This window comes from Pseudomonas sp. GW822-FHT04C11 (assembly GCF_058800905.1).
Map to the genome: position 1 here is coordinate 167,619 of NZ_JBXAMS010000008.1, position 114,263 is coordinate 281,881.

The 114,263-nt window shown below is 57.2% G+C and carries 97 protein-coding genes, 6 pseudogenes and 1 riboswitch (1 of these 104 only partly in view); of the genes and pseudogenes, 50 read left to right on the forward strand and 53 right to left on the reverse strand.

The window, feature by feature from the left end; translation table 11 throughout:
• The 3 genes from AC1RJ3_RS15585 to AC1RJ3_RS15595 all read left to right on the forward strand — a co-directional run.
• Window positions 1–552, forward strand: the 3' portion of a protein-coding gene (locus tag AC1RJ3_RS15585; RefSeq protein WP_493079438.1) for an alpha-E domain-containing protein. 399 nt of this gene lie to the left of the window's left edge; only the last 552 of its 951 coding nucleotides appear in the window; its start codon lies beyond the left edge, outside the window; it ends in the stop codon at window positions 550–552.
• A complete protein-coding gene (locus AC1RJ3_RS15590; protein ID WP_493079439.1) occupies window positions 549–1,346 on the forward strand; it encodes a transglutaminase family protein in 798 nt (265 codons plus the stop codon). Before AC1RJ3_RS15585 ends, AC1RJ3_RS15590 begins: the two co-directional genes overlap by 4 nt.
• A gap of 151 nt (window positions 1,347–1,497) precedes the next feature.
• Window positions 1,498–3,108 (forward strand): gamma-glutamyltransferase family protein, encoded by a 1,611-nt coding sequence (locus AC1RJ3_RS15595; protein ID WP_493079440.1) that lies wholly within the window; start codon window positions 1,498–1,500, stop codon window positions 3,106–3,108.
• 85 nt (window positions 3,109–3,193) lie between these two features.
• Here AC1RJ3_RS15595 and AC1RJ3_RS15600 read toward each other — a convergent pair whose 3' ends face one another.
• The 3 genes from AC1RJ3_RS15600 to AC1RJ3_RS15610 all read right to left on the reverse strand — a co-directional run bounded on the left by AC1RJ3_RS15600 (window position 3,194) and on the right by AC1RJ3_RS15610 (window position 6,404).
• Window positions 3,194–3,853 carry an MliC family protein gene (locus AC1RJ3_RS15600; protein WP_493079441.1) on the reverse strand — a complete coding sequence of 220 codons (660 nt, stop codon included), beginning with the start codon at window positions 3,851–3,853 and terminating at the stop codon, window positions 3,194–3,196.
• A gap of 280 nt (window positions 3,854–4,133) precedes the next feature.
• Window positions 4,134–4,331 carry a YbdD/YjiX family protein gene (locus AC1RJ3_RS15605; protein ID WP_347926778.1) on the reverse strand — a complete coding sequence of 66 codons (198 nt, stop codon included), beginning with the start codon at window positions 4,329–4,331 and terminating at the stop codon, window positions 4,134–4,136.
• A gap of 15 nt (window positions 4,332–4,346) precedes the next feature.
• Window positions 4,347–6,404, reverse strand: a complete 2,058-nt coding sequence (locus AC1RJ3_RS15610) for a carbon starvation CstA family protein (protein WP_493079442.1) — start codon at window positions 6,402–6,404, stop codon at window positions 4,347–4,349.
• Window positions 6,405–6,683: 279 nt separating this feature from the next.
• Between AC1RJ3_RS15610 and AC1RJ3_RS15615 the strand changes: the two genes are divergently transcribed.
• Both AC1RJ3_RS15615 and AC1RJ3_RS15620 read left to right on the forward strand, forming a co-directional pair.
• The gene (locus AC1RJ3_RS15615) at window positions 6,684–8,045 is read left to right on the forward strand and encodes a cache domain-containing protein (protein ID WP_493079443.1); all 1,362 of its coding nucleotides are present in this window, start codon (window positions 6,684–6,686) and stop codon (window positions 8,043–8,045) included.
• A gap of 33 nt (window positions 8,046–8,078) precedes the next feature.
• Complete coding sequence (locus AC1RJ3_RS15620) at window positions 8,079–8,711, forward strand: response regulator (RefSeq protein ID WP_493079444.1); 633 nt, start codon at window positions 8,079–8,081, stop codon at window positions 8,709–8,711.
• A 68-nt stretch (window positions 8,712–8,779) separates the two neighbouring features.
• On the opposite strand, the gene sorB is transcribed toward AC1RJ3_RS15620, so the two are convergent.
• Both sorB and sorA read right to left on the reverse strand, forming a co-directional pair.
• On the reverse strand, window positions 8,780–9,418 hold the full coding sequence (gene sorB / locus AC1RJ3_RS15625) for a SorB family sulfite dehydrogenase c-type cytochrome subunit (protein ID WP_103320492.1): 639 nt from the start codon (window positions 9,416–9,418) through the stop codon (window positions 8,780–8,782).
• Between the two features lie 11 nt (window positions 9,419–9,429).
• The gene (sorA, locus tag AC1RJ3_RS15630) at window positions 9,430–10,671 is read right to left on the reverse strand and encodes a SorA family sulfite dehydrogenase catalytic subunit (RefSeq protein ID WP_493079445.1); all 1,242 of its coding nucleotides are present in this window, start codon (window positions 10,669–10,671) and stop codon (window positions 9,430–9,432) included.
• 363 nt (window positions 10,672–11,034) lie between these two features.
• On the opposite strand from sorA, the gene AC1RJ3_RS15635 reads away from it, so the two are divergent.
• Together AC1RJ3_RS15635 and AC1RJ3_RS15640 are read left to right on the forward strand one after the other, a co-directional pair.
• A complete protein-coding gene (locus AC1RJ3_RS15635) occupies window positions 11,035–11,703 on the forward strand; it encodes an ATPase (protein ID WP_493079446.1) in 669 nt (222 codons plus the stop codon).
• Between the two features lie 357 nt (window positions 11,704–12,060).
• Window positions 12,061–12,330, forward strand: a complete 270-nt coding sequence (locus tag AC1RJ3_RS15640; RefSeq protein ID WP_103320486.1) for a hypothetical protein — start codon at window positions 12,061–12,063, stop codon at window positions 12,328–12,330.
• 79 nt (window positions 12,331–12,409) lie between these two features.
• Here the strand turns inward: AC1RJ3_RS15640 and dsdC are convergent.
• From dsdC to AC1RJ3_RS15680, 8 genes and pseudogenes are all read right to left on the reverse strand, one after another.
• Window positions 12,410–13,346 (reverse strand): annotated as a pseudogene (gene dsdC, locus AC1RJ3_RS15645) (DNA-binding transcriptional regulator DsdC).
• A gap of 30 nt (window positions 13,347–13,376) precedes the next feature.
• Complete coding sequence (dsdA, locus tag AC1RJ3_RS15650) at window positions 13,377–14,729, reverse strand: D-serine ammonia-lyase (protein WP_347926769.1); 1,353 nt, start codon at window positions 14,727–14,729, stop codon at window positions 13,377–13,379.
• A 44-nt stretch (window positions 14,730–14,773) separates the two neighbouring features.
• Window positions 14,774–16,117: a GntT/GntP/DsdX family permease gene (locus AC1RJ3_RS15655; RefSeq protein WP_054597403.1), complete on the reverse strand. Its 1,344-nt coding sequence runs from the start codon at window positions 16,115–16,117 to the stop codon at window positions 14,774–14,776.
• 391 nt (window positions 16,118–16,508) lie between these two features.
• Window positions 16,509–17,087: an S-(hydroxymethyl)glutathione synthase gene (gene gfa / locus AC1RJ3_RS15660; protein ID WP_054597402.1), complete on the reverse strand. Its 579-nt coding sequence runs from the start codon at window positions 17,085–17,087 to the stop codon at window positions 16,509–16,511.
• Window positions 17,088–17,105: 18 nt separating this feature from the next.
• On the reverse strand, window positions 17,106–17,708 hold the full coding sequence (gene wrbA / locus AC1RJ3_RS15665) for an NAD(P)H:quinone oxidoreductase (RefSeq protein ID WP_054597401.1): 603 nt from the start codon (window positions 17,706–17,708) through the stop codon (window positions 17,106–17,108).
• Window positions 17,709–18,009: 301 nt separating this feature from the next.
• Entirely contained in the window at window positions 18,010–19,425 is a 1,416-nt protein-coding gene (locus AC1RJ3_RS15670; protein WP_493079504.1) for an amino acid permease, read from the reverse strand.
• A gap of 159 nt (window positions 19,426–19,584) precedes the next feature.
• A complete protein-coding gene (gene ocd, locus AC1RJ3_RS15675; protein ID WP_493079447.1) occupies window positions 19,585–20,637 on the reverse strand; it encodes an ornithine cyclodeaminase in 1,053 nt (350 codons plus the stop codon).
• A 50-nt stretch (window positions 20,638–20,687) separates the two neighbouring features.
• Window positions 20,688–21,722, reverse strand: coding sequence for a histone deacetylase family protein (locus AC1RJ3_RS15680; protein WP_347926761.1), 1,035 nt, complete (start codon window positions 21,720–21,722; stop codon window positions 20,688–20,690).
• Between the two features lie 119 nt (window positions 21,723–21,841).
• Between AC1RJ3_RS15680 and AC1RJ3_RS15685 the strand changes: the two genes are divergently transcribed.
• Window positions 21,842–22,342, forward strand: a complete 501-nt coding sequence (locus AC1RJ3_RS15685; RefSeq protein ID WP_054597397.1) for an Lrp/AsnC family transcriptional regulator — start codon at window positions 21,842–21,844, stop codon at window positions 22,340–22,342.
• A gap of 177 nt (window positions 22,343–22,519) precedes the next feature.
• On the opposite strand, the gene AC1RJ3_RS15690 is transcribed toward AC1RJ3_RS15685, so the two are convergent.
• Window positions 22,520–24,412 carry a sigma-54-dependent Fis family transcriptional regulator gene (locus AC1RJ3_RS15690; protein ID WP_493079448.1) on the reverse strand — a complete coding sequence of 631 codons (1,893 nt, stop codon included), beginning with the start codon at window positions 24,410–24,412 and terminating at the stop codon, window positions 22,520–22,522.
• 342 nt (window positions 24,413–24,754) lie between these two features.
• Here AC1RJ3_RS15690 and AC1RJ3_RS15695 point away from each other — a divergent pair, with 342 nt between their 5' ends.
• The 6 genes and pseudogenes from AC1RJ3_RS15695 to AC1RJ3_RS15720 all read left to right on the forward strand — a co-directional run.
• Window positions 24,755–25,855, forward strand: a complete 1,101-nt coding sequence (locus AC1RJ3_RS15695) for an ATP-NAD kinase family protein (RefSeq protein ID WP_493079449.1) — start codon at window positions 24,755–24,757, stop codon at window positions 25,853–25,855.
• On the forward strand, window positions 25,833–26,810 hold the full coding sequence (locus AC1RJ3_RS15700; protein ID WP_054597394.1) for a thiamine pyrophosphate-dependent dehydrogenase E1 component subunit alpha: 978 nt from the start codon (window positions 25,833–25,835) through the stop codon (window positions 26,808–26,810). The genes AC1RJ3_RS15695 and AC1RJ3_RS15700 overlap by 23 nt, the downstream gene beginning before the upstream one ends.
• Window positions 26,811–26,843: 33 nt before the next feature.
• Complete coding sequence (locus tag AC1RJ3_RS15705) at window positions 26,844–27,863, forward strand: alpha-ketoacid dehydrogenase subunit beta (protein WP_493079450.1); 1,020 nt, start codon at window positions 26,844–26,846, stop codon at window positions 27,861–27,863.
• Window positions 27,860–28,972, forward strand: a complete 1,113-nt coding sequence (locus AC1RJ3_RS15710) for an acetoin dehydrogenase dihydrolipoyllysine-residue acetyltransferase subunit (RefSeq protein ID WP_054597392.1) — start codon at window positions 27,860–27,862, stop codon at window positions 28,970–28,972. The genes AC1RJ3_RS15705 and AC1RJ3_RS15710 overlap by 4 nt, the downstream gene beginning before the upstream one ends.
• Window positions 28,973–29,062: 90 nt before the next feature.
• The gene (locus AC1RJ3_RS15715; protein ID WP_493079505.1) at window positions 29,063–30,127 is read left to right on the forward strand and encodes a 2,3-butanediol dehydrogenase; all 1,065 of its coding nucleotides are present in this window, start codon (window positions 29,063–29,065) and stop codon (window positions 30,125–30,127) included.
• Between the two features lie 25 nt (window positions 30,128–30,152).
• Window positions 30,153–30,323, forward strand: a pseudogene (locus AC1RJ3_RS15720) (amino acid permease); the annotation flags it as partial.
• Window positions 30,324–30,350: 27 nt separating this feature from the next.
• Here AC1RJ3_RS15720 and AC1RJ3_RS15725 read toward each other — a convergent pair.
• From AC1RJ3_RS15725 to AC1RJ3_RS15750, 6 genes are all read right to left on the reverse strand, one after another.
• Entirely contained in the window at window positions 30,351–31,343 is a 993-nt protein-coding gene (locus tag AC1RJ3_RS15725) for a LacI family DNA-binding transcriptional regulator (RefSeq protein ID WP_054597390.1), read from the reverse strand.
• A 75-nt stretch (window positions 31,344–31,418) separates the two neighbouring features.
• Complete coding sequence (locus AC1RJ3_RS15730) at window positions 31,419–32,888, reverse strand: glycoside hydrolase family 32 protein (protein WP_493079451.1); 1,470 nt, start codon at window positions 32,886–32,888, stop codon at window positions 31,419–31,421.
• A gap of 29 nt (window positions 32,889–32,917) precedes the next feature.
• A complete protein-coding gene (locus AC1RJ3_RS15735; RefSeq protein ID WP_054597388.1) occupies window positions 32,918–34,063 on the reverse strand; it encodes an ABC transporter ATP-binding protein in 1,146 nt (381 codons plus the stop codon).
• A gap of 27 nt (window positions 34,064–34,090) precedes the next feature.
• A complete protein-coding gene (locus AC1RJ3_RS15740; RefSeq protein WP_054597387.1) occupies window positions 34,091–34,933 on the reverse strand; it encodes a carbohydrate ABC transporter permease in 843 nt (280 codons plus the stop codon).
• The gene (locus AC1RJ3_RS15745) at window positions 34,930–35,892 is read right to left on the reverse strand and encodes a carbohydrate ABC transporter permease (protein ID WP_054597386.1); all 963 of its coding nucleotides are present in this window, start codon (window positions 35,890–35,892) and stop codon (window positions 34,930–34,932) included. Before AC1RJ3_RS15745 ends, AC1RJ3_RS15740 begins: the two co-directional genes overlap by 4 nt.
• A gap of 21 nt (window positions 35,893–35,913) precedes the next feature.
• The gene (locus AC1RJ3_RS15750; RefSeq protein ID WP_054597385.1) at window positions 35,914–37,188 is read right to left on the reverse strand and encodes an ABC transporter substrate-binding protein; all 1,275 of its coding nucleotides are present in this window, start codon (window positions 37,186–37,188) and stop codon (window positions 35,914–35,916) included.
• Window positions 37,189–37,356: 168 nt separating this feature from the next.
• Between AC1RJ3_RS15750 and AC1RJ3_RS15755 the strand changes: the two genes are divergently transcribed.
• From AC1RJ3_RS15755 to AC1RJ3_RS15770, 4 genes and pseudogenes are all read left to right on the forward strand, one after another.
• The gene (locus AC1RJ3_RS15755; protein WP_054597384.1) at window positions 37,357–38,922 is read left to right on the forward strand and encodes a carbohydrate porin; all 1,566 of its coding nucleotides are present in this window, start codon (window positions 37,357–37,359) and stop codon (window positions 38,920–38,922) included.
• Between the two features lie 13 nt (window positions 38,923–38,935).
• Window positions 38,936–39,158 (forward strand): annotated as a pseudogene (locus AC1RJ3_RS15760) (helix-turn-helix domain-containing protein); the annotation flags it as partial.
• A gap of 64 nt (window positions 39,159–39,222) precedes the next feature.
• A complete protein-coding gene (locus tag AC1RJ3_RS15765; protein WP_493079452.1) occupies window positions 39,223–40,131 on the forward strand; it encodes a carbohydrate kinase family protein in 909 nt (302 codons plus the stop codon).
• Between the two features lie 569 nt (window positions 40,132–40,700).
• Window positions 40,701–41,915, forward strand: a complete 1,215-nt coding sequence (locus AC1RJ3_RS15770) for a sugar MFS transporter (RefSeq protein ID WP_347926739.1) — start codon at window positions 40,701–40,703, stop codon at window positions 41,913–41,915.
• A gap of 126 nt (window positions 41,916–42,041) precedes the next feature.
• Here AC1RJ3_RS15770 and AC1RJ3_RS15775 read toward each other — a convergent pair.
• Window positions 42,042–42,454 (reverse strand): annotated as a pseudogene (locus tag AC1RJ3_RS15775) (dihydrodipicolinate synthase family protein); the annotation flags it as partial.
• A 309-nt stretch (window positions 42,455–42,763) separates the two neighbouring features.
• On the opposite strand from AC1RJ3_RS15775, the gene AC1RJ3_RS15780 reads away from it, so the two are divergent.
• From AC1RJ3_RS15780 to AC1RJ3_RS15795, 4 genes and pseudogenes are all read left to right on the forward strand, one after another.
• Window positions 42,764–43,396 (forward strand): dTMP kinase, encoded by a 633-nt coding sequence (locus AC1RJ3_RS15780; protein ID WP_347926737.1) that lies wholly within the window; start codon window positions 42,764–42,766, stop codon window positions 43,394–43,396.
• Between the two features lie 100 nt (window positions 43,397–43,496).
• Window positions 43,497–43,862, forward strand: coding sequence for a hypothetical protein (locus AC1RJ3_RS15785; protein ID WP_146016089.1), 366 nt, complete (start codon window positions 43,497–43,499; stop codon window positions 43,860–43,862).
• Between the two features lie 223 nt (window positions 43,863–44,085).
• Window positions 44,086–44,315, forward strand: a pseudogene (locus tag AC1RJ3_RS15790) (IS3 family transposase); the annotation flags it as partial.
• 16 nt (window positions 44,316–44,331) lie between these two features.
• Window positions 44,332–44,658, forward strand: a complete 327-nt coding sequence (locus AC1RJ3_RS15795) for a histone-like nucleoid-structuring protein, MvaT/MvaU family (RefSeq protein ID WP_347930038.1) — start codon at window positions 44,332–44,334, stop codon at window positions 44,656–44,658.
• A 154-nt stretch (window positions 44,659–44,812) separates the two neighbouring features.
• On the opposite strand, the gene AC1RJ3_RS15800 is transcribed toward AC1RJ3_RS15795, so the two are convergent.
• The 5 genes from AC1RJ3_RS15800 to gcvA form a co-directional block, all read right to left on the reverse strand.
• Complete coding sequence (locus AC1RJ3_RS15800; RefSeq protein WP_179053930.1) at window positions 44,813–45,661, reverse strand: ABC transporter permease; 849 nt, start codon at window positions 45,659–45,661, stop codon at window positions 44,813–44,815.
• Between the two features lie 5 nt (window positions 45,662–45,666).
• Window positions 45,667–46,941, reverse strand: coding sequence for an ABC transporter permease (locus AC1RJ3_RS15805; RefSeq protein ID WP_347926735.1), 1,275 nt, complete (start codon window positions 46,939–46,941; stop codon window positions 45,667–45,669).
• Window positions 46,942–46,980: 39 nt separating this feature from the next.
• Window positions 46,981–48,063, reverse strand: coding sequence for an ABC transporter ATP-binding protein (locus tag AC1RJ3_RS15810; RefSeq protein ID WP_347926733.1), 1,083 nt, complete (start codon window positions 48,061–48,063; stop codon window positions 46,981–46,983).
• 114 nt (window positions 48,064–48,177) lie between these two features.
• On the reverse strand, window positions 48,178–49,233 hold the full coding sequence (locus AC1RJ3_RS15815; RefSeq protein ID WP_192343076.1) for an ABC transporter substrate-binding protein: 1,056 nt from the start codon (window positions 49,231–49,233) through the stop codon (window positions 48,178–48,180).
• A 231-nt stretch (window positions 49,234–49,464) separates the two neighbouring features.
• Window positions 49,465–50,364, reverse strand: a complete 900-nt coding sequence (gcvA, locus tag AC1RJ3_RS15820; protein ID WP_493079453.1) for a transcriptional regulator GcvA — start codon at window positions 50,362–50,364, stop codon at window positions 49,465–49,467.
• A gap of 281 nt (window positions 50,365–50,645) precedes the next feature.
• Here gcvA and AC1RJ3_RS15825 point away from each other — a divergent pair, with 281 nt between their 5' ends.
• The 3 genes from AC1RJ3_RS15825 to AC1RJ3_RS15835 all read left to right on the forward strand — a co-directional run bounded on the left by AC1RJ3_RS15825 (window position 50,646) and on the right by AC1RJ3_RS15835 (window position 56,002).
• Window positions 50,646–53,144, forward strand: coding sequence for a CoA transferase (locus AC1RJ3_RS15825; RefSeq protein WP_493079454.1), 2,499 nt, complete (start codon window positions 50,646–50,648; stop codon window positions 53,142–53,144).
• Between the two features lie 132 nt (window positions 53,145–53,276).
• Window positions 53,277–54,434: an iron-containing alcohol dehydrogenase gene (locus AC1RJ3_RS15830; RefSeq protein WP_493079455.1), complete on the forward strand. Its 1,158-nt coding sequence runs from the start codon at window positions 53,277–53,279 to the stop codon at window positions 54,432–54,434.
• A 71-nt stretch (window positions 54,435–54,505) separates the two neighbouring features.
• Window positions 54,506–56,002 carry a CoA-acylating methylmalonate-semialdehyde dehydrogenase gene (locus AC1RJ3_RS15835; RefSeq protein ID WP_347926724.1) on the forward strand — a complete coding sequence of 499 codons (1,497 nt, stop codon included), beginning with the start codon at window positions 54,506–54,508 and terminating at the stop codon, window positions 56,000–56,002.
• A gap of 298 nt (window positions 56,003–56,300) precedes the next feature.
• Here AC1RJ3_RS15835 and AC1RJ3_RS15840 read toward each other — a convergent pair whose 3' ends face one another.
• The 6 genes from AC1RJ3_RS15840 to AC1RJ3_RS15865 all read right to left on the reverse strand — a co-directional run bounded on the left by AC1RJ3_RS15840 (window position 56,301) and on the right by AC1RJ3_RS15865 (window position 64,284).
• Entirely contained in the window at window positions 56,301–57,599 is a 1,299-nt protein-coding gene (locus AC1RJ3_RS15840; protein WP_347930037.1) for an MFS transporter, read from the reverse strand.
• 47 nt (window positions 57,600–57,646) lie between these two features.
• Window positions 57,647–58,804, reverse strand: coding sequence for a tricarballylate utilization 4Fe-4S protein TcuB (gene tcuB / locus AC1RJ3_RS15845; RefSeq protein WP_347926722.1), 1,158 nt, complete (start codon window positions 58,802–58,804; stop codon window positions 57,647–57,649).
• Entirely contained in the window at window positions 58,791–60,242 is a 1,452-nt protein-coding gene (tcuA, locus tag AC1RJ3_RS15850) for an FAD-dependent tricarballylate dehydrogenase TcuA (protein ID WP_493079456.1), read from the reverse strand. The genes tcuB and tcuA overlap by 14 nt, the downstream gene beginning before the upstream one ends.
• Before the next feature lie 173 nt (window positions 60,243–60,415).
• The gene (locus AC1RJ3_RS15855; RefSeq protein WP_054597378.1) at window positions 60,416–61,351 is read right to left on the reverse strand and encodes a LysR family transcriptional regulator; all 936 of its coding nucleotides are present in this window, start codon (window positions 61,349–61,351) and stop codon (window positions 60,416–60,418) included.
• A gap of 873 nt (window positions 61,352–62,224) precedes the next feature.
• Window positions 62,225–63,277, reverse strand: coding sequence for an AraC family transcriptional regulator (locus tag AC1RJ3_RS15860; RefSeq protein ID WP_103318895.1), 1,053 nt, complete (start codon window positions 63,275–63,277; stop codon window positions 62,225–62,227).
• Window positions 63,278–63,282: 5 nt separating this feature from the next.
• Window positions 63,283–64,284, reverse strand: coding sequence for an AraC family transcriptional regulator (locus AC1RJ3_RS15865; protein WP_493079457.1), 1,002 nt, complete (start codon window positions 64,282–64,284; stop codon window positions 63,283–63,285).
• 167 nt (window positions 64,285–64,451) lie between these two features.
• Between AC1RJ3_RS15865 and AC1RJ3_RS15870 the strand changes: the two genes are divergently transcribed.
• Complete coding sequence (locus AC1RJ3_RS15870; RefSeq protein WP_177474719.1) at window positions 64,452–64,598, forward strand: hypothetical protein; 147 nt, start codon at window positions 64,452–64,454, stop codon at window positions 64,596–64,598.
• A 3-nt stretch (window positions 64,599–64,601) separates the two neighbouring features.
• On the opposite strand, the gene AC1RJ3_RS15875 is transcribed toward AC1RJ3_RS15870, so the two are convergent.
• Window positions 64,602–65,198, reverse strand: a complete 597-nt coding sequence (locus AC1RJ3_RS15875) for a TetR/AcrR family transcriptional regulator (protein ID WP_493079458.1) — start codon at window positions 65,196–65,198, stop codon at window positions 64,602–64,604.
• A 119-nt stretch (window positions 65,199–65,317) separates the two neighbouring features.
• Here AC1RJ3_RS15875 and AC1RJ3_RS15880 point away from each other — a divergent pair, with 119 nt between their 5' ends.
• Genes AC1RJ3_RS15880 through AC1RJ3_RS15890 form a run of 3 tightly spaced genes read left to right on the forward strand, consistent with a single transcriptional unit; the run spans window position 65,318 to window position 71,047 of the window.
• A complete protein-coding gene (locus AC1RJ3_RS15880; protein WP_493079459.1) occupies window positions 65,318–66,475 on the forward strand; it encodes a MexC family multidrug efflux RND transporter periplasmic adaptor subunit in 1,158 nt (385 codons plus the stop codon).
• Window positions 66,476–66,502: 27 nt separating this feature from the next.
• Window positions 66,503–69,634 (forward strand): multidrug efflux RND transporter permease subunit, encoded by a 3,132-nt coding sequence (locus tag AC1RJ3_RS15885; RefSeq protein WP_493079460.1) that lies wholly within the window; start codon window positions 66,503–66,505, stop codon window positions 69,632–69,634.
• Between the two features lie 3 nt (window positions 69,635–69,637).
• Complete coding sequence (locus AC1RJ3_RS15890) at window positions 69,638–71,047, forward strand: efflux transporter outer membrane subunit (RefSeq protein WP_493079461.1); 1,410 nt, start codon at window positions 69,638–69,640, stop codon at window positions 71,045–71,047.
• Between the two features lie 100 nt (window positions 71,048–71,147).
• Here the strand turns inward: AC1RJ3_RS15890 and AC1RJ3_RS15895 are convergent, their stop codons facing one another.
• Window positions 71,148–71,714, reverse strand: a complete 567-nt coding sequence (locus tag AC1RJ3_RS15895) for a TetR/AcrR family transcriptional regulator (protein ID WP_493079462.1) — start codon at window positions 71,712–71,714, stop codon at window positions 71,148–71,150.
• A 590-nt stretch (window positions 71,715–72,304) separates the two neighbouring features.
• Here AC1RJ3_RS15895 and AC1RJ3_RS15900 point away from each other — a divergent pair.
• Both AC1RJ3_RS15900 and AC1RJ3_RS15905 read left to right on the forward strand, forming a co-directional pair.
• On the forward strand, window positions 72,305–74,416 hold the full coding sequence (locus AC1RJ3_RS15900; RefSeq protein WP_493079463.1) for a 3-hydroxyacyl-CoA dehydrogenase NAD-binding domain-containing protein: 2,112 nt from the start codon (window positions 72,305–72,307) through the stop codon (window positions 74,414–74,416).
• A gap of 156 nt (window positions 74,417–74,572) precedes the next feature.
• A complete protein-coding gene (locus AC1RJ3_RS15905) occupies window positions 74,573–75,355 on the forward strand; it encodes an SDR family NAD(P)-dependent oxidoreductase (RefSeq protein WP_493079464.1) in 783 nt (260 codons plus the stop codon).
• 20 nt (window positions 75,356–75,375) lie between these two features.
• Here the strand turns inward: AC1RJ3_RS15905 and AC1RJ3_RS15910 are convergent, their stop codons facing one another.
• Window positions 75,376–75,957, reverse strand: coding sequence for a TetR/AcrR family transcriptional regulator (locus tag AC1RJ3_RS15910; protein ID WP_177474721.1), 582 nt, complete (start codon window positions 75,955–75,957; stop codon window positions 75,376–75,378).
• Window positions 75,958–76,361: 404 nt separating this feature from the next.
• Between AC1RJ3_RS15910 and AC1RJ3_RS15915 the strand changes: the two genes are divergently transcribed.
• The 12 genes from AC1RJ3_RS15915 to AC1RJ3_RS15970 all read left to right on the forward strand — a co-directional run bounded on the left by AC1RJ3_RS15915 (window position 76,362) and on the right by AC1RJ3_RS15970 (window position 92,829).
• On the forward strand, window positions 76,362–77,786 hold the full coding sequence (locus AC1RJ3_RS15915; protein WP_103318874.1) for a DUF1329 domain-containing protein: 1,425 nt from the start codon (window positions 76,362–76,364) through the stop codon (window positions 77,784–77,786).
• A 21-nt stretch (window positions 77,787–77,807) separates the two neighbouring features.
• The gene (locus tag AC1RJ3_RS15920; RefSeq protein WP_493079465.1) at window positions 77,808–79,454 is read left to right on the forward strand and encodes a DUF1302 domain-containing protein; all 1,647 of its coding nucleotides are present in this window, start codon (window positions 77,808–77,810) and stop codon (window positions 79,452–79,454) included.
• 8 nt (window positions 79,455–79,462) lie between these two features.
• Window positions 79,463–81,865 (forward strand): efflux RND transporter permease subunit, encoded by a 2,403-nt coding sequence (locus AC1RJ3_RS15925; RefSeq protein WP_493079466.1) that lies wholly within the window; start codon window positions 79,463–79,465, stop codon window positions 81,863–81,865.
• A gap of 10 nt (window positions 81,866–81,875) precedes the next feature.
• A complete protein-coding gene (locus AC1RJ3_RS15930) occupies window positions 81,876–82,835 on the forward strand; it encodes a WD40/YVTN/BNR-like repeat-containing protein (protein ID WP_103318951.1) in 960 nt (319 codons plus the stop codon).
• A gap of 245 nt (window positions 82,836–83,080) precedes the next feature.
• Window positions 83,081–84,364 carry an acyl-CoA dehydrogenase family protein gene (locus AC1RJ3_RS15935; RefSeq protein WP_103318871.1) on the forward strand — a complete coding sequence of 428 codons (1,284 nt, stop codon included), beginning with the start codon at window positions 83,081–83,083 and terminating at the stop codon, window positions 84,362–84,364.
• 55 nt (window positions 84,365–84,419) lie between these two features.
• Entirely contained in the window at window positions 84,420–85,553 is a 1,134-nt protein-coding gene (locus tag AC1RJ3_RS15940) for a saccharopine dehydrogenase family protein (protein WP_493079467.1), read from the forward strand.
• 10 nt (window positions 85,554–85,563) lie between these two features.
• Window positions 85,564–87,123, forward strand: coding sequence for an AMP-binding protein (locus tag AC1RJ3_RS15945; protein WP_103318949.1), 1,560 nt, complete (start codon window positions 85,564–85,566; stop codon window positions 87,121–87,123).
• Window positions 87,124–87,136: 13 nt separating this feature from the next.
• A complete protein-coding gene (locus AC1RJ3_RS15950) occupies window positions 87,137–88,375 on the forward strand; it encodes a thiolase family protein (RefSeq protein WP_103322100.1) in 1,239 nt (412 codons plus the stop codon).
• An 11-nt stretch (window positions 88,376–88,386) separates the two neighbouring features.
• Window positions 88,387–89,766, forward strand: a complete 1,380-nt coding sequence (locus AC1RJ3_RS15955) for an NAD(P)/FAD-dependent oxidoreductase (protein WP_103322101.1) — start codon at window positions 88,387–88,389, stop codon at window positions 89,764–89,766.
• Between the two features lie 210 nt (window positions 89,767–89,976).
• Window positions 89,977–91,461, forward strand: a complete 1,485-nt coding sequence (locus AC1RJ3_RS15960) for a flavin monoamine oxidase family protein (RefSeq protein ID WP_493079468.1) — start codon at window positions 89,977–89,979, stop codon at window positions 91,459–91,461.
• A gap of 9 nt (window positions 91,462–91,470) precedes the next feature.
• Window positions 91,471–92,127 (forward strand): c-type cytochrome, encoded by a 657-nt coding sequence (locus AC1RJ3_RS15965; protein WP_493079469.1) that lies wholly within the window; start codon window positions 91,471–91,473, stop codon window positions 92,125–92,127.
• Window positions 92,128–92,166: 39 nt separating this feature from the next.
• Window positions 92,167–92,829, forward strand: a complete 663-nt coding sequence (locus tag AC1RJ3_RS15970; protein ID WP_493079470.1) for a hypothetical protein — start codon at window positions 92,167–92,169, stop codon at window positions 92,827–92,829.
• Between the two features lie 128 nt (window positions 92,830–92,957).
• Here AC1RJ3_RS15970 and AC1RJ3_RS15975 read toward each other — a convergent pair whose 3' ends face one another.
• From AC1RJ3_RS15975 to AC1RJ3_RS16000, 6 genes are all read right to left on the reverse strand, one after another.
• Window positions 92,958–93,635 (reverse strand): c-type cytochrome, encoded by a 678-nt coding sequence (locus AC1RJ3_RS15975; protein ID WP_493079471.1) that lies wholly within the window; start codon window positions 93,633–93,635, stop codon window positions 92,958–92,960.
• Complete coding sequence (locus AC1RJ3_RS15980) at window positions 93,635–95,122, reverse strand: flavin monoamine oxidase family protein (RefSeq protein WP_493079472.1); 1,488 nt, start codon at window positions 95,120–95,122, stop codon at window positions 93,635–93,637. Before AC1RJ3_RS15980 ends, AC1RJ3_RS15975 begins: the two co-directional genes overlap by 1 nt.
• 252 nt (window positions 95,123–95,374) lie before the next feature.
• Window positions 95,375–96,040: a TetR/AcrR family transcriptional regulator gene (locus AC1RJ3_RS15985; protein WP_493079473.1), complete on the reverse strand. Its 666-nt coding sequence runs from the start codon at window positions 96,038–96,040 to the stop codon at window positions 95,375–95,377.
• Between the two features lie 181 nt (window positions 96,041–96,221).
• Window positions 96,222–96,638, reverse strand: a complete 417-nt coding sequence (locus tag AC1RJ3_RS15990) for a RidA family protein (protein ID WP_103314660.1) — start codon at window positions 96,636–96,638, stop codon at window positions 96,222–96,224.
• A gap of 12 nt (window positions 96,639–96,650) precedes the next feature.
• Window positions 96,651–97,484 carry a phytanoyl-CoA dioxygenase family protein gene (locus tag AC1RJ3_RS15995; protein ID WP_493079474.1) on the reverse strand — a complete coding sequence of 278 codons (834 nt, stop codon included), beginning with the start codon at window positions 97,482–97,484 and terminating at the stop codon, window positions 96,651–96,653.
• Between the two features lie 204 nt (window positions 97,485–97,688).
• The gene (locus tag AC1RJ3_RS16000) at window positions 97,689–98,129 is read right to left on the reverse strand and encodes a hypothetical protein (RefSeq protein ID WP_493079475.1); all 441 of its coding nucleotides are present in this window, start codon (window positions 98,127–98,129) and stop codon (window positions 97,689–97,691) included.
• Window positions 98,130–98,343: 214 nt separating this feature from the next.
• Here AC1RJ3_RS16000 and AC1RJ3_RS16005 point away from each other — a divergent pair, with 214 nt between their 5' ends.
• A complete protein-coding gene (locus AC1RJ3_RS16005) occupies window positions 98,344–98,793 on the forward strand; it encodes an Xre family toxin-antitoxin system antitoxin (protein ID WP_493079476.1) in 450 nt (149 codons plus the stop codon).
• A 165-nt stretch (window positions 98,794–98,958) separates the two neighbouring features.
• Here the strand turns inward: AC1RJ3_RS16005 and AC1RJ3_RS16010 are convergent, their stop codons facing one another.
• Entirely contained in the window at window positions 98,959–99,246 is a 288-nt protein-coding gene (locus tag AC1RJ3_RS16010; RefSeq protein ID WP_493079477.1) for a helix-turn-helix domain-containing protein, read from the reverse strand.
• 84 nt (window positions 99,247–99,330) lie between these two features.
• Between AC1RJ3_RS16010 and AC1RJ3_RS16015 the strand changes: the two genes are divergently transcribed.
• Both AC1RJ3_RS16015 and AC1RJ3_RS16020 read left to right on the forward strand, forming a co-directional pair.
• A complete protein-coding gene (locus AC1RJ3_RS16015; RefSeq protein ID WP_493079478.1) occupies window positions 99,331–99,858 on the forward strand; it encodes a hypothetical protein in 528 nt (175 codons plus the stop codon).
• Window positions 99,859–99,947: 89 nt separating this feature from the next.
• On the forward strand, window positions 99,948–100,154 hold the full coding sequence (locus tag AC1RJ3_RS16020) for a hypothetical protein (protein ID WP_493079479.1): 207 nt from the start codon (window positions 99,948–99,950) through the stop codon (window positions 100,152–100,154).
• Window positions 100,155–101,150: 996 nt separating this feature from the next.
• On the opposite strand, the gene AC1RJ3_RS16025 is transcribed toward AC1RJ3_RS16020, so the two are convergent.
• The 7 genes from AC1RJ3_RS16025 to AC1RJ3_RS16055 all read right to left on the reverse strand — a co-directional run bounded on the left by AC1RJ3_RS16025 (window position 101,151) and on the right by AC1RJ3_RS16055 (window position 107,551).
• A complete protein-coding gene (locus tag AC1RJ3_RS16025; RefSeq protein ID WP_493079480.1) occupies window positions 101,151–102,449 on the reverse strand; it encodes a tyrosine-type recombinase/integrase in 1,299 nt (432 codons plus the stop codon).
• Between the two features lie 115 nt (window positions 102,450–102,564).
• Window positions 102,565–102,945 (reverse strand): hypothetical protein, encoded by a 381-nt coding sequence (locus AC1RJ3_RS16030; protein ID WP_493079481.1) that lies wholly within the window; start codon window positions 102,943–102,945, stop codon window positions 102,565–102,567.
• A gap of 513 nt (window positions 102,946–103,458) precedes the next feature.
• A complete protein-coding gene (locus AC1RJ3_RS16035; protein WP_493079482.1) occupies window positions 103,459–103,848 on the reverse strand; it encodes a hypothetical protein in 390 nt (129 codons plus the stop codon).
• Entirely contained in the window at window positions 103,737–104,087 is a 351-nt protein-coding gene (locus AC1RJ3_RS16040; protein ID WP_493079506.1) for a secretin GspD/PilQ domain-containing protein, read from the reverse strand. Before AC1RJ3_RS16040 ends, AC1RJ3_RS16035 begins: the two co-directional genes overlap by 112 nt.
• A gap of 350 nt (window positions 104,088–104,437) precedes the next feature.
• Entirely contained in the window at window positions 104,438–105,541 is a 1,104-nt protein-coding gene (gene gbdR / locus AC1RJ3_RS16045; protein WP_493079483.1) for a choline metabolism transcriptional regulator GbdR, read from the reverse strand.
• Between the two features lie 417 nt (window positions 105,542–105,958).
• On the reverse strand, window positions 105,959–107,062 hold the full coding sequence (gene gbdR, locus AC1RJ3_RS16050; RefSeq protein ID WP_054597376.1) for a choline metabolism transcriptional regulator GbdR: 1,104 nt from the start codon (window positions 107,060–107,062) through the stop codon (window positions 105,959–105,961).
• 210 nt (window positions 107,063–107,272) lie between these two features.
• Entirely contained in the window at window positions 107,273–107,551 is a 279-nt protein-coding gene (locus AC1RJ3_RS16055; protein WP_493079507.1) for a hypothetical protein, read from the reverse strand.
• On the opposite strand from AC1RJ3_RS16055, the pseudogene AC1RJ3_RS16060 reads away from it, so the two are divergent.
• A pseudogene (locus AC1RJ3_RS16060) lies at window positions 107,493–107,857 on the forward strand (NAD(P)(+) transhydrogenase (Re/Si-specific) subunit beta); the annotation flags it as partial. The gene AC1RJ3_RS16055 and the pseudogene AC1RJ3_RS16060 sit on opposite strands and share 59 nt — an antisense overlap.
• 99 nt (window positions 107,858–107,956) lie before the next feature.
• On the opposite strand, the gene AC1RJ3_RS16065 reads toward AC1RJ3_RS16060, so the two are convergent.
• On the reverse strand, window positions 107,957–108,925 hold the full coding sequence (locus AC1RJ3_RS16065; protein ID WP_493079484.1) for a DNA-binding protein: 969 nt from the start codon (window positions 108,923–108,925) through the stop codon (window positions 107,957–107,959).
• A 182-nt stretch (window positions 108,926–109,107) separates the two neighbouring features.
• Between AC1RJ3_RS16065 and AC1RJ3_RS16070 the strand changes: the two genes are divergently transcribed.
• The gene (locus AC1RJ3_RS16070; protein WP_493079485.1) at window positions 109,108–110,088 is read left to right on the forward strand and encodes a site-specific integrase; all 981 of its coding nucleotides are present in this window, start codon (window positions 109,108–109,110) and stop codon (window positions 110,086–110,088) included.
• Between the two features lie 47 nt (window positions 110,089–110,135).
• Here the strand turns inward: AC1RJ3_RS16070 and AC1RJ3_RS16075 are convergent, their stop codons facing one another.
• Window positions 110,136–110,480, reverse strand: coding sequence for a cupin domain-containing protein (locus AC1RJ3_RS16075; protein ID WP_493079486.1), 345 nt, complete (start codon window positions 110,478–110,480; stop codon window positions 110,136–110,138).
• A gap of 160 nt (window positions 110,481–110,640) precedes the next feature.
• Between AC1RJ3_RS16075 and AC1RJ3_RS16080 the strand changes: the two genes are divergently transcribed.
• On the forward strand, window positions 110,641–111,270 hold the full coding sequence (locus AC1RJ3_RS16080) for a LysE family translocator (RefSeq protein WP_347926710.1): 630 nt from the start codon (window positions 110,641–110,643) through the stop codon (window positions 111,268–111,270).
• A 60-nt stretch (window positions 111,271–111,330) separates the two neighbouring features.
• On the opposite strand, the gene AC1RJ3_RS16085 is transcribed toward AC1RJ3_RS16080, so the two are convergent.
• On the reverse strand, window positions 111,331–111,888 hold the full coding sequence (locus AC1RJ3_RS16085) for an ester cyclase (RefSeq protein WP_347926708.1): 558 nt from the start codon (window positions 111,886–111,888) through the stop codon (window positions 111,331–111,333).
• A 103-nt stretch (window positions 111,889–111,991) separates the two neighbouring features.
• On the opposite strand from AC1RJ3_RS16085, the gene AC1RJ3_RS16090 reads away from it, so the two are divergent.
• Window positions 111,992–112,915: a LysR family transcriptional regulator gene (locus tag AC1RJ3_RS16090; RefSeq protein ID WP_493079487.1), complete on the forward strand. Its 924-nt coding sequence runs from the start codon at window positions 111,992–111,994 to the stop codon at window positions 112,913–112,915.
• Window positions 112,916–112,918: 3 nt separating this feature from the next.
• On the opposite strand, the gene AC1RJ3_RS16095 is transcribed toward AC1RJ3_RS16090, so the two are convergent.
• The gene (locus AC1RJ3_RS16095) at window positions 112,919–113,926 is read right to left on the reverse strand and encodes a sodium:calcium antiporter (protein ID WP_347926705.1); all 1,008 of its coding nucleotides are present in this window, start codon (window positions 113,924–113,926) and stop codon (window positions 112,919–112,921) included.
• 18 nt (window positions 113,927–113,944) lie between these two features.
• A riboswitch (yybP-ykoY riboswitch) is annotated at window positions 113,945–114,105 on the reverse strand.
• Window positions 114,106–114,263: the final 158 nt, after the last annotated feature.

A 114,263-nucleotide genomic window follows, 5' to 3' on the forward strand; every position in this document is an offset into this window, starting at 1 on the left:
CATTTCTGCGAGTGGGTCAAGGAGCGTTCGCACCTGTTCCGCGGGGCAACCTCCGGCACCATCATGCGCAACGATGCCTACTGCTTCATTCGACTGGGCACCTTCCTCGAACGCGCCGACAACACCCTGCGCCTGCTGGATGCGCGCTACGAAATGTACGGCGAGGAGTCGGAGGAGGTGAGCGACAACTCGGCCCGCGGCTACTACCAATGGAGCGCCTTGCTGCGTGCCTTGTCGTCTTTCGAGGCGTTCAACGAGCTCTACCGCAATGCGCCGAACGCCGAGCAGGTCTCCGAGATGCTGCTGTTGCGCGCCGCGGTTCCGCGTTCGCTGCACGCCTGCATTGAGGAACTGGACCAGATCCTCGCCAGCCTGCCGGGCAGTAACGGGCGGGCGGCCCAGCGGCTGGCCGCCGAACTGAATGCGCGGCTGCGCTACACCGGGATCGACGAGATTCTCGGTTTCGGTCTACACCTCTGGCTGACTGATTTCATCTCCCAGGTTCGCCATCTCGGCCAGACCGTCCACGAATCCTATCTGGAGGTCGTATGAAACTGTCCATACGCCACGACACCACCTACAGCTACACCGACGAAGTCTGCACCAGCATCCAGTTCCTGCGTTTGACGCCCAAGAACACCGAGCGCCAGCACATTCTGGAATGGCACCTGGAACTGCCGCGCCTGGTACGTAGCCAGCTCGACCCTTACGGCAACATCCTGCACGTATTGACGATGGATGAGCCCCACGGCGCCCTCGTGCTAACCGCCTATGGTCAGGTTGAAATCGACCAGATGCTGGAGGTGGAGCACGACAGTCAGTCGCCGTTGCCGTTCTTGCGCACCAGCCATCTGACCAAGGCTGACGACGCCCTCAATGCCTTTGCCATACGGCGGTGCGGCACGCGGCGTGATCGCGGGGCGTTGATTGACTTGATGCATGGCCTCGCCGAACACATGGTCTATAGCCCGGGCGCTACAGCGGTGGACACCACCGCAGCCGAAGCCTTTGCCGCCGGCGTCGGGGTCTGCCAGGACCATACCCATGCCTTCCTGGCCTGCGCTCGCAGCCTGGGCATTCCTGCGCGCTACGTCTCCGGTTATCTGTGCACAGAAGATGAAAGCCATTTGGCCAGCCATGCCTGGGCCGAAGCCTGGCTCGACGATGGTTGGTACAGCTTCGACGTCACCAACAGATTGGCGCGACCCGAGCGCCATCTGAAACTGGCGGTGGGCCTCGAGTACCTTGACGCTTGCCCGGTGCGCGGCATGCGTCGCGGGGGAGGGGCCGAGCACATGCTCGCGCGGGTCCAGGTGTCGTCCCAGTTGCAGGTTCAGCACCAATAAAACTCGTTCGCACCGTCACCATAACCGGCTATACCGTCTCCATGACGGTATGGCCGCTCATCATTCAGATCTTTGGCCAGCCACGCCCGCGCCCGCGCCTTTCTTGGTCGGGTGCTGTGAGCCCGAGCATCCCTAATGTGTGAGACCTGCCATGTTCAAATTTTCTGCCCATGAGTATCCCTACGCCTCACAGCGCCAAAGTGTTTTCGCAAAACGCGGCATGGTCGCGGCCTCGCAGCCGTTGGCTGCCGAAGCCGGTATCGAGATCATGCGGCGTGGTGGCAACGCGATTGACGCCGCGATTGCCACCGCAGCAGCGTTGACCGTGGTCGAGCCGACCGGTTGCGGTATCGGTGGCGACGCCTTTGCATTGGTCTGGAGTCAGAACAAACTGCATGGCTTGAGCGCCAATGGCGGCGCCCCGCAAGCCCTGAGCATTGAAGCGGTGAGAGCCGCCGGCCACAAAAAAATGCCATTGCATGGATGGACACCCGTGACAGTTCCAGGCTGCCCGTCGGCATGGGCTGAGCTGTCCAAACGGTTCGGTCGTCTGCCCTTTGCCGATGTGTTGCAGCCAGCCATCAGTTTGGCAGGCGACGGCTTTCCGGTTTCGCCAGTGGTTGCTCTTCAATGGCAAACCGCGTTGGAGAACTTCACCCCGAGCCGCAACGAAGTTCTCGATAGCTGGTTCGAAACCTTTTTGATTGACGGACGAGCGCCCCGCGCTGGCGAGATGTTTTACAACCCGGCCCAGGCGCGGACCTTGACGGAACTCGCGGCCACAGGTTGCGAAAGCTTTTATCGTGGGGCGCTGGCGCAACGGTTGGACGCCCATTCCAGGGCGACCGGCGGGTATTTGCGCGCCAGTGATTTACAAGGTTACCGCGCCCAATGGGTCGAGCCGATCAAGGTCAATTATCGAGGCTATGACGTCTGGGAGATTCCGCCGAGCGGCCAGGGCCTCGTGGCATTGATGGCCTTGAAGATTCTTGAGGGTTTCGACTTCGATCACCGCGACAGTCAGCAGACCTGGCACCGTCAGCTTGAGGCCATGAAACTCGCTTACAGCGACGGCCTGCATTACATCACTGACCCGCAGCACATGCGGGTCGCGGTGGAGGATTTACTCAGCGAAAACTATGTTGCCCATCGTCGGGCACAGATCGGTGAGCAGGCGATGGCCCCACAACCGGGTGATCCTCACGCCAGCGGCACGGTGTACCTGGCCACCGCCGATGCCGAAGGCAACATGGTTTCGTTCATCCAGAGCAACTACCACGGCTTTGGCTCCGGCGTGGTGTTGCCCGACAGCGGCATCGCCCTGCAAAACCGCGGTGAAGAGTTCAGCCTTGATCCGGCGCACTCGAACTGCCTGGCGCCCGGCAAGAAAACCTTCCACACCATTATCCCGGGGTTTCTCAGCAAGGACGGTGTGGCGATGGGCCCCTTTGGCGTGATGGGCGGCTACATGCAGCCCCAAGGGCACGTGCAGATGGTCATGAACCTGGTGGATTTTGGCCTCAACCCGCAAGCGGCGCTGGATGCACCGCGTTGGCAGTGGCTGGGAGGGCTGCAGGTCGGCATCGAGCAGGACGCTTCGCGGGACATGGCTGCAGCGTTGGCGCGCCGGGGGCATCAAGTGCAAGTGGCCTGCGACCGGACCCGTTATGGGCGTGGACAAATCATCCTGCGCGATCCTGAAACGGGCGTGTTATGTGGCGGAACCGAGCCGCGAACGGACTCGCATATCGCTGTTTTTTGAGGGCAGGTTAGTGATGCGGGTTCTGTGTCCTCGCCTGCCTTCCTGGTCCGGGTAACGGTCTCCAAACGACCTTGCGCCAGAGCAATCAGCCGGCCGGCTCGGCCGTACAACTCATTTCGGCGGAGCCTGGTTTTTGGAAAAGGACCACGTTGTCGTTTTGCCAGAAGCTGTAGTTGCCCTGGAAATCCTTGCCCGTGTATTGGGTTCCCGAGTCACTCGGCACCTGGCTGAGGGTGATCGAAGTATTCGCCCATTTCAGGTACACGACACCCGGTTGCGTGCTGAAGAAGGTGGCGGTAATCAGCGTGTTAAACCCCGTACAACGAATAGCCAGGGGGCCTTCGGTGAGCCGGTCTGGATCCTTGGTTCTCACAATTGCCGAGCCTTGGCGCAACTGGTGCGCGCGTTCGGCATAACTGCGGATCGTGCACGCCTTGGGCGCAGGCGCGGAGGCGCACTGATTACGGGACTTGATCCAGAACTGCTGGTCGATCATGACGGTGTCTGGAGGCGGTACTGAATGCTCATCCGTGAGCGCCAGGCGATAGAGACGCGTCAGTTCGATATCCATCTGTACCAGTTGCGGATCGCGACAGATCAGCTTTTCGATGGATGCCCTAGCCTGGGCGCAGTCGAAACTGGTCTTGAAGATTGGCGAAGGAGGGGCCGCGTTCACACAGGTGCTTGTCGCCGCACACACGCTGGCAGCGAGCAGACAGGTGAAAAGGGTGGTGACCGTTTTCATGTTGGTTTCACCCGGATCATGAGGTGATGCCACGGATCGCCGTGGGACCTGTCGATCCGTTGAACAGTCGTATTGGGTGTATCGCAGTGTAAGGCAGTGCTCAGAACTTGCCATACCGTCCGGATGCACTTTTATAAAGCGGCATGCATAACCATTTGCAGCAGTGGGAGACAGCGCAATGAACTTTCGATTCCATTCGCTCAAGCGTCGTCGACCGTTGCAGGGTTGCCCTGCAACATAGAGTCTCCCACATCACATTTGATAACCCGCCGTCAGCGGATCAACAGCACTTCGGCCCAGCCTTGCCACCATAACGAGCCTCCTGGCGTTCCCGGAAGAACGCCTCGTAGCTCATCACCGGTTTGTCCGGGTGTTGGGTTTGCATATGCTCGACGTAGGTGTCGTAGTCGGGCATGCCGACCATCAGGCGCGCGGCCTGACCGAGGTATTTACCGAGGCGACTCAGGTCATTGAACATGCTTGCAACCCTCGATTACGCTTCTGGAATCGCCTGGAATGGCGATTCTTTATCCGTGCGCTCTTTGCTGCCCCAGGCCGAGATACCGACCTTGATCGCATAGAACAGGATGCTGAAGACCACGAAGAGGAACAGCGCCGTCAGCGTTGCGTTGGTGTAGGCGTTGTAGATCACGTGCTGCATCTGCGTGATGTCCTTGGCCGGGGCGAGGATCTGACCGTTGGCCAGGGCATCGCTGTATTTCTTCGCCAGCGACAGGAAGCCGATCGCCGGGTTGGCGTCGAACAGCTTGATGAAGCCTGCGGTGGTGGTGCAGATCAGCAGCCAGGCGGCTGGCAGCAAGGTCACCCAGATGTAGCGCTGGCGTTTCATTTTGATCAGCACCACCGTGCTAAGCATCAGCGCGATACCGGCCAGCATCTGGTTGGAGATACCGAACAGCGGCCACAAGGTGTTGATGCCGCCCAACGGGTCGATCACGCCTTGGTACAGCAGGTAACCCCACATTGCCACGCAACCGGCGGTCGCGATCAGGTTGGCGGTCCAGGACTCGGTGCGTTTGAGCGCCGGAACAAAGGAGCCGAGCAAGTCCTGCAGCATGAAACGCCCGGCACGGGTGCCAGCGTCGACCGCCGTCAGGATGAACAGCGCTTCGAACAGGATCGCGAAGTGGTACCAGAACGCCATGGTGTTTTCACCCGGCAGAACACTGTGCAGGATCTGCGCGATACCGACCGCCAGGGTCGGCGCACCGCCGGCACGGGCCAGCACGGTGGTTTCACCGATGTCCCTGGCCACCGCTTGCAGGGCTTCCGGGGTAATCATGAAGCCCCAGCTGCTGACAGTCTGAGCCACCTGTACCACGTCACCGCCGACGATTGCCGCCGGGCTGTTCATCGCGAAGTAGACGCCCGGTTCGATCACCGAAGCCGCCACCATCGCCATGATGGCCACGAAGGACTCCATCAGCATGCCGCCGTAACCGATGTAACGGGCATGGCCTTCACTGGCCAACAGTTTCGGGGTGGTCCCGGAAGCAATCAGCGCATGGAAACCCGAGACCGCGCCGCAGGCAATGGTGATGAACAGGAACGGGAACAACCCGCCTTTCCACACCGGTCCGGTGCCGTCGATAAACTGGGTCAGCGCCGGCATTTTCAGCTCGGGCATGGTGATCAGGATGCCAATCGCCAGGGCCATGATGGTGCCGATCTTGAGGAAGGTCGACAGGTAGTCACGTGGCGCCAGGATCAGCCAGACCGGCAGCACCGCGGCAACGAAACCGTAGCCGATCAGCATCCAGGTGATCTGGATCCCGGTGAAGGAGAAGGCCTTGGCCCAGACCGGATCAGCAGCAATCTGCCCGCCCAGCCAGATCGAGCCGAGCAACAGCAGCACGCCGACAACGGAAATCTCACCGATGCGGCCCGGGCGGATGTAGCGCATGTACACGCCCATGAACATCGCAATCGGGATGGTCGCCATCACCGTGAACATGCCCCACGGGCTATCAGCCAGGGCCTTGACCACGATCAGCGCCAGCACCGCGAGGATGATGATCATGATCAGGAAGCAGCCGAACAGCGCGATAGTGCCAGGGACACGGCCCATTTCTTCACGGACCATGTCGCCCAGGGAGCGACCGTTGCGGCGGGTCGACATGAACAGGACCATGAAGTCCTGAACGGCACCGGCCAATACCACGCCGGCGATCAGCCAGAGCGTACCGGGCAGGTAACCCATTTGCGCCGCCAGTACCGGGCCGACCAGTGGCCCGGCGCCGGCAATGGCCGCAAAGTGGTGACCGAAAAGAATGTGTTTGTTGGTGGGTACGTAGTCCAGACCATCGTTATTGACGACGGCGGGGGTGGCTCGACCGGGATCGAGCTGCATCACCTTATTGGCAATAAACAGGCTGTAATAGCGGTATGCGACAAGATAGATAGCGACTGCTGCGACTACGATCCAGAGGGCGTTGATGGCTTCGCCGCGGCGCAGGGCCACGACACTCAGCGCAAAAGCTCCCAGGACAGCCACGGCAAACCAGGCGAGGTGTTTAGCCAGACGGGTCATTGCGTGTCTCCTGCCGACAGCCAGTGGACTGCGGCGGTAATTTTTATAATTGTGTCCGCTATGCGGAGCTGGCCCAATATCCACGCATGCCGTCCACAAATAAATCCGCACGACTACGTACGCACAATCTGCGTAGTTCTACGTAGACGTCGCCGCTCCCAGAGGTTTTGCATTTCAACTGAGCCACAGGTCATTCCATCCAGCGCCGCTACTGGACACGCGTATCTTTGGCATATGATGCCGAGCCTTCGTTTTCCCACGGTCCGGTCAGGAGCACAGATGCAGCTCAAACATAAAATCGTCGCGCTCGGGATTCTGCCGCTGGTGTTGGCGATTGCTGTCATCTGCGCGCTGGTGATTTCCCTGAACCGCCAACTGGGTGATCAACAGACGCAACTGATCGAAGACAGCATTCTGGCCAGCAAGCGTGCAGAACTGAAAAACTACGTCGAAATGGCGCAAAGCCTGATCGCGCCGCTGTACGACAACGGCAAGGGTGATGAGCACGCACAGCAACAAGTCCTGGAAGAACTGCGCAAGCTCAGCTTTGGTATCAATGGCTACTTCTTCGTCTACGACCGCCAGGGCCGCAGTCTGATGCACTCGCGGCAGTCGGAACTGGTGGGCAAATACCTGTGGGACATGAAAGACCCACACGGTCTGCCGGTGATCCAGGCGCTACTGAAAAGTGCGGAATCAGGAGAAGGCTTTCAACGCTACGCCTGGAACAAACCCTCTTCCGGCCAAGTGACCGACAAGCTTGCCTATGTCGTGATGCTGGATCGTTGGGGCTGGATGCTGGGTACCGGCATCTACCTCGAGGACGTTGAGCGCGCAACACAGCAGGCGCGTGACGAGGTGGCTCAGGGTATCCGCAAAACGATGCTCGCCATTGCCATCGTAGCCCTCGTGGCAGTGCTGTTCGTCTTTGCCAGCGGCATGACGCTGAACGTCAGCGAACATCGCTTGGCCGACAAAAAACTCCAGCGGTTGACCCAGCGTATCGTCAGTTTGCAAGAAGAAGAGCGATCACGGGTTTCCCGTGAGTTGCACGACGGTATCAGCCAGGTACTGGTGTCCATCAAGTTTCAGTTCGAACTGGCCAGCCATGTGCTGGAGAGTGGGCAGGACACGGGCTTGAGCATTTTAAGAGAGGCCACGGAGCGTCTCGGAGAAGCGATTGGCGAGGTTCGCAGCCTTTCTCACGACCTGCGCTCGTCGCTGCTCGACACGCTGGGTCTGTCGGCGGCGATTGGTCAACTCGCCGCAGAGTTCGAGCAACGTAGCGGACTCGTGGTGACCTACAACAACAACGAATTCGAGTGCCATCTGGTCGACGGCGCCGCGGTCTCGTTGTTTCGCATTGTGCAAGAAGGCCTGACCAACATCGAACGACATGCCCGGGCCCAAAACGTATCCATTACACTGCACGGGTCCGAAGAGTCCCTACGGCTGACGGTGGTCGATGACGGTGTCGGTTTCAACGTCGCTCAAATCGAACGCCGTCACTCCGGTATAGGGCTGCGGAACATCCGCGAGCGGGTCGAGCATTTTGGCGGGCGATTCGAGCTTGCATCGACGCCGGGAAGAAGTGTCCTGGAGGTTCTGCTGCCAATGAAAATGCCCGGTCCGAAACACTGACTCAGCCAATAACAACAAGAGTGAATGCCCCTGATGAACCTGTCCTACCCAATCCGCGTCGCCCTGGTCGACGATCATTCCCTGGTCCGTGACGGGATCAAGGCGCTGCTGGCGGTCATGTCTCCCCTGGAAGTGGTGGGGGAAGCCGAGAGTGGAGCCGAAGCGATTGAGATGGTGAGACTCTGTCAGCCGGACCTGTTACTCGTCGACATCAGTCTGAAGGACATGAACGGACTTGAGCTGACCCGGGTGTTGAGCAAGCAATATCCGTTGCTCAAGATCCTGGTACTCAGCATGTACGACAACTATGAGTATGTGAGTGAGTCTGTGCGTTCTGGCGCCAGCGGCTATGTGCTGAAGAACGCACCTTCACGGGAAATCATTGCGGCCATTGAAGCGATTGCCAGCGGTGGAACGTTTTACAGTGCAGAGATCGCGCAGAGGCTCATCGCCGACAAGAACACCGAGAACGAGCTGACGCCGCGCGAGAGTCAAGTGCTGTGCAAGATGGCTCTGGGAATGAACAACAAGGAAATGGCCCGCGAGCTGGACATCAGCGTTCGGACGGTGGAAACCCATCGTTTGAGCATCCGTCGCAAACTCAACATCAACAAGCCCGCGGCCTTGGTCAAGTACGCGATGGACCACGGGATCATTTCGCATTAGAGCCTGTCAGGCCCGATCGTTTGGTGAGGCTAATCAGTCGCTGATACCTCACCGAGCCGTAAGTGTGCTCATTGACGCAGCACAAAAGTCGCCAGGGTGTGCAGATCGTCCGGGCTTAACTGCGTGAAAGGCGGCATCGGGATATTCCCCCATTTGCCGGTACCGCCTTGCTGAATGCTGGACGTTACCTTGGCCAGTGCCTGCGGGTCATTGGCATACTTTGCAGCCACATCGTGATAGGCCGGGCCTACAACCTTATGATCGGTCGCATGACAGCTCAGACAGGAGTTGCTCTGCAGCAAGGTCATGGCGTCGACTTTGGCTAAAGGCGCAGCCGGGGTTTGGCCTGCCGATGGATTTGAGGCTGCCTGTACATCGGCATCGCTCGCATGGGCACTGCCGTAGGTCACCGCAAGATAAGCGCCGATGATGCTCACATCCTGATCGCTGATCGGAGCACCATATACATGCTGCATCTTGCTCGCTTCTCCAGTCCACTGCGCCAGGCTCATGCCGGGAGGCTGGAAGTTGATGTAGTCGGCAGAATGGCAGGTGGAGCACTTCTGTTGAGCCAATGGGTAGCCGGGCAGGGCATTGGGTTTGAGCACAGCCGTTTCGGGCGGCAAGGTGATCGACAGTGGCGCTGCGTTAGCCATGGTCGCCAAACAAACCTGAACTGCGCAGAGCAAGGTGGTCATGCGTTTCATGCGGGGCCCCCTCAGGCGACGGTCACGTGGCTGGTTTCTACAACGTGGCGGCGGTAGCCACCGGGGTTCCAGTCGGCTCGCAACGGCTGTGTCTCGCCCGCACGGTTACTGGCCCGCACCATCAATTGTGTGGCGCCCTTGCTGGTAAAGGTGATCGGCAGCGTCCACTCACGGAAGGAGAAACGGCCAAGATCCTGCCCAAGCTTGGCTTCGCGCCAACTTTTCCCGCCGTCGATCGACACTTCCACCTTGTTGACCCCAACGCCACCGTCGAACGCAATGCCCTTGAGCAGCACGCTTTTTTTCAAGGGCAACACATCGCCGTGTTTGACGCTGGTGATAAAGCTGCGTACCGGCAACCTGGAAATTGGCGTCGTTTGCGCGGCAGTGGTGCCGGGGGCGACACAGAAACAATCGTTGTCCGGAACGCGGTAACCTTTAGCCATGAAGAAACCGTCGTAGGTATGGTCGACGACTTCGATCTCACTCAGGTGCTTGACCCAGTACGTACCGAAATAGCCTGGGACCACCAGACGTATCGGGTAACCGTTGAGGAATGGCAGGTCGGCACCGTTCATCGACCAGGCGATCATGGGCTCGCCGTCCATGGCATGGCTGATGTCCAGGGCCTTGATGTACTCCGGCGTGCTCGGTAGCACTGGCTTGTCGAGCCCACGGAATGTCACTTGCCTGGCGTCGGCTTTCACCCCGGCCTTTTCCAGGACCGCCTTGAGTGGTACTCCCACCCAGCGGGCATTACCCATTGAACCATTGCCCAGTTGAGCGCCGAACACGCGAGGCATCGAGAAGCCGCGGCTGTTACCCGAGCATTGATTGACGGCCACCACTTCTACCGGTTCGGCCAAAGCCTTGAGTTCTGCCAGGGAAAGCGACAGCGGCGTGTTGACCGAGCCCTTGATCGTCAGGCGGTAACTGTCCGGATCGATGCTGGTAGGGATATTGGCCAAATGGTAACGCACAAAAAACGCGTCATTCGGCGTGAGGGGCCCTTCGTTGAAGATGGGGAATGGCGTCTCAAGGTGCGGCGGGCGGGTGGTCACCAGGGTCAACGGACGTTTTTGCGGGTATTGCACCAGCGGCCGTGGACCGGCAGCAAAGGTCACTTCTTCCGGTGTTTCGTCGGCTGCCTTGGCAAGGTTAGCCAATGGCGAAGCTGCCAAAGCCAGGGCGAAGGCATCGCGTAGAACGCGTCGGCGACTCGGGTTGCCGTTATCAACAAGACTGAACTTCATGCTGTTCTCTCTTTATTTTTTTACTGAGATGTAACTGACAGCACCCCCACATACACGAACGGGGAGGAGGGCATCCGACGTCATGGGTATATGGGATTTCAATTAACTGATCGACGTCGATCAGCAAGCCAGTATCGTCACGCGCAAAGCGACTGCTTTTCATTGAGCGTCAGTGACTTGGCATTTGATGACAAACGATACCGACAGGTGAGGTATAGCCTGTCCGGGCTCACCACAACTGTAGCTCATGGGTTTTCCACCATTCGTTCAGTCGATAGTTATCATCACGGAATGCAAGTTCTGTTTTTCCGGCAAAGGAGGAGGATGGCGCTATACCGAAGCCGCTTCTGAAGGAACTGCGCGATGAGAATCTCTACCTTGCTGGCACTTGTCGCCGTTTTGACCGGCAGCGTTGCGGCCACTGTGCCGGCCTACGCGGCCGAACAGTCCTGCCACTTTTTACCCGTGGTCGACAGCACCATCGGCCTGCAGCACGCTCAATCGGTGGGTGTGCTCTACAGCGAAAACACCCTCAACACTCTCGAATACCTGGAGCAGTACCATTCGGTAGCGCTGAACGGCGCGAAGAACCCTGCGCTCGATTCGCGCATCAGCAACGCGTTCGTCAACAGCTCCGATCCGAAACTCGCGATCAACTGGCTCATGGCTTCGCTACAGAAAGAGTTCGCCTCGGTGACCGTCTACGACAACCTCGACGCGGTGGTGCATGCTCATCCGGACGTGGTGGTGATGCTGGACACCTACAGCCGTCTGGTGTCCAAGCGCAACAACCAGGTGGAAGCGCGATTCATGGCCAAGTTCTACGACTCGAACCTGCAGTACATCGGCAAGGCCGAAGGCTCGCGAGAACAGCAAATGCCTTCGGTCTGGGTTCATGGCAAAGCGGCGCCAGAGATAGCCGCGCAGATCGACAAGCAAACCGAAATGCAATTGAACGCGCTGAAGCAGTTTGATGCGTCACTGAAGACGCTTGTGTCGTCCAGCGAAGTGGCTCAGCTCGCAAATAACTGATGAGCGCGATTACGCATTTATGAATAGCCAATGCCTTACATCTCGCACGGTCAAATGCGGACATACTTTCCATTTAAGTTTGATAGCTTAAAGCCATCCAGCGGCATGCACGACAAGCAGAGCCGACGCTGACAAGACATGGAGGTCTGGCAGTCATCGTTCATTGATGGCTGCTTCTATCAGGGACAAGGATCTGAAACTGGCGACTACTACCTTTTCCTCCATGGCCATACGTTCGCGCATGCCTGCCACTTGACGGCCTGCGTTGCAGCACAATGGATTCCGGAAACCATCAAATAAACGGGGCGAACTCCGAAAAGCCAGACGAGTAGGAACTTATATATGGAGATATATCGTATGTCGGCTCAAGAAAATCTTGTTGGCGGATGGACTCCTTACCACGAACTGACTCCAAAGGATCAGGAAGTATTCGATGAAGCCCTGGCCGGGCTCGTGGGTGTGCACTACACCGCTGAGCTGGTTTCGACCCAGGTCGTTAACGGTACCAACTATCGTTATCAGGCTAAAGCAACGCAACCTGGTTCGCCAAACAGCTGGCAAGCGGTCGTGGAAATTTACGCGCCTATTAACGGCAAGCCGCATATCACCCAGATCATCCGGATCTAAGCACGTCTCAACCCCGTCGGATCGTGCATGGGATGCGCGACCCGACGTCTACATTTCTGTGTTCAGAATCCATGAAACGTCACATATCCACTTGCTCGATAAGCCAATCGATCAGCACCTGAAGCCTTCTTGGCATCGTTTCGTGAGCCGGATGAACCAGGTAGTAGCCATAGTTAACCGCTTCTCTAAATCCACCGAACGGAAGTACGAGTTCGCCATCCTGAATTCGCTTGCGAACCAGTTGTTCCCGTCCAATCGCCACACCTGCATGATTGATTGCGGCCAGGGTGCTCAAGTCCGAGCGGTCAAACGTCATGAAACGACTGGGAAGCTCGGTGGGCTCGCCAACCGCATCAAGCCATAGACGCCATTCCGCATCGAACGAAATGTTGTCCCACGCCGCGACATCATGCAGCGCAGTGCATTGCGACAGGCGCTCCGGATGTCCCACCAGACCATGTGCCTCGGCGTATTGCGGGCTGCACACTGGCGCAATTCGCTCTGGCATCAGTCGAACGCTTTCAAGGCCAGGGTGGCTCGCCATTCGAATAGCAAAGCACCAGGTCAATACGTCGGGTTCGATAGTCGATCGGTTCATTGCCAACCCGAACATCCAGTTGAATCCCGGGATAGCGTGTAGTGAAATCGGATAGTCTCGGAACCAGCCAGCACTGTGCTACCGAAGGTCTGGCATAGAAGCACAGTTGCCCTTCGATCTGAGCGTGCGAACGCTCCTGCACAGCCTCGGACAGCTTATCCATGGTCTGCTGCATGACCTTGAAAATCCGCTCACCATCATCGGTCAGCTCGACCTTTCTAGGTAAACGGTGGAAAAGCTTGAGCGATAGCTCCTCCTCCAGACGAGCTATCCGGTGACTGACTGCGCTGGCGGTCAGGCACAGCTCCTCCGCTGCGCGGGCGAAACTGAGATGGCGCGCGGCGACGAGAAAAGTATGCAGGTTGGACAGATGGGCTCCGTTAAGCTTCGGAGCTTTCGTAAGACCAAGTTCTGGCATTGCTGTACCCCCACGAACCATGCGTTGTCATTACTGCGCAGGATGTTGCAGAGCACGGCCCTTATCAAGGTAGGTGGCGAACTCTGCGGCGGGCACCATGCTTCCGCCTGTTCCCCAAATCAAGTGCGTTGCGTTGGCTAACTTAGCCCTAGAGACACCGATGCGCTCCAGATACTTCTCATTATTGAGTACCCGCACAATTCCTGGCGCACCTGCCAAGGCCGATGGTTCCAGTTTTACATTTTCAAGCTCATGGGCCAGGAACATCAGGCGATAAAGCTCTTCATCCGTGACGGTATAGTAACCATCGATAAGTCGCTGCATCGCTTTTCCTACGAAGCCGGAGGGGCGGCCAACAGCTAATCCGTCAGCTGCGGTGACGTTGTCGATGCCGAACTCCTGGACACTCACCTCATCATGCAGGCCGGTGTAGACCCCGAGCATCATGCAGGGGGAGTGGGTCGGTTCTGCGAAAACACAGTGCACCGCGTCGCCAAAGGCAAGTTTCAATCCAAACGCAACGCCTCCAGGGCCTCCGCCAACACCGCAGGGCAGATAAACGAAGAGAGGATGATCGGCGTCCACTCGCACACCCGCCAATTCGAACTGTCGAGCCAGGCGCTCGGCTGCAACCGCATAGCCCAGGAACAGATGTGGCGAGTTCTCATCGTCTATGAAGTAGCAGGCAGGATCTTTTTCGGCTTGCAGGCGCCCGTTTTCGACCGCAACGCTGTAGTCGGACTCGTACTCGACCACTGTCACACCACTGGCCCGTAGCTTATCCTTCTTCCATTGGCGGGCATCCGACGACATGTGGACAGTTGCCTGAAAGCCCAGCTTGGCGCTCATGATGCCGATGGATAGTCCAAGATTGCCCGTGGAGCCGACCGCAATCTTGTAGCGGCTGAAGAACTCAAGCGCGGAGTCGCTGGCCAATGCCTCGTAGTTATCGTCCAGCTTGATCAACCCTGCTTGCAGGGCGAGGTCTTCAGCGTGTTTGAGCACTTCATGGATACCCCCTCTCGCCTTGATCGAGCCAGAGATAGGCAAATCGCTGTCTTTCTTGAGCCACAGCGAACCGACGCCAGGAAGGCCGGCTTCACTCAGAAGCCTTTGCTGGAATTTTTTCAGTGGCTGGATACCGGACTCGATGATCCCGTCCGCCGCTGCCGTTTCCGGAAACACCTTGGCGATGTAGGGTGCAAAGCGGCGGAGGCGTTCACTGGCATCTTTGACGTCGTTATGGTTCAGGCCTACATCGCCCAGTGCGATGGACACCGATGCAATAGCTGGATTGAACCAGGTGATTTCCTGAAGTGAAACCAGCTCCTTGATAATGGGATGGCTTTCATACCAGGCGTCTAGTGTTTTACCTTGAATCATAGGAACTACCTTTCGATAAGTCGTAGGTGAAGAGGGAAGGCTCATCACACAAATCTGGAAAGTATTAGCGTAAATACCAGCGCCGCAGAGGAGGCGAGTACGGTGGCGCCAGTGAATTTCTTGATGGCCTCAGACAAGGGAATACCCAGGTATTCTTTTACGACCCAGAACGCTGAGTCAGTGACATGGGTCCAGCCGATTGCACCTGCACCGATGGCGATAACAAGGATTTCAGGGCTGTATTCAGGGTGCTGACCCAAGATAGGTAGAACCATGCCTGCGGTGCTAATCATGGCGACCGTGGCGGAGCCAACAGCGAAGTGCATTAACCCAGCGATCAGCCATGCCAAAATGATCGGGTTGATTTGGGACTGCCCCAGCACGTCCGCCAGCGCCTTCCCAATACCGCTGCCTACCAACATGTCGTTGAACGCGCCGCCGGCTCCGATAATCAAGAGAATGCCAGCCAGTGGCGGGAAGCAGCGGTTGGTCAGATTGAGCAGGGCGCCCATGCCAAGCCCACGTCGCAGGCCTAGCGACCAGTACGCGAAGCAAATCGACAGCGCGAGAGCAATCAGCGGGTTGCCAATGAAAGAGACCCACTCAAGCGTCATTGAGCCTTTCGTTAGCAAAGGTGCAGCAAGTGTCTTGCCCACCATCAGTGCCAACGGCAGAAGCACCGTCACCATCGCAATACCGAAGCTTGGTGCCTTGCTGTCGTCTATGACCGCTTCGCTACGGGCAGCCAGAAACTGAGCTTGCCCCTCAGGGGCCTCCCGAGTGCAGGTCAGCCTCACCCAGATAGGCCCGGCAATAACCGCCGTTGGCAAGCCGACGATAAGGCCGTACAGAATCACCTTACCGATGTCGGCATTCAGCATGCCTGTAATGGCAGTGGCGGCTGGGTGCGGAGGGAGAATGCAGTGGACAACCATCAGTGAGATGGCCAACGGTACTCCCAGGTACAACACGTTGATCCTGGTCTGACGGGCGACGACATAGATCAGGGGAATCAGGAGGACAAATCCGACCTCGAAGAAAACGGGAATACCTGCGATGAAGCCGACCAGCATCATTGCCCAAGAGGCATTCTTCTCACCCAGCACCCTCAAGAGGGTGGTCGCAATACGTTTGGCGCCACCAGACTCCTCAAGCAGCTTGCCGAGAATGCTGCCTAAACCGATGATGCCGGCAAGGAAACCTAGCGTGCTGCCCATGCCTTTCTCAAAAGCCGAGACGATTGCCGTTGGGGCCATTCCTGTCCCGATCCCCACTAGCAGGCTTGCTGCGATAAGGGATAGGAACGGATGGACACGGAATTTACCGATCAGGACTACGATCAGCAGGATTGACGCTCCCAGGGTCAGTAGGGAATACGTAGGGGTCATGTTTGGATCTGCTCCATCGCAGTTCACATCCTTGCGAGTTATTGTTAGTTGTTTGCGATGGATTAGATTTCAGGGCTATAGCTGGTACAAACGATGATTCCTCAGGCTGTAGATGACGCTCCGTCACTTATCGTTTTTACACATCACTTCCTAAGAGGAGGTATGACAGTGCATAACACGATCTTCGCCCAGACACTGGCGCATAGCGTCGGTGTAGATTCGGGCGACAGGAGCGGGGTGGGTGTAGACGCCGACGCACATACCGATGTCGTCCGGCAGCCACTGCTTGAGCCGAAGGCCACGGCTCGAACCTGTGGGTACGATCCGCTCAGACGCGTTTTTTGGGATGCCGGGGCCGCGGCCCGACGAAGAAACCGCGGCGGCCGATCACTCAGGCGGCGGGGAGCAGGCCTTTCTGTTTGGCGACATGAGTCGCCATTGCGTCCATCAAGTCCGGGGACAGGCAGTCATAGGGCTCCAGGCCGATCGAGCGCAGGCGTTCACGGATGGCCTTCATTTGCGCTGGCGGCGTGCCGGTTTCGATGATGGAGGACACGAACGCTGCGAAGCTCGGCGCAGCCCATCCGCTCTGGGGAGAGAGTTCGGTGTGGACGAAGTCCAGACCATAAAACGCATGGTCCTTGTTCTCGATGCGTCCGAAGAGATGGGCGTGGCACTGCTTGCAGGCGTGCCGCTGGATGGTGGCGGTTTCGTCGACAATTGACAGTTTTTCACCGTGGGCAGTGACGCTGACCTTATCCCGAGGTACTACGGCAATGACGGCGAATATCGCGTTTTGCGGTTTCCAGCATTTGCTGCAGCCACACGCGTGGTTATGCAGGGTTTGTGCGTCTATCTTGATCTCGACCTTATCGGTCGCACACAGGCATTGCAGGGTGCCACCTGTGAAATTAGCGGCAGCAGGTTGGATACCATTGTCCAGTGCAGGGTGAAGTTTCAAGGTGCTCACGTTGGCTTCTCCGTTTCGTTAACCCGCGATCTTTATTGCAAGCTCAGCGACGTGTTTACCCTGGAAACGCGCAATATCCAGTTCATTTTGTGACGGTTGCCGTTTACCGTCAGTGCCTGCCAGGGTGGTCGCGCCATAGGGCGTACCGCCGGTGATCTCGCTCATGTTGGTCAGCCCTGCGCAGGTGTAAGGCACACCCACGATGACCATCCCCTGATGCAGGAGTGTGCTGTGAAACGACGTAATAGTGGTTTCCTGGCCACCGTGCTGGGTGCCGGTCGATGCAAAGACACTGCCGATTTTTCCGACCAGCGCGCCGCTCATCCACAGTCCGCCGGTCTGATCGAGAAATGTGCGCATCTGCCCCGCCATATTGCCGAAGCGCGTCGGTGTACCAAAGATGATGGCATCGTAATTGCCCAGCTCGTCAGGTGTTGCCACCGGTGCCTTCTGGTCAAGTTTGACGCCAATGGCTGCTGCCTGTTCGGCCGGAATGGTTTCAGCGACACGCTTGAGCGTTACGTCGGTGCCGGGTACAGATCGTGCGCCTTCGGCTACTGCGCCAGCCATCGTTTCGAGGTGACCGTACATTGAGTAATAGAGAACCAGTACCTTCGCCATGATTTTTCTCCTGGATTAAGCTCCATTCGATGGATTAAGAAAATCTTGGGTACACCACTGCCAACGAACCGCAGCGGCAGGCGTAGCACTTGGTCACGAACAAAACTGCGGCTCACACCCACCCGACTGCTGGGACTTTGACGGCATGCGGATTAACACTAGCAGCTCCGTATGCTGCCTGCTGGGCAGACAGAGACGCTTTTATTGCCCCTCCGCCTCGAGATAGAGAGGAAGGGTGCGCAGCAAATCCCGCATTGCGCTCAAGCTTACTGCGTCGGCACCTAAAGGCAGCAGGTGAACATCAGCTGTACTGATTGGCCGAACCAGCAGTGGATCTTAGCTTCCTGGAATGGGTCAGCTGATAAGCAATGGCCAGCCAAATGAACCACCCTGGCATGACCAGTAGGGCAATACGAGTGTCAGGTCTTAATGCCAGCAGGCAGAGTACAAATCCCAGGAACGTCAACGAAAACCAGGCCATCGGCACGCCACCAGGCATCTTGTAGACCGATTTCGCATGCAGGTCGGGTCGGCTTTTACGATAGGCAATGTACGACGCGAGGATGGTCGACCAAGTGAAAATCACCAGGATTGCCGACACGGTAGAGACGATGGTAAACGCTGTCATGACCTCCGGAACGATGAACAGCAGTAGTACACCCACCAGCATCAACAGTGTGGTAAACGCTAGGCTCAGCAGAGGAACGCTATTACCCGACAAGCGCCGGAAAATCCCGGGAGCATTGTCGTGACTGGCCAGCCCAAACAGCATGCGACTCGATGAAAATACGCCACTGTTAGCCGATGAGGCGGCAGACGTCAGTACCACAAAGTTGACGATACCTGCTGCTGCGGGAAACCCTGCCACCAGAAACAGTTCGACGAAAGGGCTCTTGTTGGGCGAAACCTGTTGCCAGGAAGTCACCGCAATAATGCAGGCCAGTGCCAGCACATAAAACAGGATGATTCTCAGCGGAATCGAGTTGATGGCTTTCGGCAGAGTCTTCTCGGGGGAGCGAGTTTCGGCGGCAGCAGTACCGATCAGCTCGGTGCCGGCAAAGGAGAAAATTGCCATCTGGAATCCGGCAAAGAAACCAAACAGGCCGTTGGGGAAGGCTGCCTGTTTATCCAGCAGGTGGTTCAGGGATGCAGTAACGCCACTGGGTGATACAAAGGAGCTGGCAATCATCACCAGGCTAACGCCAATCAGGGTGACGACGGCAATGATTTTGATGATTGCGAACCAGAACTCCACTTCACCAAAAAGCCTGACGGTCAGCACGTTTAAGGCGAACAGCGTCATTAACATACCGACGGCTGGAATCCAGGCGGGTACATCGGGGAACCAGTACTGAAAGAATCCACCGACCACTACGGCATCACCCACCACCGCGACGCTCCAGCTCAGCCAGTACGACCAGCCGAGGAAGAATGCCGCTCGCGGGCCCAGGTAGGCACCGGTAAAGTCCGCGAAGGTTTTGAAGTTCAAGTTGGAGAGCAACAGTTCGCCCATGGCGCGCATGACGAAGTAGACGAACATCCCGATGATCATATAAATGAGGATGATCGACGTGCCTGAGAGGGCAATGATCTTCCCGGAACCCATGAACAGACCTGTACCGATGGCACCTCCCATGGCCATTAACTGAATGTGACGATTGCTGAGCGTGCGCTGCAGCGCGGGCTGTTCAACCCGCTCGGACGGAGTAGATTTCATTACAAAACCTCTTGATTTTATGTTTTTGAGTTTTGGCAGAAAGTCGGTGTCTAGCGTTGTTGTTAGAGATGCAACGGCTACTGACGGTGGTGGTTTTTGGGGTTTACAGGACGGTGAGTGGCCCCTTGGCACGCTGCTCGGAGGCATCACCTGCGGTTATCAGGTGGCTGTGCGCAGACGCGCCGGTTTGGCCGGTTGCTGATCAAGCAGTTGGTAAAGGTCTTTTATGTTGGCGGGTGTCGGCACTAGATGGATGCGCTCGCCGATCCCGTGCTCTCGCGCCAGGTCGTGCAGGTAGCGCAGCGACGAAAAATCTTCGAGAGCAAAACCCACCGAATCGAACACGGTGACTTGGGCATCATTCTCACGCCCCGGAACTTCGCCCAGCACAATGCGGAAAAACTCGACGACGGGCGAGTCGGCTTCCAGTTGTTGAATGTCGCCTTCAATCCGGGTTTGCGGTTCAAATTCAACGATGATCCGGGCGTTGCGCAGGATCTCGGCGTGCAGTTCGGTTTTTCCCGGGCAGTCACCACCGACAGCGTTGATATGCATGCCGGGTTCGATCATCTCGGGTGTCAGAATCGTTGCATAAGCCTTGTCGGCGGTGACTGTAGTGACAATGTGCGCGCCCTTGACCGCTTCCTGTACAGAGCTGGACAGAATCACTTCAATACCCGGGAATGCCGACAGGTTGTGCTTCAACTTGAGTGACGCATCACGATCAATATCGAAAATGCGGATTTCCCTGATCGACAGCATTTCGTGGAAGGCGATGGCTTGAAATTCGCTTTGAGCGCCGTTGCCAATGATTGCCATGACACTTGCACCAGGGCGTGCCAGGGACTGCGCGACCAGCGCGGATGTCGCGGCGGTGCGCACGGCAGTGGTCAGCGTCAATTCACTGAGCAAGGCTGGATAGCCACTGTGGACATCGGCGAGAACACCGAAAGCCATCACGGTCAGCAAGTCCCTTTGACCATTGCCCGGGTGGCCATTCACGTATTTGAACGAGTACTGTTGGCCATCGTCGGTGGGCATCAACTCGATCACACCGTCGGCGGAATGATTGGCGGTGCGAGGCGACTTATCAAACTGCGCCCAGCGTGAATAGTCAGCTTCGATGTATGTGGCCATCTCGCGGATTGCCCGACGGATACCCACCTTGGCGAACAGGCGTGCGGCATGATCGACATCGATAAAAAGAGTCATGTTTTTATTTTCCGATTCTGTAGTTGAAATGCTGTAGAGCAGGGGATGGCTCAGGCGCGTTTGCTCTCGAAGCCATGCAGCACGTTGACCGCATTGATCCCGATTTCATCGACCATGTAGCCACCTTCCATCACGAACAGAGTGGGGCAGCCGACGCCTGCTATCAGCTCGCCAATGCCGGTGAAGTCTTCGCTTTCCAGCAGGAAGTGGCTGATCGGGTCGTCCTTGAACGTGTCGACGCCGAGTGAAATAACCAGCACTTCAGGGGCGAATTGCTGGAGTTTCTTGCAGGCGTGGAGCAGGGCATTGCGGTAGCTTTCCCAGGTGGTGTTCTTCGGCAGCGGATAGTTCAGGTTGTAACCTTCGCCGTGGCCTGCACCGACTTCGTGGCTGAAGCCTGAGTAGTACGGATAGGACACTGTCGGCTCACCGTGTAGCGAGACAAACATGACGTCACTGCGCCCGTAGAAAATGTTTTGGGTGCCGTTGCCGTGATGAAAGTCGACGTCCAGTACTGCAACACGCTTGGCGCCTTGGGTAATGGCCTGTTGTGCAGCAATGGCGGCGTTGTTGAGATAGCAATAGCCGCCCATGTATTCACGCGCTGCGTGATGGCCGGGCGGACGGCACAGGGCAAAGGCACTGTCGTGGCCTTCATCGATCAGCGCCAGGCCGGTGAGGGCGATGTCTGCACTGGTTTTTACCGCTTGCCAAGTGGTGGCGGTAATCGGGGAGCCGGCGTCCATGGCGTAGAAACCGAGCTTGCCGTCGATGAACGTCGGGACTTGCTCGTTGGACAGGTCGCGCACTGGCCATACCAGCGGCAGCGCATCGTGGGTGCGCCCAGTCGCGCACCATTCCGACCAGGCGCTCTCCAGAAAACTGACGTAGCGCTCGCTGTGCGCATTGACGTAACACGACCGGTCAAATATTCGCGGTTCGACGATCTGGCCAAGGCCTACCTGCTTGACGCGGTTATGGACAGTATCGGCCCTACTGGGCTGTTCGAACGACGGCTTGAGCACACCGTCTTTCAATTCGGTGCCGTGGTGCAAGCGATGGGAATCACTGAAAACTGTAAACATTCTGCGCATCCGTTAATGTGAGCCAGTGCAAATATTCTGTTCCGGCCGGGACGCGCTTTCTTTGCTTTGTTTTCGTGGTTTGCTAGATTATTCGGGCGTTTTTACTCAGGAATGGCGTAATGCAGAAAAAATCATCCAAACGCATCAGCCTCGACGAGACCGACCTGGCGATACTCACGTTGCTGCAGGAAGATGCGAGCATTTCCAACGCCGAGCTCAGTGAGCGTCTGTCGTTAAGCCTGACGCCTTGCTGGCGAAGGCGTAAGAGAATGGAGGAGGCTGGCGTAATCAAGGGCTACCAGGCCAATCTTGATCGACGCATGCTTGGGCTGGACATTTTGGCGTTCGTGCACATCCGTTTTTCCACCCATGCGGATCATGCTCCCGACGCCTTCGAGGCGGTGATTGCGCAATTGCCCGAGGTGTTGTCTTGTCACAAGATCACTGGAGATGCCGATTACGTGTTGCAAGTGTTGGCAGAGGATCTTGATAGTTACAGCGACTTTATCGAGCACGTGCTCAGGCGTCAGATGGGTATTGCATCCATTCAGTCCAGTCTGGCTTTGCGCGAGGTTAAGACCAGTAGCCGTATTGCGATACCCAAATCGCTCAAGGACTGAACGGGCAGATGGCGTCAGGTGAGCATCTCATGGGCCGAGGTAGCGCCGGCAGACGTGCCGGACGTGTGTTCCATGCCAAGGTTTTAGCCGCACCCTGATGCCGCAGTGACGAGTGCATTTCTGTTGAACGGGTCGATACGCGCGCTCATTAAAGCGGCTTGCCAGGGGCACCAGGCTTTACACCTGGCTTCTGCCAGGCATGTCGATGCCATGCTGATGCACCCGCCGATACAGGGTTGCCCGGGAGATGCCCAAAGACTTTGCAGCAGCGGTGGGTTTCCAGCGGTGACGCACCAAGGCATCGAGCAGTGCCTGGCGCTCCGGGCTCGCGCAGCAATCAATGGTGTCGCCAGAGCTTGGGCCATCAAGTCGGTGATCTTGCAGTTGCTCGGGCAAATGGCTGACCTGAATCAGGTTTGAATCGCACACCGCACAGGCATATCGCAGCACGTGCCGTAACTGGCGAACGTTACCTGGCCAGCGGTAGCCAAGCAGGCATTCCAGAGCTGCACCTCCCAGGTGCATAGGTTCTGCGCAAAGCGTCGATTCCTCATCGAGAATCCGGTTGATCAGCGCCAGCCGGTCACTGCGTTCGCGCAGCGGCGGCAACTGGAAGCGCGCACCATTCAAACGAAAGTACAGGTCTTCGCGAAACTCGCCCGCGGCGACCAGTCCTTCCAGATCGCGGTGGCTCGCGCAGACGACCTGAAGGTCGATCGCTTTGCGCCGTGAGGCTCCCAGAGGCGCCACTTCACCCTCGGCCAGAACCCGCAGCAGCCGGGTTTGCAGGGGCAGGGGCATGTCGCCGATTTCATCGAGAAACAGAGTGCCGCCATCGGCCTGTTCCAGCAGACCTTGCATGCCCTTGCTCGAGGCGCCGGTAAAGGCGCCAGCGACATAGCCAAATAATTCGCTTTCGATCAGGTTCTCGGGGATCGCCGCGCAGTTTACTGCAACGAACGGCCGCTCGCGGCGCTGGCTGGCTTGGTGCAACTGACGGGCGAAGACTTCCTTGCCGGAGCCGGTCTCGCCCTGGATCAGCACCGGCAGGTTGCGGTCTTTAACCCGCACTGCAAGGCGCAGGCTTTCTTCCAGTCGCGGGTCGAGTTCGGCGGGTGTCAGTGCCAGTCGCGAAGCGTTGCGATTCACCCGCCGTGGCACGCTGAGGCGACCATGCAATTGCGTGTGGCCACCCTGGCTGTGCAACAGGCATAGCGATTCGTCACTGATCCGATGCAGCAACTGCTGATCGAACACTTGGCCAATGTGTTCCGGCAGTTGACCAAAACGGTGCAACAGCCATTGCCGCGCAGCCGGGTTCAACGCCTGCAAGCAGCCGTCGTTGTCCCAGGCGAGCAAGTAATCGGGTTGGCTGTCGACGTAGCCAGGGCTGCTGTGGGCTCGCAGCACCCAGTAACCCTGGGCGCTACTCATGAAAAATGCCTGTTCGATTTCACGCGCGCTCTGCACCACCATCTGCCGGATCAGATGTTGGGAGCGGCGGTCGTCGGGTGAGCGCACCGCCGACACATCAAGCACCCCGAGCAGCTCGCCCTTGGGGTCGAAGACTGGCGCCGCCGAGCAGGTGAGTCCGATAAACGCGGCGCGAAAATGATCGCGCTTATGAACAGTGACCGGCGTTCGCGCGGTCAGTACCGCCGCCACGCCACACGTACCTTCCTCACCTTCCGACCAGCAAGTGCCCAGGTAAAGACCGGCCTTGCGGCAGTCATTGCGAATGGAAGTTTCGACGCGGTAGTCGATGGTCTGGCCCTGAGCGTCTGTGAGCAGGACGCAGTAGTCGGCATCGCGGACCCGACCGTGGAGGCGGGCGACTTCCTCACTGGCGATGCGCAAGAACAACTCGGAGCGCTCGCGGCATTCCTGCAGCACGTTCTGCGAGAGGATCCGTGGTCCTTGTAGCGAGCCGGGATCCAGGTGGTGTTGCTCCATGGAGCGACGCCAGGAGTTGAGAATCAAGTCCGACACAGGCAGCTGCGGCAGGTGCCCGGCATTCTTCAAAACACGGCTGACGCAATCCACATGCGCCTTTGAGTGTGCGGAAAGCATTCAGGCCTCCGGTTCCATCTTCTTTTAGTTGTGCGGCTATTAAGCGCCGTTCATTGACCGCAGACAAGCGTCGGGTCAACCGGGGCTGGCGGTGAGACGCGATGTCTCACGGTCTCGCCGCCACCTCGTGCAGCCTGACATCACGCGTTTCATTCGGATTTGATTTCGGCCACCCCGGGGTCCCATCGGACCGCTCTACGACGGGGTTGTGCAGGTGTTTTTGCGAATCTGGCACTGGCCTTGCTCTAGCTCTGGCAACCAGCCTGACTGGCAACCCAATAATAAAAAGAGGTGCCCGATGTCCTGCCGAAATCCTTTTCCTGTTCTGCCCATGGTGGCGTTATGAGTCGTGCGCCGGTGACCGTAGGTATCATTGCCAATCCGGCATCCGGCCGGGACGTACGGCGCCTGACCGCCAACGCTGGGTTGTTTTCCAGCACCGACAAGGTCTCGGTGATCCAGCGCTTGCTGGCTGCCTTTGGCGCCACGGGTGTCGAACGGGTGCTGATGCCCACAGACATGACCGGCATCGCCGCCGCCGTGCTGAAAAACAGCCACGGCCGCCAGGCTCGCAGCAGTCACTGGCCAGTCCTTGAGTTCCTCGACCTGACCCTGCGCCAAAGTGTCGAGGATACCCGTCACGCGGCACGCTGGATGGCCGAACGCGGCGTTGCGCTGATCGCCGTGCTGGGCGGCGACGGTACTCACAAGGCGGTGGCCGCCGAAGTCGGCGACATTCCGCTGCTGACCCTGTCCACCGGCACCAACAACGCCTTTCCGGAACTGCGTGAAGCCACCAGCGCCGGGTTGGCCGGCGGGCTGTTTGTCAGTGGGCGGATCCCGCACGAGATCGCTTTGCGCCGCAATAAACGCTTGCTGGTGCGCGAGCCGAGTCGTGGCCTGTGCGAGATGGCCCTGGTGGACGTGGCGGTGTCCTCGTTGCCCTTCGTCGGCGCACGGGCCATCAGTCGCGGGGGCGATCTGGCCGAGGTGTTTGTGACCTTCGCCGAACCTCAGTCCATTGGCATCTCGGCCCTTTGCGGCTTGTGGTTTCCCGTATCGCGTCAGGCTCCGGGTGGGGCCTGGATGCGCCTCGATGCGCAATCTCCGAAAGCGCTGCTGGTGCCTCTGGCTCCCGGCCTGCTGCAAGGCTGCGGCGTACTTGCTGCAGGAAGCCTTGAACCCGGTGTCGCCCATAGTCTGTGCCTGGCCAGCGGAACCCTCGCTCTGGATGGCGAGCGCGAGATCGAATTCAACACCCATGACCGGCCCACGGTCACCCTCGATTCCAGCGGTCCGCTCAGCATCGATGTCAATGCGGTCCTGGACTATGCAGCGCAACAGCGACTTCTGGCCATCGGCCGTGAACACCCGCAGCACCCTCTGAACCTCTCGTCTCAAGACACCCTGGAGAATAAAAATGTCGACACAGCTAACCGCTGATCAATTGCTGCATGCCTATCAGGTGATGCGCACCATCCGCGTCTTTGAAGAGCGCCTGCACGTGGAATTCGCCACCGGTGAGATTCCCGGTTTTGTCCATCTGTATGCCGGCGAAGAGGCCTCGGCCGCCGGGGTCATGGCTCATTTGAGGGATGACGATTGCATTGCCTCCAACCACCGTGGTCACGGCCACTGCATCGCCAAAGGCGTCGATGTGGACGGGATGATGGCCGAGATCTACGGCAAGAAAACCGGGGTCTGCCAAGGCAAGGGTGGCTCCATGCACATCGCCGATTTCGAGAAGGGCATGCTCGGTGCCAATGGCATTGTGGGGGCCGGTGCGCCGCTGGTCGTGGGCGCGGCCCTGGCCGCCAAACTCAAGGGCACCGACAGTGTTGCGGTGGTGTTCTTTGGTGACGGCGGCTCCAACGAAGGGGCGGTGTTCGAAGCGATGAACATGGCCTCGGTGTGGAATCTGCCGTGCCTGTTCATTGCCGAGAACAACGGTTACGCCGAAGCCACGGCTTCCAACTGGTCGGTGGCCTGCGATCACATCGCCGACCGCGCTGCCGGTTTCGGCATGCCCGGGGTCACGGTGGACGGCTTCGATTTCTTCGCCGTTCACGAAGCCGCCGGTGCCGCAGTGGAGCGGGCCAGGGCCGGGGAGGGGCCATCGCTGATCGAGGTCAAGCTGACTCGCTATTACGGTCACTTTGAGGGCGACGCCCAGACTTATCGGGCGCCGGACGAGGTCAAGCATTTCCGCGAGCACAACGACTGCTTGATGCAGTTCCGCGAACGCATCATCCGCGCCGGGCGGGCGCAGGCCAGCCAGTTGGACCAGATTGACAGTGAGGTGGAGCTGCTGATCGAGAACGCCGTGCTCAAGGCCAAGTCCGCCCCCAAGCCGAGCGCGGCCGATCTGCTCTCCGACGTCTACGTTTCCTATCCCTGAACGCCCCCTATAACAAGAATCGAGACCTTCATCATGGCGAGAAAAATCAGTTATCAGCAGGCAATCAACGAAGCTCTGGCCCAGGAAATGCGCCGCGATCCCAGCGTGTTCATCATGGGTGAGGACGTCGCCGGCGGTGCCGGTGCCCCCGGTGAAAACGACGCCTGGGGCGGGGTGCTGGGCGTGACCAAGGGCCTCTATCACCAATTCCCTGGACGAGTGCTGGACACGCCATTGTCGGAGTTGGGCTATGTCGGTGCTGCAGTGGGCGCCGCGACCTGTGGCGTGCGCCCGGTATGTGAGTTGATGTTCGTCGACTTCGCCGGTTGCTGCCTGGACCAGATCCTCAATCAGGCAGCCAAGTTTCGCTACATGTTCGGCGGCAAGGCCTCCACGCCACTGGTGATCCGCACGATGGTCGGCGCCGGGTTGCGAGCCGCTGCCCAGCACTCGCAAATGCTGACCTCGTTGTGGACCCACATTCCAGGGCTGAAAGTGGTCTGCCCGTCGTCACCTTATGACGCCAAGGGCTTGCTTATCCAGGCGATCCGCGACAACGACCCGGTGATCTTCTGTGAACACAAAATGCTCTACAGCATGCAGGGTGAAGTACCGGAAGAGCTCTATACCATCCCCTTCGGCGAAGCCAACTTCCTGCGTGATGGCAAGGATGTGACGCTGGTCTCCTATGGCCGCACGGTCAACACCGCGATGGACGCCGCGCGCAATTTGGCCGCGCGCGGGATCGACTGCGAGGTGATCGACCTGCGCACCACCAGCCCGCTGGACGAAGACAGTATTTTGGAAAGTGTGGAGAAGACCGGACGCCTGGTGGTCATCGACGAAGCCAACCCACGTTGCTCCATGGCGACTGATATTTCGGCTTTGGTGGCACAAAAAGCATTCGCCTCGCTCAAGGCGCCGATCGAGATGGTGACTGCTCCGCATACGCCGGTACCGTTCTCCGACGCCCTGGAAGACCTCTACATTCCCGACGCGGCGAAGATCGAGAACGCCGTGCTGAAACTGATCGAGTGGAGCAAGCGTTCATGAGCCAGATCCATACCTTGACCATGCCCAAGTGGGGCCTGTCCATGACCGAGGGCCGGGTCGATGCCTGGCTCAAGGAGGAAGGCCAGGTCATCGCCAAGGGTGACGAAGTGCTGGATGTCGAAACCGACAAAATCTCCAGCAGTGTCGAGGCGCCTTTTTCCGGAGTGCTTCGTCGGCAGATCGCCCGCCAGGATGAAACCCTCGCAGTGGGTGCGTTGCTTGGCATCGTGGTCGACGGCGAGGCCAGCGAGGTCGAGATCGATGCAGTCGTCGAGCAGTTTCAGGCCACGTTCGTGCCCGGGGACGACGCCGAGGAGGACCGCGGGCCGAAGCCGCAAAAAGTCGAGCTGGACGGGCGGTTGATCCGTTACTTCGAGCGCGGCGAAGGCGGGGTGCCGTTGGTGCTGGTGCACGGCTTTGGCGGTGACCTGAATAACTGGATGTTCAATCATGAAGCATTGGCCGCCGGGCGCCGGGTGGTTGCCCTGGACCTGCCGGGCCATGGCGAGTCTACCAAGCAGCTTGAGCGCGGAGACCTGGATGAGCTGAGCGGCATAGTGCTGGCACTGCTTGATCACCTGGACATTCCCGCAGCGCATCTGGTGGGTCATTCCATGGGCGGAGCGGTGTCGCTGAACATTGCGCGTCTGGAACCGCAGCGGGTACGGTCCTTGATCTTGATCGGCAGCGCAGGTCTGGGGGAGGGCATCAACGGCGATTACCTGGAAGGTTTTGTCGAGGCTGCCAACCGCAATGCCCTCAAGTCACAGTTGGTGAAACTGTTCTCCAATCCCGAGCTGGTCAACCGGCAGATGCTCGAAGACATGCTCAAGTACAAGCGCCTGGAAGGAGTGGGTGCGGCCCTGCGCCTGCTGGTATCAGGTGTGTTCAAAGACGGATCGCAACAGCTCGATCTGCGCGGCGTGGTGCAGGACGGCCAGCAGCCAGTGTTGCTGATCTGGGGCAGTGACGACGCGATTATTCCGGCGAACCATAGTGCCGGGCTGAAGGCTCAGGTCGAGGTCCTGCCAGGTCAGGCGCACATGGTGCAGATGGAAGCGGCCGAGCAAGTCAATCGATTGATTCTGGACTTTGTGCAACAGCACTGACGCCCCTCCTGGCGACCTCTCGCGGGGTGCCAGGAGCAACTATTTCAAGGAGATTTCGCTATGAGCATTTCAATCAATCCGCAACGCAGTATGCGTGCCGCTGTCTGGCACGGCCGCCACGATATCCGTGTCGAAGACGTTCCGCTGCCAATAGCGCCACCTGCCGGCTGGGTGCAGATCCGCGTGCAGTGGTGCGGCATTTGTGGGTCCGATCTGCATGAGTACGTGGCTGGGCCGGTGTTCATACCGGTTGACGCACCGCACCCGCTGACCGGGATCAAGGGCCAGTGCATTCTCGGTCATGAGTTTTGTGGCGAAATCGTCGAACTCGGTGCCGGTGTTCAGGGTTTCAGCGTCGGCGAACCGGTGGCGGCCGATGCCTGCCAACATTGCGGCAGCTGCTACTACTGCACCCACGGGCTGTACAACATCTGCGAGAACCTGGCGTTCACCGGGCTGATGAATAATGGTGCCTTCGCTGAACTGGTCAACGTGCCGGCCAACCTGTTGTACAAGTTACCGGCGAACTTTCCTGCTGAAGCCGGGGCACTGATCGAGCCGCTGGCGGTGGGCATGCACGCGGTGAAAAAAGCCGGGAGCCTGCTCGGGCAGAACGTTGTAGTCGTTGGTGCAGGCACCATTGGCTTGTGCACCATCATGTGCGCCAAGGCTGCCGGTGCGGCTCAGGTGATCACTCTGGAAATGTCTGGAGCGCGCAAGGCCAAGGCCCTGGAAGTGGGTGCGACCCATGTGCTCGATCCCAATGAATGCGATGCCTTGGCTGAGGTACGGCGCCTGACGGGTGGGCTCGGGGCAGATGTCAGCTTCGAATGCATCGGCAACAAACACACCGCCAAGCTCGCGATCGATCTGATCCGCAAGGCCGGAAAATGCGTACTGGTGGGGATCTTTGAGGAGCCCAGCGAGTTCAACTTTTTCGAGTTGGTAGCTACCGAAAAACAGGTGCTGGGTGCGCTGGCCTATAACGGTGAGTTCGCCGATGTGATCGCTTTTATCGCTGATGGCCGGCTGAACATCACTCCGCTGGTGACTGGGCGCATTCAGTTGGAGCAGATCGTGGGGCAGGGCTTCGAGGAGCTGGTCAACAACAAGGAGCACAACGTCAAAATCATCGTGTCGCCCGCTCGAGTCTGAAGCGGCTGAGTCGGACGATGGACCCTTCGTTGTGATTACTGCTGCCTTGTCATCGTGCAATGGCAGCATTTACAGCACTGGCCGTATGCTCATGAACCTGACTGAGCAAAAGCAGGCTCCTGCTCTTTTTGAGAAAACCGCCGTCCACGGTGTGCCCCGACGGGCGTTGGTGCTGACGGTGGCTGGAAAATTGATCGCGGCTTTCCCCGAATTAACCAATCCCTTATAGCGATGCCCTGGCAACCAATGGACAATCAACTGGCCGGGTTCCTGATACGTCGAGGGCTTCGATCAGGTGCCGGGCAGCCCTGCGACCGATCTCGTAGTACGGCAGTTGTACCGTTGTCAGCGGTGGGATGAACAGTTCAGCGATACCGATCATATTGTCATAGCCGAGCACGGCGACATCATTGGGGATTTTCAGCCCACGGCCCAACAACACCTGATAGGCACAAAAAGCAATACGGTCGTTGCCACAGATCAGAATGTCGAATTGGGGACGACTATCAATGATGTGCCGGTCGAGGATGGCTGCGGTTTCACCATAGGCGTCATGATCGGCAAGGTCATATTGCAGGAGTGCGTCAGGCAACAGCCCGAATGCCTGACAGGCACGCTGCATGCCTCTTTGTCGCAGACCCCAGGCCAGGCTCTGTTTTGGAAGATTGATAAACAAAGGGCGCCGATAGCCTCGACTCAATGCGTGATGTACGGCTCGATACTGCCCCATTTCGTCGTCGGGCACATAACTGACCAGGCGACTGTCATCCGCCAGGCAATTGGCGAGTACCAGGGGGGTGCTCTTCAATCGCTCGGGAATGCACACCTGGCGCAGCCCCATGGCGCTGAAGATCAACCCGTCGGGACGGTGCGATAACATCAGGTCGATGTTCTGGTCGGTGGGCGGGTTGCTTAACAGGTTGAGGATAAATACATTCCAGCCTGCTTGCTGCGCAGTCTGTTCGATGGACAGCAGCAGCTCGACGGCGAACGGTGTAGTTGCGGTGTCCAACGCGAACACACCGATGGTTCGCGTCTGGAGGTTGTCGCCGCGAATTCTTCGCGCTGATAGGCTCGGCACGAATTGCAATTCGTCAATGGCGCGACGCACCCGTTGATAGGTTTCGGGGCTCAATTTTTCCGGATTGTTGAGTGCTCGAGAAACCGTCATCAGGGACACGCCGGCTAGCTGTGCAACGTCTTTCACTGAAGTCATGCGAGGCGAAGCCGGTCAGGTTGAGGCAGAATCATGACACATGGCCTGCGCTTCTCGCGATACGAATGACGCTGCTCATAGCCATCCCGAGGCAAGTGGCCACGCCCTTGGAATGGAGACACGCCCGCCGCTCCCGCTTGCAAGGAGCTTCACGCCCAGACTGCCGGGCTGCGGATAGAGGCGACTGCTGAGGCTGAAGCGCCCGTTTTCGTCAAACACCTCGATGGACGAGCGATCGAGGAACACACGCAGTTCGAGTCGCTCTTGTGTCGGGTCTATCGACACGCTTCGCTGACCTGTGGCTTGCGCACCCGAGCGGCTACGGTCAAGCACCAGACGCTGTAGCGACGCATCGTAGTAGAGCAGGGTTTCTTCATGGCCATCGTCGCTGCAGCGCAAGGCGATTCCCAGGTGGCCGTCGGTGCAGCCGAGCAAATCCAGATGCACATGGATTTCGAGCATATCGCCTTTTACCTCCGGCACCCACCGGGTTCCCGACTCATCCCACCAGGGTGTACCAGGCAATGGCGCCTTGCGTAGAGCGGTGAGCTCCCGTGCCGGATACACACAAAGGCGATCTGCGCGCAGTTCAAGTTCGCGCGGCAAACCGAGCATGCCGCACCAGTGATGGGCCTTGCTCGGCATCGGGCTTTCCCACATGTCGAGCCACGCCCACAAAAGTCGCCGACCATCGGCGGCCAGTAGCGTTTGCGCTGCATAGAAATCGTGACCGTTATCGAGCTCGATAAAAGGCCCGCCAGTGAAGTGCCATTCGCTATCGAGTCGACCCACTCGATAACCAGTCTGGTACTTGTTGAGCCGTTCGTAACCTTGGGGTTGCATGCCTTGGGGGGAGTACAGCAGTACATCGCGTCCGTTCAGTCGAAACAGATCCGGGCATTCCCACATATAGCCATCGCCCTCGCTGCCGCCGGACACATAGCCAAGGAACTCCCAGGCGTGCAGATCCGTGGAGCGGTACAACGGGAGCAGCGGTATATCGCCAAGACGTGCGCCGGCAATCAGGTACCAACAGTCATCCTCCTTCCATACCTTGGGGTCACGAAAGTGCATGATCGTGTCTTGCGGCGGGGTCTCGATGACTGCGCCATGCTTGACGAAGCGGATACCATCGATACTGGTGGCCAGGCACTGGACTTGACGGATCGAGCGTTCGTCACCCGCTTCCCCCAGCCAGGTGTGCCCGGTGTAGATCAGTGCCAGGGTATCTCCACACACCACCGCGCTACCGGAAAAACAACCGTCACGGTCGAAGTCATCGCCGGGTGCCAGCGCAATGGGGAGATGCTGCCAATGAACCAGATCGGCACTCTTGGCATGCCCCCAATACATCGGGCCCCATTTCGCCTCGAAGGGGTAATGTTGATAGAAAACGTGATATTCGCCACGAAAGTACACCACCCCGTTAGGGTCGTTCATCCAGCCTGCCGGGGGAGCAATATGATAACCGGGTCGATAATCGTGGATGACGCGAGACAGGCCGTCACTCAGTGCACGCTGCGCAAGGTCAAGGGAAGAAGACATTGGATCACTCATGGAATTCAAGGACAAGGTCAAAGGGCGCCTGCTCGTACCGAGCGCAGAGAGACTCCATCTGGCAGGGTTTCAATGGCTTGTGGGGGACGCCTCAAGGCCGTGCCGTCGGCGTCGAACAGGTGCAGATTACCGATGTCCAGCTGCAGCTCGACCCGATCGCCGACCTGCCATCCGGCGTTGACCTCACAACGACAGATCAGTGGATCGTCCTGCCCGGTATCGAGGTGCACATAGGTTTCGCTGCCCAGGTATTCGACCCCGGTCACGATGACGCCGACGGTTCCATCCGCCGCTTTGAGCGATACATGCTCCGGGCGAACCCCGAGGCTCAGCGGAGTGTCCGCCGCCAGGTTTGAGCTGTCGAAGGGCAGGGAGGTCATACCCAAAACCGGGGTGTCAACCAGGCTGGTTTCGCCTGGGGCATGCAGGCGCGCCGCCAGAAAGTTCATTCTGGGCGAGCCCAGAAAACCGGCGACAAAGCGGCTGGCGGGGCGTTCATAGAGTTCGCGCGGCGAGCCAACCTGCTCTACGCGACCGCCATTGAGCACGACAATTTTGTCCGCCAGGGTCATCGCTTCCACCTGATCGTGGGTGACGTAGATCATGGTCGAGCCCAGTCGAGCATGCAGACGGGCGATTTCGTTGCGCATCTGCACCCGCAAGGACGCATCCAGGTTGGAAAGCGGCTCATCGAACAACAAAATGTCCGGTTCCCGCGCCATGGCTCTGCCCATGGCCACACGCTGACGCTGCCCTCCAGAGAGTTCCTTTGGCTTGCGTTGCAGCAGTTTGTCCAATTGCAGGATTTGCGCAGTTCTGAGCACCCGCTCGCGCAAGCTGCTCTTTTCAGTCTTGGCCAGTTTGAGACCAAAACTGATGTTGTCGTAGACGCTCATGTGCGGGTACAGCGCATAAGACTGAAACACCATGCCGACGCCACGCTCGCGCGGTTCCAGGTCGTTGACCCGTCGCTCGTCAATCAGCAGGTCGCCGGCGCAGATCGAGTCCAGTCCGGCGATCAGTCGCAACAGGGTCGACTTTCCGCAGCCCGAAGGGCCAACGAACACCACGAATTCACCCGCAGCGATCTCCAGGCTGACGTCGCGAAGAATCCGCACGCCGCCCAATTGTTTGTTCACGTTGTCTAGCTTCAATTTGATCATGATGCTGTTCCTTGTATTTGTTGGGCATCAACCCTTTAACGCGCCGGCAGTGAGACCGGAAACGATTCGGCGCTGGAAGATCAGCACCAGAATCACCAGTGGGACGGTGACCAGCACCGATGCGGCCATCAACAGCCCCCAAGGCAGCTCATGGGGACTCCCGCCGGAAATCAAGGCGATGGCGACCGGCACCGTGCGTTGCGTGTCTGTGAGGGTGAAGGTCAGGGCAAACAGGAACTCGTTCCACGCTGCGATAAAAGCCAATAAGCCAGTGGTGACCAGTGCAGGCCAGAGCAGCGGCAACAGCACACGGGTAAGCGTGACCCAGGGCGAAGCGCCATCCATGATTGCCGCTTCTTCCAGTTCATGGGGCAGTTGCCCCATGAACGTGGTCAGCACCCAGACGGTGAAGGGCAGGGTGAAAATCGTGTAGCTCAGGATCAATGCCCAGGACGTGTTGTACAGACCCAAGGCGCGGATCACTTCGAACAGCCCCGACAGTACAGCGACCTGGGGAAACATCGAGACGCCAAGAACCATCATCAATACCGTGCCACGCCCACGGAACTTCACCCTGCCCAAGGCGTAGGCGGCGGTCAGGCTGAGGAACAGCGCCAGCGTCACCACACAAAGCGCAACCACCAGCGAGTTACCGATAGCTCTCAGGAATGAGGATTGGTGGAGTACCGCCGCATAATTGGAGAAGTCGGGACTATCGATCCAATAGCTCACCTCGAACAAGGCGCTGGATGGCTTCAGCGAAGTCACGATGGCGTAGTAGAAAGGGAAGACCGCATACAGCAGCAAAATCCCGATCAGACACCAGAACCCGAGGCGCAACAGCGCTTTTTTGAGTAGACGCTGGCTCATGAGCGAACCTCCAGTTGACGGCGTCCGAGGTAGAGATAAAGCATGGCGATCACCGCAACGACCAGAAACAGCAGAGTCGAGGCCGCGCTGCCATAGCCAACGTCTTGGAACTCCACCAGGTGCTGGCGGGCATAGACCGACATACTCATGGTGCTCGAAGAGTTCGAGGTCAGCACATAGATGACATCGAATACCCGCAGGGAATCGAGGATGCGGAAGATCGCCGCCACCAGCAATGCAGGCATCAACAGTGGAAGCGTGACACGCCAGAACACTTTCAGCGGATGAATGCCATCGACCCTGGCGGCTTCGTAGCAATCGCTCGGCAACATCTGCAAGGCAGCCAGCATCAGCAGCGTGACAAAAGGTACGGTCTTCCAGACGTCGACGATGATGACCGCCCACATCGACAGATCCGCATCTGCCGTCCAGGCCAGTGGAGCATCAATCAGTCCGAGGCTCAGCATCAGATGATTGATGATGCCGAACTGGTCGTTAAGCATCCATGACCAGATCTTCGCCGAGACAATGGTAGGAATCGCCCAGGGAATCAGAATCAACGCACGCACCAGGGAACGGCCGGTGAACTTGATGTTTAGCAGCAACGCCACCAGCAGCCCTAGCACGATTTCCAGTCCCACCGACACCACGGTGAAATGCAACGTGTTGCGCACAGCGTTCCACCATTGTGGATCGACCAGAATGCCCGACCAGTTGGAACCGTCGTGGAACAGATAATTGCTCAAGCCTACGAAGGAGCCGCCACTCGTGTCCGCCAGGTTGGCGTCGGTCAGGCTGAACCAGAATGTGCGCAGTAGCGGCCAGGCCGCCACCAGGGCCAGACACAGCAGCATTGGCGTCAGAAACAGCCAGGCGGCGCGTACTCGGCGACGCTGTATGGGCGTTTCCCTGGTGAGCAGGAGCTCGTCACAGGAGGCATGGGTAGTAGAGACAGACATGGTGATTTCCTTCCTTGTGGCTTACCAGTTCCGGCGTTTGATGCGCGTGAGTTCGCTTTCCAGTTCGGCCAGCGCCTGATCGACAGGCAACTCACCCGCCAGCACGCCATGCACTCGATCGAAGAACGCATTGGAGACCCGTGGATAGCGATCGGCGGTTATTGAGGCGGGGCGCATGACCCCATCGTTGAGAATGCTGTGGAGCTGACCGTAGTAAGGCATTGCCGCGAGCAGTTCGGGATCCTGATACAGCGACTCGATAACCGGGTTATAGGCGCCTATCAGAGCACGATGTTTTTGCTGTTGGGCACTGGTCAGGTAGCTCACCAGATCCGCGGCAAGTTTTGGATGGGCGCTGTAACGCGATACCGCCAAGCCCCACCCGCCGAGAGTGGATGCATGGTTGCCGGTCTCGCCGCCCCGGGGTAGGGGAGCGACCCCAACCTTGTCTTTTACGGCACTGTTCTGGCTTTGCACCAGGGCCCAGACATAAGGCCAGTTACGCATGAACAGCGCATTTCCCGACTGGAATACGCCACGTCCTTCTTCCTCGGTGTAATTGAGCACGCCACGCGGGGAGATGTCTCCCACCCAGCTTTTCGCCAGGGTCAAAGCAGCTCTTGAGGCCTGACTGTTGACCACGATGTCTCCTCGTGGATTGACCAGTCCGCCTTCCGGTTGGCTGCTGATCCACTCCAGCGCATTACACGTCAGCCCCTCGTAGGCGCGTCCCTGAAATATGTAACCCCACACATCGGGGTTACCGGCGTTGCGTTCGGCCTGTTGAACATCCCTGGCAGTAGCGGTCATTTCCTCCCACGTCTGGGGAACCTGCTTGTTGTACTTCTCGAGCAAGTCCTTGCGGTAATACAGCAGGCCCGAATCGGTGAACCACGGCATCGTCACCAACCGTCCGTTTACCGTGGCGTTATCTACCTGGGCCTGGAAGTAGCCTTGGGTAGCGTTGGCTGGAAGCACCTCGCGCAGATCCATCAGATGTTTGGCCAGCATCCCCGGCCACACCATATCGATTTGAATGATGTCGATGTCGGTGGACTGCGCACTAAGGATCTGTTGGTAGAACGACAACCTCTCGGTCGCCGAGTTAGGCGTGGAAACCACCTCGACATTGTTGCCGGTCTGTTTCGACCACGCCTCGACAGCCTCCTTGCAGAGTTGTAGCTCTGCACCCACCGCACCGCAGGAGATCGTCAAATCGGCGGCGCTCGATACGGATGGAAGCCCGGCAAAGAGGGTGAGTAGCGCAGCTGGAAGGAGAGTTTTTAGCTGTTTCATAAAGTCCTCTTTATTTTTGTTTTTAGAAAAGTTAACGTTAACACGCTCAATGTAGCAGCGTATTTGCGATGAGGCATCTTTTTTTTTGTCGATTTGGACAATTCACAACTCACGAAAAAACAGCCTGTCGCTGGAACAAAACAATAAAAACAAAACAGGGAAATCCACATGCAGAAAGCATCAAGATGGCTACTCGCAGGCGTGCTCAGCACCTCGGCGGCGACCTCTCAGGCCGCTACTCTGGAAGAACGCATGGCCGCGTTTGAAGCCCGTGCCAGCGCAGCGGAAAAGCGTGCGGCCGCAGCCGAGCAGCAAACCCAGGCACTTGCGAGGGAATTGCAGCAGATCAAACTCACCACTCCCGCTTTGCAGCCCGCAGCATCCACTGCATCCCAGGCAACAAATCCCGTTCTGGACACCCGACTGGCAAAACTCGAAGCCCGCCAGGAAAGCATGGAAAAACAGGCCAGCACTTCAAACCTCACTGATGGGTTCAGCTTCAACGGCTATGCCCGCTCTGGATTGCTGATCGACGAGGGGCTTGGTGGTGGCCGTGGCGGCCCTTATACAACTCCGGCCGGATCGGTTGGTGGTGCAGTAGGGCGACTCGGTAACGAAGACGACACCTACATGCGTATAGACCTGTCGAAAGAAATCTATGCGCAAAATGGCACCCGTTCCAAATTCACGGTCTCCATCGCCGACGGTGTGGAAAGCTCCAATGACTGGACGGCCGACGAAAGCAAACTGAACGTGCGCCAGGTATTCACAGCGCTCGACCATGTCGCTGCGTTCAAGGGCAATCCAGTGTTCGAGAACGCCACCCTGTGGGCAGGTAAGCGATTTGATCGGGATAACTTCGATATCCACTGGCTGGACTCGGACGTCGTCTACCTGGCCGGTACCGGCGGTGGAATCTACGATATGCAGATGAACAAGAATTGGCGTTCGAATTACTCCTTGATTGGGCGTAGCTACGGGGATTTCAGTCAAGGGGGTATTAATGCCGATGTGGCGAGCTACATCCTGACCTCCAACCAGTTCTTTGAGGATGGTCAGTGGCAGTGGATGTTCAATGGCATCGGCGCAAAGAAAAACGATTTCGGTACCCGCACCAATAAAGCAGGTCTGACGCCTGCGGAATCCGGCTTGCACAGCATGCTGGCCAATCACCAGAAAAACTTTTTCGGCAGAGAAGGCTTCTTCAAAACGGCGCTGCTCTATGGGCAAGGTCTGGGAGCAGAGGTCAAGAACGTCGGCTCGGATGGTGAACTGATTGACGATGCCCGCGCTCTGCGTCTGGCACTTTACGGCGAGACACCCCTTGCGCCTGACTGGCGTATCGGGCCCAGCTTGCTGGCCGAACAGAGCAAGGATAGATACGTCAAGGGGGACGACTACCGCTGGCTGACCCTGAACGTGCGATTGGCTAACACAATCAACAGCAACTTCGAGATGGCCTACGAAATGAGCTGGCAAACCATGAACCTCGACCCCAAGGGCTATCTACAACGTAATGCGGTCGACGGTAACTTCTGGAAATTCACGGTCGCCCCGACATTCAAACTTGACGTTGGAGACCTTCTCACACGTCCCGAATTGCGAGTGTTCGCAAGCTACATGAATTGGTCTTCCGATCTGGACAGATACAGTACCTCAGACTCCTTCGGCAAGACGGACTTCAACGCCGGAGGTATATGGCAATACGGTATACAAATGGAAACCTGGTTTTAATATTTGAACGCGCCGGCCAACACGCCTTCAGCGCGCCTGCAGGCTGTTGTTGCAAACAGAGATGTCGGTTGCAGACATCTGCTTTGAGGTTGGCTATGAAAATCTCCCTAACTTCAACAGATACTTTCGCATCGAAAAAGAACAGACACCGATCAAATATCGTCGCGGAACAGCGATGACGATTATTCAATCGAAACGGTACTCATCGATCCCGGCCTTTCACCAATGCGCATTGAGTGATTACCGGTCGAAGCTGATCAGCCAGCTGTTATCCCTATGACAAAAATTGAGGAAATGACGATGGTATTGCCTCGCGCGGTAGTATTTGGCGAAGCCCTGACCGACCTTGTCCAAGGCCCTCCTGGACAGTGGAAGGGCTATCCAGGTGGTGCTCCCTGGAACGTTGCACGAGCGTTAAGCCGCTTGGGTGTTAGCAGCGCTTTTGCTGGGGCGGTGAGCATAGATTCACTGGGTGACGAGATAATTGCGCAGTCGGAAGCGGCAGCGTTAGATATGAGCTTTATCCAACGAGTAGATCGAGATCCTTTGGTCGCCATCGTTCCATCGAGCCGTCCTCCCAGATACTTTTTTGCTGGAGATGCCGATCTGTTTTTTGACCCAGATCTGATGCCCGAAGGATGGATCAACAAAGCAGAGCTGTGTCATTTCAGCTGCATCAGTTTAGCTCGACAGCCACTCGCAGACAGGCTGGTTAAAATTGCTCAGCAGGCCAAAGAAGCCGGTAAACGGATTAGCTATGATCCGAACTGGCGCAATTTAATGGATAGTCATTATCGGGAGCAGACCTTCCCTACGATGACCACCCTTGCTGACATGATTAAGCTTTCCGACGAAGACCTTCGGCACATTTATCCAGGGCTGACCGAACACCAGGCAATGGATGAACTTCGCGCTCTTAATCCTCAGGCACAGATATTGTTTACCCGAGGGGAACACGGGATGATTCTCCACACCCCGGACAGCCAACTCGATCAGCCGGCTATTGCCGTGAAAGTGGAAGACACGGTTGGTGCAGGAGACGCTTGTATGGCTGGTTGGCTGGCTGCGGAGTTGCTGGGGATCGCAGACTTGAGAGAGCGCCTGCGATTTTCAGCGGCTTGCGCATCCATATCTTGCCGCCATGCCGGAGCACATGCTCCTGCGCTAGCGGATGTGGAAGGTTTGCTGAAGTTGCTAATAGATATCTGACATAGCTTGATCGTTGAGTGCTACTTCAGTATTGGCTTTGAATTGAGGGGAGCAAAGAGCATGCCGTGATAAGGCAAAAATCTGGACATTCGCGTCGCAAGCGTTGTTCTATAAAGGCTTGCGTGCAAACCACCTCAATTCCTCCTAAATGGCTGGCCACCTCGGCCAATCCGCGGACGCCTATTGCGTTGTCCCCGGAATTTTCAATCCCGACAAATAGTTGCCTGCAGACCAAATGAGCAAGTTTACCCCTCATCTCGGCATAACCCCCAAAAGATCCAGCGGCTTGCCAAACGAAAAGTCAGACACTAAGGTAGCGCCCCCTAACGACTGGCCCCGGACTTTGGGTGAGTGGTAACGGCTACAGACAAAAAATTAGATGGCAGCGCCCCCTCCTTTGGCGAGTACTTCACCGCAAAAAGATAGCGCTGTCTCACTGTCAAGGTGACTGAGGCTCGATAGAGCTTTCCTTGAAAGTGACAATCACAAGAAAGAGGAAGCCCGTGATGACGAACGCTAGTGCTAGCGCGACTGTCTCCAACAGTTCGGCAACACCCCACGCCCAACGGATGAGCACCTACGTGTTCGCGCTGTTTTTCATCCTCGGCAGCATCACCAGCCTTAACGATGTCCTGGTGCCAAAACTCAAGCACCTCTTCAGCCTCAGCTATACCGAGGCCATGCTTGTGCAGTCGTCATTCTTTTTTGCCTATTTCATTTTCGCCATACCCGCAGGCCTGCTCATTTCGCGAATCGGCTACATGAGAGCGGCCGTCCTCGGGTTGCTGCTGATGGCTGGTGGATGCCTGCTCTTCATTCCCGCCACCCAGTCCGCATTGTTTCCAGCCTTCCTCGGCGCCCTCTTTGTGCTTGCGATTGGCGTGACAACCGTTCAGGTCGTTGCGAACCCGCTGCTTTCGCTGCTCGGAACCGCCGCAACGGCCCCTAGCCGCCTCACCCTCGGCCATGCGTTCAATTCGCTGGGAACCACTGTCGCGCCGTACCTGGGTGCCATACTGATCTTGGGCTCCCTCAATGCGGTAGATACCTCCGCATTGTCGCCAGCAGAACTGACGTCCTTCCTGTCGCAGGAAGCCAGCGTGATCAGCAACACCTATGCAAGCATTACGCTCTTCATCTGCATGGTCGCCTTGATCGTCTGGCTGAAAAGAAATGAGCTGCAACCGTCAACAAGACCTGAGCGTCTCAATCCACTCGCTGCGCTCAACCTTCTAAAGCAGCCGCGCTTTGCACTCGGCACCGCTTCCATATTTCTCTATGTTGGCGCCGAAGTCACGATTGGCAGCCTCATTACCGACTACCTCATGCTGCCGACAACCCTGGCCCTTCCCGCCGAAGCCGCGGGCAAGCATGTTGCCTTCTATTGGGGTGGCGCCCTGGTTGGCCGCTTTATCGGCTCGGCGCTGATGCGCACTTTCGCACCAGGGAAACTGCTGGCCTTTGCCGCCACGGCAGTCATTGTGCTGTTGACGATCTCTGCCACCACACAAGGCGTTGTTGCCGGATGGTCGCTGCTGGCCGTCGGGCTGTTCAACTCCATCATGTTTCCGACGATCTTTACCCTTGCGACCGCAGGGCTCGGTCATCGCGCGGCAGAAGGTTCGGGCCTGTTTTGTTGCGCCATTGTTGGCGGGGCATTTATTCCGCCATTGACAGGGTATGCGGCCGACCTCTCGACACTCGCGATGGCATTGAGCGTGCCAGCGACCTGTTATGCCTGCATCGCAATTTACGGTTGGTATGCCCGCGTTCCGAAGCACTAGCATTCCCTGGCGCGCGGCTACCCGGGTGGTCACGGGTTACTTCAATTACCACGCGGTGCCGGGAAATCTGATACGTCTTGGTGGATTTCGTCTGGTGGTTTGCCGTCTATGGCGGCAAACCCTCAAAAGGGTATTGGATTGGTTGCCGCCGCAGTCCTTGATCGCGACGACGCGCTCATGGGCGACGATGTTGAGCAGGGTCGCCTGTTCGAAAGCCACGCCGGTGCGGTACGGGATGTCGTAAAGAATGATCGGGACGCTGGAGGCATCGGCAACAGTTTTGAAAAACGCTTCAAGGCCGGTCAGGGAAGGGCGGATGTAATACGGTGGCGGCACCAGCAAGCCCGCTACGGGACGTTTGAGGATTTCATTCTGGAACTGCAGCAGCTCGGCCAGATTGTTGCCGGCCAGGCCCATGACCATCCGTCGACGCCTTTTTCCAGCAGAGGGCCGACCAGCCGCCGCAACCCGACGAAATCGATGGCGCCGTTCTGAAGGGGTGGAACGAGTGGAACCCGGATACCTTGAAACGAGGACATACACTTACTCCTGAAAGTTGACCGATGTAGTCACCGTCAGAAGCGTAGAAGGAGGTAAGCAGGGGGAGGGTGCCCGTCGCGCTCAATGTCCTGTCAGCTCATCTGACGGGACAGCGCGCCCCGGTCACATGAGCGACTGTTTCTTCGATTTGAGGGCGTGTGCAACGCAACCTTGCGCCTTGGCAATCAAGCCAAATGGGTGTCCGGAATCATTAGACCACTACATGCACTCGATTCGCATAGTCGCGCCAAGCGATTACAGCGAACGAACCGGGCAAGAAAAACCGTAAATCAATCGTTATGTGAAGAATGAATCGTGCGCTGTTTGTTTCTCTAGATGGGCCCAAGGGAACCGGTAAAACCACACTGTTGGAAGCCGTTACGAAAGTACTGAGGGCAGACAACAAAAAGGTTATCCGACTTTGCGAGAAAAAAAGCGATCCCTATAGGGGGGAAATAATGACCCTCGTTAACAAACTCGTCAGAAATCCCACCCGGGATTTGGAGTTGAGGGTTTGTGAGCGCTTTGCTGATAGCCGTACCTGGATTTCCCAGCACGTATTGGCTAAACAGCCACCAGGCAGCATCATCTTGATTGATCGCTGGTACCCGTCTGATGCCGCGTTTCGCCGGATAATCCCGTTTGCAGAGATTCTACAGTTGAACATTGATCGAAACGTGCGAGTGCCAGACCTGCATGTCGGGGTTGTCACCGCCCCTGATATTTCATGGGCGAGGGCAGCGGCCCGATCGCGTGGGCTAAGCAGTACGGTGATCCATAAGCTGGAAGAACATGTCGCTTGTACCAAGGCGTTCGAGCGAGCGATTGCAGATCACGGCTGGGTTTTATGCCGTAATGAAGGAACGATCGAAGACGCAACGATGCAGGTGATTTCTGAGATCTATAGAGTCCTTCGATGCCCCGCAGACGAAGTTCGCTGAACCGGTCTTGATGCGGTTGAGATAGCCGTTGCGCGGAGATGAGTTGGCTCCCTTTGTCCGGTAGTATCACGGACCGCACATTGGAAAGATGGACTTCGCTGTGAACAATATGATTGCCAACCTCATCGAAAGCCGACTGGACTCGCCTGAGATGGCGCGCGATTCGCTACACGCAGCGCTCCAGTTCGGCGATGAATTCGAGCAAGCCTGCCTGGGCAGCCCGTTGAACGGGAAGGCCATTCGCGAGAAATTGATTCCATTCCGGTACGGTATTGAGTCTGGCCACGATTACGAACTGAGACGGCTGGCAAAGCTTCTGAAGGCAGATGCTACATTCACGCTGGCAAACATGTACCTGTCGGGAAGCGATAATCAGGATATCTGCAGGGCCGCGGAGGCTACCCCGGGCTGCAATCTGGACTTACAACTTCGTGGCGAACTCTTCAGCGAAGACATCGGGTTGTAATCCATCGAAGTGAGGTAGCAACGTTGTGTTCAAAGCTGCCTCACTGGACGCGCCCAATCTCCTCGCCACGTCGTGATTGGGTCGCCAGCACGCCAACAAATTGCAGGCCTCATCGCATTAATGGCAACTCTACATCGCGCCAGCAACAGCTCATCATTCCCGCTCAGTCCAGATCCCAGCTCCTCCAGAACGCGTCGTAACAGCAATATCAGACTGCTTTACATCCCGTAGGGGCCGAAGTTTTGGCGTGCCGCGTTGCTGCCCCGATTCGTCTCGTCATGAACCCATCCGGCTTCAAGGGCAATGGCTCACTCGGGTGGGCTACATGACGGCTCAAGAAGCGCACCGAGACATCAGCCATTACCTGATGGGATTCTGCCCCATCAATTCAACGGTGGGCTGGCGCCAGCTCAGGCCGAGAAAAAACTTAACGTCGTGTCCGGGATTAGTTGACCACTACAAACAACAACTGGCCGCCCAGCTCGCAGAGCTTGAGTCGATGAAAAGTGATTCCGGCCTTAAGAAGGAAATGGAGTTTGAGAGCAAACTGCGCCATTTGCTTGGTGAGTACGGCTACAGCCTGAAAGATGTGATCAAACTGCTTGATCCACAAGCCGGTCGCCGTGCTCCAGCCGTTGAGTCCAAAGTCGGCAGCCGTAAGCCACGCGAAGTGAAGGTCTACAAAAACCCGCACACCGGCGAAGTCGTTGAGACCAAAGGCGGCAATCACAAAACGCTGAAGGAATGGAAAGCGGAACACGGCTCCGCGACCGTTGAGTCCTGGCTAACCGAGTGATTTTGGTTTGAGTACAAAAAGGCCCGTGAGGGCCTTTTTATGGGATGCGTCGTCGAAGTTCTTCGTCGATCAATGTTGCGGTTTAAGCCTGAGTGTTGCATCCACTTACCTTACTCGTGATCGGAGTGTCTCGTGCCTCAGGACTTAGGGGTATTCATTCTTTTATGCCTCGTAAGCGCAACGAGCGTCGACGCATGAGTTCAACAGCGACCAGCAATGCCACCGAGCCGAGAATCAGTAACGTGGCCGCCGCCAGGATGGTTGGGCTGATCTGTTCGCGCATGCCTGACCACATCTGGCGCGGTATGGTGCGTTGCTCAACCCCGCCAAGAAATTGCACCAGCACCGCCTCATCGAATGAGGTCACCATCGCAAAGAGCGCGCCGGACATGATCCCTGGACGAATAATTGGGAAGGTCACGCGGAAAAATGTATAGGTGGAAGAGGCTCCGAGGCTTGTCGCTGCTCTGGTCAACGAATGGTCGAAACCAACCAATGTCGCTGTCACTGTGATGATGACGAATGGTGTACCGAGTACCGCATGGCCCAGAATGATGCCAAGGTGGTTCTGCCCGATGCCCAGTGCGCTGTAGAAAAAGTACATGCCGGCAGAAGAGATGATCACCGGTACGATCATCGGCGAAATCAGGGTGCCCATCAGCAGTCCCTTGCACGGCAGATTAGCGCGGCACAAACCGAGTGCTGCCAACGTCCCGAGTGCCGTTGAAATCACCGTTGCGCAGAAGGCGATCAGCAGACTGTTTTTGAACGACAGCACCCACAGTGGATCCTCGAGAAGCATGTGGTACCAACGCATTGAAAAGGCCGCTGGATCAAGGCTGAGCATGCCGCTGGTAAAGCTGAAGTAGGGCTCGACGTTAAATGACAAAGGCACCACTACCAAAATTGGCAAAATCAGAAACAACAGCACCAATACCGCAAAGCTTCGAACGCTGAAGAACCAGACTCTGCCCATCGGGCTGGTATAGCTTGGAAGACTCATTTCGATTACCCCAGTTTCATATTGTTGATGCCCACGACCCGGTCATAAATCCAGTACAGCACCAGGACAATCATCAGGAGGATGGACGCGATGGCGGCGGCCAGTCCCCAGTTCAGGGAGGTCTGCATGTGGTAAGCAATGAAATTGCTGATGACTTGTCCGGTACGCCCACCCACCAACGCCGGAGTGATGTAGTACCCCGTCGCCAGAATGAACACCAGGATGCCTCCAGCGCTCAATCCAGGCAGAGACAAGGGAAAATAGATCTGCACAAAAGTGCGGAACGAACTGGCGCCCATGGAGTGCGCTGCACGGGTATAGGTTGTGTCGATGCTTTTCATGACGCTGAACATCGGCAGCACCATGAAAGGCAGAAGAATGTGGGTCATAGCAATGACCGTTCCGAACATGTTGTACATGAGTTCGAGTGGCTGGTTGATCAATCCCATGCTGTTCAACGTGCTGTTCAGCACACCGTTGGATTGCAAGATCACCATCCAGGCGCTGGTGCGTACCAGAAGTGATGTCCAGAACGGCAACAGCACCATGACCATCAACAGGTTGCTGGTTTTTGCTGGAAGGGTGGCGAGCATGTAGGCCAGCGGGTAACCCAGGATCATGCACAGCGCCGTGATACCCAGTGCAACCATCAAGGTCTTGATCAGAATGCTGACGTAGATGCGTCGGCTCTCAGGTTGTTGAACGACCTTACCTTGGTCGTCATAACGCAAGTCCAGGGCCGCGAGATAGTTAGTTGCGGAGTAGGCTGGCGCCATTTTCTTCAACTGCGTCCAGGTGCCGATCTGCCCCCAGCGCTTGTCGATGCCGGTCATTGTGGTGTTAAACGCACCTGGCACGACGACCTTGCTGGCTAGGCCACGTGCAGTGCGGGCCATCAGGCTCTTGGCGTCACCCATCACCCTATTGAGATCGGAGCCGACACTGTCCAATTGTCGAGCCTCTTGCAGGGCGAGGATTTCATGACCCACGGTGGCGAACAACTGCTCGTCTGGCAAGGCTGTGCCCTCCCAGTTGGCTAATGCGGCTGCGGTCTGTGGCATCGCCGTGGAAAGGGTCGGGTTTTGAATGCTGCGCAGCAACATCGCGCCGATAGGCAGCAAGAAAAATACCGTAATGAATGCCAGCAATGGGACGACCAATAGCAGTGATTTGGTCTTGTTTAGACGTTCTGCCCGGTCAAGGCTGGACTTCAGATCTCCTTGAGGTAGGGTTTCGCTGACTGTCTCTAGCATGGGGCTGACGGTATATGAGTTGCTCATCTGGGTGCTCCGGCAAAACAGTAAAGTCGTTGTAGGGCCTCAGGCGTCAAGCGCCCGACAGTCGTCGGCTGACCAACCCACATCAATGCAAGTACCGGCTTGGGGAGCAGCGTGTCCTGCGGTGTTGACCATCTTGACGATGAACTCGTCGTTGCCTGCCAGTTTCAAGCGCGCTCGCAAGTGATCACCGTGATAAATGATCTCCTCAATGCGGGCCGGCATATGGTTGTCGTACTCACCTGGACGTGCGCCAATCTGCACGCGCTCAGGACGAATCGACAGTGTGGTGGTCGAGCTGACAGGGTGGATATTGACGGCCAGCGCCTTGACGAGGTGCTCACCAACACGCACCTGGCAGTAACGTTCCTGGCGCTCGATAATCTGCCCCATCAGCCGGTTGTTCTCGCCGATGAAACTCGCGACAAATGCGGTCTGCGGTTTTTCGTAAAGGTCGGACGGATTGGCCAGTTGCTGGACAATTCCATCGTTAAAGACTGCGATGCGATCCGACATCGTAAGGGCTTCAGTCTGATCGTGAGTAACGTACACAACTGTGATGCCGAGCTGTTTTGACAGACGCTTGATTTCATATTGCATCTGTTCACGAAGCTGTTTGTCCAGCGCTCCAAGCGGTTCATCCATCAGCACCAAACGTGGCTCGAAGATTAATGCGCGGGCCAGTGCAACACGCTGTTTCTGACCGCCAGACAGCTGAGCCGGCATTCGCTTTGCGAATTGTCCCAAGGCCACCAGGTCAAGTGATAGACGCACCCGGTCTTCGATGTCTTGCCGGGACAATTTGCGCACTCTCAGTGGGAAGGCGAGGTTTTCTTCAATGGTCATGTGAGGGAAAAGGGCATAGTTCTGAAACACCATGCCGATACCGCGCTTTTGCGGAGCTATATCATTTACCGGCTTTTCATCAATGCAAATTTGCCCATGAGTCACGGTCTCGAACCCCGCCAACATCATCAAACATGTCGTCTTGCCGGAACCCGAAGGGCCAAGCATGGTGACGAACTCACCCTGTTCGATTTCGAGGTTGAAGTTTTTGACGACCAGATGTTCGCCGTCATAACTCTTCTGCACATTTCGAAAGCTAACGAATGATTCAGTACGCATGGGAGATATCTCTTGTTATTGGTGCTGTAGAGGAGCCGGGCACGAAAAGTCGCCCGGGCCCGCCAAAGGGGGTGTGTCAGGTGTGCTGCGGCAAGGTTGTGGTTGAGTTTTTGGTTACTTGGACAGCCACGCGTTGAAGCGCTCATTCAATTCGTCTGCATGGTCTCCCCACCACTGGGAGTCCACCTGGAGTGCGCTGGCAAAGTTTTCAGGGCTAGTAGGCAAGTTGGGTTTGACCTTTGGGTCTACCAAGGCTTGCGCGGAGAGTCGTGTAGGGCCATAGGCGATATAGTTACTTTGGTCAGCCAGTACCGAGCTTTGAGTGGCAAACTTCAAAAAATCCATCGCCTGATCTTTTTTCGGATTGCCGGCAGGGACTACCCAAGCCTCCATGTCATACATCTGACCATCCCACACGATTTTGAACGGCTGCTGCTCTTTCTGCTGCGCAATCACGATACGCCCGCTATAAGCTGAGATCATGCTGACCTCGCCATCGGCTAGCAGTTGCGGCGCTTGTGCCCCGGCTTCCCACCAGATGGTGTCCTTTTTGATTGTGTCGAGCTTGGCAAAAGCTCGATCCAGGCCATCTTCAGTCCCCAGCATTTCGTACACCTTTTCACGGGGCACGCCGTCGGCCATCAGCGCCCATTCAAGATTGACTTGAGGTGCTTTACGCAGTGCTCGCTTGCCTGGGAAGCGCTTGGTGTCGAAAAAGTCTTTCAGGGTATGGGGCTGTTCGCCCTTGAAGGCTTTGGTGTTGTAGGCCATGACTGTCGACCAGACATAGCTCGCCACGCCGCATTCCGTCAGGGCTCCTGGCAGAAAGTCCTTTGCAGCAGGTGTTCCATCCGGTGCAGGTGCCAGGGTGGCTGGGTCAATTCGTTCAAGCAGGCCGTTGTTACAGGCACGAATGACGTTCGGTATTTCAGCATCGACTACGTCCCAAGTGACCTTTTTACTGTCTACCTGAGTTTTGATTTGCGCGATGCCCCCGGAATAGTCCTCCGAAATCACCCGGGTACCAGTGGCGGCAGTGAAGGGTTTGTGTGCGGCTTGGATCTGGGCATTAGTCAGGTTGCCGCCGTAGGACACAACCGTGAGAGTGTTTTCTGCGTAAGCACTGCAGGACACTATGCCGGTTAGCAAAAGAAACGTTGCGCTTTTCATGCGTGAGACCCCTCGTTTTTATTTTTGTGGGAAACCGTCACGAGCTCTTTGCACGGGGGTGCGTGAGCAACCGAAGAGACGATCAGGGCTTTACTCTCGGCAAAAAAATCCGAAGGTAAAAGCAATAAAAAAAAGCCCAATGGGGCGATTTTTTTTATGGGCGCACAAAAATTATCTATTGATGGGTAAAGTGAAGGGCGTTCAGGCATTCAGGGATTCAAAATCACTTCCTCATTCTTCGCTACGCGTGGCGGACGCTTCTCCCATCAACCAATTTGCGAAAGCTGCTGCTTGGGGATTGACGATTTTGTGCGGGGAATACACTAAATAAAACGCTTCTGAGGTTTTGAATTTTGCAGTTAAAGGGGCGATGAGTTGTCCTGATTCAAGATACTGCTCGACAAGCGATGATCGCGCCAAGGCAACGCCTTGACCCAACTCCGCCATTTTCAGTGCGGAAATAAGCGTGTCGAACTGCAGTCCTTGAGATGAGTCAACGTCGTCGGCCTTGGCCTTTTTCAACCAATAGCCCCATCCCTCCTCATAACCCAAGACATGCAGAAGTTCGTGGTGACGAAGGTCTCTTGGGGTTTTCAAGGGCTTTTGCGTTGTGGGCAAACCAGGGGCGCACACAGGGAAAAGCAAATCCCAGGTCAGCCGTTCACTCTTCAGGCCAGTCCATTTTCCGCTGCCATAGCGAATTTCCAGATCGGATTCGAGATCGGTTTCGCCCATCCAGATGTTGCTGGTGATACGCAAATTGACATCTGGATGCTGCTCACGAAATCGCGGCAGGCGACCCGCCAGCCAGTGAGTAAAGAAAACCAGACTGCTGCGCACTGTGAGTACCTTCCGGTGCCCTTGACCGAATATTTCATCGGTCGCTGCTGCCAGACGCTCCACCGATTCATGGACAACGGGTAGAAAGGCTAAGCCAGGCTCCGTCAGTTCCAAGCCTCTAGGTAGACGCTTAAACAACGCTGCGCCGAGCTGCGATTCCAGCGCTTTGATCTGCTGACTGACGGCTGCCTGAGTGAGACTCAGTTCTACAGCCGCCTCCGTAAAGCTGAGGTGACGAGCGGCTGACTCGAACGCGCGCAACCAGTTGAGCGGAGGTAGTCGCTTCTTCATGGCTCAAAATTCTCTGAGGAAAAGTGCCTGGCTGTGGGGCGAGCCAGCGTACGTCTTGTAGCGGTCATCCATAAATCCTACTCCTATCGCATAAAAAAAATGAACCCATAGGGTTTTTTTTTATTGCTTTCGCAGTCCCCAACTTTTCTCGAAAGTAACTCCCAGATCGCCACTCAATGGGCCAAGCCTGAAACGCTTTGAACCTCTGCAGACGGCTTCTTAAAACCTAAACCCTGCGTGAAAGCTTGAAGAAGCAGGACAATAAAAATAATGGGTGAAACATGACAAACCTCAGTCAGCTACCCCTTTGCGGTGTGAACGTTATCGATTTTGGCCAATACATTGCCGGCCCCGCTGTCGCGATGATACTGGGTGATCTCGGGGCCACGGTCATTCATATTGATCCACCCGCTGGCCCGCTCTGGGATAGCCCGGCGAATGCCGTCCTCAACCGAAACAAGCAGTGCTTACGCTTGGACTTGAAGTCCCCTGAGGGTTTGCACCACGCCAGGCAGATGATCGCCAAAGCCGACATCGTGATTGAGAACTTCCGTCCTGGCGTGATGAAAAAACTGGGGCTGGATTTTTCCGAGTTGCGTCGTGAACACCCGCAACTGATCACCTTGTCCATTCCAGGTTTTGCAACGAATGATGAACTCCGAAGCCAATGGCGTGCCACTGAGTCAATTATCGCTTCAGCCTCAGGGGTTTTCACTGATATGGGGCAAAATCGGGTATTGATGGGCATTAACCCGAGCTTTTCTCCACTGCCACTCGCATCCGCTTACGGCACTATGCTCGCCGTCTCGGCTGTGGTGCTGGCATTGCAATCCAGACAACGCACTGGCATGGGTGATGAGATTGAAGTGCCGCTCGCTTCGGCGGTCATGGAGGGACTTTCTTACAACTCAATCAAGATCGACGGCTATCCAGCGCGCTACAAAACCTTGCGTGAAAAAGAGATTGAGCGTAGGCGAGCCGAGAACCTGCCGATGAACCTCAGTTATGAGGATTTGCAGGAGTACCTCGACCCCTTCTACCGTACCTATGAATGTGCTGACGGACGCAAATTCTACGCAGTTTGCCCTTCCCATCGCTCGCATGCCAAACGCTGCCTACAGGCAATGGGTTTGTACGAGGAAATGCTCGCTGCAGGCCTTCCCAAAGTTGAAGATCCCTACCTGCCATTTGCACAATGGGAAGGTGATGCCTCACTCGGTGTTTATCCACTACCAGCTCATTGGGCCAAGGTTATCTCGGCGCGCATGAAGGAAGTCTTCCTGACCAAGACGGCTGCGCAATGGGAAAAAATCTTCGGTGAAGGGCAGTTTCCTGGCGCTCCTCATCGTTCAACTCAAGAGTGGTTGCACGATGAGCATGCAAACACTGCAGGTCTAGTGGTTGACGTCACTGATCATCAATATGGGCTGATGAAACAGCCTGGTGCTATAGCCTGGCTGGAAGACAGTGCAGAGTTGATGTTGTCTCCGCTCTCACGACGAGAAGTCAGTATCGAGGAGGCATTGGCCACCTTGAGTGAAGGCACTCGCGAGGAGTTGCCAGCCGTAAATCAGCCATGTTCAAAAGGATGGCTGGACGGTGTTCGTATCCTCGACCTGACCAACGTGATTGCCGGCCCGCACTCGACCTCATTCCTCGGGCGATTCGGTGCGGATGTCATCAAGCTTGACCCCACCAAGCCAAATTACGATCCATGGAACACCGTGGTATTCGGTATGTCTTCGGCGCGCGGTAAGCAAAGCGTGTTGGTCGACCTCAATCAAGAGGAGGGGCGTGAGGTATTCGATAGGTTGGTGAAGTCAGTGGATGTCATTGTCATGAATGCGCCTGATCGCCAACTGGCGCCTTTAGGGTTAGATGAAGCCAGCCTGAAGGCGGTGAATCCTGAGGTGATTTTCTGCCAGTTGGACTGCTTCGGTGGCCCGCGCCGTGGCCCTAGAACTGACTACTTGGGTTACGACGATCTCATCCAGGCCACGACCGGCATCATGCTGCGGTTTGGTGGCGGTATGCAGACCCCGGAAGAACATGCTCATGTTGGCACCATTGATGTGATGTGCGGTTTCGCTGCTGCGCTTGGCGTGGCCACAGCGTTGTATCAAAAGTCCAGAACTGGCAAGGTCAGCCGAGCTCGGACGTCACTGGCTGCCTTGGGCAACCTGGTTCAAGTTCCTTTCTGTTACGACTACTCGGGGCGCGCACCTTTTGATGAGCCGGCGGGTCGTGAGGTGTTGGGTTATAGCGATCTGTCGCGTTTCTATCGAACGGCTGACGGTTGGCTATACCTCGATGCAGATTCAGCGGATCTGGGCAGACTGGATGCAGTTCAAGGCTTGAACGGCCTGTCTGCGGCAGGTGACCACGTGGCTTTCCTCAGTGCAGCTCTGGCCAAGGTGGCGGGAGAAACCTGGCAACGCCGTTTGCAGGAAGCCGGAGTCGCCGCTGCTGTCCCGGATAACATCGACAATCTCCGCAATCGCTACAGCCGACCTGCTGACAACTACCCGGGCACTGACAACGGGAGCTACTCGTTCAGTGTCTATGCCGATCATCCGAGTGGGCGCTGCGTAACTCAGCTCGATCCCTTTGCCATACGCCCGCGCCATGCGGCGATCCGCAGCCTTTCACCAGCAGAAAAATTTGGCGCTTCAACCAGATCTGTCTTGGGTGAACTCGGTTACAGCGAAAGTGAAGTTGACGCTCTCATGACCCGCAGCGTTATCAGCGACAGCTGGAGCCAAGAGTATTTGCCCAGCTGACATTCCCGTCAGAGGTTAAGGGTAAGAAGTTTCACAAATGCCCATCTACCTAGGCGACTTCCATCACAAGAAAAATAGGGGGCGGCACTCTCCTGGAGTCGACGCCCCCACAGGGAAACTTTCGGAGGCAACATGTCGAATCAAATAGTTCTGCCGCGCATCCTGCAGGTGGGCGCCAAGGCCAGCGAGGCCATTCCAGATGTGCTCGCTAGCCTGGGTTGCCATCGACCATTGATCATCACTGACAAAATGATGGTGCAACTCGGTTACGCCGGTCGTATCCAGGATGTACTTGCAAGCAAAGGTTTGAGCGCCGACGTTTTCGCCGACACCGTTCCTGAGCCCACGGTCGATTCGATTCGTGCCGGTGTTGAACATGCTAGATCGGGCGACTATGACAGCATCATTGCATTGGGTGGTGGCAGTCCAATCGACAGTGCCAAAGCCATTGGCATTCTCGCCAAGTTCGGTGGCGAGATGCGTGACTATAAATTTCCACGGCAGGTGAGCGAGCAAGGCTTGCCGATCATCGCAGTACCGACCACAGCGGGTACCGGTTCGGAAGTTACCCGTTTTACCATCATTACTGATGACCAGAACGACGAAAAAATGCTCTGCGTAGGCATCGGGTTTATGCCTGTGGCGGCATTGGTCGACTACACCCTGACGCTCTCCCTGCCAGCTCGTGTCACGGCGGATACCGGTATCGATGCACTAACCCACGCCCTTGAGGCCTATGTCAGCCTCAAAGCCAATCTCTACAGTGACAGTCAGGCGCTGGCCGCGATGCGCCTGATTGGCCCGAACTTGCGCCGGGCCTATCACGCAGGCCAGGACATTGCAGCACGCGAGGCGCTGATGCTGGGATCTACTTTGGCCGGCGTTGCGTTTTCGGCAGCCTCGGTTGCCCTGGTGCATGGTATGAGCCGCCCGATTGGAGCTTTTTTCCATGTGCCACACGGACTTTCCAACGCGATGCTGCTGCCAGGCGTAACAGCTTTCTCCATCCCAGGCGCCCCAAAACGTTACGCCGATTGTGCACGGGCCATTGGCGTCGCGACCGTTGAGGACAGCGACGACAGCGCCAACGCTAAGTTGCTCGTCGAACTGCAAGCCCTCAATGACGAGCTGCAAGTTCCTACACCTGAAGGCTTTGGCATCAGTCGCGCACGCTTCTTCGAACTGATGCCAATTATGGCTGAGCAAGCCCTCGCATCCGGTTCACCGGGCAACAATCCTCGGGTGCCTTCGGTCGACGAGATGATCGAGCTCTACCGAAACCTCTGGTAGCCAAAACGATAACCACGCCTCTTCATCACTTCAGCGGTAACTGCCGCGTACATAAAATAAGGAACACTCACATGATTACTGTAGGTCATCTGATCAACGGCCAGATTGTCACTGACACTGAGCGCACTCAGGACGTGTTCAATCCTGCGACGGGCGAAGTCACCAAACAGGTTGCGCTGGCCTCGAAACTAACGGTCGAAAAAGCCATTGCTGCCGCTGAAGCGGCTTTTCCTGAGTGGCGCAACACACCACCTATCAAGCGCGCGCGGGTGATGTTTCGCTTCAAAGAACTGCTTGAGCAGAATGCCGAACGTATCTGCCAAATTATTGGTGAAGAGCACGGGAAAATTGTCCACGATGCAATGGGCGAGCTTCAGCGGGGCATCGAAAATGTTGAATATGCGTGTGGTGTGCCCGAGTTGCTCAAGGGGGAACACAGCAAAAATGTTGGCCCCAATATCGATTCTTGGAGTGAGTTCCAACCGCTGGGGGTAGTTGCTGGAATCACGCCATTCAACTTCCCTGCGATGGTGCCGCTGTGGATGTTTCCTATGGCGATTGCCTGCGGTAACTGCTTCATCCTGAAACCCTCCGAGCGTGATCCAAGTTCGACCTTGTTCATCGCTCAGTTGCTGCAGGAAGCTGGTTTGCCGAATGGCGTCATGAGCGTGGTCAATGGTGACAAGGAGGCCGTTGATACCTTGCTCCACGACCATCGTGTCCAGGCGGTAAGTTTTGTAGGCTCGACACCAATCGCTGAGTACATCTACCGAACAGCTGCGGCAAATGGCAAACGTTGCCAAGCATTAGGTGGAGCAAAAAACCACGCCATCGTTATGCCAGATGCGGACATCGATAATGCGGTCAACCAGTTGGTGGGGGCTGCATTTGGATCATCAGGGGAACGATGCATGGCACTGTCTGTAGCGGTCACAGTAGGTGATGCAACAGCCGATGCCTTGATCAGTAAAATGCGCGAAGCAATGACCCGTCTCAAGGTCGGCGCCTATCAAGACAAGAGCAACGACTTCGGCCCTCTGATCACTCGCCAACATCAGCAAAAAGTGATCGGATACATCGACAGTGCAGAAGAGGAGGGCGCGGAGGTCGTAGTGGATGGTCGAAACATTCAGGTTCCAGCTTGCGAGAACGGTTTTTTTGTTGGGGGGACATTGATCGATCAAGTCAAACCCGGCATGCGCTGCTACGAGGAAGAGATCTTCGGGCCGGTGCTGTTGATCGTGCGCACGCAGAGCATGCAAGAGGCGATGCAACTGATCGATGCTCATGAATACGGTAATGGCACCTGTATCTTCACTCGCGATGGTGAAGCAGCCCGATACTTCTCTGACAACATCAAGGTCGGCATGGTCGGTGTCAACGTACCGCTCCCAGTACCTGTCGCCTATCATAGTTTTGGTGGCTGGAAACGCTCGTTGTTCGGCGATTTGCATGCCTACGGCCCGGATGCGGTTCGCTTCTATAGCAAGCGTAAAACGGTCACCCAGCGCTGGCCGTCTTCGGGAGTTCGGGAGGGAGTCGAGTTCTCTATGCCGACGATGAAGTGAATCCCCTTATCTGAGGTGACCTAAATGCAAGCTTCGAATCTTTGCTGACCAGGTGATTTCAATTTGAGTACGAAAGGGCCCTTCAAGGGCCCTTTTTGTTAGATGTGAAAGAAGTGATATGCCGAGCTTTTAGTCGCGCATCAGCAGCCGAGTCCAAGACCGGGGCTCGTAAACCACGCTTCCTCAGAGTCGAATCGGACAGTGTGATCTGATGGCGTCACGTAGACGAGTCAATGCAGGCCAAGGCGCGATATTTATTCAGCGCAACGTCCTGAGATCCACCGAGCCCTCTCTTTCATCAAACGTTGACTGGCACTGCTTTTTGCCTGCGATACAGGATCGTCGTCGCTGTGAACCCACACAACGCAGCAAACATTAGCCAGTAGGCGGGCGACGCCTTGTCACCTGTTGCCTGCACCAGGATTGTTGATACGGCGGGTGTAAAACCGCCAAACACAGCCGTTGCCAAACTGAATGCCAGTGAAAATCCTACAACTCGTACGTTCTGAGGCATTACCTCAGTCAATGCAGCAACCATCGCGCCGTTGTAAATGCCAAAGAAAAAAGAGAAGTACAGCAGCACGGCGAGCAGTCGTTCGAAGCTTGCCGCCGCGGCCAGCCAATGCATGGCGGGATAGGCGGTGAAGATGCACAGCAAGGTGACCGCCAGCAACAAGGGGCGGCGTCCAATGCGATCAGAGATCGTACCGCCGATGGGCAGCCAGATGAAGTTGCTCAGGCCGACGAAGAGCGTGACCACCAGACTGTCGCTGGTGCTCAGGTTCAGTACAGACCGGCCGAAAGTCGGGGTGTAGACGGTAATGAGATAGAACGTGGTCGTGGTCATCGACGCTAACAGACCACCAGCCAGTACCGTGCGCCAGTTGTCCCGCATCGAGCGAAAGACTTCACTGGCACTTGGGTGATGGCTGCGCGCTTTGAATGCATCGGTTTCCTGTAGCGAGCGGCGAATGATGAAGATGAACGGGATAATCAGGCAACCAATGAAGAATGGGATACGCCAGCCCCAGGCTGCAACGTCGGCGGCCTCCATAGACGCGTTAATCGTATAGCCCAACGCAGCCGCAAGAATGATCGCCACTTGTTGGCTGGCCGACTGCCAACTGGTATAGAAACCCCGGCGTCCGGGCGTGGCGATTTCAGCCAGGTACACGGAAACACCACCCATTTCCGCACCCGCGGAGAATCCCTGCAACAGTCGCCCGAGCAACACCAATATCGGCGCTGCGATGCCTATGCTGGCGTAGCCCGGAACCAAGGCGATCAAGACAGTGCCCGCGGCCATGATCGACAGCGTCACGATCAACCCCTTGCGCCGGCCCACCTTGTCGATGTATGCGCCCAGCAAGATAGCGCCCAGCGGCCGCATAAGAAATCCCGAGCCGAATACGGCGAAGGTCATCATTAACGAGGCGAACTCGCTGGTGGTAGGAAAGAACGTCTGGGAGATGTAGGTCGCGTAAAACCCGAACAGAAAGAAGTCGAACTGTTCGAGAAAATTGCCGCTAGTGACCCGCAGGATGGCGCCCAGTTTCGACCCCTTGGATCGGGTGTCTTGAGTTGTTGTTTTCATCATGGCTACCGTGGTGATCAATATTGTTTTTGGAATGAATGGATCGCCGATCAGTCGCTACCTGCGTTGATCGGGTTGGGTTGGCGTTTTTCGATGGAGTACTTGAGCAGCGCGGCGCTGCGGAAGATGCCATGGGCGAATTTGCTGTAGGGCATTGTCAGGAAAAACGCCATGACCAGGCCGAGATGGATTGCCAGCAACAGGCCCAAGGCTGCGGTTTCACGGAACGCCAGGAGTGCCAGGCCGCTGGCGCTGACCAGGAACAGCAGCGCGATAAAGCCACGATCCATGGGTTTCTGATTGTCGTCGCCGTGCTCAGGGTTGCGACGCAGGTTCAACCACAACAGGCCTGCGGGACCTATCAGCAGACCGACTCCACCTGCGATGCCCAGCATCACCGGCAAGCTCAGGACGGGGTAGGGCGCCGACCAGTCCAGAAGGAAATGGTAGAGCGTGGCGACCCCAGTGGCTGCGAAACACAGCATGAAGCCGTAGAAGGTGAAGTGGTGGAAGCGCCGCCGCCACAAGGTGAATCGATCATCAGCGTTATTGCAGCCCTCGCCATGGCCACCGTCCAGAAATTTGAGCCGGGCGACGTTGGCCGTGGCTTCCAGTGCAGCGGCGGTTTTTTCCTGCGCGGGCGCGTCGGCCGGTGAAACATTGCGCCAGAAGCGCCGCGCGCCAAGGGTTAACGCGAGTACCGCGAATCCGAAAACTGCTCCGAACATTACGGCCAGGGTGTTGTGCGGGAAGATCCCGTAGAAATTTCCCCTGGGCATCGCCGTGAACAGGTTGCCCATCACCATCAACGTGAGACACAGGAACAGTGCCAGCCCGGCACCGGCGGACAGTGCCAGAGTCAGTCCGTTGCGCCGGTATAGCGTGCCCATCACCTGTGGCCAGGCGTACTCGGCATAAGTGTCGAGGCGGACTTTGGCCATGGCCTTGGGCACATTGATTTCGAATTCGTGAGGGGCAGCGTACTGACAGGCATGCAGGCATGCGCCGCAGTTATGGCAAAGGTTCGCCAGGTAATGGATATCCGCCTGAGAAAACTCCAGACGTCGTGTCATGGCCGGAAATACAGCACAGAAGCCCTCGCAGTAACGGCAGGCATTGCAAACGGTCATTTGTCGCTGAACTTCGCTTTCATCAAGGTTGAGTACGGGAATCAAATTACCCGGTGCCTTGGGATCAAACAGTTGCATGTTGGGGCTCCGTGGAGGAAGGGGTCAGGAAGCCGGCCGCAGCCGCGGCTTGCACACCGGCGATGCGACCGAATGCGGTGCCAATGGCCATGCCGATGCCGGCGGTATAGCCCTTGCCCAATACGTTGCCCGCCATCATTTCTCCTGCGACAAACAGGTTGGGGCTAGCCTCGCCGTTGAAGTGAACGGCGGCGGTATCGTCGGTAGCCAGCCCCAGATAGGTGAAGGTCACGCCTGGCTTAAGTGGGTAGGCGCAGAAGGGGGGCTTTACCAATGGGCGGGCCCAATGGGTTTTGGCGGGAGTCAAACCTTCGGTGTGGCAATCGTCCAACGCGGTGTGGTCGAACGTGCCGATACGGCAGGCCGCGTTGTATTCCTCGATGGTTTTGACGAATTGCGTAACGGGAAGCTTCAACTGGCGGGCCAGTTCTTGCAGGGAGTTGGCTTTAGTACCCGGAAACACCGGAGGCATGAAACGGCCGAGGGCTTGTTGGTCGATGATCGAGTAGGCCTGTTGACCGGGTTGACCGGCCACCAGGCGGCCCCAGATCGCATAGCGCTTGGGCCAGAAATCTTCGCCCTCGTCATAGAAGCGTTCGCCGTCGCGATTAACCACCACGCCCAGCGATACGCAATCGATACGGGTGCAGATACCACCGTCATACAGGGGGGCTCGGGCGTCGATGGCCACCATGTGCGCTTGGGTTGGGTCGCCGATAAAATCGGCGCCCAGGCTCTGCATGCGCCGAAGCAGTACGCCGGTATTGAAGCGCGTCCCGCGAATCAGAAAGTTGTCTGAGGGCCATTCTCCGCGCTCGTTTTGACCCCAAGCTTCGCGGAGCCATTCGCGGTTCGACTCGAAACCGCCAGCCGCCAGAACGCAGGCTTTGGCCTGAATACGCTCGGCGGGTAAAGGCTGACCATCGACCTCACGTTCACCGATGTACGCCGCGACGAACTCTCCGCCCTTCATCTCAATGTCAGTGACTTGAGCGTTGTAGCGGATCTTGACGCCCAGCCGCTCGGCGCTACGGAAGTACGAATTAACCAACGCTTTGCCGCCGCCCATGAAAAACGCATTGGTACGCGCAACATGTAGGGCACCAGACAACGACGGCTGAAAATGCACACCATGGGAGCGCATCCAGTCACGGCAGTTCGACGAGGCGCGGATGACAATACGTGCAAGCTTTTCGTTAGTAATCCCACCGGTGACTTTCAGCAGATCCTGCCAATATTCTTCTTCGGGATAGGCATCGACCAACACATCTTGCGGTGCGTCGTGCATACATCGCAGGTTTCGGGTGTGTTGCGAGTTGCCACCGCGCCAGATTTTCGGTGCGCCCTCCAGCAGCATCACGCTAGCGCCAGCCTCTCGCGCCATCAACGCTGCACACAAGGCGGCATTGCCGCCGCCAATTACTAATACGTCGATCATCATCACTCCTCAATCGCAAGGAGGCATGAACGAAGTGCTCCTCGCGAGTGGGGAGAAGGTAGAGCTGTCAGCTTATTGTCGAAAGGCGCGAAATGAATGGGGGTGTTTAGTTTTCGTAAAGGCTTTGGTGCGGACACCCCAGTATTGGAAACCGGGAAGAGGGTGCGCCGGGATCATGACGCGACGTCCTCAATCCACGACGCTCCCGGCCAATGTTGATCAACGACCAACTGTCGAGCGACATCGGTGATGACCAGTCGCGCCGCCAGAGCAGCGGGAGACAGCTCATCATCAGGCAGTGTCGCCAGCAGGTTTCGTCGACCTACGTGAGCATCGGAAATTTCCACCACTGAAAGTCCCGACTCACCTTTGAGCGCCGCTGCCGCACCGGGCTGGATGGTGGCAGCATGACCTGCGCGTACGGCGTTCATCAATACGGCAAGACCATCCACTTCCATGATGATGTTGGGAGCCAATCCCGAACGTTCAAACGCAACCATCAGCGTAGAACGCAAACCGTGTTGCGCACTCGGCATTACCAGTGGAAGTTGCCCCAGATCCGCCAGATGCACGCTGGTTCCTTGTGGTGCGTGGGGCAGGTGCGGTGAGCTGATGACAAATAGTTTTTCGTCGAGCAGCGGTGTCACGCTCCAGCGCTTACCACCTTCGAGTTGAAACAGAATGGCCAGGTCGATCTGGCGAGCATTGAGTTGTGTGGCCAAATGCCCGGACAGCATCTCGACCAGGTGCAATTGGATATCCGGGTAGCGCTCTCGCATCGCGTTGATCAAGGGCAGGGCAAGAACAGTGGCAGTCGTGGGCGCCATTCCGACGGTGACGTACCCACTCATTCGCCCACGGTGAGCGGCCATGATCGCATTTTCGGCTTGCCGCAAACACAGCTGGGCATGGTGCAGGAACGCCATACCGGAGCTGGTAGGTGTGACGCCAGTAGTGGTGCGATTAAGGAGGCGGGTTGACAGCTCACTTTCAAGTTTCGCGATCTGTTGGCTAAGGGCTGATACGCCGACGTCCAGTTCAAGAGCTGCGCGTCCCAAGCTGCCGTGTTCGAGGATTTTTACGAAATATCGCAGTTGTCTTAATTCCAAACGTCGCCGCTCCACGTCAAATTGTTGTTGGAATGCCTATCGATTACCGCGGCGACCACCAAACCGCAAGACAATATAGGAGAGGGCCTGAAAATGATTTTGAGATTCGTTGTTGTCCCTGATCGTCTTATTGGCTTGCTCAGGAGTCCAACTGTGGGCCAGCCAAGCAAGATATCGCTGGCAGTACCATAAGCTAACAAACGGAAGACAGGACGCATCTATAGCCTCAAGCCGGGCAGTGAGTTCGTTATTTTCCGGAAATTGATCCAGCCCCGATGGTCGCCATTGGGCGTAGTAAGATTAGAAACAGTTTCGGAGAATTGTAGACGGTCAGCTTTCGCTTTAGGCAACACAGGTCAATGGACGCAAATCTTAGCGTGACTCTGAAGAGAGATGTCTAAGCTCATGAAAAACCAGTCAGCACAGGTTCGTGAAAAAACCGACACAGAATCGCGGAAATGGACAAGGAGGAAAGTTCCGCTCAGACACATGATTTAACTTATGGGCGATGTGATATGTACACAAGAGCGGCAATTCGCTGATAAATATGAATATATCCAGGTTGCAAGCCACTCTAGTGCTCATCAAACGGCGCTCATAAGAAAAAGGGCCGTTCTGCTAACTTCGCACTATTTTTCAGTGGAAGTGATAGTGCAGTACAACTGCAGAATGACCATTTGCTCGATGTCATTAGCACGCTGCGCTCACCGTCAAAGTACGAACATGCACTCACTTCGCTCAGAGGGCGCAGCATCAGGTGCGTCGACCGGTTGAATTCACAGCCGAAAGCAGACTCTCGGTAGAAGAGTTCGATTGTTGCCGATATCTGGCTATCACACCTGGCTGATAAATCGCAGGTCCACAGGAACACATTCACGATCGACCTTTCAATCGGTTCTGAAGCAGCAACGGCTGCCTGCGCAACCCAGCCTGTCTACACCACTCCAGTGCAGACACACCAAACCAGCGATGAAACGCCCGCGAGAAAGTGCTGACATCCGCATAACCCAACAGCTGTGCCACTTGCGTCAGGCTCATCGACGGGACTTGCAGGTAATTGCGCACCAATTGCTGGCGTGTCTCATCCAGCAATTGCTGAAAGGACGTGTTTTCTAGCTCCAGGCGACGCTGCAAAGTACGAGGGTTGAGCGCCATGCAGTCGGCCACTTTGTCGATCGTCGCACGTCCGCTGGGCAACAGATTGCGCAGCAATTGCCTGACGTAGCCGGGCATCTCGTCTGCCGACAAGCGCTCCATACCGGACAGATGTTGAGCGATGAGTTGATGCAGGGTTTCACTGGCGCAATCCAGCGGTTGCGCCAGCACGCAAGCGTCGAATAGCAGACCGGTGTGCGCTGCAGAGAAGGTCGGGGTGATGCCCAGCGCCTGCCGATAGACGAACTCGTCTGCAAGGGGCGCGTGACGGAGCATTACCGCCTCGGGCTGCCATTGATCCCCGGCCAAGGTCCGCATCAGTTGTATACCGACACCACACGCCAGTTCTTCTGCTTGAGGCAATCCGCCAATCGCCACCTCATCGGTCCGGTAACCAAGCAACGCGGCGCCGTCGACAACCTCCAGGTCGATGTGCGCCGCGCCGTTGTAGAACGCGAAATTGGCGCGCAGCTCAAGCAAGGCATCACCGATGGTTCGGGTGTTGTAAATCAGGAAAAAAATATCACCGAAGACGTCGATCCCTTGATAGAGCCCAAATTCCAGGCCGAACAACGGGTTATTCGAACGTTGTTGGCACAGCTCCAGCAAGCCGCAATAGTGCTGGAAGGACAGGATATCTTCCGGGCGCTGCAGCGAAGCCACAGGTAGAGAAGCTCTACGCAGCATCTGGCTCGGGTCCAGGCCCTGACGGCGGGCGAATTGATCGAATCCCGTCAGGCTGAGTGCACGAATGAACGGATTGGAAACCATGTCATTTACCGATGAGTTTGCTGCATGCGCTGCTGCCACTTTTGCGGGCTGATGCCATTCCAGCGAGTGAAAGCACGGGAGAATGCGCTCAGGTCGGCGTAACCCAACAGACTAGCCAACTGCGTCAGGCTGATCGACGAGTCGCAGATGTAACGAGCAGCCATTGCCTGTCGCGTGTTGTCCAGCAGTTCCTGAAATCCCGTACCTTGCGCCAGAAGATAGCGTTGCAAGGTGCGCGGGCTGATCATCATGTGCTCGGCAATCTCGCGAAGCGTGACCGGACCAATGGCAAGCCTGTTGCGCAGCAGTTTCTGCACATAAGACGGCAGTTCTTGCAACGTCACGCGCGCCAGCTCATCGATGTGTTGCTGGGCCAATTGCTGACACCTGACATCCGTCGAACCCAGAGGTATCGCCAGCAATGACTCATCAAACACCCAGGCATTGACGGGGCTGTCAAAGCGCGGGGGTACACCCAGCAGCGCGCGATAGGCACTGCGGTTTGCCGGGGCATAATGGCGCAACATCAGACCTCGCGGCCTCCAGGCGTGCCCCAACAGTTCGCGGAGCAAACAAGCGGCAATTCCCATCGCCAACTCCACCGTCTGACGCACCGAGACCAACGTTCCATCAGTGACTTCATACAAAAGCAGGGCACTGTCGGCCTGGCGTTCAAGGCGAACTAGCGCTCCGTCGCTATGAACATGGAAATAGCGTGTCAGTAGAGTCAGCGCTTCCCCCACGTTGCCGGCACTGCGCATGGCGTACAGCAAGGTGCCCAGACCTTGAGTACCCTGGCGTAAGCCGAACTGTAAGCCGAACAGGGGATTGTTCGAACGCACGGCACACAACTCGACCAAGGTGTTGAACTGAGCGCCGGAAAGTTGCACATCCAGCGGGTCTACGGGCAGATCGACCTCAGCCAGCGCCGAATCCGGATCGATGCCCTGACTGACAGCGAACTCCTTGAACCCCAGCAGAGCAGTGCCACGGACAGTGGACATCATCTCGATCCCCCGAATGAAGCACAGCCTGCGGCCAAGGGAGCACTGGCACGATTTGCAAAATCGCTGGCGCGATCTGCAAAGCTTTCACCCTTGTCCTGAGACCAGACTCGAACCACCAATAACAAAAGACCTGCGTTCGGCCCAAGGCTGGACGATGGAGGTATTCGATGCATCGGTTCCTGTTCGCTTTCCTGGTGGTTGCGCTGATTTCGGGTGCGCTTTATTTTCAGCCTCGGCCCGCTAATCACACTGTTGTTCATCATTCCAATCACCCACCGGTTGCCAGCATCAGCGATGCCTTCACGCATTTCTGAGGACTAAAGCGTTCTTTCCTGCACAGATGAGCGCTCGCGGAACTCGCCGCCAGACAGCGCTCCATGCAGGAACATCTGCTCAAGCGTTCGTGCCGAATCGGCGTTGGCTGCACGCCCGCGCTGTTCGGCATCCACCAGGCCGTAGACCAGCGTGATGAACAGCTCGGTAAAAATCGCCGCGGTGATGTCGATGCGAAACAGCCCTTTTTGCTGACCTTTCAGGAAGAACCCATCCAGCGCCTCCAGGTAAAACTGCCAGCGTGTGTCACCCCGTTCGAAGTCGAGGAAGTCAGGGCGGTATTGCGCCATCAGAAAGGCCAGCAGTTCGCGGTGGGCCAGGTGCTCCCGGATCAATCGACGTAGCGCGTCCAGCGGTTCCCGGTGCTGTAAACCAGCGCTGCGGATAATCAGATTGAGCGTACCTTCGGCGTATTCCTCCAGTCGCTGCCCCAGATTTTCCCGTGTTCCGCAGAAGCGGTGCAGGGTCGCCTTGCTTACGCCTGCCAATTGCGCCAACTCCTTCATCGTCGCCCGCGGCCGGTTGACGACCGCCACGGTCAGCGTCTTGAGCAGATGTTCTTCATGGGAAATCGGGGTCATCACCAAGCCTCAAGCGATGTTCATACAAGGTTCTCATATTTCTCATATGAGACAATATTGACTCATTAGGATTTTGAAAGTAGCATTCGCACCAAATTCAATCAAGCTTTGGGTGAGTTATGGGCAATTTGCGTGCAGTAGGGATGGCGGGCTCGCTGGCAGCAGCCATTGCGCTGGCCGGATGTGGGCCGGCGAATGATCAAGCGGGTGTGGCCGAAGTGGCGCGCCCGGTAGAAGTGGTGGCGGTGAAGACTGAGCCTCTGGCGCTGACTTCGGAACTCCCGGGTAGGGTGGAACCGATGCGGGTCGCCGAAGTGCGTGCACGGGTGCCCGGCATCGTGATGCAAAAGCGTTTTGAAGAGGGCGCTGACGTCAAAGCCGGAGACCTGCTGTTCCAGATCGACCCGGCACCGCTCAAAGCGGCTTTATCGCGCGCCGAGGGTGAGTTGGCTCGCACCCAGTCCGTTGTGCTTGAGGCACAGGCGCGGGTCAAACGCTATGAACCGCTGGTGAAGATCGAGGCGGTCAGCCAACAGGATTTTGACAGTGCCATGGCCGACCTGCGAAGCGCTCAGGCGGCAACCCGTTCGGCCCAGGCCGATCTGCAAAGCGCCCGGTTGAACCTCGGTTATGCCTCGGTAACTGCACCGATTTCCGGCCGAGTCGGCCGCGCGCTGGTAACCGAAGGGGCTTTGGTTGGCCAGGGTGATGCGACGTTGATGGCGCGGATTCAGCAACTTGATCCGGTCTATGTCGATTTCACCCAGTCTGCTGCCGATGCGCTGCGTCTGCGCGAATCGCTCAAGGGCGGAAAACTCTCCGCCGACGACAACAAAGCGCTGTCGATTCGGGTCGAGGGCACACCTTACGAGCGCCAGGGCGCGCTGATGTTTACCGACGTTGCGGTAGATCGCGGCACCGGCCAAGTGTCGTTGCGCGGCAAGTTCGCCAATACCGACGGCGTCTTATTGCCGGGAATGTTCGTGCGCGTGCGCACGCCACAAGGTACTGACAACCAGGCCATTCTCGTGCCGCAACGATCGGTGCAACGCGGCAGCGATGGCGGCGCCCAGGTGATGGTGGTCGGCGCAGACAACCGGGTCGAGTCACGCAATGTGGTCACCGGTGCCATGCAGGGTTCTCGCTGGCAGATCAGTGAGGGATTGAAAGCGGGCGATCAACTGATTGTCGGCGGCCTTGCCGGTCTGCAACCGGGTGCCAAGGTCGCGCCTGGCCAATCCCACGCCCAGGCTCAGTCGCCTGAGTCGAAACAGTAAGGGCGCAGTCGCCGCGAGGATTTTCCGATGTCTCAGTTTTTCATCAAGCGCCCGAACTTTGCCTGGGTGATGGCGTTGTTCATCTCTCTGGCCGGTCTGCTGGTCATCCCGATGCTGCCGGTGGCGCAGTATCCCAACGTTGCCCCGCCGCAAATCAAGGTGACGGCGACCTATCCCGGTGCCTCTGCGAAAGTGCTGGTGGACTCGGTCACCAGCGTGATCGAGGAGTCGCTCAATGGTGCCAAGAACCTGCTGTATTTCGAGTCGACCAACAACTCCAACGGCATCGCCGAGATTGCTGTTACGTTCCAGCCCGGCACTGATCCGCAGCTCGCCCAGGTTGACGTGCAAAACCGCCTGAAAAAGGCCGAAGCACGCATGCCCCAAGCCGTGCTCACCCAAGGGCTGGAGGTGGAACAGACCAGCGCCGGTTTCCTGCTGATCTATGCGCTCAACTACAAGGAAGGCACCCAGCACAGCGATACGACCGCTCTGGGTGACTATGCCGCGCGCAACATCAACAACGAACTGCGCCGGGTACCCGGCGTCGGCAAGCTGCAATTCTTCTCTTCTGAAGCTGCCATGCGCATCTGGATCGACCCGCAGAAACTGGTGGGTTACGGGCTGTCTATTGATGACGTGAGTACAGCCATCCGCGGGCAAAACGTGCAGGTGCCGGCCGGCAGCTTCGGCAGTACGCCGACCAGCAGCCAGCAGGAACTGACTGCCACGCTGGCGGTGAAAGGTACTCTGGATAATCCGGAAGAATTCGCACGCATCGTTCTGCGCGCCAACGAGGACGGCTCGACGGTCAAACTGGCGGATGTCGCTCGCGTGGAAGTCGGCCAGGAGAGTTACAACTTCAACTCGCGTCTGAACGGCAGACCGGCGGTGGCGGCGGCGATCCAGTTGTCCCCCGGCGCCAACGCGATCCAGACCGCGACGGCAGTCAAGGAACGCCTGGCCGAACTGTCGGCCTACTTCCCGGACGACGTGGAATATTCCGTACCCTATGACACTTCGCGTTTCGTCGATGTCGCTATCGAGAAGGTGATCCATACCTTGATCGAGGCGATGGTGCTGGTATTCCTCGTGATGTTCCTGTTCTTGCAGAACATCCGCTACACGTTGATCCCGTCGATTGTGGTGCCGGTGTGTCTGCTGGGCACACTGCTGATGATGTACCTGCTGGGCTTCTCGGTGAACATGATGACCATGTTCGGCATGGTGCTCGCGATCGGCATTCTGGTGGACGACGCCATCGTAGTAGTGGAGAACGTTGAACGGATCATGGCCGAGGAGGGGCTGTCTCCGGTCGACGCCACAGTCAAAGCGATGGGGCAAGTATCGGGAGCGATCATCGGCATCACCTTGGTGCTGTCGGCGGTGTTCATGCCACTGGCGTTCATGTCCGGCTCGGTGGGTGTGATCTACCAACAGTTCTCGGTGTCGCTGGCGGTATCGATTCTGTTCTCGGGCTTCCTGGCGCTGACGTTCACTCCGGCGCTGTGTGCCACGCTGCTCAAGCCGATTCCTCAGGGACACCATGAGAAACGCGGTTTCTTCGGCGCCTTCAACCGTGGCTTTGCCCGGCTCACCGAGCGTTACTCGATCCTGAACAACGGGCTGGTGTCGCGTGCCGGCCGGATGATGTTGGTGTACGTGGGCATTATCGCGATGCTCGGTTACTTCTATCTGCGCTTGCCGGAGTCGTTTGTGCCCGTGGAGGACCAAGGCTACATGATCGTCGACGTCCAGTTGCCGCCGGGCGCGACCCGTACTCGTACCGAAGCCACCGGTGAACAACTGGAGCGGTATCTCGCCTCCCGTGAGGCGGTCAAGTCGACTTTTCTGGTATCAGGCTTCAGCTTTTCCGGGATGGGCGACAACGCGGCGCTGGCATTCCCGGTGTTCAAGGATTGGTCGCTGCGTGGCGAAGATCAATCGGCCATGGCGGAAGTCATGGCGCTGAACGAGCAATTTGCCGTGACCAACGACGGCGCAGTGATGGCGGTGCCTCCGCCACCGATTGATGGCCTGGGGAACTCCGGTGGTTTTGCGCTTCGCCTGCAGGATCGCGCCGGCCTGGGCCGCGAAGCATTGATCGCAGCCCGCGACCAGTTGCTCGGGCAGGCCAATGGCAACCCGAAAATCCTCTACGCAATGATGGAAGGCCTGGCCGAGTCGCCGCAATTGCGGGTGGTGATCGACCGTGACAAGGCCCGCACCCTGGGTGTGAGTTTCGAGTCGATCAGCAGTGCATTATCAGCCGCATTCGGTTCGGAGGTGATCAACGACTTCACCAACGCCGGCCGTCAGCAGCGTGTGGTGGTGCAGGCTGAGCAGGGCGACCGGATGACCCCGGAAAGCGTACTCAAACTGTACGTGCATAACAGTGCGGGCGATCTGGTGCCGCTCAGCGCCTTCGTCACCACCCACTGGGAGGAAGGGCCGGTGCAAGTGGTGCGCTATAACGGCTATCCGACGATCCGTATCGTTGGTGATGCGGCACCCGGTTTCAGTACTGGTCAGGCGATGGCAGAAATGGAGCGAATCGCCGCGCAGTTGCCGGCGGGTTTTAGCTACGAATGGACCGGTCTGTCCTATCAGGAAAAGGTCTCCAGTGGCCAGGCGACGCAACTGTTCGCGCTCGCCATCCTCGTGGTGTTCCTGTTGCTGGTGGCGCTCTACGAGAGCTGGGCGATTCCGTTGACGGTGATGCTGATTGTTCCAATCGGCGCGATTGGTGCGGTACTTGCGGTCATGGTCGTCGGGCTGCCCAACGACGTGTACTTCAAGGTTGGCCTGATCACCATCATCGGTCTGGCGGCGAAGAACGCGATTCTCATCGTCGAGTTCGCCAAAGAGCTCTGGGAGAAGGGTTACAGCCTACGCGACGCAGCCATTGAGGCCGCACGCCTGCGCTTCCGACCGATTGTCATGACCTCCATGGCTTTCATTCTCGGTGTGGTGCCGCTGGCGTTGGCAACCGGTGCGGGCGCGGCGAGCCAGCGTGCAATTGGTACTGGCGTGATCGGCGGCATGCTCAGCGCGACTTTGCTGGGTGTGCTGTTCGTACCGATCTGTTTTGTCTGGGTGCTGTCGATGCTGCGCAGTAAACCGGCCCCCATTGAACAACCCGCTTTGACTCAGGAGTGACTCATGCGTATTTCAGCTTTTTCTACGCTGGTGATCGCCATGCTGCTGGGCGGTTGTTCGCTGGCGCCCACTTATGAGCGGCCCGTCGCGCCGGTTGCAGACAACTGGACGAGTGAGTCCGCCGAGCGCGGCAGTCCGATCAAACAACTGGTGTGGCAGACGTTTATCGTCGATCCCGACTTGCGCCGCCTGGTGGTGATCGCTCTGGACAACAACCGCTCACTGCGCCAGACGCTTCTGGATATCGAGCAAGCCCGGGCGCAATACCGCATCCAGCGGGCCGACCGGGTACCGGGGTTGAATGCCCGCGCAGCGGGCAATCGCCAGCGCTTGCCGGCGGACCTGGCTAGTGACGGCCGGGCGGGGGTTGCCAGCAGCTATCAGGTCGGTTTGTCGCTGCCCGAATACGAGCTGGACCTGTTTGGCCGGGTGAAGAGCCTCAGTGACTCAGCATTGCAAGAGTACCTGGCCACCGAAGAAGCCGCACGCGCGGCGCAGATCGCACTGATCGCCGAAGTCAGCCAGGCTTATCTGGTTCACGATGGCGCCCAGCGTCGCCTGGATCTGACGCAACAAACCCTGATCAGCCGCGAGTACTCGTTTGTCCTGATCAGCCAGCGCCGCTCGAACGGTACAGCGACCGCGCTGGATTACCAGGAAGCACTGGGACTGGTGGAGCAATCGCGCGCAGAACAGGAAAGTAATCTGCGGCAGAAACAACAGGCTTTTAACGCGCTGGTTCTGTTGCTCGGCACCAAAGATGCGGCGAAGTCGATTCCCGAACGGTTGCAGAAGGAGCCGATGCTGGTTCAAGACATCGCGCCTGACACCACGTCGACGCTGATCGAACGCCGACCGGACATTCTCGCCGCCGAGCATCGTCTGCAGGCACGCAATGCCGACATTGGCGCTGCACGTGCGGCGTTCTTTCCGCGCATCAGTCTGACGGGGAGCTTCGGCACTTCCAGCGCGCAAATGTCCGGCTTGTTCGACGGTGGCTCACGGTCCTGGAGTTTTGTGCCGAACCTGTCGCTGCCGTTGTTTGATGCCGGCCGCAACAGTGCAGGGCTGAGTCTGGCCGAAGCCCGCAAGGACTCGGCCGTGGCGGCGTATGAGGGCGCGATTCAAACGGCGTTTCGCGAGGTCGCCGATGCACTGGCCGCTACCGACACCTTGCGCCGGGAGGAGGCGGCTCGGCGCGCATTGGCGAATACCAGCAGCGAGACACTGAAACTGGCCAAGGCCCGTTATGAAGGTGGCATCGACAGTCACCTGCGTTACCTCGATGCCCAGCGCACCAGCTTCGTCAACGAGACGGCCTTTATCGAGGTCAGCACTCAGCGGCAGATTGCCTTGGTCGATCTGTTCCGTTCGCTGGGCGGGGGATGGTCACCGCAAGCAAGCGTCAGATAAATCCTGGCAAGAGCTCCTTTGGGTTGGCGCATCCAACCTTTTTTTAGCCCCGTAGACCGATAGGTCACGGGGTTTTTTTTGCAGGAGAGCAGGGTGGGGGTTATTGGGGACGTGCTGCACCGGCAGCGCCATGCAGGAACATCTGTTCCAGCACATTGGCCGAGTTGGCACTGGCCGCGCGCCCACGGCGCTCGGCATCGACCATGCCGAAGATCATGGTCAGGAACAGTTCGGTGAAGACCGCTGCGGTGACATCGATGCGGAAGGCACCCAATTGCTGGCCGCGCAGAAAGAATGCATCAAGGGCATCGGCATAAGATTGCCAACGGTCGCCCTCACCATTTACCGGGAAGGTGTCGGGGCGATATTGAAAGAGCAGGAAAACCAGCATTTCACGATGCGCCAAATGCTCATTGATCAAACTACGCAGCGCCTGCACCGGCTCGCCGTGCAACAGGTCGGTCGTGGTGGTGATCTGGTTCAGCACCGTCTCACCGTGGCTTTCCATCATCTGCACCAAGTTGTCACGGGTGCCGCAGAAGCGGTGCAGGGTGGCCTTGCTCACTCCAGCGGCTTCAGCCAGTTCCTTGAGCGTCGCCCGAGGGCGATCAACGATGGCCAGAGCCAACGCCTTGATGAGTCTTTCGTCTTGGGGAGTCAGGGACATCAGGAAGTCTCGGATCAAATTTCAATGGCAAGCATTGTGCCGGAAAAGCTCATTGCTTCAACGAAAACGACAAAACAGGAGGAAAATACTTCATTTGAGACATTATTCGCTCACCGAACTCATGAGCAAAACGTTGGCCTTGTTTCTAACCTGTCACACCTCACAGTCACAGGGATACAGACGCTCTTGAGTGTCATGATCTGCACAATCTATGGCGTGATCTGCCAAGCTTTTGCATCTGCCGGTGCCCAGAATCGAAGCTCCCAATAACAAAAGACGCTGCATTCGGCTTCAGCCGAATGACGGAGGTTTTCGATGCGCCCATTCCTTTTTTCGTGCCTGGCCATGGCGTTTATGTCTCTCGCCGTTTACTCCATCTATTCCTTCTACTCACTGGGTTCATTTGGCGCCTTTGGTTCAGCGGTTTCGGGCCGCGTCGCCAGCTCTCAGTCGAATTATCCAGTTGCCAGCATCGGCGAAGTCTTCAGAAATTTTTGACGACCAGAGGCCAACGAGCGCACTTGCGCTTGCTCTGCGCCGGCAATCAGCCCTTTTTTTGAAGTCCTGTTAACGCAACTTAAGGATCCCCAATGTGCGACCTGATCCACTACCGTCTCGAAGACGGTTTGGCCCTGATCGGCCTGGACTGTCCGCCGGTCAACGCACTCGGCCAATCTCTGCGCGCCGCCATCATTGACGCCTGCGAACGCGCTGCTGCTGACATCAGCGTGCAGGCCATTATTCTCTATGGTGAGCACGGCCTGTTTAGCGTCGGCGCCGATATTATGGAATTCGGCACCGATGCCTGTTTTGCTGAGCCGGACCTGCCTAGCACGCTGGTACGCCTGACCGAGATCCACAAACCACTGATTGCTGCGATTGGTACGCTGGCGCTGGGTGGCGCCCTGGAGCTGGCCCTAGCCTGTGGATACCGGATGGGTGAGCCGGGCACTCGAGTTGGTTTGTCGGAAATAAACCTGGGCCTGTTACCCGGCGCTGGCGGGACCCAGCGCCTGCCAAGGCTTATCGGCGCTGAATCGGCACTGAATCTGATTCTTTCGGGTGAACAGATAGACGCCGAACGCGCTCGCATGTTGGGAATCCTCGACCGCATTGCCACCAGTGCCGAGCAGTTGCTGGATGAGGCGCGCGCTTATGCCAGGGAGCTTATCGACTGCTACGCCCCAGCGCGGCCGGCAGAGGCCTGGCCGAAGCCGGCTGAGGACTTGCCGGACGATTTCCTCGCTCGCTATCGTGCCGAACATGAACCTCGCTGGAATAGCCGTCTGGCCCCGCGCCTGGTGCTCTCTGCGCTGGAAGCCGCCTGCCTGCTGCCACTGGAGGAGGGGCTGGCCCGAGAGTTGACACTATTCAAGCAGGCCGAAGCTTCCCGTCAGTCGAAAGCGCTTCGCCATGTGTTCTTCGCTGAGCGCGAGGCCGGACGCATTCCTGGCATCGAGGCCGACATTACGCTGCGTAAGATCGACAAGGTTGCGATAGTCGGAGCCGGTACCATGGGTGGTGGCATTGCCATGAACTTCGCCAACGCTGGTATCCCTGTAGCCTTGCTTGAACTCAAGGGTGATGCGCTGGATCACGGCCTGATGCAGATCCGCAAGAACTACGAGATCAGCGTCAGGCGTGGAAAGATGACCGCCGAACAACTGGAACAACGGATGGATCTGCTGTTTGGCACCCTTGACTACGAGGACCTGACTGACGCCGACCTGGTGATCGAGGCGGTGTTCGAAAAGATGGAGGTCAAGCAGCAGGTGTTCCGCAACCTCGAAAGGGTTTGCAAACCGGGCGCCATCCTCGCTACCAATACTTCGTCACTCGATGTCGATGCCATTGCGGCAACCGTCTCCCGCCCGCAGGATGTGATTGGCCTGCATTTCTTCAGTCCGGCCAATGTCATGCGCCTGCTAGAAGTAGTCCGCGGCAAGGCCACCGCGCCAGACGTGTTGGCTACCACCATGAGGATTGCCAAGCGTATCGGCAAACTGCCGGTGATCTCCGGTGTCTGCTTTGGTTTCATCGGCAATCGCATGCTCGAACCTTATGCCCGAGAAGCCCATCGTCTGCTGCTGGAGGGCGCCACACCGGCGCAGGTGGACGGAGTGCTCACCGCGCTAGACCTGAACATGGGAATCTTCAGCATGCTGGACCTTGCCGGCATCGACGTGAGTTTCCTGATACGTGACTCGAATCGCGCGGCCATTGCCCATGATGAAAGCTATTGCCGCCTCGCAGAGGAGCTCTATGCCCTGGGGCGATACGGCCAGAAGACCGGGCGAGGTTTCTACCTCTATGAAGGGCGCAACCGTAAGGACGACCACGAGGTCGTCGTGCTGGCGGAATGCCTTGCCGACGAGCTGGATGTTCCCCGACGGCCCATTGACGATCAGGAAATCCATGACCGCTGCCTGTTCATGTTGATCAACGAAGGTATCCAGTTGCTGGACGAAGGTATCGCCCTGCGCGCCAGCGACATCGATCTGGTCTGGATCAACGGCTACGGCTTTCCCGCCCATCTTGGCGGTCCGATGCACTACGCCGAACAGCTAGGACTGGGCAAGGTGCTTTCCGGCATCCGGCACTATCGCCACGTGCTCGGTGAATACGGCGAGATGTGGTTCCGGCCGGCGGATCTGCTGGAACGTCTGGTCGCTGCTGGCAGAACCCGCATCGAACTAATCTGAAAAATTCCTCTTTCTCCGGGGAAAGGCCAGTCATGAGGGTGACCACGCATCAACCTCATCCTGGCCCGACCCCGGAGGAAGAGGGCCTACCTGCCTGTAAAACACGCTATGCATTGTCAGCGGAAGACGTGCCGCCATTCTTTTCGAGGTGTATTGATGAGTCACGATTTCGCCCAGAATTTTTCCCTTGCCGACCGAACAGTGCTGATCACCGGCGCCTCCAGCGGCATCGGTGCACACCTGGCGCGGGTTGCCGCTCGTGCCGGTGCTCGCGTGGTACTGGCTGCGCGGCGTGTCGAGCGGCTTAGGCAAGTGGCCAAGGACATCGAGTGGGAAAGTGGCCAGGCACTGTCGGTCGCCCTCGACGTCACCGATCGTGCCAGCGTCGAGGCGGCCTTCGACGCCGCCGAGGCGCATTTTGGCGTGGTCGACGTGGTACTCAACAACGCCGGGATCGGTAGCGGCCAGCGTCCGCTGGAGATCAGCGAAGAGGAGTGGCGCGCCATGCTGTCGACCAACCTGGACGGTGTCTGGCGCGTTGCCCAGGTCGCCGCGCAACGGTTGGTCAAGGCCGGGCGTGGCGGCAGCGTCGTCAACATCGCTTCGATACTCGGAGTACGCGTCAGCACCGGTTACAGCCACTACTGCGCCGCCAAGGCCGGTGTGGTGCAACTGACCAAGTCGCTGGCGCTGGAACTCGCGCGCTACAGGATCCGTGTCAACGCCATAGCCCCGGGCTACTTCAAGACAGAGATGAATGATGCCTTTTTCGAGGGCGACAAGGGCAACAGCTACATTCGCGAGCAGGTTCCCATGCGTCGATTAGGCGAGCTGTACGAGCTGGAGGGGCCGTTTCTGCTGCTTGCTAGCGATGCCGGTGCGTTCATGACCGGTAGCGTCCTGGCGGTGGATGGAGGACACCTGGTCAGCAGCATGTAAAGATCGTGCCTGGCCAGGACTCAGTGACTGGCCACCAACAGGGCCAGCGCAGTGCAGGCCGTCTCGGTTTCTGCCTTAAGGCGTTCCAGGTCGCCATGGGCGAACCATGCGATGGTCAGACCGTCGACCAAGTGGATGAGCAAGCGACTGGAAGCCTTCAGCACGGGGGCTTCGAGCTCCGCACCGATGGCGCGCTCCAAGGCTTGCTCAGTCGCCTCTATGGCAACTGCGTATATCTTGCTCGCCATCCCGGGGTCGTTACGCATGGCCCAGAAGAAAAGCTCGGTTTGCGCCTTGGCTTCCTCAGGATTTTCGGTAAACCACGTAATCAGTTGACGAAGCACTTCAGCGGCCGTTTCAGCAGCTGTAGTCCCCGCAGGCACGTGCGCCAAGGCTTGATGGGGCAGGTTGAAAAGAGACTCGTAGACCGCGTAGAAGAGGTCGTTTTTGGTATGGAACACGTAATGCAACGAGGCCAACGGGCAGCCGGCAGCCGACGCGATGCGCCGGGTGGTTGCATTGGCGACTCCGTGTTCGGCAATGACCTTGACCGTCGCTTCGACGAAATCCTGCCTGCGTAATTCAGCGCCCATTCTGGCCATAGATCAGCAATCTCCAATATTTCTGACGCCCCGTCTCTGCTGTGGGCGGTGTCAACGCTAGCGGATGCTACAGCAACGCTACAGAGAGCGTCAGAGGCTCTCGTACGTCCTGAGACCGTTGCACCTTAATGGTAACGCCTGTTTCGTTAATTCCCGGTTTGGTGCGTTCCGACGAAACACTTGGATACGTTTTGGCGGGAGCATCTCGCGCCCAACCCTCCCGATATCATCTCAATTGATTGATAAGAAACGACTATTTCCAACACCTCGAATCTTGGCACTCGCCTTGCTTTGGTCGAATGACTTGGTCATTTGATCAAGTCAGTTGATTAGGTTAGCGCAGGCACCGTGTTACCGCTTTCAAAACGGGCACGTTGCCGATCAAGGCCCACGAGGATCCTCCAATGAACAAAGTGATTGAGCGCCCAGACACCGATGTTTCTACGGGTGTCGGGATCAGACATCTGATCGCGGCCATCGCCGCATCGGCTTTTATCTGTACTGGGCAGGCGGCAGAAAAGGATCCTGCGTTGCTCGGAACCCAATTGACCCCACTGGGAGGCGAGGTCGCGGCGAGCGCCGATGGTGTCATTCCGGCCTGGACACCACCAGGCCCACAGGGTGCCGGCTGGAGTCATGGCCAAGTGCGCGGGCAGCAATGGAAGTTCAAGGACGACAAACCGCTGTTCAGAATCGATTCGGGCAACGTCGCGAAATACGCCAGCAAGCTTTCACCTGGCCAGGTGGAAATGTTCAAAAAGATTCCGGGTTACCGGATGGATGTGTACCCGACGCGTCGCAGTTGTGGCGTACCCGATTTCGTTGCAGAAAACACCAAAAAGAACGTCGGTTTCGCCAAGCTCGACGGCGACGGCCTGGCGCTGCAGGAAGCCTACGTGCCCGGCATTCCGTTTCCGTTTCCGACCTCGGGTGCCGAGGTCATGTGGAACATGAAAATGCGCTACCGCGGCGTCGGCTTCGATATGTCGAAAACCGTCTCCGGGATTTCGCCACGCAAGGGCAGTGAAGACTGGCTACGAACCTCCACCGACTGGTTCATGTACACGCCATGGGGAGTGAAGGGCAGCGCGCTGTTTTCCTCATTCGATCGCCTCGAAGTCGCGACCTACTTCAGCTACTCCGACCCCGCAGCCCTTGCCGGGCAGGCCGGGGTGGTGACTACCAAGGCTGGCGAGCAAGCCACCACGTTCTATTACTTCCCGGGCCAGCGCCGGGTACGTCGTATGCCGGCGTACTCCTACGACGCACCGCAAATCGGTCTGGACAATCAATACACCATCGATGAGTCCAACGTGTTCTTCGGCCCGATGGATCGCTTCGACTGGAAGCTGGTCGGCAAGCAGGAAATGCTCGTGCCCTACAACTCGTTCGGCGCCTACGACAACTCGGCGAAGATCGATGATGTGGCCAAGCGCGACTTCATCGCCCCCGAGTCGCGCCGCTATGAAATGCACCGTGTCTGGGTGGTCGAGGCCACCGTCCGCCAAGGCATGCGCCATCAGGCGCCGAAGCGCCTGTTCTACATCGACGAGGACAGTTGGAACGCGCTGATGGCGGTGGACTACGACAAACAAGGGCAAATCTGGAAAGTCCGCGAGGGTTACACGATCCCGGTATACGAGACCGGCACCTGCGACATGGAAGCCCAGGCGCAATACAACCTCGTTGATGGTCGCTACCTGTACGACATGACCTCCATTGGAACCGGCAAGAACGACCATCGCTGGCTGACCGATAGCGCCAACAACCCTCGTCTGAAACGCGACTTCTACACCTCAGACAATCTGCGTGCCACCAGCGAACGCTAACTGCGGCTTCCGGGAACAGACATGAAAAAAATAATCAGTAAAACCTCTGGTCTTGTCATCGCGTGTGCAACTCCTTTTGCAATGGCGTTCACCTTTGAAGCCGACAACGTCCACGGATCGTTCGATTCCACCATCGCCGTGGGCATGGGGCTGCGCACCGAATCGCGGGACTGCAACCTGATCACCAGTGGCGCCAGTGGGCACAACCCACCCAACGGGTGCCTCTCGCCCAGTGCCGGCATCGGTGATCAGGGCGACTTGAATTACGACAAGGGTGATCTGTTCACCAACTACATAAAGGGTACGCATGAGCTGATTCTGAAGTTCCCCGAGGACTACACCTTCATGGCGCGTGGCAGCTGGATCCGTGACTTCGCCGCGACCGACACCAGCGGCGCGTTATCAGCCAATACACCTGCGGGAGTGGGGAGCGATGGCCTCACCAGCAGCGCTCGGGACGATCTCGAATTCAAGGCGCGTCTGCTGGATCTGTGGGTCAGCAAGAGCTTCGATGTCGGTGATCAGCGCGTTCGGGCTCGCCTGGGTAACCAGGTGATTAACTGGGGTGAGAGTCTGTTCGTGGTGGGTGGCATCAACAACACCAACGCTTACGACTACCAGGCCCTCGCACGTCCTGGTGTGCAACTCAAGGAAGCCGTGTTGCCCGCCCCGATGCTCAGTCTCGCTTCGGGTCTGGGATCCGGCGTGAACGTTGAAGCCTACTGGCAGTTTGGATGGAACAAGAGCGAATTACCGCCTGTGGGCAGTTACTGGTCAACTACCAACTCGCTAGGCAAAGGCATGAAGGCCTATGGGGCCGACGAAAAGGATGCACGCGATAGCGGCCAATGGGGTGTCTCGCTGCGTTGGCAACCGGATGGCACCGATCTCAATCTCGGCCTTTACGTGATGCGCTATCACGAAAAGCTGCCGTCCCTGACTCTGCAGGTGCTGGACCCGGACACCTTCGCTTTGGCGCAAAAGTGGGTATATCCGGAAGACCGTATGCTCTACGGCATCAGCGCCAATATGCCGATGGGGGACTGGGCTGTTGGCACGGAGTTGTCCTACCGTCCCAAGGATGCTGTGCCACTCAACCCGGTTATCGATGCCTGTGCCAGTAATGGCGGAAAATGCTGGAAGGACGAGAAAAAATTCCAGTGGCACCTGACTGGCATATACAGCGTCACACCCTCCAACTCCCCGACACTGCTCGACTTCACAGGTGCCAGTACGGGCACTCTACTGTCCGAGTTGGTGGTCGTGAAATATCCCGGCCTGCATGACAACGTCAACGGTGAATTGATCTCCGCTGGTTTGAACAACTGGCAACTGGATCCGGCGACGCCGCCGACGGCCAAGGGCGATAAAACCTCATCGGGCATTAATGTCGATTTCAGTCTCACCTATGACGGGACATTGATTCCTGGTTGGCAGGTCACGCCAGGCATCTTCTATTCGCGATCACTGGGCGGGCGGACACCAAATCTGGCTGCAACCTTTACCGAGGATGCCAGCAGCATGAACCTGTATCTGAATTTCGTGCGTAACCCTGCGAGTTGGCAGGTTTCCGCCAACTACGCGAAGTTCATGGGCGGCAAGACTCCCTACGACCAATTGCTGCGCGATCGCGACTACGTCGGTCTTGTGGTTTCCCGAACCCTGTGAGGCGCGCCGTGAACAGTTCCTTGAAAATGACGGAAACCAAGGTGCGCGGGACGTTGCCGCGCATCGAGCAGTGGCTTTTTACTCACCGCCTGCTGACGCTGTTGAGCCTGGCCGTTTTCACCTTGGGCATGGCCTGGTTTGCGGTGCAGCTGCGCATGGAGGCAGGGTTCGAAAAGCAGCTGCCGATCGGCCACGAGTACATCAAAACCTTCGAGACTTATCGCAATGACCTTCTCGGTGCGAACCGCCTGACGGTTGTGGTCAAGGCTCGCAAGGGCACGATCTGGAATAGGGCAGGGCTCAAGCGTCTTTACGATGTGACCCAGGCATTGATTTTCCTGCCCAACGTCTCGCGCAGCAGCGTGCGTTCGTTATGGACGCCCAATGCATTTGTCAACGAAATCACCGAGGAGGGCTTTCGCGCTGACCCACTTGTGCCGGGCACGGTGACGCCCGAGAGTCTCGATGATGCCAGCATTGCCATGATTGCCGACTCGACGGCTCAGGGGGGCTTCATCGGTACTCTGGTCGCACGTGATCAGAGCAGTGCAATGATCACCGTGGATCTCAACGAATTCGATGCCAGCGGCGAGCGCCTCGATTATGTGGCGTACAACCGGGTGCTGGAGGAGAAGATTCGTGGCCAGTTTGAAGACAGTGACTTCGAAATCCAGATCATCGGCTTCGCCAAACAGATCGGTGATATTGCCGAAGGCGCTTCGGCGGTTCTGGAGTTCTGCCTGCTGGCGTTGCTGCTGACGGCTGCTGCGGTGTACTGGTACTGCCATTCAGTGCGTTTCACTTTGCTGGCGGTGGGCTGTTCGCTGGTGTCGTTGATCTGGCAGTTCGGTGCCCTGCGCTTGCTCGGCTACGGGCTTGATCCGCTCGCGGTGCTGGTGCCTTTTCTGGTGTTTGCCATCGGTGTGTCCCATGGCGTCCAGCAGATCAATTTCATCATTCGCGAGATCGCTTGCGGCAAATCTGTCGAGGGTGCAGCACGGGCCAGCTTCAGCGGCTTGCTGATCCCCGGCACTCTCGCCCTGGTGACCGCCTTCGTGTCGTTCGTGACCCTGTTGCTGATCCCGATACCGATGGTGCGCGAACTGGCCATCACCGCTTCACTAGGGGTGGCTTTCAAGATCATGACGAATCTGGTGATGCTGCCGGTGGTGGCGTCGATGTTGCGGGTGGACGCCGGTTACGCCGCTGCCGAGGAAATCTCCCGTCAGCGCCGTGCCCGTTGGTTGCACGGCTTTGCCCGACTGACCGAATGGCACAACGTGCGCTGGGTGCTGGGCATGGCCGTGCTGATCTTTGTCACTGCGGCCTGGCAAAGCCATGACCGAGTTGTCGGCTCCTTGCAAGCCGGTGCACCGGAGTTGCGCGAGGACGCACGCTTTAATCGCGATGCGGTCTCCATCGCCAGCAACTATGACATCGGCTTGGATTGGCTCAGCGTGGTCTTTGAGGTCACTCCTGAGGCCGCCTCCAACGCCTGTGAAGACGTCGCGCTCGGCCAATACCAGGACCGTTTCGTCTGGGCGATGCAAGGCGTTCCCGGAGTGGTTTCGGTCACCTCGTTTTCCAACAGCATGCGTCAGTTCAACGAGGGCTATAACGAGGGCAACCCGAAAATGAACGCGGTGCCCATCGACCCGACCAACTACTCATCGATGGCCGCCGAGGTGGCCCGCGTGCCTGGAATGATGCGCCCCGATTGCAGCATGACGGCCGTGCATCTATTTCTGGCGGATCACAAGGCAGCAACCATCCATAGGGTAATCGCCGCTGCCAAGGCGTTCCGGGCCGAGTTCACCCAACCCGGCGTGAGCGTGCGCCTGGCTTCCGGCAACGCCGGGGTGATCGCCGCGATCAACGAGGAGGTGGAAAGGAGCGAGCTGCCGATGATCCTCTACGTCTACGGAGCCATCGCTCTACTGGTGTTTGTCGTCTACCGCGACTGGCGCGCGGTCCTGGTGTGCTGCCTGCCCCTGACCCTGGGTACCTTCATCGGCTACTGGTTCATGAAGGAGCTGCAGATCGGCCTGACCATCGCGACCTTGCCGGTGATGGTATTGGCCGTCGGCATCGGAGTGGATTACGCCTTCTACATCTACAACCGCCTGCAACTGCACCAAGCCCATGGACAACCGATCACCAAGGCGGTCGAGCATGCGCTGCTGGAAGTAGGGGTGGCGACCATCTTCACTGCGATCACGCTGGCGGTGGGAGTGGCAACCTGGGCTTTTTCCGATCTCAAGTTCCAAGCCGACATGGGCAAGCTGCTGGCCTTCATGTTCCTGGTCAACATGGTCATGGCCATGACCGTGCTGCCGGCCTTCGCCGTCTGGCTCGAGCGGGTATTTCCGCGCCGGCGCCCCGTGCGTCTGATCGGCGCGCTGGTGCATTGAGGAGAACATGATGCGAAACCCTATTCCCCTTATCTCAATCCTGCTCGCAGCGACTCTGTCACCGACTTTGCTACAGGCATCACCGTTGCAAGCAGTACCGGCAACGCATGCAAGCAATGCTGCAGCCGCCATCTTGTTGAGTGCCACTTGGGCCAAGGAGCGAGTCGTCGCAGTCGGCGATCACGGCATGGTGTTGCTGTCGGATGACCACGGGCAACACTTTCATCAGGCGACTTCCGTGCCGCTGTCTACGCCCCTGACGGGAGTTTCCTTCGTCGACGCCAGGCAAGGCTGGGCGGTCGGCCACTGGGGCGCGATTCTGGTCAGCAACGACGGCGGCGATGTCTGGCAAGTTCAGCGGCTGTCCAGCGCAGAAGATCGGCCGTTGTTTGCCGTGCATTTCTTCAACGCCATGCAAGGTGTTGCAGTGGGGCTGTGGTCATTGGTGCTGACCACTGACGATGGTGGCCAGACCTGGATTGAGCAGAAACTCGACGCGCCACCCGGATCGAGTCGTGCCGACCTGAATCTGATGGGACTGTTTGCCGATGCAAAAGGGCGCTTGTATGCCACCGCAGAGCGCGGCCAATTGTTGCGCTCCGACGATCAGGGCAAGCACTGGCGCTACCTCGATACCGGCTACAGCGGCACGTTGTGGACGGGGGCTGTCCTGAGCGACGGCTCGCTGCTGGTAGGCGGACAACGCGGCACATTGCTGCATGGTTCCGCAGACGGCTCGAGCTGGCAGCGCGTGCCGCTGCAAAGCAAAAGTTCAGTCACAGCCATCGATGTCTCCGGGCGAGAAGTCATCGCGGTGGGACTCGACGGTTTGATTGTGCGCAGTGACGACGGTGGACAGAGTTTTCACGAGCAACCCAGCGGCGACGGTGTTTCGCTCACGGCGTCGCTGCTGAACAGTGACGGCTCACCGATTCTGTTTTCACGACGAGGCGTCGTCCCTCAGCGCTGATGCCGCTGCGATGTCGGGAGGCCAGCGCGATGCCCGTTTCCCGACATTTGGCTTGGTCATTTTCTAAAACTTCCTGCTGATTTTCGGCCGGTTCCCCCGTGCCTGAAAGCGTGTCTTCACGCGCAAAATAATAAACATAACAGTTGTTGCGTTAAATAATTTTGCTTGTTAGAGTCGATCGCAAATAACAAGACGCAGAACGTTGCAAAGCGCAACGGCCTGCCATTCTCGATGGAGGTACTCTGATGATCTCGCTCAAATCGACGCTTACCCTGCCAGCTGCCGGCCTGTCCGGCTTCGAAACACCGCTGACAGAAGAGGAGGCTGCGATTCAGGCCTCCGTCCACCGCTTCGCCAAAGAGGTGTTGCGCCCATTGGGTCGCGAGCTGGACCGCATGACACCGGAAGAGGTGATTGCCCCAGGCTCGCCTTACTATTCGATGTTCAGCGAGTTCGCCAAGTTGGGGCTTGATCCGGCGCTGTTGGCACAGTTGCCACCGGATATGGCGGTACGGATCGAATCACTGATCGGCGAAGAACTCGGTTGGGGCGATGCCGGCCTGGCAATTTCCCTTGGCTGTGCTGACTTCCCGCTGCAAATGGCCGTCGCCGCCGGCAATACCGAATTGGCCGAGCTCTGCCAGGGCCGGATCGGTTGCTGGATGGCCACCCAACCCGATCGTGGTAGCGACAACCAGATCTTCGATATGGCGCGTGACTGGCCGGCAGGAAAACCTGGAAATATCGGCAACCTGACCGCCAAAGTGGTTGGCGATGAAATCATCCTCAACGGTCAAAGCTCGGCGTGGGTATCCAACGGAGCCGTCGCGCAGGTCGCGCTGGGTATGATCTGCGCCGATTACGGTGACGGTTTCTACGATGCCAACGGTCGGCCGCATGGTATTGCAGTGATCATTCCGCTGGATCTCAAAGGCGTGTCTAAAGGCAAGCCGCTGGACAAGATCGGTCAGCGTTCCCTGCCACAAGGGGAAATCTACTTCGACAGCGTGCGAGTGCCCCGGCGCTTTGCAATCGCCGAGCGTGATACCTACTACGGCGCCGTCAGCTCTTCCTGGTCGTTTGCCGGCACGCACATGAGTCAGGTGTTCACCGGCGTCGCGCGCGCCGCATTCGAAATGGCGCTGCAGTACTGTCATGAACGCCGTCAGGGCGGTCATCCGTTGATCGACCACCAGATGACCCGCCTGCGCCTGGGCGAAATGCTGCGCCGTGTCGAGGCCGCCCGCGCTGTCGCCCGACGTTCGCTGAGCTTCGCGCGTCTGTCGCCGCAAACCCATCCCTACGCCACAGCTGCCGCCAAGGTCACGGTGACCGAAGAGGCGATGGCCGTTGTGCAAGAAGCCTTCCGCCTGTTCGGTGGCAACGGCACCACCCGCGAATACCCGATCGAGAAGTTGTTGCGCGACACCCAGTCTTCGCTGATCGAGGACGGGGAGAACCGTGTTCTGACTATGCGCCTGGGGCTGCTGGCCCAGCAGCTTTACGCCGAAGGCTGGGCGAACAACTGACCCTGAAAATTCACCCGACATCACTCATCCAATAACAACAATGAGGTACATCCCGATGGCCAAATATCCTGTGGTTGTCTACGGCGCCAGTGGTTACACCGGCATGCTGATCATGGACTGGTTGATCGACCAGCACATCCCGTTCACCGCCGTGGCGCGCAACGCCGGCCGTGCCCAGGAAATGATGGCGCAACGCGTTGTCGGCCTGGAGTCGGCGACCTACGAAATCATTGAGTGCCCCCACGAGGTCGAAGCGTTGACTTCGGTGTTCAAAGGCGCGCGCGTGGTTTGCAACACGGTCGGCCCATTCATCAATTTTGGCCTGAGCGCCGTTGAAGCGGCATTGAAGGCCGGCTGTCATTATCTGGATCCGGCCGGTGAGCAAGCGCACATTCGTGCCTTGCGCGATCAGTTTGGCGAGCTATACCGCCAGGCTGGGCTGCTGCTGTCGCCATCGCTCGCGTACATGTACACCTACGCCGAGATCGCCGCCGAGCTGGCCCTGGAAACTCCGGGCGTCGATTCGCTGGAAACCGCAACCCTGACCCGTGGGCCACGTACCGGTGCCGCCGGTGTGACCGTCGGTTCAACGGCCACCATTTTCGAAGGCGTACGCTACCCCGGTGCCTACCTGTGGGAGAAGGAACTGGTGCCATATGCGCCGAATACGAGCTTCAACGTGGTCTGTCCCGATCTGCTGGAGTCGGTGTTCTGCCTGCCATGGGGCGGCACTTCGTTGCCGGTGTTCTACGAGGAGGATGGCCGGGTGCGCAGTTGCATGTCCTGTGTCGGTTTCTACGACAACCCGGTGATGAAAATGGTCCACGGCCTGGGTGAGAAGTGGGAAGCCGAATACAAGCACCTGCCGAAAGAGCAGCAGGACGCGGTGATCAATAGCCTCGTGCAGTCGACCACCCCAAGCATGCCACCGCGCGAGCGCAGCACCTTGCAACGCACCGTCGACTTCGCAATCGGCCGCGGTCAACTGACGGCGGTGCGCGCCACCGTGCACGGCATTACCCCTTACATCGCCACCGGCGCCTTGCATGCGGCAGCCGTGGTCAAGCTGTTGAACAACGACAGCGCTAAGGTCGGTTTTGCCTCGGCGTCGAAAGCCTTCGGCCATCGCTACCTGCTGGGCTTCCTCGAACAGCGTGGCCTGGCTCGCGCAACCGTTACCCAACTGTGAAGTGACCGACATGGCGATTATTGATTTCTTCGACCGTGGCTGGCGGATCAATCCGCACGGCGCGGCGTATATCCAGGACGACCGGGTTTTCACCTTTACCGAAGTTCGCCACTTGTCATGCCGTATCGCCAACGCGCTATTGGCCGAGGGTTTGCCCAAGGGCACCAAAGGTGCGATTTGGTCGGCCAACGATGCCGTGGCCTGGACCTGCGCGCTGGGACTCTGGCGCGCCAACTTGTGCTGGATTCCCGTCGGCGCGCGTAACAGTGCCGAAGAGAACCGCTACGTACTCGATGCTTTCGACTGCGAAGTGTTGTTCTTCCAGAAGGAATTCGCACCGATCATTGACTCGTTGCGCGAGAGCCTGCCGAAGATCCGCTTGTGGATCTGTATCGACGACCACCTGCCCGAGGCACCTTCGCTCAAGGCCTGGATCGAGGGGCAGCCGAGTACGCCGCCCAAGGTCGAATACCAACTTGACGATGTGGTGGCGATCTCGCCAACCGGCGGCACCACGGGTCTGCCGAAAGGGGTGATGAACACCCATCGCAGCCTGCAGACATTCTGCGCCCACTTCATGATCAGTTGCCCGTACGAGGGCGATCATCTTCCGGTCAATCTAGCAGCCGCACCAATGACCCACACGGCCGGCATGCTCGCGGTGCCTTGCACCGCGCGCGGCGGTACCGTGGTAGTGATCACCAAGCCGGATCCGGCACTGATGCTGGGGATGATTGCGAAGTACAAGGTGACCGAGATCTTTCTGCCGCCAACGGTGATCTATCGCCTGCTCGATGTGCCCGACCTGGCGCAGAAGGTTGATTTCAGTTCACTGAAATACTTCCTCTACGGCGCAGCGCCGATGTCGGTGGAAAAGCTCAAGCTGGCCATCGAGACGTTTGGCCCAGTGATGGCCGGCGGTTACGGCCAGACCGAAGCACCGGCCGCGATCTCCAACCTGCCACCCAGCGAACATCTACAGGGCGGCCGCCTGGCACCTGACGAGCGCCTTTCCTCGGTCGGCCGGCCCAACCCACTGGTGCGCGTCGAGATTCTCAACAATGACGGAGAAATCCTCGCCCAAGGCGAAACCGGTGAAATCTGCGTGCGTGGCGACTTGGTAATGAAGGGCTACTACAAGGACCCGGAAAAAACTGCGGAAACCATCATCGACGGTTGGCTGCACACCGGCGACATCGGTCATCTTGACGTTCACGGCTACCTGCACATCACCGACCGCAAGAAGGACATGATCATCTCCGGTGGCTTCAACGTTTATCCGAGCGAGGTCGAGCAGGTGCTCTGGGGCCATCCGGCAGTGCAGGACTGCGCGGTGATTGGCGTACCAGATGAGCAGTGGGGCGAGAGCGTCAAGGCGGTGGTCGAGTTGAGTTCTGGGCACAACGTCAGCGCCGAAGAACTGATTGAGCTGTGCAAGGCCCGGCTCGGCTCGGTCAAGGCACCGAAAACCGTGGATTTCATTGATGCATTGCCACGCAGCCCTGTCGGCAAAGTGCTGAAGAAAGATCTGCGTGCCCATTACTGGCAAAGCGTTACTCGGCGAATTTGAGGGGAGTTATCTGATGGAACCTATCTACATTGCCGGCATTGCCATGACCGAGTTCGGGCGTCACCTCGAGCGCAGTCTTCAGGATCTGGCGCTGGAGGCATTGCAGGGGGCACTGGCGGATGCCGGTGCCCAGCGCTCCGATATCGGCGCCGTTTTCTACGCCGGCATCACCAACGGTAAATTGCAAGGGCAGCTCTCCATTCCGGGACAGGTGATTTGCAGCAAGATCGGTATTGAAGGCGTGCCTATCTACAATGTCGAGAATGCTTGCGCCTCGGGGAGTACCGCCGTTCATCTGGCAGTACAAAGCCTGCGTGCAGGTGCCACCGATGTGGTATTGGCACTCGGCGCCGAGAAGATGAATGTGCCCGATAAATTGAGAGCGCTGTCCCTCTTCGAAACCGGCTGGGATGTTTCCACTGCCGAAGAGAACTACGCCACGCTGGTAAAAATGGGCGAGGGCATCGTTCCTCCACCAGGTTCGGAGTCTGATCGTCCGTACAGCAAGTTCATGGCCATCTATGCCGCCATGTGTCGCTGGCATATGAAGACATACGGCACCACTCAGCGCCAGATCGCGGCGGTCTGCGCGAAGAACCATCAACACTCGGTGCACAACCCGTATTCGCAGTTCCGCAAGACTTTCACCATTGAAGAAGTGCTGGCGGCGCCGCCCATCACCTATCCGATCACCCTGCCAATGTGCGCTCCGTTGTCCGACGGCTCGGCGGCCGCGATTCTCTGCACGGAAGCAGGCCTGAAGCGGATCGGTGCCGATCCGAAACGTTGTGTGCGGATCGCCGCCAGCGTGATCCGCAGCTTCACCTTGCGGGGCCTGGACGAACCGCATAAGCACGTTAGCCTCCTGGCCGCGCGTGAGGCCTATGAGATTGCTGGCCTTGGTCCGCAGGATATGCATGTGGCCGAGGTGCATGACGCGTCGGCAATGGGGGAAATCATCCAGTCAGAAAACCTCGGATTGGCGCCGTTGGGGGAGGGCGGGATCTGCGCCGAGCGGGGCGATTTCACCCTGGGCGGCCGGATACCGATCAATACCTCCGGCGGGTTGGAGTCCAAGGGGCATCCGCTCGGCGCAACGGGTATCGGTCAGTTGTACGAGTTGACCACGCAATTGCGCGGGGAAGCTGGCGCACGCCAGGTACACGGCGCGCGGCATGCCATCCAGGAAAACGGTGGCGGGCTTCAGGGTGTTGAAGAAGCAGCGGTCGCTATTCACATCCTGAGTCGATAGGAGCGCATCACATGTCCATGACTTATCAAGCGCAAGAGCTGGAAAGCCACTTTGCCGGTGGGCATTTCCGCCGATTGGGTGGCTGGGTCGAGAGTCCGGTTGATTTGCAGCCCGAGCTCGAAAGCGATGTCGGCGCGGACGTCATCGTGATCGGTGCCGGTTTTGCCGGGCTGTCTACCGCCTTGGAGCTTACGGCGCTGGGTGCGAAGGTAGTCATCCTTGAACAGGAATTTGCAGGTTTCGGTGCCAGTGGTCGCAATGCCGGTTATCTGGGCGGCAGCATCGGCATTGAGTTCGAGCTGTTCTTGAAACGTGTCGGTCACGAAAAGGCGAAAAGCATCGTCAGGTTCTACGACGAAAGTGTCGCCTACGTCGAAGGCCGATTGCGCGAACTGGGTATCGACTGCGACTACAACGCCTCCGGAATCATCAGGGCGGGCATCCATCCTTCTCAGGAGAAAAAGCTGCGCAAGAGTATGGCAGTGGGTGACGAACTTGGCTCCCGTACCGAGTTTCTGGATCAGGCTCAAATGCGCGCACGGGGGATTCCACCGGCATTTCTGTTTGGCTGCCTGCAACGCCATGGCGGTACGCTGGACCCCGGCAAATACGTGATGGGACTGCGGCGGGCGGCGCTCCAGGCAGGCGTGAAACTGTATGAGAATACGAAGTTGGTGTCGTATTCCGATGGGCCGACGATCACCTGCCAAACCACGCACGGTCGTGCGACAGCCCCGAATTTGGTGCTGGCCACCAATGCCTATACGCCGCAAATCGGGCTTCTGCGCGACAAGATTGTTCCATTTCGGGTGTCGGCAGTCGAAACAGAGCCATTGTCCGCGCAGCAGCTGGCGTCATTGGGATGGGCAGGACGGGAAGGGTTGATGACACCGCACTGGACCATGGAAAGCCATCGTCTGACGGCACGCAATACGTTGCTGCTGACCACCAAACGGCTTGGCTATGTGTACGGCTCCAAAACCCCGAACATTCCCGACGACGTTGCGTACCGCGAGCTGGAAAAGACGCTGGGGGCACGCTTCCCGACTTTGCGCGGCATTGGTATTCAATCGTGCTGGAGCGGCTACGTCAGCATGGCCTACGACGCGTTGCCGGTGGTGGGCGAAACCGGAACCCACCACAACATTCTCTACACCGCGGGCTGCTCCGGACACGGCATTGCCACCCAGTCGCTGATCGGGCATCTGCTGGCGGAAAGAATCGGCGGTATCGAGCATCCGTTGCTCGCTGCACTGCGCCACAAAACCCCGAAAACACTACCAGAGCCGCTGCAATGGTGCGCCGTGAGTCTGGCGCTGGGGGTGGCAAACAGCCTCGACGAATACACCAACCGCAAGGCTTCGAAGATTGAGGCCCGGCCTTATCGTTAGCGATTAATGGTTCAAAGAACGAAGAGTCACTGGAAAACAACACTCTGATTTGTAGTGGTGGCGCTGGCCTTGAAGTTACTGGCCGGGCAGTCGTTCGTCTGCGGAAAGTCAAAATGGATGTTTGCGTTTCTGCCACCGCTCTTTTACTGCCGCATCGACGCTCTGCAATGAGTGATTAATCCAACAATAACGTTATGTGAGGCATCGAGCATGGCCATTAAGTCCAGCACTGACGCACCCCCGGATTTAAAACGCAGGCAACTGCTCAAGTTGGCCGGCGCTTCAGCGGCGGTGGGATCGATTGGTTTGAACATCGGCCTGGCCAATGCCGCCGATGCGCTTTTGAAAGACAGCTCGGACGATGTTCTGGATGTCGTGATCATTGGTGCCGGCCTGGCCGGTCTGACGGCTGCCCGCGACCTGCATCTGGCGGGTTGCCAGTCTCTCTTGGTGCTGGAGGCGCGGGATCGCGTAGGCGGGCGCACACTCAATCATGACCTTGGCTCAGGGTACATTTCTGAAGTCGGAGGGCAGTGGATCGGCCCGGGACAAACGGCCGTAGCGGATCTCGCCCGAGAACTTGAGGTGGGTACGTTTCCCAGTTTCTACGAGGGCGAAACGGTCATCCTCGGAGGTGACGGACGTGTTGCTGTCGATTTGAAAGGCACGTTCGGCACCGATGAAACCGTTTCGGCAAAGCTCAGTGAACTGTCGCGGGACGTGCCGTGCGGTGCACCGTGGAAGTCACACAGGGCCGCCGAACTGGACAAACTCTCGGCGGGTGACTGGCTGGCTCAGCAGAACATCAAGCCTGAGGACCGGGCAGGGTGGAACGCCAGCTTCCTCCTGACCTGCGGCGTTACGCCTGCCAAGATGGGCTTTCTGCATTTCCTGTCGATGATCAACTCGGCCGGTTGCGAATACATGAGGCTCGACTCCATCAAGGACAGCGCGCAGGGAACACGCATCGTCGGTGGGTCGCAGATTCTCAGCAGCAAAATGGCGGAGCTGTTGGGCGATAAAGTTCGCTTGTCCTGTCCGGTTCGCAACATTGCCGATTGGAACCGCGACATCGTCAGACTGCAAACGGATAAGGGCGAGATACGTGCCCGGCGGGTCATCATGGCGATTCATCCCGCGCTCTGCCAACGCTTGCAGTTCGACCCGCCATTGCCGGAAGGTCGAGCAGCGCTGCAGCTCGCGTGGCCTGCGCACTCTCCGGCACGCAAGACAGCGATGGTTTACCCCCGACCTTTCTGGCGTGACAAGGGCTTGAACGGCCATATCATCCAGGTCGGCGGCCCGGTCATTTGGGCCTACGACAATTCGCCGCCGAATGGGGAAATCGGTGTGATCAACGCGTTCGTTTTGAACGCGGCGGCGCCTTCCGATCCCGAAGCGGCGAAGCACGTGCAAACGCAAATTTATGCACGGGCCCTGGGGGAGGAAGCGCTCAACCCTGTGTCTTATCACGATCATGACTGGGCCCAATTCGATCCCTGGACGATCACTTGCGTTTCTCCGATTCCACCAGGTTTCTGGTCGAAGCATGGTGAGGCTCTGCGCCCTCCCTGCGGGAATCTGTTCTGGTCTGGTACCGAGACCGCCGACATCTGGGCGGGATACATGGATGGCGCCGTTCGCGCCGGCCACCACAGCGCCTTGCAGGTGCTCAATTCCTTGCGTCGGGTATAGGGGGCGCAGATGAAAAAAATCATAGCGTTCGGAGTCATTGCGGTCGTTGCTGTGCTGTTGGCGATTTTCGGGCGAGACCTTCTCGATCTCTATCGCTTGCAGAACTACATCACCACGTCTACCGAGGCTTACCAAGCCGATCGCGGAAACTGGCCGCATTTGACCGATGCCTGCACCGGTTGCCATGGCAGCAAGGGCAACTCGCTCAATTCGCGTTATCCAAGCCTGGCAGGGCAGCCGGCCGCGTACCTTGCTACGCAGTTGCACAGTTTTGCCAGTGGGCAACGGATCTATCCCAATATGGGGCCACTGGCGATGACCCTGAGCCGCGACGAAATCGACCTGCTGGTGAATTTCTACGCCAGGCAACCTGTCAGCAAAAACGCCTCTTCTTCTCCTGGTGAGGGCTCGAGGGAAACAGGCAAACAGCTGGTGCAGACACGGGGCTGTGTCGCCTGTCACGGCGAAAACTTGATGGGTCACGACTCGTTTCCGCGTTTGGCAGCACAAGGGCACGATTACCTTTTGGCGCAGCTCAACGCTTTTGCCACCGGAGAGAGACGCGAGCCAACCGGTGCAATGAAAGCGGTAGCGGCTTCGCTGTCGGCAGATGAGCGCAAAGCGATCGCCACCTACCTTGCCGAGCTTATTCCTGAAAACAAGTAACTCATCAATCTTCCTGTCAGATGCATCGAGGCTATTGTTATGGATCTCCGAAATGCTGTTCTCTGTATTGCTTGCTTTTTGCTGTTCGCGTCTGGGCTTGTTTATGGGGTCAAGTTTCTTAAAAAACGAAACTATTTACTTGCTCTTGAGTGGTTTGTGGTGGCGTTCTCGGCGACAAACTTCCTGGTATTCTTCATCACGGGCTTAAAGTTTGCTTATCTCATCTCCTATTTTTGCGACGCCTTTTCAAGAGCCTTTGGCATTCCAATTATTACTGTCCTTGGACTGATGGCTGTTACTCATACCTATAAGCCGTCAGTTCGTAACGATGTCATGATGTTTGCGGGTGCTGTAGTGGGGACGTTGGCTCTAATTTCGACCACCGTTCTGGCCACGCTCCTTCCGTATTATTACGTAATGATGTGGGTCGGTTTTTCCATTTATCTCGTTTATTTTGCGCTCAGGCTGGTCAGCGCCAGGGAGACTTTCCATGCTATTGGCGTGATCCTGGGAATGCTCGCCTCGCTGGCTATTGCGTGTATCTACGACTTCTACAAAATCCCCGGTGACGATACCAACGTGCTGCTGAACTTCTACGTTCTCGCACTGACGACCTGGGCCTACCTGTTGGTGCACTTGTATTACGCCTATTGCGCGCTGGAGCGCTCGAAGGGCTCGATGGCACTTTTGCAGGCACATTGACGGGCCTGCTTGTAGCAATAATCACGCTCGATAAGGGTTGAGTCTTAAGCCGCCATTCTGGCGGCTTTTGTCGTATTCGAGAGGAGGATGACGCCGGCGGGCATCCTTGCCCACCTTTGTAACAATGATTACTGGCCACCCGGAACCGCGGCAGGTGTCAGATTGGCCAGATAATGCGCCACTGCCCTGATATCGTCTTCGGACAACGAACCGGCCAGGGCATTCATCGCTTGGGTCGGGTCTTTACGTTGGCCAAGTTTGAAGGCCATGAGCTGATCGGTCAGATACAACTGCCCCTGGCCTGCGATGCGCGGAGCAAGCGGGCCGCCCGACAGCTTCTCGCCATGGCAAGCCACACAACCGTTGGCTGCAACCGTGCGTTGCCCGTGTTGTTGAAGGGATTCATCAGCCGTCGTGATTTCAGTCATTCCCGGTTTCTGCTGAGCGAAATAGTTGGCCAGATACTTGATTTGCTCGTCCGTCAGATTCGCTGCGAGTGGACTCATTTGCGCACTGTGTCGACGCCCTTCGGCGAACGCCTGTAACTGGGTTTCGATGTACGACGCAGGCTGACCTGCAAGGGCTGCGTACTGAGCATTTTCGGGCTGACCTCTGGCACCATGGCAAAGGGTGCAAGTGTCCTGCCGCTGTGGCCATGCACCACCATTGGCCTGGTATTCGGCGTCATGCTGATCCACGGCATTCATGAAGCGATAACCCGCCAGCAACTTCGGACCATAGACTACTGCCGATCCAGCCAACGCCGTTGCCGCGACGATTGCTCCGATAACGATGACTCGCTTCATCAAGCACTCCTCCCAGGTTGAACCAGCGCCTGTAGCGCTTCCATGGCGGCTCGATGACCGGCGCGGATCGCGCCATCCATGGCCCCGGCCCAGATATCCGCCGTTTCGGTACCAGACCAGATCAGGCGGCCGACGGCCGGATTCAGGTATTCACCCCATTGGGTCCAGAAGCCAGGGGGCATTGGTGAAATGCAGCTAAGGGTCCAGGGATCGATTTTGCCCCAGTCCTGGTCATGGAACTGGATCGGGTGCAGTGCTTCCACGCCAACGGCTTTGGCGTAGATAGCCGACAAGATGTCCTGCGCAGCTTTGGGGTCATGGGGCAATTGCCCTGTCCTGATGAAGCCGCTGAGAACGCCTAGGCTGCCGTCTGGCGGGGAGTTGTCGTAGGCCCAGATCAATGGCCCGTCTACTTGCACAATCTGGCCGTTGAGGCCTTTGTCCCTCCAGAAAGGCCGTTCATACACATGCACCGTCTTGCGCATCGGGGCATGCGCTGGCCACCGCCGCTGCAACTCGGCACGTCCTGTGGGGAGAGGCGGCTCGAAGGTGATCTGGTTGCACAATGCCGGGCTCAAGGCCGCAATTACTTGGCGCGCACGGATGACTCCTTGATCGGTATGCAACTCGACGACATCACGATCCCAGCCGACAATTTTGCGTACCGGGCATGCCAATCTGACCTTGTTCCCCAAGGCTTGTGCCATCTTCAAACTGAGGATCTGGGAGCCGCCAACCAGTCGCGACTCTTGCGCGCCACCTTTTACTCCTTCGAGTTTTTCGAGGCTGCAATCGGAGGAGTTGATGAGCGACAGGTAGTGCAACAGTCCCATACCGGCAGGCGTCGTACCGAAGGTCAGACTGACGGACATGTTGAATCCGATCTTGTCTGCATTGCTGATCCCTTGTTCAGCAAGCCATTCGCCGACCGAGAGCTTATCGAGGGCGACAGCGTCCTTTGCTTTCCAGGGGGCCCTGCTGGGAACGCCTTTTGCCAGCTTATTCAGTTTGGTGACGATTTCGGTGTTGGAATTCGGGCCATCGCTGACGTCCTCTTCAACCTTTTCATTCCCGATCAGATAGACCGCATTGCCCTTGTAATATGTAGGAAAGGTTGCGACGTCGAGCTGCCTTGCCAGATCCGCAATCGACGTTTGGCCAGGGCCAATCCACTGGCCACCGGCTTCAGAGATGACGCCGGTGCCAAGCTCATGGTTGTAGGTACGGCCGCCTACGCGATCCCGGGCTTCAAGAACAACGAACGACTCGCAGCCGGCGGCTTGAAGATCCCTGGCTGATGTAAGCCCAGACAACCCCGCACCCATGATCACCACGTCAAGTATCGAGGTGTCCGGAGCAGACCCGGCTTGGGCCATGACGCGCCCGCTGATACCCAGCCCCCCGACGAGGGCTGCTCCTCCAATCGCTTGTAACAACAATCGTCGCTGGCGTGCTTGCGCCGACAGATCATCGAGATCCGAGTCCATCTTCACCTCCATCAAGGTTGCTTTTTTATTTATAATCACAGATGTTATTTAAATATATAACGGAAGCAGGATTCAGCAAAGTGAAATGAAGAGGAGGGCGTTAAAAGCTGATGTCGGTCTTGAGCAGGAGGGGAACTGTTGGTGCAGGAGGGTTTGCTTCGCGGTTGAAGCGAACCTGAATACTGAGGGGAATAAGTGTGCGAAGACAGGGTAGGGCGGAAACGGGTTACGCCGCTGGCCGCCCCTGATGACTTATCGAGAAGGGCTGATCAGCGTGATGACGGCATCCATCAACGCCTTTCTGCGTTTTGGCTGAAATCGTTCCGGTTCGATCGGCAGCATCATCATCCAGCCGTCGCTCAGCGCGCTGAGCTGGTCGGCGAGCAAATCGGAAGGAACGTCCTTGCGGATAATGCCTTGAGTTTGCCCCTTGGCCAGAATTACTGCGAGATCCTGGCGGAACCGGGAGTAACGCTTCTGGATGACGTCCGCGAACACCGGCTCGTGCCGGGCATGGGCCAGCATTTGAAATAGAGCAAGCCAACGGGCCGAGTCATTGGCCTGAGTCAGGTTCAACCACTGCTCAATCATTGCCCTGACATCGACCTGTTCCTGATTGGGCTCCAGCAGATTGTCGAATTCGTCGAATAGACTCTGTGCAGCAGCGGTAATCATTTCTTCCTTGTTGGCAAAGTAGTAGGTCACAGCGCCTGTCGTGCACCCGGCATGGCTGGCGACCTTGCGTAGAGAGGTTCCGGCATATCCTTCCTGGGCAATTACCTCGATGGCGGCGGTCAACAATTCACCGCGCTTTTCCAGACGATTGCCTACGGGACGTCCACGGCGCGCAACGTGCCCGGAATCACTGTCACTTGGCATTTGGTGGCTATCCGTAGAAGGAGCTTGGGCGTCATGCATGGGAGAAAGTGATTCCGTTGTGAAGTGATGAGCCGATGGCGATTGTATGAGAGTCGCCAATCTACCGTTGCGTCGTCATTTTGGCTTGGCATGTCGTGATCATGCAATTGAATTGCCGGTTTCAAGGCCCCCTGGCTGCCAAGCGCAGGCCAGGGGCAGGGTGGTGATCAATCGTTCTCTGTCAGACCCGACCGCTATTGATCACCGCGACGGCTCGCACTTCCACCTGTAGCCCGGGAAGGGCCAGTTGCGAGATGCCAACAGCAGTCCATGCAGGGTAGCGCTCGGGGAAGTACTCATCCTTGACCTGCCCGAACGCATGGACTTCGCCCTGGAGATCCGTGTGGAAGGTCATCAGTTCGACGACATCGGCCAAGCTTGCCCCTGCGGCCTCAAGGATAGTTCTCAAGGACTGAAAAGCCAGATGGGACTGTGCCTGGATACCTTCGGCAGGAGTCATGGACGCATCGATACCGACCTGGCCGGACACCCAGATCATGTTCCCGACACGCGTCGCCTGGGAAAAGTGGAAGTTGTCGTAGATGGCCTGGGTGTGACCAGGGTTGATGGATTGACGCTGCAGGTCTTGAGTACTCATGGCGTTGCCCTCTTATATTAATTGGCGGAACGTTGGGTGGCGGAAAGAATCTCCGGCTTTCAGGTTCGACAGCTCCTCGCTGAACAGCACGCCTTGTTGCGGGTAGCCGGCGGCACTGTGCTCTGGCAGCGGTCGAAAGGTCGCGTCGTCTCCAAAGAAACGAAAGACTAAGGTATGGCGATCCGGGAATGCCTTATCAACGGGGGCACCGCCGTGGAGCGATCCGGGGTGAAGCACGACGATATCGCCGGGTTCGGTGGCCCAGGACAGGATTTCGTAGGCGTTCGGGTCCACCTTGCGCCGGGCCTCGATGTCAGGGAGACGCGGCAAGGCGTCTCCACCGTGTAGAGGCTGAGTCGGATCTTTTGGATCGAGAAAGGTGGTGCCGTCGTAACGCGGCCCCTTGTGCGAGCCTCGGATAATCTCTAGTGCATTTTGCTTGGGCACCGATTCGAAACTGATCCAGGCATTTCCCCACTGCGTACCGGCCCAAGGCAGATAGGAGGTGTCCTGATGCCAGAGCGTTCGCGCCCCATGTCCACCAGCCTTGAGAAATACTTCTTCGGCGAAGTACCACACATGCTCCGAGCCCCAGAGCTGTGCAAACAGCTCACCGAAGGGCAGGGAAGTCACCAGTTCCTCAAGACGAGCCTTGGCGATCGGATTCGCATTGTCGACGTGCGACTGTTGTTCAGTCCCGTCAAACATCCTGAAAGCATTGGGGCCGTGATTCTCGACAGCCCAGTCGAAGGCTGCCCGACACTCAGCCAATTGATCTTTGTTCAGAAAACCTTTGATCAGGACGGCCCCGTCTTCCAGGAACGCCTTTCGCACAGAGAGTTGCATGGGAGCTTTCTCCTCGAAAATGCCACTTGGCGATCTGGATGCTAGCAATCACTCCAATTTAACGCAACATGCGTTATGTTAATTTTTTTTCAAACGAGAATAATCTGTATAGCGTCACGAGCGGCAACGTTTTCAATCTTCACATCCCTAATCGGACATCGGTCTCTTTGATTCAAATGCAACCGCACTTCAGCCACCTTACGCTCAGTGACTGGAGGAGTTTATTGATAGCATTCTGTCGATATCAGGATCCCGAAAGCCAATCAGCGGCAGCGACTGGATACGTCGACTGGTTTCGTACAATGAAATGAAATCGCCCTGGGCCATTATCTCCAACGGGGTTCGACCATTGAAGAAATCGTTGTGGTTGTTAAGTGAGGGGAACTGGTGAGCGTTGAGAGTGTTGTTGAAGGTCATCTTCAGCGCGGCATGTATGTTCAGCACGATGCTAACGCGATACAGCTGGTCTACGTTGAGTCGCACCGAGTCCCCGTTACCGCTAAGCACTCGCCGATAGGTGTGGGAAGAGATGCGGACAATCCGACAAGCCTGGCTGGGAGTGGCTTGCCATTTCTGAATGATGCGGAGGCAGGCTTTCAAACCAACGAACGCTTTGCGCCTTGAGAGCATTTGGGTGGATGTCATATTTTATCCAGAAGATCACTGCGCGAGTTTATAGCTTACCGCTTGTGCTTTTGCGGTACCTGGTCGCCGACAGCCCGCTCGATACCGAAAGATAGCTGAGACATTGAGGCTTTCATCTTCGACAATTCTTTGAATGAGCGAGACTGTCCATGGCGGATGGAGGACTCGGATCTTATAAAAGCTCGATAACATCTACCGAATCAAGAGGTACCCTATGTTTGCAGAGGTTCTGCACGAGAATGCCTATGGTGCCTACCGGGTAAGGCTGGAAGCGCTACTCCATATCCCCACGGACGCTTCGGATCAGGACATCCACGAACTGATCGAGGCGGGTTTCTCGGCGAGTAGTGTCAAAGCCCTTTGCGACCTTGGCAGAATTAGTTCGCTTGAGCGCGACCAGATAATTTCGCTCAAAACGCTCAAAACGAGGTTGGCGCGCGGCCAGCAACTGACGGTGGAGGAGAGCGATCGCCTGTTCCGTGTTGCACACATCATCGCCATGGCCCAGACGCTCTTTGGGGATGACGAAAAAGCCAAACACTGGCTATCCAAGTCCAAGGATCGCTTTTCGGGCAAAAGTCCTATTGCGATGCTTTCCACTATTCAGGGCACCCATCTGGTTGAGGAGATGTTGATTCAGGTAGCAGAAGGGTTGGCATTTTGATTCTGCGGCGCGTTGTACAGGCAGCGGGAGAGGCTGATCAACGGTAGGTGGCATATCACCGGAAACCAGTCGTCTACCGGCACGCCTTGCTCGAGGTTGAGATACCTGGCTTACGGGACACCGGACAGCGGCCAGCAACAGTTCCGAAGCACAGCCGTCGATCCTTCAATCAGCCGTTTTGGCTGCATTGCACTCGTGGCGGATACGCTCAAACAGTGAGTCCAAATCCGTATCTGGATCGAGGAGCAAAAAACTCTCAACGAGGAGGGTGAGGGGATGTACATCCATCCTTTGGGCGAGCTCGGATGCCTTCTCTAAGGTCACGTTTTTGAGGCCTCGCTCAAGCGTGCTTAGGTATGTCCTGCTGCTGACGATTCCGAAATCTTCTTGGGTCAAGCCATGGCGAACCCGCGAGTTACGTAACGCAATGGCAAATGCTTCCCTGAGTTCCATTTTGCTTATCCACAAAAGGAACGATGAAGCCTTTTTGAACTCTATAGGGCTACAATCTATAGTGTTCATTTTTTGGAGAGCTTTATGTCTGCACTTCAGAATAACGCCCGTCAACCATCGACGACGAGTGGCGAGCACAGCCCTTCAACGATAGTACTTGTAGCCGTAGCTAACGTCGCTCAGCCGGAGGAGGGGGTAGGGATAGTCAAACGTTTCTCAGGCCAAGACCTGATTGACCTCTTTCACGAAGTGGATCGTCCTGATTCAGATAAAGCTATCGTGGGTGTCCAGTTAGCTATTCCTCCTAAACTGAACGGCACTTCGCGATGGATTGCTGAAGCCATCATTGATTTTGCGCGAGTTAGACTTTTCAGTGCAGATGCGTCAGGCGTGGATACATACGCGTACCGCCTGGCGTCAAATGCTGTTTATAGAGACAGCGCTAAAGTCGAGCCATCAGATATCCTTGAGTGGCGATCCCTCTACGAAGTATCCAGTGCAGACGGCGTCGATGCCCCAGAGTTGGTTGCCCACCAGACGTGGCTGTCGACCGTCATTACTCGTATGGTGAATGCGGTAAATCTATCTGAGGAAGCAGTGGAGTCTCAGTAGTCGTTGCTCTCAATACTCCATGGCTGTCGTCACTGCACCATGTTCACTATGAAAACGACTCGATTACTCCCATCGATGTGCCAGAGGCCATGATGAAAGGAAGACGTAAAATCAAAGACCCTAAGTGGGCTTTGCAGGCGCAGTTTGAAGTTGAAGCTAATCGCTTATTGGCAAATCGTTCAAAAAAAGCAGCACATCGATTTTTCGATGCGATTACACCACTTGTGATTGATCAGGAGCCCACCGGACGGTTGGCGGGAGGCTCACGCAGTCCTGCTGCCGAGTCCAACACTTAGTAAGTGTCCTGGTTCGGTACCGAGCCACTCGATCCACAGCCCACCTCGACCTTTCAGTGTGGTAATCAGTGGCGTTTTTTCCTGTGGTGAGGGCAGGGAAGGGAGCTGTAGGAAATGGCGATACCTCATGAGATAGCGCTCGACGCACTCGCCTCTCACGCTGATCTTGGCAGCAGCCACAGATATCGTCTCAGCCGCCCGCCAGCTTGCGCTCACGTTTAGAAACGGTGCAACAGCCGCCGAAAAAGGGTCGAGACTACGTCCTGAAAATATGTGAAAAATATGTGAAGAAAACTCTAGCTAAAAATCACTGACGTGCTTGTTCTAGAGCGGCCAGCTTGGTTAAGAAAAATGTGTAGTCGGCATCGGATCGCCGCAGATCCAGGAGCGGTTTTCGAGTCACAATCAGAGCCCAGAGCAGCAAGCAACGTGCGTCCTGAAGGATAAATGATGGCTGGTTGCCGGTGTATGCGACTGGCAACTGTCTCTGCACCACAGGAGTTCCGACAACACTATTTAGCGATTCGCAAGCATATGATGCTGGGCGTCTATACGGTCGAAAGCGAGGGGCCGATTCGCGGAGTCGCAAGGCAGCGCCCGCGGTCAATACCGCGCGAAGGTGCTACGCTAATACGGACTAAGCCGGCAGGCCCATCCTCGATGCAGATACAGGGAGTCCGTTGAGACCTGTTCGCATACGTCGAATGGAAAAGTGCGCAAGGCATAGTAGAGCGCCTAAAGCTCACCGACACCGCAACCGAAGGACTGCAGGGGCTACCGACCCATCAGCTGGAGAACACGCGCGCGCAGCACGACCAAGCCGTGGACCGGTCCCGGGCCAATGCCCAGGAAGCCGAAAATCTCCGCTCAGTGGTCGACAATCAGCAGGAACAAAATATTCCTGTCCTGTGTACGAGCTGGTGACGGACTTAACGACTGGTAAGATCACTGATTTGAGTGGTCATTGACGCATGTTGTTGCTGCTTTCCCTGGATCCTAGCCTCTGTCCTTGACCCCGAGTCCTTTGATTGATTTGGCACGTTTTTGATCGAGCGAGTTGTAGTACGTGTTCTGAGTTGTCGACATATTTTCGTGGCGTAGGTCGGCTTGGAGATCTTTAATATCGCGAAATGGCGCGTCAAATGTAGCCGCAGTATGACGCAGCCAGTGCAAGGATGCCGATCGAAGCTTATCCATTTCTAAGTCAGATTGACCTTCATCCTTCATGCGCTGAAGTGATTTATCGAACACCAACTGAATTAAGCCACGAATGTAACGATCTGACAGCCCAGCTCGACCTCTGACCGTTCTCACTAGTGGAGTACTCTCTTTGTGAGACGGCAGCGGCGGAAGGGAGAGGGTTGCTCGATATCGCTTCAAGTAGTCCTCAATGTACTCGTCCCGCACGCTAATTTTTGCAGCCTTGTTGCCTTTACCGACAACGTTGAACCACCAGTTTTCACCGTCGAACTCGAACGAACCCATCGTAGGCTTCCAATTGTCCCGACCGACGAGATCAGAAACTCGGAGGTAGAGAGAGAAGAGGGTGGCCACAATAAATAGCGTCCGCTCATGTCGAGGATCCTCCTGAGCCATGACTTCTGCGGTTTCAATTACATAATTCCACTGGAGCGGAGTGAGCGCTTTTCCAGAGTTCATCACAGTGTTGCGCTGTTTAAAGTTGGATTTTTGTTTGACGGCTCGAACTGGATTGGCTTCAGTGGTGAGACCTTCGTCGATGGTGTACTGGAAAAAACTGCCACAAACGGCGAACACCTGGCCCATCGAGCCAGCAGACATTTTGTACGGTATTTCATCTACATCTTTACTGTTCTCCGCGGCAACCTTGCGAATCTGTTTGTCAACCTTGACGTTAAAAGGGCGCCATTTGTCGTTGATGATGTAGGTGTCAGTTTCAGTAGCCTTACGACCTCCAACCCGGGTGAACCTCGATTTCACGATAGGACCGATCCACTCAGGACGAGGCTGTAAGCAAAACTCCAGGAAACTCTCACAATCGTGGCGTCTGAGCTCTAGAAGCGGCTTTTTGGCTATCAGGAGAGACCACAGCAGAAGACGCTCTACATGCGTGCGGTATGAATTGAACGTGGCTTCGTTGTTTGAGTAGGACTTTAGGAATCCGCGAACCGCGAGGTAGCCATCTTGAGCCTTTAACTCTGACGGAAAGGAGAACAGGTACTGAGTGACAACAGGTAGCTCATCAGACACACGACTAAAATTCAGGTCTCGAAAACGATTGTAGGTGTCAAACAAAGGAATCGGAGATGCAGGCATGTGATTACCAGGTTAAAGAAACGGCTTGATGCGATATTAAGCAACACCCTATCAATCTGCAATAACCGGGTCTGCGCGTTATCGGTTATTACAGAGGTGTCGACCCACCTCTCAACTATCCGTGGGTAATACCTGACACCTCATCTATGGCAGCGAGCAACACCTTATCGGCGCCGGAACAAAGCATCTCCTGGGGCCGATGGCCTCCGAGGTACCCGTTGCTAGACGCAAACCAGAATGCGATTCCCCAGCCATCTTTTTTTGTTCCCAATACCTCGAGTATCACCTTCAAGCTAAGTACTGGCTTGTGTGCAGCGTTGTTCTGGAAGGCATACTTTGGAAACAGTGAGCAACCGGCATGCTGAATTGAAAAGATCAGTCCTTCAGCTTTCCATTTATCCACATCCGTAGGGAGTAGACCTAGCTGCTGAGCAGTTTGATCCAGAGAAAGAAAATCGCCGCTATCGAGGATGGCTTCCTGCGCGACCTTGAGCATTTGCTGCTCCCGAATAGCGGTATCTCGATGCGCTGACATAGTAGAACCCACTGAAAAAAATACGATCGCGTATAAGCCATATTGTGGTCAACGCTTGTTTTACTCGTGTACAAAAAAGGTGACGTCTTGAACGGCCCTGACTGTGTTTTCGGAAGTAAACAGTTGATAGCGAGACGCTTGAGAAGGAACTCCTGATACGGAGGCGTTTTGGAAGTAAAACCCTGAAGCGGCGGAAGTAGGAGAAATGTCTGTGAAGTAAACGCTTGGTAAGGCTCAGAAGACGCTTATCAACCGATTCCTTCCAGTTTTATCCAAAGATTTCCTTCGGCGGACTACAGGTTCGTGAAAAAACCGACACAGAATCGCGGAAATGGACAAGGAGGAAAGTTCCGCTCAGACACATGATTTAACATAATATACATTATGCGCCTTACGTGGGAGGCTCGGGTGGTCACATTTGAAGCCTGGCACTGTCTCTCACCGGCGTTTTCGCGGATGCGAAAATCAAAGCCCTCACAACCGGATGCTGACTGGTTGACGCGTCATTTCCTCCAGCACCTGGTCCAGATGCGGCGCGAGCTTCAACACATCGAGGTCAACGGCTTGAACCGAATCGGCTTCATATGGATATCGAGTGCCAACAAACAGCTTCGAACACGCCGTGATCCATTTTTCCAGTGGAAAACCTGGAGCCAATCGCTCTGACGTTTCCCTCAGCTGGTTGGCCAGATCCGTGGGAATGGCATTGTACAGATCGATCAGACCATGCCTGTTTCCAGGCAAGCCGGCGATTAAACGCAGATGCCCCTCAGGATCATATTCAGTCCTTGGAAAACGAGGGTCAGCCTCAAAAGCACAAGCTCTGTACTGCTTGATACCGTCGAGTTGCTGGTAAATAACCATTTTAAGCCTGGAATCTTGCCCATAAACGGAACACTTTTAATGACTGTGGTATCGACGTCAGAATAAATCCCCCCAAACAATGGTCTGGCCGAACGGAGAAAAAACCGGGAAGTCAACGAGGTTGTGTTGATTGGCGGCACGTCGTTCGTGGTGTAGGGATAATCAGGCTCATTCTTTGAAAGAGTGATATCGAGCAGCACACCTTTACCGTTAACGATCGGCGTCACGTCGAGCGACAGTGCAGTCTCCTCAAAAGATGTAGACGTTGATCCTTCACCGGCTGATTGCTGATAAGGAACTTAGGATCCTTTAACTATCTTGGCTTGATGACGGTCGGAAGTATAAACACGAGGGCTGGAAATTACCTTGCCCCTGCCCTCCTGTACCATAGCTGACAGCCTGGCATCGAGAAATTACCGTTGGTTGTACTTTCTTGTAATTGCGGTAGCCGTGGCGGGAAAAAATGCGCGCGAGTTCGCGCTAACACCAGTCGGTGAGTCAATTCTGTTTTATGTAAGGCAACTGAAGCGGCATGCAAGGGAAGCTCTGGGGTACTAATCGATACCCCAGAGTTTTGCGTGATATAAATCTATACCCGGACGCTGGCAAAGGTTGATTCGTTGCGGGCCTGGCTGAGCGTCGACATTGCTCTAGACAATGGGGACAGTACCAAGGCTTGTGGCAACGGAATCAACGCCACTTGTTGCGCGGTGTTGGAGCCGACGCGCTCGTCGCGTGGCGGAATGCCATAGTATTCGCGATAGCACTTGGAGAAGTGTGGCGTGGATATGAACCCACAGATAGACGCCACTTCAATGATCGACATTGGTGTTTGCTTGAGCAGTTGCCGCGCACGCACCAAACGCAGTTTCAGGTAATAACGCGACGGCGAGCAGTGCAGGTATTTCTGGAACAGCCGCTCCAGCTGACGACGTGATACCGCGACGTACACCGCCAATTCATCGAGGTCGATCGGCTCTTCAAGGTTGGCTTCCATCAGCGCGACGATTTCCTGCAACTTCGGCTGATTGGTGCCCAGCATGTGCTTGAGCGGCACGCGCTGGTGATCCTGTTCATTGCGGATGCGCTCGTAGACGAACATTTCCGAAATTGCTGCCGACAATTCGCGGCCGTGGTCGCGGCTGATCAGGTGCAGCATCATGTCCAGTGGCGCGGTGCCTCCGGAACTGGTGAACCGGTTACGGTCCAGGGTGAACAGACGCGTGCTCATGATCACCCGCGGGAAAGCTTCCTGCATCGACGCCAGACATTCCCAGTGCACGCTGCAATCGAAACCGTCCAGCAGACCGGCGCAGGCCAGGGCCCAACTGCCGGTGCAGACGGCGCCAAGGCGGCGCGACTGACGGGCCTGGCTTTGCAGCCACGACACGTGCTCACGGGTCACGCTGCGTTGAATGCCGATGCCGCCACAGACAATCACCGTGTCCAGGGGCGGGGCTTTGTGCATGGACGCATCCGGCGTGATTTGCAGGCCGTCACTGGCCCAGACCTGACCGCCGTCGGCGGTGAGGGTCGTCCAGCGATACAGCTCACGCCCCGATAGTTGGTTGGCCATGCGTAGCGGCTCGACCGCCGAGGCCAGGGAAATCAGCGTGAAATTGTCCAGCAGTAGAAAACCGATGGATTGTGGGGGGCGGTCCTGGGGTTGGGCCCCGGAGTTTTGCGACATCATTGAGGTATCTCCTCACACAGGACAGATTACGGCCCCAGACGCAGGCTCTTTTTATTACCTGTCCAGCAAATGGCGGGCTACTGGCAACGACGTGAGCAAGCGTCATGCCAAAGTCAAATTGAGCTCCAATGACTTTTAGAAATTAACCCCCACCATTTTTTGATTATAGAAGGTCGCAAGAGCAAATAGTTACAAGCGGAAAGGCTGAGTTAGCACCATTGTTCATGAACAGTGAGCAATTCCGTACTATTAGGCACTACCATCCCTCGCCGGATTGCAGTGCAGGCGCCTTCAAGCACCCGGTAACGCGGGTCAGCAACTTATGCGCCGCGCTTTCCAGGTGAGGCCCGACAAACTCATGCACCAAAACTTCCTTGAAGCGTACTGACTTGCGCGAGGCCAGTGCATGCCTGACATCTATATCCGGACGCTGGCAAAGGTTGATTCATTACGGGCCTGGCTGAGCGCCGACAGCGGTCGGGACAACTGCGACAGCACCATCGCTTGCGGGATCGGCATCATCGTCACTTGTTGCGTGGTGTTGGAACTTACACGCTCGTCGCGTGGTGGAATGCCGTAGTACTCGCGGTAGCACTTGGAGAAGTGTGGCGTGGACACGAAGCCACACACCGAGGCCACTTCGATGATCGACATTGGCGTTTGCTTGAGCAACTGTCGGGCGCGGATCAGCCGCAGCTTGAGGTAGTAGCGCGACGGCGAGCAGTGCAGGTATTTCTGGAACAGCCGCTCCAGCTGACGCCGCGACACGGAGACGTACACCGCCAGTTCGCCGAGGTCGATCGGCTCTTCTAGGTTGGCGTCCATCAGCGCCACTATTTCCTGCAACTTCGGCTGATTGGTGCCAAGCATATGCTTGAGCGGCACGCGCTGGTGATCCTGCTCGTTGCGGATGCGCTCATAGACAAACATTTCCGAGATCGCCGCCGACAGCTCACGGCCGTGATCGCGGCTGATCAAATGCAGCATCATGTCCAGTGGCGCGGTACCGCCGGAACTGGTGAAGCGATTTCGGTCCAGGGTGAACAGACGCGTGCTCATCACCACCCGCGGGAAAGCTTCCTGCATGGCCGCCAGGCACTCCCAGTGCACGCTGCAATCGAAGCCGTCGAGCAAACCGGCACCGGCGAGGGCCCAACTGCCGGTGCACACCGCACCCAGGCGTTTGGACTGACGCGCCTGACTCTGTAGCCATGACACGTGTGCGCGGGTCACCGTCTGCTGAATGCCTATACCACCACAGACGATCACCGTGTCCAGCGTCGGGGCTTTGTGCATGGCGGCGTCAGGGGTGATCTGCAAGCCGTCACTGGCCCAGACCTGACCTCCGTCGGCGGTGAGGGTTGTCCAGCGATACAGCTCGCGACCGGACAATTGGTTAGCCATACGCAAGGGTTCGACGGCGGAAGCCAGAGAAATCAGTGTGAAATTGTCCAACAGTAAAAAGCCGATGGACTGAGGCGCATGGTTATGGGGTTTAGTTCCGGAGTTGAACGTCGTCATCGCGGTATCTCCTAACACAAAGCAGGTGAATGGCCTCAGGCGGAGGCTCTTTTTATTGCCCATTCAACCAAAGCTGGGTGGGCTTTTTGTAATTACCTGCAAGAGTCACACCCAAGTTAACTGGACCTTTCCACACATTCAAAAAACGACACCGCGATGTCTCTATTTGGAGGGTCGCAAGGGCTTGGGTTAAAAGTGGAAAAACCTGAGTCAGTGCCTCTGTTTATAAGCGGTGGGCATTACGGTAGCAGTTGTAGGAAAAGGACTTCTGGAAACGACAACGTGTTTGTCACCGACACGCAGCGGTCGGTTTTCGAACAACGCATCCGCCCATTTCTGATCCAACACAAACCGAGCAAAAAACGCTTGCTGATCCCCAAATGCACTGACGAGCAAAAATGCTTTGAATGCGACCATCGCCCCTACAGCCCGCCCGGTGAAATCCGGTTCGGCAGACGACGCCACCTTCCTGCTGACCAACGCCGACACCGTGATCATCGTTCCAGGGTATTCGAGATGGAAGACATCAACTCCGAGTTCGGCCAGGCCGATGTGGTACTGGTGCTCGGAGCCAACGACGTGGTCAACCCGGCAGCGAAGAACGACCCGAAATCGCCGATTGCCGGCATGCCGACTCTTGAAGCCTTCAAAGCCAAGACCATCATCGTCAACAAGCGCTCGATGGCCAGCGGCTATGCCGGCCTGGACAACGAACTGTTCTACCTGGACAAAACCATGATGGTCTTCGGTGATGCCAAGAAGGTCATCGAAGACATGGTTAAAGCCGTCGAGTAAGCTCCCCACACACATTCTGCGAGGGCTACGCTTTCGCAGAATGTCGTGCGACCTATCCAGAATCGGTCGATAGCGGCCATAGGGAAAGCTTGATGCACCTTAACCATCGACTTTTTTTGCGATAGTTGCTCGGGCAGCATCCAGCTCTTCTGCCAGTTCGTTCACCTCTAGTGATCTCTTCTCCAGAGCATCAGCGAGCTCATTAATGTTGTGCTGCAAAGTGCTGACCTGATCCAGCAACACCTGTTTGCCACCCTCGCCTTGCGCGACCAGGGTTTTGAGCGAGTTTATTTCGCCCGTCTGGCGCTCCTTGACCAATTCCTGATCCAGATACGCCTTCTGCTGCTGGCGAGCTTCCGTCAGTAAACGCTCGTTATCCCGATTCAACTGAGTCAGCTCATCCTGTTTGATGATCAGCGTTTGCTGCAGATGACGCAGCTCCATCTGGACCTGTTGCAACTGCCCTTCATGGCGGCGTTGTTCCTGCTCGCGCTGCTCCTTGATCGCTCCACGGTAGTGCTCTAGCGCATCACGTGCGTGCAGGTGTTTCTCCTCCAGCGAACGAATCTGTTCGTCTTTCTCTTTCAGTCGCACTTCAATATCCAGATTGGACTGGCTCAGCCGGGCATTGCGGGTTTGTTCGGCCTGTAATGTCGTACGGCAGGTCTGCAGTTCAGCTGACTCCGTATCCAGGGCGCTGCGCTGGATATCGAGCTGCTGCTGGAGCTGTCGCAGTGCATCTTGACTGGCCTGAAGCTGTTCGAGTAACTCGCTTTTCTCGACCCGCGAAGCCGCCAGTGCCTGTTCAATCTGCTCCTCGCCCTCCTCTGCCAGGCGCTGCGCGACCCGCGCCACTAGCTCGTTCAATTCGTCGCTCAGCCCCTGCTGAGGCGCTTTTCGGCGCTGATCAACCTCATCCAGCTCCTTCAGATAGCGATGAATTGTGGTTTTCGAGCCGGTATTTCCGAGCTCAACCCGCACGGCATCAATGCTCGGATTCTCTCCGCGAGCCAGCAGCGCCTCGCGTGCTTTCTGCACGATTGCCTTGTTTACGCCGCCACGGGCCATTTTGTACTCCTACGATTACGTACTGTTTTACATACCATGTATTTACGTTCTATTTTCGTGTGAAGTAAAGGCCAATAAAACCATAGTCATCTGATAAAGTAATTGAGCGTTATCGCATCAGATAGGCAAAAATCGTCTTTTCCAAGGTCGGAAAAGGTACGTTCGCGGGGGGATGGGTCGAGATGAACAAGGTTGATCGCTACCTGCAGGCCGGCACCCGGGAAAACACCCGGCGCAGCTACCGCGCCGCAGTGGAGCACTTCGAAGTGACCTGGGGCGGGTTCCTGCCCGCGACCGGGGACAGCATCGTGCGCTACCTGGCGGAATACGCCGACCAGCACACCGTCAGCACGCTCAAGCAGCGTCTGGCCGCCCTCGCCCAATGGCACATCACCCAGGGCTTTCCCGATCCGACCAAGACACCGGCCGTGCGGCAGATGATCAAGGGCATTCGGGCCTTGCACCCGGCCCGGGAAAAACAGGCGGCTCCCCTGCTCCTGCAGCACCTGGAACACGCTGTTCAGTGGCTGGAACGAGAGGCGGAACAGGCCGCCGCGCGGCACGACCTGACGGGGATGTTGCGCAGTCGGCGGGATATTGCGTTGATGCTGATCGGGTTCTGGCGGGGTTTTCGCGGCGATGAATTATCGCGAATACAGGTGGAGCACACCCAGGCGCAAACAGGGGTGGGCATCACCTTCTATCTGCCGCACAGCAAAGGCGATCGTCAGCACTTGGGAACGACCTTCCGCACGCCCGCCTTGAAGAAGCTCTGCCCCGTCCAGGCTTATGTGAACTGGATTACCGTCGCTGGCATTGCACGAGGGCCGGTCTTCAGAAAGCTCGATCGCTGGGGGCATCTGGCGGAGGATGGCCTGAATGCCAACAGCCTGATCCCTTTGCTGCGTCGAATGTTTAGCCGAGCAGGCGTGCCCGGCGAGCTGTACACCAGCCACTCATTGCGCCGAGGGTTTGCGACCTGGGCTACCGCTAATGGCTGGGATGTCAAAGCGCTGATGACGTACGTCGGCTGGAAGGACATGAAATCGGCCATGCGCTATATCGACACGGCCGATTCATTTGGGGAATTGGCCATGGAGCATTCGCCCTCTCCTTCGCCAATGCCTCGAAAACATTCCAGCGCTCTTGCCGGAAAGCTCTAGGAAGTGGCATTAATTCAGGTTGCCTGATAACCGCTCAACAGCTGAGCTCACTCCTGCCTGACAATATCGACCGAGATCTCCACCGCCGCAATCATTCCTCTGTTCTCAAGCCAGTGTGTGGTGTTCCTGTCCTCGGGCCAGCCCACTCCGGGTCCATAGTCCGTGGCGACTCCATTTCGATGGTCAGTGATCGTGCCTTGCAGAATGTAGACGATGCCAGGTCGGTCTTTATGGTTGTGAACCGGCCCGAAGACGCCTCCAGGCTCGATGGTCACCATACGCATTCTAAGCTGACGCCCTGCCATGCCCTCGATCTCAGGACCCAGGTCAACGGTGGCAAGTAACTTCACCGCCACACCTTTCGTCACGGGTGCTACCTGTTCGCGACTCATCGTGTTCTCCTCTCTGTGCAGACAGGGACTAACTGGAAGTAGGCCCCCAAAAGGTTAACCGGGTATCCTATCGTAACGCTTCGGGCCATAACTTTGCTGATGCCGTTAGCTGTATTCGCCTTACCCCAACCCAACAGCACGAACACTGGATTCTTACACGATGGATGCATCTACTCTTTTCCTCTACATCATTACGGTAAGCGTGGTCATGATGACGCCGGGACCCTCAATGCTCCTGGCGCTGAGTAATGGTGCCTCTAAAGGTATGCGGGTGGCGTCCTTTGGCATGGCAGGCGCGGCATTGTCGGATCTTATATTGATTGGTGCGGTGGGCTGCGGTCTGGGCGCCTTGCTTCAAGCCTCTGAGCAGTTGTTCATCCTGGTGAAATGGGTAGGTGCCGCCTATCTGCTCTATCTGGCATGGGTACTCTGGCACGCGCCGACACGGGCGCTCTCCGAGGCGTACACGCCGAGCGCGGCAACCGGGAGGTCGGCCTTCCTGCGAGCACTCCTGGTTGGCTTGTCCAATCCCAAGGGTTTGTTGTTCTTTGCGGCCTTTCTACCGCAGTTCATCCGCCCCTCTGAACCCGTCGCCCAGCAGTACGTGCTCCTTGCCATAACCAGTGCCTTGGTCGACTGCGTGATGATGAGCATGTACGCGTTTGGTGGACGGCTTGCCATGCGCCGGTTTTCCTCGCAAGTCATGCAGTGGATCAACCGCAGCTGTGCCGGAATGCTGGCTCTACTCGCGCTGGGCCTGACCTTGTACCGGCGCAACCCGTCGCATTGATGTTCAAGTGAGCGCGTGTCCGACTGCTTCATGGCCACGCGCAACGATCTCCTGATCCCCTTACTTCACCATGCCGAGCTGTTGCAGCAGGGTCAGGTTATCTTCGAGGTGCCAGTTCTCGGCGATACGACCCTCGACGACGCGGTAGATGTCCGTCGCGATGAAGTCGATCGTCTGCCCTGTGCCCTGAACGCCCTTGAACTGGCCGGTAAAGTGACCGGTGAAACGCAAATGCGCGATGACCCGGTCGCCGACCACCATCATCTGTTCCACTTCGCACTGGATATCAGGAATCGCCGCGTGCATGGTTTTCGATGCCGCGATCGGTCCGGTAATGCCTTGGGGGCGACCTGGCGGCAGTGTCGAATCCTTGAAGTCGGGTGCCAGGGCGGCGCGAGCGAGCGCTTCGTCGCCGGTGGTCCAGAACGTGCCGTAACGGCGTGCGGCCAGGATCTGCGCGTCGGCCTGCGCCTTCGCAAGGCTATGGTCGACGATCACCGTGCGGGGCTGGACGAGCGGATCGGTCGCGGCGAAGACGGGGCTTACCGCGATGGCGACCAGGGAAGAGAGCAACCAGCAACGTGCGTGGGTCAGGCGTGCAACGGGGAAAAGTGACATCAGGAGTCTCCAATCGTTGATTGATGTCGCCATTCTGAGCAGTTCCAGCTAATTTGATAATTGACGTACTATTTGAATCACTTTCAAAAAATATCGAAATATCATGGACTACCTGGGCGACATCCGGCTGTTTGTCGAAGCAGCCAATCTGGGCGGTTTGTCGGCCGCTGGTCGCAAACTCGGACTATCCCCCGCTGCCGCCAGTGCGCGCCTGGTCAAGCTCGAGTCGGTGTTGCATACGCGTCTGTTCGAGCGCACGACACGCCACCTGCGCTTGACGGATGAGGGGCTGGCGTATTTGGCCTATTGTCAGCAGGCACTCCAGGCACTCGACGATGGCCATGCCTTTCTACAGGCTGGGAAAAGCGTCGTGGGAGGCAAGGTGCGAATTTCCGCAACCTCGGATTTCGGTCGCAATGTGCTGAAGGATTGGCTTGACCAGTTCAACACCCAATACCCCGAGGTGAAGTTCGCGTTGGTGCTGTCGGATTCGCTGTCGCATTTGTTGCAAGACGATATTGATCTCGCCATCCGATTCGGTGTGCCGCCGGACAGTTCCTTCGTTGCCCGGCCCCTGGCACCCAACCGGCGCGTGTTGTGCGCGTCGCCCGACTATCTGGCAAAGCACGGCGCCCTCGAACACCCACGGGATCTGGAGCGTTTCGACTGTATTGTCCTCAACTCTGTCACCGGGCCAGCGAACGACTGGCGCTTCACCCGCAATGGCAAAGTTGAAAACTATACGGTCCCGCTCGCAAACGCTCGCGAGACGAATGACGGCGCGGTCGCCCGAGAATGGGCGGTCCACGGTTACGGCATTGCGATGAAATCGCTGTGGGATATTGGCCCGGACCTGCGAGCAGGTCGCTTGAAGATCCTGTTGCCGGAGTGGCGAACTGCGGAGGCACCGGTACATGCCGTGTATCAACGCAACCGGTACATGGCGCCTCGCGTACGTGCCCTTCTGGATTTTCTGGTCGAGCGCTTTGCAGAAGAATCCAGCCACCTGGAAGACTACTTGAGCTGACAGCTAAGCCAGATCAAGAACCTTCAAAAGGACTGCAAAGAGGATGTACAGCAACACCATCGATGCCAATAGCCAGCGCGAGATGATGCCCTTTCGGAAAGCGAAGAACATGATGCCCACACCTATCAGGGTGATGATTGCCGCCAGAACCAGCGACGTGTCCAGCGCCCAAGGCGTAAAGAACAGCCCGAATGCAGTGGGCACTGTGGCTTGAATCATCATGGCGCCGCTGATGTTGGCCAAGGCCAGTCGGTGTTTACCCTGGCGTACCCAAATGATCGCATTCAGCGTTTCAGGCAGTTCGGTAGCAATTGGGCTGAGCAACAGCGCCAGCAATTGAGGATGAATACCCAGCATGGGGCCCAAGGCATCGAGTTGTCCGACAAAGAAGTGAGAGGCCGCAAAGATAACCGCTAATGCAATAAGCGTTTGAATCACCGCCGCCGAGGTCGACGGAGTCGCTTTGCCTGGCGCAAGTTTCAGGGGCTCGAGTTCATACTCTTCTTCATCCTGCTCACCGCGCATTTCCTTCCAGAAATACGCCGCATAGGCCGCCAGGAAAAGAATACCCAACCAAGGTTTGTAGGCAAACACGACAAGACCGAGCGCAATCTTCGCAACAAAAATGACGAGGAACCATCCTTGATCACGGCTGAGTCGTTTGAAGTCCTGACGGATGGCCTCGGTATTCGCCAGGCGCTGACGACACAGCAAGAGTGTTACACCGACTACCGCATAGGCGATCGTCGCCAGGACCAGAGGGCCGCCAAGTGCAGCACCGACGCCGAGGGATTTCTGCTCTGGCGTGTCACCAAACACAACGGCAATAAACGTGATGACGCTTTCCGGTAATGCCGTACCAAAGGCCGCCAGAATGGACCCCGTGGCTTGTTGCCCGACCGCAAGTTTGCGACCGACCCACTCGATGCCATTAACGAAGTATTCACAAGCCAGATAGATGACAACCGCGGAGCCCAACAGCAACGCAAACGTCATGGGCATTGAATGCATGAGGAAACCTGAGGGGCCGGACACAAGAGCCAATGGTTCAGACACCCGCGTCCGACCCACAGACAGGTATCTTCACCAATGGTCTTGCCAAGTCATATGACCGGTCACGCCATGGCTTGCGAGCCAAGTATGTTGACGTGACCCCTTCCGGAAACGAAGGCGGCTACTCCCCAAGGGAGCGGCGATCCTAAAGATCAGGTACTAATGCGTCAACGGCTTAGTTGCGAGTCTTCAAACTCTGAACCTCATTATTTTGCTGCAAACTCATATATAGCTAGAGCGTGCGGCACTTTAAACGTTTGGTGCAAGTGTTTGTAACATGCTATGTCTTGAAAGG

What these genes read in the sequence shown, in the direction of transcription:
- AC1RJ3_RS15615 (WP_493079443.1), top strand. Translation starts at nt 6,684, where the DNA reads ATGCAGCTCAAACATAAAATCGTCGCGCTCGGGATTCTGCCGCTGGTG.
- AC1RJ3_RS15935 (WP_103318871.1), top strand. Translation starts at nt 83,081, where the DNA reads ATGATCTCGCTCAAATCGACGCTTACCCTGCCAGCTGCCGGCCTGTCC.
- AC1RJ3_RS15955 (WP_103322101.1), top strand. Translation starts at nt 88,387, where the DNA reads ATGTCCATGACTTATCAAGCGCAAGAGCTGGAAAGCCACTTTGCCGGT.
- AC1RJ3_RS15840 (WP_347930037.1), bottom strand. Translation starts at nt 57,599, where the DNA reads ATGATGAAAACAACAACTCAAGACACCCGATCCAAGGGGTCGAAACTG.
- AC1RJ3_RS15910 (WP_177474721.1), bottom strand. Translation starts at nt 75,957, where the DNA reads ATGGCCAGAATGGGCGCTGAATTACGCAGGCAGGATTTCGTCGAAGCG.
- AC1RJ3_RS15745 (WP_054597386.1), bottom strand. Translation starts at nt 35,892, where the DNA reads ATGTCTGTCTCTACTACCCATGCCTCCTGTGACGAGCTCCTGCTCACC.
- AC1RJ3_RS15750 (WP_054597385.1), bottom strand. Translation starts at nt 37,188, where the DNA reads ATGAAACAGCTAAAAACTCTCCTTCCAGCTGCGCTACTCACCCTCTTT.
- AC1RJ3_RS15915 (WP_103318874.1), top strand. Translation starts at nt 76,362, where the DNA reads ATGAACAAAGTGATTGAGCGCCCAGACACCGATGTTTCTACGGGTGTC.
- AC1RJ3_RS15895 (WP_493079462.1), bottom strand. Translation starts at nt 71,714, where the DNA reads ATGTCCCTGACTCCCCAAGACGAAAGACTCATCAAGGCGTTGGCTCTG.
- AC1RJ3_RS15975 (WP_493079471.1), bottom strand. Translation starts at nt 93,635, where the DNA reads ATGAAGCGAGTCATCGTTATCGGAGCAATCGTCGCGGCAACGGCGTTG.
- AC1RJ3_RS15870 (WP_177474719.1), top strand. Translation starts at nt 64,452, where the DNA reads ATGCATCGGTTCCTGTTCGCTTTCCTGGTGGTTGCGCTGATTTCGGGT.
- AC1RJ3_RS15690 (WP_493079448.1), bottom strand. Translation starts at nt 24,412, where the DNA reads ATGCTTTCCGCACACTCAAAGGCGCATGTGGATTGCGTCAGCCGTGTT.
- AC1RJ3_RS15770 (WP_347926739.1), top strand. Translation starts at nt 40,701, where the DNA reads ATGAGCACCTACGTGTTCGCGCTGTTTTTCATCCTCGGCAGCATCACC.
- AC1RJ3_RS15600 (WP_493079441.1), bottom strand. Translation starts at nt 3,853, where the DNA reads ATGAAAACGGTCACCACCCTTTTCACCTGTCTGCTCGCTGCCAGCGTG.
- tcuB (WP_347926722.1), bottom strand. Translation starts at nt 58,804, where the DNA reads ATGCAACTGTTTGATCCCAAGGCACCGGGTAATTTGATTCCCGTACTC.
- AC1RJ3_RS15960 (WP_493079468.1), top strand. Translation starts at nt 89,977, where the DNA reads ATGGCCATTAAGTCCAGCACTGACGCACCCCCGGATTTAAAACGCAGG.
- AC1RJ3_RS16070 (WP_493079485.1), top strand. Translation starts at nt 109,108, where the DNA reads ATGAACAAGGTTGATCGCTACCTGCAGGCCGGCACCCGGGAAAACACC.
- AC1RJ3_RS15680 (WP_347926761.1), bottom strand. Translation starts at nt 21,722, where the DNA reads ATGTTTACAGTTTTCAGTGATTCCCATCGCTTGCACCACGGCACCGAA.
- AC1RJ3_RS16090 (WP_493079487.1), top strand. Translation starts at nt 111,992, where the DNA reads ATGGACTACCTGGGCGACATCCGGCTGTTTGTCGAAGCAGCCAATCTG.
- AC1RJ3_RS15640 (WP_103320486.1), top strand. Translation starts at nt 12,061, where the DNA reads ATGTCGGCTCAAGAAAATCTTGTTGGCGGATGGACTCCTTACCACGAA.
- gbdR (WP_054597376.1), bottom strand. Translation starts at nt 107,062, where the DNA reads ATGACGACGTTCAACTCCGGAACTAAACCCCATAACCATGCGCCTCAG.
- wrbA (WP_054597401.1), bottom strand. Translation starts at nt 17,708, where the DNA reads ATGGCGAAGGTACTGGTTCTCTATTACTCAATGTACGGTCACCTCGAA.
- AC1RJ3_RS15920 (WP_493079465.1), top strand. Translation starts at nt 77,808, where the DNA reads ATGAAAAAAATAATCAGTAAAACCTCTGGTCTTGTCATCGCGTGTGCA.
- AC1RJ3_RS15860 (WP_103318895.1), bottom strand. Translation starts at nt 63,277, where the DNA reads ATGGTTTCCAATCCGTTCATTCGTGCACTCAGCCTGACGGGATTCGAT.
- AC1RJ3_RS15635 (WP_493079446.1), top strand. Translation starts at nt 11,035, where the DNA reads ATGAGAATCTCTACCTTGCTGGCACTTGTCGCCGTTTTGACCGGCAGC.
- AC1RJ3_RS15805 (WP_347926735.1), bottom strand. Translation starts at nt 46,941, where the DNA reads ATGAGCAACTCATATACCGTCAGCCCCATGCTAGAGACAGTCAGCGAA.
- AC1RJ3_RS15685 (WP_054597397.1), top strand. Translation starts at nt 21,842, where the DNA reads ATGCAGAAAAAATCATCCAAACGCATCAGCCTCGACGAGACCGACCTG.
- AC1RJ3_RS15880 (WP_493079459.1), top strand. Translation starts at nt 65,318, where the DNA reads ATGGGCAATTTGCGTGCAGTAGGGATGGCGGGCTCGCTGGCAGCAGCC.
- AC1RJ3_RS15940 (WP_493079467.1), top strand. Translation starts at nt 84,420, where the DNA reads ATGGCCAAATATCCTGTGGTTGTCTACGGCGCCAGTGGTTACACCGGC.
- AC1RJ3_RS15965 (WP_493079469.1), top strand. Translation starts at nt 91,471, where the DNA reads ATGAAAAAAATCATAGCGTTCGGAGTCATTGCGGTCGTTGCTGTGCTG.
- sorA (WP_493079445.1), bottom strand. Translation starts at nt 10,671, where the DNA reads ATGAAGTTCAGTCTTGTTGATAACGGCAACCCGAGTCGCCGACGCGTT.
- AC1RJ3_RS15590 (WP_493079439.1), top strand. Translation starts at nt 549, where the DNA reads ATGAAACTGTCCATACGCCACGACACCACCTACAGCTACACCGACGAA.
- AC1RJ3_RS15900 (WP_493079463.1), top strand. Translation starts at nt 72,305, where the DNA reads ATGTGCGACCTGATCCACTACCGTCTCGAAGACGGTTTGGCCCTGATC.
- dsdA (WP_347926769.1), bottom strand. Translation starts at nt 14,729, where the DNA reads ATGATTCAAGGTAAAACACTAGACGCCTGGTATGAAAGCCATCCCATT.
- AC1RJ3_RS15835 (WP_347926724.1), top strand. Translation starts at nt 54,506, where the DNA reads ATGATTACTGTAGGTCATCTGATCAACGGCCAGATTGTCACTGACACT.
- sorB (WP_103320492.1), bottom strand. Translation starts at nt 9,418, where the DNA reads ATGAAACGCATGACCACCTTGCTCTGCGCAGTTCAGGTTTGTTTGGCG.
- AC1RJ3_RS16005 (WP_493079476.1), top strand. Translation starts at nt 98,344, where the DNA reads ATGTTTGCAGAGGTTCTGCACGAGAATGCCTATGGTGCCTACCGGGTA.
- AC1RJ3_RS15780 (WP_347926737.1), top strand. Translation starts at nt 42,764, where the DNA reads ATGAATCGTGCGCTGTTTGTTTCTCTAGATGGGCCCAAGGGAACCGGT.
- AC1RJ3_RS15810 (WP_347926733.1), bottom strand. Translation starts at nt 48,063, where the DNA reads ATGCGTACTGAATCATTCGTTAGCTTTCGAAATGTGCAGAAGAGTTAT.
- AC1RJ3_RS16000 (WP_493079475.1), bottom strand. Translation starts at nt 98,129, where the DNA reads ATGACATCCACCCAAATGCTCTCAAGGCGCAAAGCGTTCGTTGGTTTG.
- AC1RJ3_RS15905 (WP_493079464.1), top strand. Translation starts at nt 74,573, where the DNA reads ATGAGTCACGATTTCGCCCAGAATTTTTCCCTTGCCGACCGAACAGTG.
- AC1RJ3_RS16075 (WP_493079486.1), bottom strand. Translation starts at nt 110,480, where the DNA reads ATGAGTCGCGAACAGGTAGCACCCGTGACGAAAGGTGTGGCGGTGAAG.
- AC1RJ3_RS16015 (WP_493079478.1), top strand. Translation starts at nt 99,331, where the DNA reads ATGTCTGCACTTCAGAATAACGCCCGTCAACCATCGACGACGAGTGGC.
- AC1RJ3_RS16025 (WP_493079480.1), bottom strand. Translation starts at nt 102,449, where the DNA reads ATGCCTGCATCTCCGATTCCTTTGTTTGACACCTACAATCGTTTTCGA.
- AC1RJ3_RS15985 (WP_493079473.1), bottom strand. Translation starts at nt 96,040, where the DNA reads ATGCATGACGCCCAAGCTCCTTCTACGGATAGCCACCAAATGCCAAGT.
- AC1RJ3_RS15655 (WP_054597403.1), bottom strand. Translation starts at nt 16,117, where the DNA reads ATGACCCCTACGTATTCCCTACTGACCCTGGGAGCGTCAATCCTGCTG.
- AC1RJ3_RS15970 (WP_493079470.1), top strand. Translation starts at nt 92,167, where the DNA reads ATGGATCTCCGAAATGCTGTTCTCTGTATTGCTTGCTTTTTGCTGTTC.
- tcuA (WP_493079456.1), bottom strand. Translation starts at nt 60,242, where the DNA reads ATGATCGACGTATTAGTAATTGGCGGCGGCAATGCCGCCTTGTGTGCA.
- AC1RJ3_RS15990 (WP_103314660.1), bottom strand. Translation starts at nt 96,638, where the DNA reads ATGAGTACTCAAGACCTGCAGCGTCAATCCATCAACCCTGGTCACACC.
- AC1RJ3_RS15715 (WP_493079505.1), top strand. Translation starts at nt 29,063, where the DNA reads ATGCGTGCCGCTGTCTGGCACGGCCGCCACGATATCCGTGTCGAAGAC.
- AC1RJ3_RS15730 (WP_493079451.1), bottom strand. Translation starts at nt 32,888, where the DNA reads ATGTCTTCTTCCCTTGACCTTGCGCAGCGTGCACTGAGTGACGGCCTG.
- AC1RJ3_RS15815 (WP_192343076.1), bottom strand. Translation starts at nt 49,233, where the DNA reads ATGAAAAGCGCAACGTTTCTTTTGCTAACCGGCATAGTGTCCTGCAGT.
- AC1RJ3_RS15980 (WP_493079472.1), bottom strand. Translation starts at nt 95,122, where the DNA reads ATGGACTCGGATCTCGATGATCTGTCGGCGCAAGCACGCCAGCGACGA.
- AC1RJ3_RS16035 (WP_493079482.1), bottom strand. Translation starts at nt 103,848, where the DNA reads ATGGTTATTTACCAGCAACTCGACGGTATCAAGCAGTACAGAGCTTGT.
- AC1RJ3_RS16030 (WP_493079481.1), bottom strand. Translation starts at nt 102,945, where the DNA reads ATGCTCAAGGTCGCGCAGGAAGCCATCCTCGATAGCGGCGATTTTCTT.
- ocd (WP_493079447.1), bottom strand. Translation starts at nt 20,637, where the DNA reads ATGACTCTTTTTATCGATGTCGATCATGCCGCACGCCTGTTCGCCAAG.
- AC1RJ3_RS15825 (WP_493079454.1), top strand. Translation starts at nt 50,646, where the DNA reads ATGACAAACCTCAGTCAGCTACCCCTTTGCGGTGTGAACGTTATCGAT.
- AC1RJ3_RS15740 (WP_054597387.1), bottom strand. Translation starts at nt 34,933, where the DNA reads ATGAGCCAGCGTCTACTCAAAAAAGCGCTGTTGCGCCTCGGGTTCTGG.
- AC1RJ3_RS15605 (WP_347926778.1), bottom strand. Translation starts at nt 4,331, where the DNA reads ATGTTCAATGACCTGAGTCGCCTCGGTAAATACCTCGGTCAGGCCGCG.
- AC1RJ3_RS15670 (WP_493079504.1), bottom strand. Translation starts at nt 19,425, where the DNA reads ATGAAATCTACTCCGTCCGAGCGGGTTGAACAGCCCGCGCTGCAGCGC.
- AC1RJ3_RS15800 (WP_179053930.1), bottom strand. Translation starts at nt 45,661, where the DNA reads ATGAGTCTTCCAAGCTATACCAGCCCGATGGGCAGAGTCTGGTTCTTC.
- AC1RJ3_RS15945 (WP_103318949.1), top strand. Translation starts at nt 85,564, where the DNA reads ATGGCGATTATTGATTTCTTCGACCGTGGCTGGCGGATCAATCCGCAC.
- AC1RJ3_RS15595 (WP_493079440.1), top strand. Translation starts at nt 1,498, where the DNA reads ATGTTCAAATTTTCTGCCCATGAGTATCCCTACGCCTCACAGCGCCAA.
- AC1RJ3_RS15830 (WP_493079455.1), top strand. Translation starts at nt 53,277, where the DNA reads ATGTCGAATCAAATAGTTCTGCCGCGCATCCTGCAGGTGGGCGCCAAG.
- AC1RJ3_RS15735 (WP_054597388.1), bottom strand. Translation starts at nt 34,063, where the DNA reads ATGATCAAATTGAAGCTAGACAACGTGAACAAACAATTGGGCGGCGTG.
- AC1RJ3_RS16010 (WP_493079477.1), bottom strand. Translation starts at nt 99,246, where the DNA reads ATGGAACTCAGGGAAGCATTTGCCATTGCGTTACGTAACTCGCGGGTT.
- gcvA (WP_493079453.1), bottom strand. Translation starts at nt 50,364, where the DNA reads ATGAAGAAGCGACTACCTCCGCTCAACTGGTTGCGCGCGTTCGAGTCA.
- AC1RJ3_RS15765 (WP_493079452.1), top strand. Translation starts at nt 39,223, where the DNA reads ATGGTATTGCCTCGCGCGGTAGTATTTGGCGAAGCCCTGACCGACCTT.
- AC1RJ3_RS15865 (WP_493079457.1), bottom strand. Translation starts at nt 64,284, where the DNA reads ATGATGTCCACTGTCCGTGGCACTGCTCTGCTGGGGTTCAAGGAGTTC.
- AC1RJ3_RS15710 (WP_054597392.1), top strand. Translation starts at nt 27,860, where the DNA reads ATGAGCCAGATCCATACCTTGACCATGCCCAAGTGGGGCCTGTCCATG.
- AC1RJ3_RS16085 (WP_347926708.1), bottom strand. Translation starts at nt 111,888, where the DNA reads ATGTCACTTTTCCCCGTTGCACGCCTGACCCACGCACGTTGCTGGTTG.
- AC1RJ3_RS15930 (WP_103318951.1), top strand. Translation starts at nt 81,876, where the DNA reads ATGCGAAACCCTATTCCCCTTATCTCAATCCTGCTCGCAGCGACTCTG.
- AC1RJ3_RS15700 (WP_054597394.1), top strand. Translation starts at nt 25,833, where the DNA reads ATGTCGACACAGCTAACCGCTGATCAATTGCTGCATGCCTATCAGGTG.
- AC1RJ3_RS15950 (WP_103322100.1), top strand. Translation starts at nt 87,137, where the DNA reads ATGGAACCTATCTACATTGCCGGCATTGCCATGACCGAGTTCGGGCGT.
- AC1RJ3_RS15705 (WP_493079450.1), top strand. Translation starts at nt 26,844, where the DNA reads ATGGCGAGAAAAATCAGTTATCAGCAGGCAATCAACGAAGCTCTGGCC.
- AC1RJ3_RS15620 (WP_493079444.1), top strand. Translation starts at nt 8,079, where the DNA reads ATGAACCTGTCCTACCCAATCCGCGTCGCCCTGGTCGACGATCATTCC.
- AC1RJ3_RS15755 (WP_054597384.1), top strand. Translation starts at nt 37,357, where the DNA reads ATGCAGAAAGCATCAAGATGGCTACTCGCAGGCGTGCTCAGCACCTCG.
- AC1RJ3_RS15725 (WP_054597390.1), bottom strand. Translation starts at nt 31,343, where the DNA reads ATGACTTCAGTGAAAGACGTTGCACAGCTAGCCGGCGTGTCCCTGATG.
- gbdR (WP_493079483.1), bottom strand. Translation starts at nt 105,541, where the DNA reads ATGATGTCGCAAAACTCCGGGGCCCAACCCCAGGACCGCCCCCCACAA.
- AC1RJ3_RS15885 (WP_493079460.1), top strand. Translation starts at nt 66,503, where the DNA reads ATGTCTCAGTTTTTCATCAAGCGCCCGAACTTTGCCTGGGTGATGGCG.
- AC1RJ3_RS16080 (WP_347926710.1), top strand. Translation starts at nt 110,641, where the DNA reads ATGGATGCATCTACTCTTTTCCTCTACATCATTACGGTAAGCGTGGTC.
- AC1RJ3_RS16020 (WP_493079479.1), top strand. Translation starts at nt 99,948, where the DNA reads ATGATGAAAGGAAGACGTAAAATCAAAGACCCTAAGTGGGCTTTGCAG.
- AC1RJ3_RS15875 (WP_493079458.1), bottom strand. Translation starts at nt 65,198, where the DNA reads ATGACCCCGATTTCCCATGAAGAACATCTGCTCAAGACGCTGACCGTG.
- AC1RJ3_RS16065 (WP_493079484.1), bottom strand. Translation starts at nt 108,925, where the DNA reads ATGGCCCGTGGCGGCGTAAACAAGGCAATCGTGCAGAAAGCACGCGAG.
- AC1RJ3_RS15890 (WP_493079461.1), top strand. Translation starts at nt 69,638, where the DNA reads ATGCGTATTTCAGCTTTTTCTACGCTGGTGATCGCCATGCTGCTGGGC.
- AC1RJ3_RS15610 (WP_493079442.1), bottom strand. Translation starts at nt 6,404, where the DNA reads ATGACCCGTCTGGCTAAACACCTCGCCTGGTTTGCCGTGGCTGTCCTG.
- AC1RJ3_RS16095 (WP_347926705.1), bottom strand. Translation starts at nt 113,926, where the DNA reads ATGCATTCAATGCCCATGACGTTTGCGTTGCTGTTGGGCTCCGCGGTT.
- AC1RJ3_RS15695 (WP_493079449.1), top strand. Translation starts at nt 24,755, where the DNA reads ATGAGTCGTGCGCCGGTGACCGTAGGTATCATTGCCAATCCGGCATCC.
- AC1RJ3_RS15995 (WP_493079474.1), bottom strand. Translation starts at nt 97,484, where the DNA reads ATGCAACTCTCTGTGCGAAAGGCGTTCCTGGAAGACGGGGCCGTCCTG.